The organism is Mycoplasma sp. 4079 (genome assembly GCF_047785185.1).
GTDB lineage: Bacteria > Bacillota_I > Bacilli_A > Mycoplasmatales > Metamycoplasmataceae > Mycoplasmopsis.
Window position 1 is genome coordinate 57672 of record NZ_JBLNNG010000001.1, and the last position, 107041, is coordinate 164712.

Annotated in this window: 69 protein-coding genes and 2 tRNA genes (1 of these 71 running past the window's edge); 14 read left to right on the forward strand and 57 right to left on the reverse strand. The window is 28.1% G+C overall.

Translation table 4 applies throughout. The features are described 5' to 3' along the window. From ACMZI9_RS00235 to ACMZI9_RS00290, 12 genes are all read right to left on the reverse strand, one after another. Positions 1-478, reverse strand: partial view of a hypothetical protein gene (locus ACMZI9_RS00235; protein ID WP_416099011.1) — the 5' portion only. The gene continues 263 nt to the left of window position 1, outside the view; the window shows 478 of its 741 coding nt (coding positions 1-478); the start codon lies at positions 476-478; its stop codon lies off the left edge, out of view. A gap of 108 nt (positions 479-586) precedes the next feature. After that, on the reverse strand, positions 587-1411 hold the full coding sequence (pgsA, locus tag ACMZI9_RS00240) for a CDP-diacylglycerol--glycerol-3-phosphate 3-phosphatidyltransferase (protein ID WP_323176431.1): 825 nt from the start codon (positions 1409-1411) through the stop codon (positions 587-589). After that, positions 1383-1955, reverse strand: coding sequence for an MHJ_0274 family protein (locus ACMZI9_RS00245; protein ID WP_323176432.1), 573 nt, complete (start codon positions 1953-1955; stop codon positions 1383-1385). Before ACMZI9_RS00245 ends, pgsA begins: the two co-directional genes overlap by 29 nt. Positions 1956-1967: 12 nt before the next feature. Continuing rightward, complete coding sequence (locus ACMZI9_RS00250; protein WP_323176433.1) at positions 1968-2300, reverse strand: hypothetical protein; 333 nt, start codon at positions 2298-2300, stop codon at positions 1968-1970. A 9-nt stretch (positions 2301-2309) separates the two neighbouring features. Next, positions 2310-3779 carry a magnesium transporter gene (gene mgtE / locus ACMZI9_RS00255; protein ID WP_416099013.1) on the reverse strand — a complete coding sequence of 490 codons (1470 nt, stop codon included), beginning with the start codon at positions 3777-3779 and terminating at the stop codon, positions 2310-2312. Position 3780: 1 nt separating this feature from the next. Then, positions 3781-4371 carry a diadenylate cyclase gene (locus tag ACMZI9_RS00260; RefSeq protein WP_257089643.1) on the reverse strand — a complete coding sequence of 197 codons (591 nt, stop codon included), beginning with the start codon at positions 4369-4371 and terminating at the stop codon, positions 3781-3783. After that, complete coding sequence (locus ACMZI9_RS00265) at positions 4371-4610, reverse strand: hypothetical protein (protein ID WP_416099014.1); 240 nt, start codon at positions 4608-4610, stop codon at positions 4371-4373. The genes ACMZI9_RS00260 and ACMZI9_RS00265 overlap by 1 nt, the downstream gene beginning before the upstream one ends. A gap of 265 nt (positions 4611-4875) precedes the next feature. Then, complete coding sequence (locus ACMZI9_RS00270; RefSeq protein ID WP_416099015.1) at positions 4876-6135, reverse strand: cell division protein FtsZ; 1260 nt, start codon at positions 6133-6135, stop codon at positions 4876-4878. Between the two features lie 11 nt (positions 6136-6146). Then, the gene (locus tag ACMZI9_RS00275) at positions 6147-7364 is read right to left on the reverse strand and encodes an MAG3720 family protein (RefSeq protein WP_416099016.1); all 1218 of its coding nucleotides are present in this window, start codon (positions 7362-7364) and stop codon (positions 6147-6149) included. Between the two features lie 10 nt (positions 7365-7374). Continuing rightward, positions 7375-8283 (reverse strand): 16S rRNA (cytosine(1402)-N(4))-methyltransferase RsmH, encoded by a 909-nt coding sequence (gene rsmH / locus ACMZI9_RS00280; protein ID WP_416099017.1) that lies wholly within the window; start codon positions 8281-8283, stop codon positions 7375-7377. Beyond that, on the reverse strand, positions 8270-8704 hold the full coding sequence (locus ACMZI9_RS00285; protein ID WP_257089633.1) for a division/cell wall cluster transcriptional repressor MraZ: 435 nt from the start codon (positions 8702-8704) through the stop codon (positions 8270-8272). The genes rsmH and ACMZI9_RS00285 overlap by 14 nt, the downstream gene beginning before the upstream one ends. Before the next feature lie 486 nt (positions 8705-9190). After that, positions 9191-10402, reverse strand: coding sequence for a hypothetical protein (locus ACMZI9_RS00290; protein ID WP_416099018.1), 1212 nt, complete (start codon positions 10400-10402; stop codon positions 9191-9193). Positions 10403-10569: 167 nt separating this feature from the next. Here ACMZI9_RS00290 and ACMZI9_RS00295 point away from each other — a divergent pair, with 167 nt between their 5' ends. Together ACMZI9_RS00295 and ACMZI9_RS00300 are read left to right on the forward strand one after the other, a co-directional pair. After that, the gene (locus ACMZI9_RS00295) at positions 10570-11757 is read left to right on the forward strand and encodes a phosphopentomutase (protein ID WP_257089628.1); all 1188 of its coding nucleotides are present in this window, start codon (positions 10570-10572) and stop codon (positions 11755-11757) included. A 433-nt stretch (positions 11758-12190) separates the two neighbouring features. Beyond that, positions 12191-12550, forward strand: a complete 360-nt coding sequence (locus tag ACMZI9_RS00300; protein WP_323188561.1) for a hypothetical protein — start codon at positions 12191-12193, stop codon at positions 12548-12550. 620 nt (positions 12551-13170) lie between these two features. On the opposite strand, the gene ACMZI9_RS00305 is transcribed toward ACMZI9_RS00300, so the two are convergent. Together ACMZI9_RS00305 and ACMZI9_RS00310 are read right to left on the reverse strand one after the other, a co-directional pair. Continuing rightward, positions 13171-13509: a hypothetical protein gene (locus ACMZI9_RS00305; protein ID WP_416099019.1), complete on the reverse strand. Its 339-nt coding sequence runs from the start codon at positions 13507-13509 to the stop codon at positions 13171-13173. Positions 13510-13966: 457 nt separating this feature from the next. After that, a complete protein-coding gene (locus ACMZI9_RS00310; RefSeq protein ID WP_416099020.1) occupies positions 13967-14824 on the reverse strand; it encodes an MAGa3780 family membrane protein in 858 nt (285 codons plus the stop codon). A gap of 129 nt (positions 14825-14953) precedes the next feature. Here ACMZI9_RS00310 and ACMZI9_RS00315 point away from each other — a divergent pair. The 5 genes from ACMZI9_RS00315 to ACMZI9_RS00335 all read left to right on the forward strand — a co-directional run bounded on the left by ACMZI9_RS00315 (position 14954) and on the right by ACMZI9_RS00335 (position 22787). Beyond that, positions 14954-15030 (forward strand) — tRNA-Arg (locus tag ACMZI9_RS00315). A gap of 110 nt (positions 15031-15140) precedes the next feature. Next, positions 15141-16946, forward strand: coding sequence for an ABC transporter ATP-binding protein (locus ACMZI9_RS00320; protein ID WP_323680419.1), 1806 nt, complete (start codon positions 15141-15143; stop codon positions 16944-16946). A gap of 15 nt (positions 16947-16961) precedes the next feature. Beyond that, positions 16962-18839: an ABC transporter ATP-binding protein gene (locus tag ACMZI9_RS00325; protein ID WP_323680420.1), complete on the forward strand. Its 1878-nt coding sequence runs from the start codon at positions 16962-16964 to the stop codon at positions 18837-18839. A 200-nt stretch (positions 18840-19039) separates the two neighbouring features. Beyond that, on the forward strand, positions 19040-19822 hold the full coding sequence (locus ACMZI9_RS00330; protein ID WP_323176446.1) for a DNA methyltransferase: 783 nt from the start codon (positions 19040-19042) through the stop codon (positions 19820-19822). Beyond that, complete coding sequence (locus tag ACMZI9_RS00335) at positions 19812-22787, forward strand: DUF262 domain-containing protein (protein ID WP_323176447.1); 2976 nt, start codon at positions 19812-19814, stop codon at positions 22785-22787. Before ACMZI9_RS00330 ends, ACMZI9_RS00335 begins: the two co-directional genes overlap by 11 nt. A gap of 210 nt (positions 22788-22997) precedes the next feature. Here the strand turns inward: ACMZI9_RS00335 and ACMZI9_RS00340 are convergent, their stop codons facing one another. From ACMZI9_RS00340 to mip, 10 genes are all read right to left on the reverse strand, one after another. Continuing rightward, complete coding sequence (locus tag ACMZI9_RS00340; RefSeq protein WP_323176448.1) at positions 22998-26471, reverse strand: hypothetical protein; 3474 nt, start codon at positions 26469-26471, stop codon at positions 22998-23000. A 123-nt stretch (positions 26472-26594) separates the two neighbouring features. Then, a complete protein-coding gene (locus ACMZI9_RS00345; RefSeq protein ID WP_323176449.1) occupies positions 26595-27953 on the reverse strand; it encodes an MSC_0618 family F1-like ATPase beta subunit in 1359 nt (452 codons plus the stop codon). Continuing rightward, on the reverse strand, positions 27953-29500 hold the full coding sequence (locus ACMZI9_RS00350) for an MSC_0619 family F1-like ATPase alpha subunit (RefSeq protein ID WP_323176450.1): 1548 nt from the start codon (positions 29498-29500) through the stop codon (positions 27953-27955). The genes ACMZI9_RS00345 and ACMZI9_RS00350 overlap by 1 nt, the downstream gene beginning before the upstream one ends. A gap of 9 nt (positions 29501-29509) precedes the next feature. Continuing rightward, the gene (locus tag ACMZI9_RS00355; RefSeq protein WP_323176451.1) at positions 29510-31471 is read right to left on the reverse strand and encodes an MSC_0620 family F1-like ATPase-associated subunit; all 1962 of its coding nucleotides are present in this window, start codon (positions 31469-31471) and stop codon (positions 29510-29512) included. Then, positions 31462-31920 carry an MSC_0621 family F1-like ATPase epsilon subunit gene (locus ACMZI9_RS00360; RefSeq protein WP_323176452.1) on the reverse strand — a complete coding sequence of 153 codons (459 nt, stop codon included), beginning with the start codon at positions 31918-31920 and terminating at the stop codon, positions 31462-31464. The genes ACMZI9_RS00355 and ACMZI9_RS00360 overlap by 10 nt, the downstream gene beginning before the upstream one ends. Continuing rightward, on the reverse strand, positions 31920-32804 hold the full coding sequence (locus ACMZI9_RS00365) for an MSC_0622 family F1-like ATPase gamma subunit (protein WP_323176453.1): 885 nt from the start codon (positions 32802-32804) through the stop codon (positions 31920-31922). Before ACMZI9_RS00365 ends, ACMZI9_RS00360 begins: the two co-directional genes overlap by 1 nt. Beyond that, positions 32794-33276, reverse strand: coding sequence for a DUF2714 domain-containing protein (locus ACMZI9_RS00370; RefSeq protein ID WP_257089599.1), 483 nt, complete (start codon positions 33274-33276; stop codon positions 32794-32796). Before ACMZI9_RS00370 ends, ACMZI9_RS00365 begins: the two co-directional genes overlap by 11 nt. A gap of 21 nt (positions 33277-33297) precedes the next feature. Then, on the reverse strand, positions 33298-34782 hold the full coding sequence (locus ACMZI9_RS00375; protein WP_323176454.1) for an MSC_0624 family F1-like ATPase-associated membrane protein: 1485 nt from the start codon (positions 34780-34782) through the stop codon (positions 33298-33300). Continuing rightward, complete coding sequence (locus ACMZI9_RS00380) at positions 34760-37051, reverse strand: putative immunoglobulin-blocking virulence protein (RefSeq protein ID WP_323176455.1); 2292 nt, start codon at positions 37049-37051, stop codon at positions 34760-34762. The genes ACMZI9_RS00375 and ACMZI9_RS00380 overlap by 23 nt, the downstream gene beginning before the upstream one ends. Positions 37052-37070: 19 nt before the next feature. Next, a complete protein-coding gene (gene mip, locus ACMZI9_RS00385; protein ID WP_323176456.1) occupies positions 37071-39407 on the reverse strand; it encodes an Ig-specific serine endopeptidase MIP in 2337 nt (778 codons plus the stop codon). A gap of 344 nt (positions 39408-39751) precedes the next feature. Between mip and ACMZI9_RS00390 the strand changes: the two genes are divergently transcribed. Further along, positions 39752-40582, forward strand: a complete 831-nt coding sequence (locus ACMZI9_RS00390) for an MAGa7180 family putative nuclease (protein ID WP_323176457.1) — start codon at positions 39752-39754, stop codon at positions 40580-40582. A 129-nt stretch (positions 40583-40711) separates the two neighbouring features. On the opposite strand, the gene ACMZI9_RS00395 is transcribed toward ACMZI9_RS00390, so the two are convergent. The 9 genes from ACMZI9_RS00395 to ACMZI9_RS00435 all read right to left on the reverse strand — a co-directional run bounded on the left by ACMZI9_RS00395 (position 40712) and on the right by ACMZI9_RS00435 (position 66255). Beyond that, positions 40712-48541 carry a hypothetical protein gene (locus ACMZI9_RS00395; protein ID WP_416099022.1) on the reverse strand — a complete coding sequence of 2610 codons (7830 nt, stop codon included), beginning with the start codon at positions 48539-48541 and terminating at the stop codon, positions 40712-40714. Between the two features lie 690 nt (positions 48542-49231). Then, complete coding sequence (locus ACMZI9_RS00400; RefSeq protein WP_323176459.1) at positions 49232-51367, reverse strand: C1 family peptidase; 2136 nt, start codon at positions 51365-51367, stop codon at positions 49232-49234. Positions 51368-51812: 445 nt separating this feature from the next. Beyond that, positions 51813-52916 carry a variable surface lipoprotein gene (locus tag ACMZI9_RS00405; RefSeq protein ID WP_323176460.1) on the reverse strand — a complete coding sequence of 368 codons (1104 nt, stop codon included), beginning with the start codon at positions 52914-52916 and terminating at the stop codon, positions 51813-51815. Positions 52917-52960: 44 nt separating this feature from the next. Then, complete coding sequence (locus ACMZI9_RS00410; RefSeq protein ID WP_323176461.1) at positions 52961-54286, reverse strand: ABC transporter ATP-binding protein; 1326 nt, start codon at positions 54284-54286, stop codon at positions 52961-52963. A gap of 3 nt (positions 54287-54289) precedes the next feature. Beyond that, positions 54290-55540, reverse strand: coding sequence for an ABC transporter ATP-binding protein (locus tag ACMZI9_RS00415; RefSeq protein WP_323176462.1), 1251 nt, complete (start codon positions 55538-55540; stop codon positions 54290-54292). 9 nt (positions 55541-55549) lie between these two features. After that, positions 55550-56509, reverse strand: coding sequence for an ABC transporter permease (locus ACMZI9_RS00420; RefSeq protein ID WP_323176491.1), 960 nt, complete (start codon positions 56507-56509; stop codon positions 55550-55552). Positions 56510-56607: 98 nt separating this feature from the next. Continuing rightward, positions 56608-57657, reverse strand: coding sequence for an ABC transporter permease (locus ACMZI9_RS00425; RefSeq protein ID WP_323176463.1), 1050 nt, complete (start codon positions 57655-57657; stop codon positions 56608-56610). Next, positions 57657-60713 (reverse strand): hypothetical protein, encoded by a 3057-nt coding sequence (locus ACMZI9_RS00430; protein WP_323176464.1) that lies wholly within the window; start codon positions 60711-60713, stop codon positions 57657-57659. Before ACMZI9_RS00430 ends, ACMZI9_RS00425 begins: the two co-directional genes overlap by 1 nt. Positions 60714-60726: 13 nt before the next feature. Then, a complete protein-coding gene (locus ACMZI9_RS00435) occupies positions 60727-66255 on the reverse strand; it encodes a PDxFFG protein (RefSeq protein ID WP_416099024.1) in 5529 nt (1842 codons plus the stop codon). 163 nt (positions 66256-66418) lie between these two features. Here ACMZI9_RS00435 and ACMZI9_RS00440 point away from each other — a divergent pair, with 163 nt between their 5' ends. Then, entirely contained in the window at positions 66419-68677 is a 2259-nt protein-coding gene (locus ACMZI9_RS00440) for a hypothetical protein (RefSeq protein ID WP_416099025.1), read from the forward strand. Between the two features lie 45 nt (positions 68678-68722). On the opposite strand, the gene ACMZI9_RS00445 is transcribed toward ACMZI9_RS00440, so the two are convergent. The 12 genes from ACMZI9_RS00445 to dcm_N form a co-directional block, all read right to left on the reverse strand. Continuing rightward, on the reverse strand, positions 68723-71995 hold the full coding sequence (locus ACMZI9_RS00445) for a hypothetical protein (protein ID WP_323176467.1): 3273 nt from the start codon (positions 71993-71995) through the stop codon (positions 68723-68725). A gap of 145 nt (positions 71996-72140) precedes the next feature. Next, positions 72141-73022, reverse strand: coding sequence for a translation elongation factor Ts (gene tsf / locus ACMZI9_RS00450; protein WP_257089564.1), 882 nt, complete (start codon positions 73020-73022; stop codon positions 72141-72143). A 33-nt stretch (positions 73023-73055) separates the two neighbouring features. Next, positions 73056-73877, reverse strand: a complete 822-nt coding sequence (gene rpsB, locus ACMZI9_RS00455; RefSeq protein ID WP_323176468.1) for a 30S ribosomal protein S2 — start codon at positions 73875-73877, stop codon at positions 73056-73058. 239 nt (positions 73878-74116) lie between these two features. Further along, on the reverse strand, positions 74117-84562 hold the full coding sequence (locus ACMZI9_RS00460) for an SGNH/GDSL hydrolase family protein (RefSeq protein WP_416099027.1): 10446 nt from the start codon (positions 84560-84562) through the stop codon (positions 74117-74119). Between the two features lie 170 nt (positions 84563-84732). After that, the gene (locus tag ACMZI9_RS00465; protein ID WP_416099028.1) at positions 84733-85989 is read right to left on the reverse strand and encodes a hypothetical protein; all 1257 of its coding nucleotides are present in this window, start codon (positions 85987-85989) and stop codon (positions 84733-84735) included. Between the two features lie 4 nt (positions 85990-85993). After that, complete coding sequence (locus tag ACMZI9_RS00470) at positions 85994-86461, reverse strand: hypothetical protein (RefSeq protein ID WP_416099029.1); 468 nt, start codon at positions 86459-86461, stop codon at positions 85994-85996. 106 nt (positions 86462-86567) lie between these two features. Next, entirely contained in the window at positions 86568-87710 is a 1143-nt protein-coding gene (thiI, locus tag ACMZI9_RS00475) for a tRNA uracil 4-sulfurtransferase ThiI (RefSeq protein WP_416099030.1), read from the reverse strand. Next, a complete protein-coding gene (locus tag ACMZI9_RS00480; RefSeq protein WP_323176473.1) occupies positions 87700-89289 on the reverse strand; it encodes a hypothetical protein in 1590 nt (529 codons plus the stop codon). Before ACMZI9_RS00480 ends, thiI begins: the two co-directional genes overlap by 11 nt. 148 nt (positions 89290-89437) lie before the next feature. Beyond that, positions 89438-90526 (reverse strand): M42 family peptidase, encoded by a 1089-nt coding sequence (locus tag ACMZI9_RS00485; protein WP_323176474.1) that lies wholly within the window; start codon positions 90524-90526, stop codon positions 89438-89440. A 66-nt stretch (positions 90527-90592) separates the two neighbouring features. After that, positions 90593-91837: an MAG4270 family putative restriction endonuclease gene (locus ACMZI9_RS00490; protein WP_323176475.1), complete on the reverse strand. Its 1245-nt coding sequence runs from the start codon at positions 91835-91837 to the stop codon at positions 90593-90595. Positions 91838-91842: 5 nt separating this feature from the next. Next, on the reverse strand, positions 91843-92688 hold the full coding sequence (dcm, locus tag ACMZI9_RS00495) for a DNA (cytosine-5-)-methyltransferase (protein ID WP_416099032.1): 846 nt from the start codon (positions 92686-92688) through the stop codon (positions 91843-91845). Further along, a complete protein-coding gene (dcm_N, locus tag ACMZI9_RS00500; RefSeq protein ID WP_416099034.1) occupies positions 92633-93037 on the reverse strand; it encodes a DNA (cytosine-5-)-methyltransferase N-terminal subunit in 405 nt (134 codons plus the stop codon). Before dcm_N ends, dcm begins: the two co-directional genes overlap by 56 nt. 107 nt (positions 93038-93144) lie before the next feature. Between dcm_N and ACMZI9_RS00505 the strand changes: the two genes are divergently transcribed. From ACMZI9_RS00505 to recU, 4 genes are all read left to right on the forward strand, one after another. Beyond that, positions 93145-93235: transfer RNA gene (locus tag ACMZI9_RS00505), tRNA-Ser, on the forward strand. Positions 93236-93321: 86 nt separating this feature from the next. Continuing rightward, positions 93322-93831, forward strand: coding sequence for an MAG0490 family ComEA-like DNA-binding protein (locus ACMZI9_RS00510; protein WP_323176477.1), 510 nt, complete (start codon positions 93322-93324; stop codon positions 93829-93831). A gap of 278 nt (positions 93832-94109) precedes the next feature. After that, the gene (locus tag ACMZI9_RS00515) at positions 94110-95210 is read left to right on the forward strand and encodes a ComEC/Rec2 family competence protein (protein WP_416099037.1); all 1101 of its coding nucleotides are present in this window, start codon (positions 94110-94112) and stop codon (positions 95208-95210) included. Next, positions 95200-95694 (forward strand): Holliday junction resolvase RecU, encoded by a 495-nt coding sequence (recU, locus tag ACMZI9_RS00520; RefSeq protein WP_257089540.1) that lies wholly within the window; start codon positions 95200-95202, stop codon positions 95692-95694. Before ACMZI9_RS00515 ends, recU begins: the two co-directional genes overlap by 11 nt. Here recU and ACMZI9_RS00525 read toward each other — a convergent pair. From ACMZI9_RS00525 to ACMZI9_RS00555, 7 genes are all read right to left on the reverse strand, one after another. Beyond that, on the reverse strand, positions 95691-95987 hold the full coding sequence (locus ACMZI9_RS00525; RefSeq protein ID WP_257089537.1) for an HU family DNA-binding protein: 297 nt from the start codon (positions 95985-95987) through the stop codon (positions 95691-95693). The two genes, recU and ACMZI9_RS00525, sit on opposite strands and share 4 nt — an antisense overlap. A gap of 84 nt (positions 95988-96071) precedes the next feature. Next, entirely contained in the window at positions 96072-96905 is an 834-nt protein-coding gene (locus tag ACMZI9_RS00530; protein ID WP_323176479.1) for a GNAT family N-acetyltransferase, read from the reverse strand. Between the two features lie 46 nt (positions 96906-96951). Further along, complete coding sequence (locus ACMZI9_RS00535) at positions 96952-98046, reverse strand: YihY/virulence factor BrkB family protein (protein ID WP_323176480.1); 1095 nt, start codon at positions 98044-98046, stop codon at positions 96952-96954. Next, positions 98021-99451 (reverse strand): Asp-tRNA(Asn)/Glu-tRNA(Gln) amidotransferase subunit GatB, encoded by a 1431-nt coding sequence (gatB, locus tag ACMZI9_RS00540; RefSeq protein WP_323176481.1) that lies wholly within the window; start codon positions 99449-99451, stop codon positions 98021-98023. The genes ACMZI9_RS00535 and gatB overlap by 26 nt, the downstream gene beginning before the upstream one ends. Next, positions 99444-100772 (reverse strand): amidase family protein, encoded by a 1329-nt coding sequence (locus ACMZI9_RS00545; RefSeq protein ID WP_416099039.1) that lies wholly within the window; start codon positions 100770-100772, stop codon positions 99444-99446. The genes gatB and ACMZI9_RS00545 overlap by 8 nt, the downstream gene beginning before the upstream one ends. Next, positions 100772-101074 (reverse strand): glutamyl-tRNA amidotransferase, encoded by a 303-nt coding sequence (locus tag ACMZI9_RS00550; RefSeq protein WP_323176483.1) that lies wholly within the window; start codon positions 101072-101074, stop codon positions 100772-100774. The genes ACMZI9_RS00545 and ACMZI9_RS00550 overlap by 1 nt, the downstream gene beginning before the upstream one ends. 2 nt (positions 101075-101076) lie before the next feature. Further along, a complete protein-coding gene (locus tag ACMZI9_RS00555; protein ID WP_323176484.1) occupies positions 101077-101955 on the reverse strand; it encodes an RluA family pseudouridine synthase in 879 nt (292 codons plus the stop codon). A gap of 269 nt (positions 101956-102224) precedes the next feature. Here ACMZI9_RS00555 and ACMZI9_RS00560 point away from each other — a divergent pair, with 269 nt between their 5' ends. Beyond that, positions 102225-102530, forward strand: coding sequence for a hypothetical protein (locus ACMZI9_RS00560; protein ID WP_323176485.1), 306 nt, complete (start codon positions 102225-102227; stop codon positions 102528-102530). Positions 102531-102648: 118 nt separating this feature from the next. On the opposite strand, the gene scpB is transcribed toward ACMZI9_RS00560, so the two are convergent. Genes scpB through ACMZI9_RS00585 form a run of 5 tightly spaced genes read right to left on the reverse strand, consistent with a single transcriptional unit; the run spans position 102649 to position 106909 of the window. After that, complete coding sequence (gene scpB, locus ACMZI9_RS00565) at positions 102649-103221, reverse strand: SMC-Scp complex subunit ScpB (protein ID WP_323176486.1); 573 nt, start codon at positions 103219-103221, stop codon at positions 102649-102651. Next, on the reverse strand, positions 103211-103981 hold the full coding sequence (locus ACMZI9_RS00570; protein WP_323176487.1) for a segregation/condensation protein A: 771 nt from the start codon (positions 103979-103981) through the stop codon (positions 103211-103213). Before ACMZI9_RS00570 ends, scpB begins: the two co-directional genes overlap by 11 nt. Continuing rightward, positions 103971-104744: a lysophospholipid acyltransferase family protein gene (locus tag ACMZI9_RS00575; RefSeq protein WP_323176488.1), complete on the reverse strand. Its 774-nt coding sequence runs from the start codon at positions 104742-104744 to the stop codon at positions 103971-103973. Before ACMZI9_RS00575 ends, ACMZI9_RS00570 begins: the two co-directional genes overlap by 11 nt. Beyond that, the gene (locus tag ACMZI9_RS00580; RefSeq protein ID WP_323176489.1) at positions 104731-105057 is read right to left on the reverse strand and encodes a 4'-phosphopantetheinyl transferase superfamily protein; all 327 of its coding nucleotides are present in this window, start codon (positions 105055-105057) and stop codon (positions 104731-104733) included. Before ACMZI9_RS00580 ends, ACMZI9_RS00575 begins: the two co-directional genes overlap by 14 nt. Before the next feature lie 55 nt (positions 105058-105112). Then, positions 105113-106909, reverse strand: coding sequence for a hypothetical protein (locus tag ACMZI9_RS00585; RefSeq protein WP_323176490.1), 1797 nt, complete (start codon positions 106907-106909; stop codon positions 105113-105115). Positions 106910-107041 lie beyond the last annotated feature (132 nt).

Here is a 107041-nt window from a genome sequence, read left to right on the forward strand (position 1 = left end):
TATGTTGAATAGTAAATAAGACTGATGCAAATATAATGATTTGTGTTACATCTTTGAAAGTTGAATAAGTCTTGATTGAAGTCTTATTCATATTTGAAACTTGAAGTTTCTTATATTTTCTTGATATTAAGCCTCAGATGTTTCCTGAAAATATCGAAGCAAGTATATGTGCTAAAAATAGCAAGAATAAGTTGAGGAATAATATTGTTTTATTATTTAAGTTTTTGTTAAATAAGTAAATAAAAACATAAAAAAGAGATACAACTGGGTTTATAACAGGAGGAACGTTTTTACTAATGTCATTGTATAAATCATTTTCAAATTGGTAAACAAGTCCTCTGAGAATAAAGTATGAAAGCAATCCTGCAGTGAATGTAGCTAAACCATATGTAAATGGAAATATAAATTTTAATTTAGCATATTTTTTGCCTACATAAGTTAGTAGCAGTGACATAGTTGATAGAAATGTAACTGCCAAAAACTCTGCAACAAATAGTTCTCATAAAAATTTCTTTGTTAATATAAATTCCACTGTAAATCCTTAATATGTTTACTGGTATTTGATTTGAGTTTTATTTAAATTAAATTATTGTTTATTTACTTCTTTTTTTGATTGTTCAATTTGTTCTGGTTGTTTTTCTTCAACCACTTTTGTTTGTGTAGTTGTAACCGTTTCTGTCGTTGTAACTAATTTAACAGCTTTAAATGCTTTTCTTACATAGAAAATTCCTGAAAGAATCGCAAATACTAAAGCTACGTAAATTGGGATGTTTAAAATGTATCTAACAATTTGTTGATGTGATGTTGCATTTAATCTTGCATAATGCAATCCAACTGTAACAACTAATGTGATTGTAAGTCCAATAGCTAAAACAAATGTTTTAATTTTTCCTCATTTACCTGCCGATACATCGTGTCCTTTTGATGCTAAAAATACTCTAACACCATCTACAATAATATCTCTTAATAAGAAAAGTGCCATAGCTCAGAAAGGTAAAACATTAATTACAGCTAAATAAACAAGTGTTAAGTTAACCATTAGTTTATCTGCAATTGGATCTCAAACTTTTCCAAACACAGATACTAAATTACGTTTTCTTGCAATTGCTCCATCAAAGTAGTCTGTGACCATAGCTCCAATAAAAATTGCAAGGATTAATAAATTAATAATTGTAAGTGCAATTTTGTAACCTAGAACGCTACCTGAATTTGCTGAATTTTCTAATGCAAAATATGATGCACCAGCTTGGTTTGTTCCTAAGTAAATTAATAAAATGCTAATTGACATTAATAGAAGCATTGGAACAACTAAAATGATTCTAATTAATGTAAGTAAGTTTGGTAAACTGATTTTTTTCTTTTCTTTTACAACTTTTACTTTTTTAATTTTCTTTTCCTTTGTTGAACTCATTTTTAAAAATCTCCTCCATTTTGTTGTGTAATTCAGCTTCTTCTTTATAAATTTGATTAATTGAAGCTTCATTGTATTTTTTAACTTCTGCAAAAGCTTTTTCTTGGTTTGTATTAAAGTATTCTAAAACGTTAGGGATTTTTTTAGCTCATAAGTTGGAATTGCAATCTCTAAGTTGTTCTAAGTTTTTAATAAAAATTTCGTGAGCAGGGTTTTTGAATAAGAATTCTCTAAATTCAGGTGATTTAAACACTTTAACAAGAATATTTCTAGTGTTATTGTTAATTTCTGACATTGTGTATTCACCAATTGATGGTACAAATTCATCGTGTTTTACTTTGTTAAGTTTGATTAATTTGTTAACCATAACGTTAAGTTCATAAACATACACGATTGCTTCTTGTGTAAATTCAAAGTGCGCTTGTCTTTGTTTTTTCTTTGCAATTTTGTCCTTAATGAACTGGTATAAGATGTATGATGCTAAAGCAAGTAAAACAACACCAAGGATAACTCAAATTGCTATATTTAATTTATTATCAGGCATAACATCTCCTTTCTATTTTGTAGTTATTTTTAATTTTCATTTAGGTTCTTTTGCTACTACGTATTCTTTGATTAAATCATCTAATTCTTCAGGTGTAAAAGTTCTTCCTTCTAACATCGATTGATGTAAGAAGTTTCCATATCCTCTGTAGTCAAATGAATTAGCAGGTTGATATAGTACGTATGAAATTTTTCCACCAGTTGATAGTGTTCTTGAAATTTCAATGTCTACATCCTTTAGTTCTTCTTTGATTAATTTTAAGTTTTCATTTGCTTCTTTTTTAGCATTAACATAGTTTTCTGCTAATAAAACGATTTTTTCAATATCAATTGTTTCATGTTGCATAAATTCTCCTTAAATTCAATGAGCACTGTGTGCTATGAAAAGAACTAAAATGTTAAGACCGAAGAAAATCAACGTTGATAAAGCATCTGATAATGTCGCTAAAATTGGAGCAGACATAACAGCTGGGTCTTTTTTAAATTTAATAGCTACAAGAGGAATAATTGTTCCTAAGAATTTAGCAAAGATAACTACAAAAAATAGTGATAATGAGCTTGCTAAAATAACAAATGAAAGAACTCCTCAACTTGCTGTTTTACCATCACTTTCTCTAAATGATGGAATTGCAAAGTAAATATAAAGTCTGGCTACATTGACTACGAACATAATCGCACCAATAATAGCACCAATGGATACTTCACGACCAACTACTTTTCACATATCTTTAGTTCCAATTTCACCTAAAGAAGCTGCACGAGTAATTGTTGTGGAAGATTGAGAACCTGCATTTCCAGCAGCTCCTGAAATAATCGGAATAAGTCCAACTAAGATAGCAGAAGAAATTGCAACATTAATTCCGTTAACAAATCCTTCAGAAACGTCAGTGAATTTTTGAATAATAAATTGAGATAAAGTAGCTGAAATCATTAAGATAATTAATCATAAAACACGAGATTTAACAATTTGCATAATTGTTGTTTTAAGATAACTTTCTTCAGCAGCTTCAGGGTTAATCCCAGCAAGCTTATACATATCCTCTGTTGCTGAATCTTGAATAACATCGATAACATCGTCAGCTGTAATCATACCGATAAGGTATCCATCAGCTGTAGTTACTGGCAATGTTGATCTATCGTGGTCAGCAAATATGTTAGCTGCATTTTCTTTTTTATCATTTGGATGAACTGTTGTAACAACGTTGTAAAGTTCATCTAAAGTTTCTTTTTCATCATCTGCAAAGACTAATTCTTCAAGTGTGATGTCTCCAAGTAATTTCTTTTGATCATCTACAACATAGAAATTGTGTGTAAGTTCAATGTTGCTTCTATAGTCTTTTTTGATTTTTGAAATAGCTTTTTTGACTGTTCAATCAGATTTAAGAACAGACATATCAACGCTCATAATACTTCCGATGCTATCGTCATCGTAAGATAAAATGTTATTTAATTTTTGTCTTTTTTCTGCATCTGTTTTAGACAAAATGTATTTTGTAATGTTAGCTGGTAATTCTTCAAGAACGTCGGCTAACTCGTCAGTTTGAAGTTCTTGTAAAACTTCCATACCTCAATCTTGAGTGAATGATTGAGCTAAATTAACTTTTGTATCATCATCTAAATAAGCAAAAACGTCAGCAGCATCTTTAGTTTTAAGCACCCTTAAAATGTAAAGTTGCTCATTGATTGTTAATTCACCAAGTGCCTCAGCAAAGTCTGCAAGAGGATATTTTTCAAGCAACAATCTAACGTCTTTAATTTTTTTAGCAGCAATGAGAGTTTTTAAATTTTGTATTAACTCTAATTTTTGTTCTTCTGTGAAGTTCATATTACTCACTTAAGTACTTAATTAAATCTTCTTGGAAATGATCTAATTCAGTATCTATCATTGCTCCGTTTTTGATGATTTTAATTTGTCCGTTTTCTTCTGAAACTACAATCGTAGTTGCATCTGATTGTTCAGAAATTCCTAAAGCAGCTCTGTGTCTTGAACCATAGTTAGCTTCAAAACTTCTTTTTGTGATTTTGTAAAATGTAGCTGCATAGTAGATTTTGTTATCTCTAATAACTACAGCTCCATCATGCAATGGAGATGTTTTGTTAAAAATCGAAATAAGCAAACTACTTGAAATGTTTGCGTTAACAACAACACCATCAGTTCTTAAGTTATCAATGTTATCATTGTTTTCAATCGTAATAAGAGCACCAATTTTGTTTTTTGATAAGTAATCAACTGTTTCTCTTAATTGGTTAATTAAACGAATTTGACTACTTTTTCCTAATTTTTCATATTTTGATTTTCTGATTTTATTTCCAACAAATGTAGAAATCATTGGTTTTAAGAAGTAACCTAAAAGCCCTAGGATTGCTATAAAAGTTAAGCAACCTATAACTAATGAAATGATTGCAACAACATTCATTATGCACCTTTAACAAAATATGCGATTAGGATGATTAGCACCATTACAAGTAATGTGAAAACTATTCCAAGAATGTTAAAAGTTAAATCTTTTTTGTATCAAGGAAGAGCTTTTTGTGATTTTCTGTGTTCTAATGCTTCTTTTTCTGCTTGTGCTTTAACACGAGCGTTATTTATCTCATTTTTTCTAAATTCAATTAAGTCAATGAATTTTCTTTTTTCTTTAGTTTTCTTATCCATATTGACTCCTTTTTTATATTTACTTTTTTAATTTATATAATTTTAAATTGTTTTTTTTAAAAATAAAATTTTTAAACTAGTTAAATAAGCATTGCAGAAAGTGTTTTTAGTTGATTAGCAAATTAATTTTTGATTTTAATATCAGCTAAATTAGCTAATTTTAAATTATGCAATTGCAAAAATTGCATAAAAAAACAGTTCTTTAGAACTGAGAAAAATTAGCATAATTTTGTGATTAAAATATTCTTCAAAGACATCGATTATTTTAATTAAATCATACCTTTGTTTTTGAATCATCTACTTCGTTTTCGTTTGGAATATTGAAGTAGTTTAATAATTCTATAGAAGGATTTTCTTTTGATGCATCTGCAGCATCTTCTTCAACTTTAAGAATTTCTGTATCTTGAGTTTGTAACTTGATTTCTTGTTCAATAATACCTTGGACATCTTCAAGAATAATTGTGTCTTCTTTGATGCCTTCTAACTCATTGATTTGTTCTATAACTTCAACTTTTTCTTCTTGCACATAGATGTTTTTGTCAACTTGCTCATCTTCACCTGAGCCGATTACAGTGATTTTGAAAAATCCTGCATTGTGTGGTGTATTGATAATTTCTTGACCTATCTTGATAGCTTCTGATTCATTAGCTTCATCAATGTTTAGTTTTTTGTAAACACCCATGATTGCTTCTTGAATTTGAGCTGATGTTGTAGTCTGATCATATTGCAAGTTAATTAATAATCTCGAAGGTGCAAATAATGGATAATCATAATAGTTTGGTTCAAAAAGCTTGTTAAGTGCTTTTGAAACTTTTGATTCTCCTGAACCTTGTGTAACGTTAATGATTGATTTACCTGAATTTGTCAATGCATTTTTAAAATCAGCAAAGTCAATGTTGATAAATCCTACTTTGTTTAAAATGTCATTAATTGCAACTACAATATTTTTTAAACTTACGTTAGCTAATCTGTATAAGTCTGCACTCGGAACTGAAGGGTTCAATTCTGAAATTTTTTGGTTTGATAAAACTAAATATGCGTCTGTATTTTGTTTAAGATTTTCAATACCATTTGTAGCTATTTTATTTCTTGCTTTACCTTCATATGTGAATGGTGTAGAAATGATACCTAATACTAATGCACCTTGCTCCTTGGCAATTTGGGCAATTAATGGTGCTGCTCCAGTACCTGTTCCACCACCAAATCCAGCAGTTACTATTACAATTTTTGAACCGCTTAATTTTTCTTTAATATCTTCAATACTTTCTTTAGCAAGTTCTAATCCAAGTTCTGGATTTGAACCGGCACCAAAACCATTGTTACTTTTTCCAAGAGTTAATTTATTTTCGCATTTACTGTATTCTAATGCTTGAGAATCTGTGTTTGCAGCTATGTAATTGATGTTTGGCAAATTTTCATCAATCATCATATTTACTGCATTATTTCCTGCGCCACCAACGCCAATGATGGTGATCTTAAAGTTCTCTCATTTTTTATATGGACTATTTTGGGTTAATTGATCCATTTTTTAACTCCTTATTTATGGTTAAAAAGGTTTGTAAAAATTCTTGCAAAGATATTTCTTTTTGATCTTGAATAATCTATTCTACTAATAATAGTGTTGTTTTGATCTTTTTCAATAAGCATATTGTTACTTTGTAAAATAGCTTGCTGAATTAATTTGTTTTCTAAAGTAAATAAAGTAAAAACATTGTCAGCTAATAAATTTTGAACACGTAGCTGATTGAAATTGTTGCTAAATGATTCTTTTAAATCATTTGCGATAAATTCATTTTCTGAATTTACAATTAAGCTTTTTAAGTTTGGTAAATCTAAATGTTTTCTATTTAGATTGTAAAAATCTAAAACTAAGTTTGATAAGTGTTTTTTAAATTCATTGTATTTTGCTACAACAAATTTGTAAACTTCAGCATCTTCATCAAATCCATTTGAAAATTCATCTAATCTTGTGTGGTAATCAATCATATTGGCAACTAGTTGATTATTTACCTTAAGATGATTTGCTAATTTATTAACTAAGTAATTTAATGAAATATTGTCATATTTTTTGTAGTTGAAAATTTTTCCATTTTTAACTACAAAAAGTGATAAATAATTTTTGTTTAAGTCTACAGCAATACTTTGAACAGCTGTATCTGTAATTTTACTTGCAACTAATTGTGACTTAAGATAGAAAGTAACTTTTAAGTTTGTTTCTGAATAAGGTTTAGTGAACATTTCTTTTAATATTTCTAAGTTTGTTCTATCTAAACCTGTGTCAAATAATGAAAATAATTGACTGATTTTTGTGTACTCTCTATCTGTAGGTACATTTGCATATTCTTTGCTAATATCACCTTTAACTGTTGTTCAGTTAATTGTTGGTGAAGTGATGAAATTCTCTAAGTTTGAGAATTTAATGTGTTTTTGCATTAAGTTTTCAAGTGATTTTTCAACCTCTGAAGAGTTAATTAGATTGTTGTTATTATCTAATTGATTGATAAATCTAGAAAATGATAAGTTTTCAAATAAATTGTCATCAAAAATTACATTTAACTCTAGCTCACTATCATTTACAACTGTTTTTGTTGCTACAGCGGCTTGCTGATATCATGCGTCAAAAGTTATAATGTCAAATGAGTTATATTCTGAAGTACGACTTAAAACATTGAAGTAATTATCATTTTGATATTTAACAAGTACAAATTCTGCATTTGTATCTGTTATATGATAGTTTGCTATGTACTTGCTCATAATTACTCCTTTATTTTAATTTTTTAATAATTCTTAGTTTTGCACTTCTTGATCTATTGTTTTCTTCAATTTCTTGTTTAGAAGCTTTGATTGATTTAGTTATAAATTCTTTTTGTTCTTGAATTGGCATTTTTGATGGTATTTTAGATTTGGTAACTTCTGCAAATGCATTTTTTACCATTTTATCTTCGATAGAATGGAATGTAATAATGCTTAAAGTTCCATTTGAATCTAACATACCAAGTGCATTTTCAAGTAATTTTTTTAATGAATCAAGTTCATTGTTAACTTCAATTCTGATTGCTTGAAAAATTGCTTTAGCTGGATTTTTTTCTCTAAGTAATGCAGCTGGATATGCATTTTTTATGACATTAACTAACTCTAATGTAGTATTAATTGGACGATTATTACAAATGGCCTTCGCAACTTTTTTATTAAGTTTTACATCAGCGTATTTTCATAATATATCAGCCAATTTATCTTCATCATAGTAGTTAACTACATAATAAGCATCAAGTTCTTGCGCTTGATTCATACGCATATCAAGTTTTGCATCCTTGTTATATGAGAATCCACGTTCTGCTTGATCAATTTGTGGTGATGAAATTCCTAAGTCAGCAATAATCCCATTGACTTTAAAGACATTTTGTTCGTGTAATTTTGAAACAAAATCTTTAAAGTCACTTTTAATAAGTGTGAAATTATTACTTATTTTTTCAAGTCTTGCTTTTGATTGTTCTAAAGCATAATCATCTTTATCAAAAGCATATAAGTGACCTGTTGTAAGTTTTTTTAATATCTCTGATGAGTGACCACCCATTCCTACAGTTAAATCAACATAAATTCCATCTGGTTTTATATCCAGCGAATCTACTGTTTCCTTTAATAGAACTGAATAATGTAATTTACTTTGTTCCATGACCTGAAAGAGTTTGAGCGATATTTGCTATATCATCAAGAGAGTATTGATTGTTGAATTCATCGTATTTTTCTTTTGATCATAGTTCAGCAATTGAACCTACACCAATGAAAATAACTTCTTTTTTGATGGATAGTTTGTCAATGATAATTTTTGGTAATGAGATACGGTTTTGATTATCAAGGTCGATTTCGTAAGTGTTTCCTAAAATGTATCTTGCGAGAATACGTGCATTTCTATCAAAACGATTATTTTCTTCAATCATTCTGATGTAAGCTTTGTATTCTTCGATTGATCTAATTTCAGCATTACCATCAAAACCGATGGTAACAAAAACTTTCGAACCGAGTTCATCTCTGAAGACCGGTGGAATGACCACACGGTTCTTATCATCTATGTTTCTTGAGTATTCGCCGTACATATTTACCACTTCCTCCCACTATCCACCATAATTCTACACCAAATTAGACAAGCATTTAAAAAATATTTATTTTTTTAGCAAAATTTTTTAGATTTTTCATAAATGTGAAAAATTCAAAAAAAATCAGACTTACTCAAAATCTGATTTTTTTGAATTTTTGATAGTTTTTATGCAGAAAAATACACTTTTTCCATTTTTTACTAATTTAATAGATTAAATTAATTGAGAGAAAATTGATGAAAATTAGTCAAAATTTACAAATATTTAAATAATTAGTGAGAGAAACTTTAAGAAAAAAATATTCAGCTTAATAATAAGTTGTTATTTTCATGAAAAAATTGAAAAAATTCTGATAATTTGCTCGATTTTTCTCAATGAATTTAACTTGCTTTAAATGAATCATAAATAACTATTTGAAAAAGTTTAAGGTGGTATTTTTTAATAAAAAACCTGCGCAATAAAATTGAGCAGGACTTTGAATTATTATTAATTTGCTGGAGCAGTTATTTCGTTTGAAGATGAGTTTGAAGCTCGTTGCTTTTTACGTTCCTCTTCTTCTCTTTTTGCAACTAATTCATTGATTTTGTTATCTAAGTAATTATCTATTTGATGAACATATTCATTAGTTTCAAAATCGATTCTGCCATCATAGTATGGAGTTAAATCAATCTCTTTAATTGAAACTTTAGATAATTGAACACTCATTTCCCTGTATTTATCTAAAGGTTTTTTGATGATGTTATCCTTGATCATATTTGTATGTTCACCATCTAACAACTCATTGAATTCATACGTCTTGTAGAATGAAGAATAAATTTTTCTAACAATATCATTAATTGAATAATTTACGACTGAAATCATATTTAAGTTGTAGTTCAGAATGAATTTGATCTTTTCAATCATAGGTGCATATTCAGCCTCTTTTGGATTATTAATTAATGAAGCTGAATACAAATTAGCTTGACTTAATAACATATTGTTGTATTCATTAAATTTTTCTTGTTCATCTTTCTTTTGTAAGTCTTTAAGAATTTTGTGTGAATATTTCTTTTGCCTAATTTCTTCATTAATTTGATCAAATTGAGCTTTGTTTTCAGGGTTATTAGTAAAAACTGCATCAATGTTCTCTTGATTATTTAAAAATTTAGAAACAACATAAAGGTTATTTGCAATGTTATTAATTAACTCTGATGCTTTTGAACTTTGGATATTTGTATTTACATATTCATTTATTAAATCACTAACTTCAGTAACATAGTTTCATTCTCTTGGATTTATACCGTAAATATATAAATAAAGTCCTAGAACAGGAAATTCATCAGATCTTGCTAAAGTTGGTTGCTTTCCAAAAAGATCTGCTTGTACGTTAATTTGATTAATTTTAGCTTTAATTGTAGCTGTTCATTTTTCATATTCAATAGCAGCAAACGTTTCACCCTCATCTCTTTTTTTAGCTAATCTTTCTTTAACAACTTTATATGAATCATTTGCATTTTGCACAGCTTTTAGTAAGTAGAATAACTCAGTTTGGTTTTCATTATTCACTTTATTTTCAAGATATTTTGCAAGTTCATCAAATCTAGAAACTTGATATTCAAAGTCATCTACTGAACCACAAGAAACTGATGCAACAATAGGAAAAGCAACAACTGGGGTTGCTAATAATGATAAAAATAATTTATTTTTCTTTTTTAACATAATTTTAAATTGTATATTATTTGAAATTTAATTTAAATAAATTAAAGTTTTGGTTGCTAATATTAAAAATATGATTTAAGTAAAATAAATTAGATAAATAAAATTAAAAAAGGAATAAAATATAAGCATATTTCATTATTACAGTTTTTTATATAAGGAGATTAAATATGGCTAAATTTAAACGTGTTTTTATGATTGTTACAGATGGTTTAGGAATTGGACCAGATAAAGATCAAAAACGTTTTGGAGATGATGGTGCAAACTCAATTAGATCTGCATCAATGGTTGATGAATTTAAAATTGACACTTGAAGAAAATTAGGTATTGGAAACATTACAGACTTAAATGGTGACTACAGACAAAAAAACCAAATGGGTTATGTTGCTAAAATCCAAGAAGTTTCAAATGCTAAAGATACATTAGCAGGACACTGAGAAATGATGGGAATTAAAACATTAGTTCCATTCCCTACATTTGCAGAAAACGGATTCCCACAAGAATTAATCGACGAATTATCAAAAGCATTTGATGGACGTCCAATTGTTGGAAACAAAGCTGCGTCAGGAACAGATATTATTAATGAATTAGCACATGAAGAAAAAGAACGTGGAGCAATCATTGTTTATACATCAAATGACTCAGTTCTTCAAATTTGTGCTCATGAAGAATGAACAGGTTTAGATAACTTATACAAATATGCAAAAGCTGCACGTGAAATTTGTTCATCACGTCCAGAATGAAACGTAGGTAGAATTATTGCTCGTCCATACATTGGAGAAGAGGGTAACTACACAAGAACATTCAACAGACATGACTATGCAAACCAACCACGTGAAATGATTTTAAATGAATTACAAAAAGCAGGTGTTGAAGTTATTTCTATCGGTAAAATTAACGACATTTTCGTTGGACAAGGTATCTCAAGACACATTCCATCTGGTTCAGATGAAAAAGGAATGGATGCTACAATCGAATTAGCTATGCAAGATGGAGAAAATCAATTTATCTTCACAAACTTAGTTCAATTCGACTCACACTTTGGACACAGAAGAAATGTTCGTGGATACGCACAAAACATTGCTGACTTAGACGTTAAATTAGGAAAATTAATCAACGTTCTTAAAGAAGATGATTTATTAATCATGACAAGTGACCACGGAAACGACCCTCTTTACCCTGGGTTCAACCACACAAGAGAATACTTACCACTTACAGTTTACTCTAAATCATTCAAATCACCAAAAGTGTTACCAGTTCTTGAAGGGTTAGGAACAACAGGAAACATTGTTGCTAGAAACTTTGGTGTTGATATTGTTACTGAAACAGGTGAAGATATTTTCGACAAATTAGTATAGTATTTATTCAACTCATCAAGCTTATGCTTGATGTTTTTTTGTTTCAAAATTTATCTAAATTACAACTAAATGTGTAAATTTTTCACACTAAATTGCAGTTTTTTATGTTTTTCTTTCCTTTTTTTTTTTTTTTTAGAATAAGGGTTAGAAAGGGTGAAATTATTTAGTTCATAAGACCAAAAAATACACAAGAATACAACATTCCATTCTCCACAACTCAATTATTCATTTTGTTTAGATTTAAAAAACTGATTTTCATTAAACGCACATCTAATTAATTAATCTAACAATTATTAATTATTAAAGTTAATCTCAACTAATTGAATATAAATATTTTTCTAAGTTTCACAAGTAATCAATTGAGCTAAAATAATTTCATTCTTTCTAAATGTTAATATTTAAATTTAAAAATTACACAAAAGGATTAAAAAATATGCAAAAGAAATTTTTATCAGTACCTATATTAGTATTATCAATTTTATTTCAAATTTTAATCTTTGTTTTAATGGGATTACTTGTATCAGCAGGTGTAGCTGTAGCTACAGCTTCATCAACTGGTGCTGGCCTTGAAGATCCAGCCACTGTTGGATTTGTTGGTGCCAGTGTAGGTGTGATCCTTGTTTCACTTTTAATGAGCGCAATTGGTTTAGCTTTATTTATTATGCAAATCATTGCTGCTGTTAGAATTAAGGATGAAAATAAAACAATTATGGCTTTATATATCGTTGGATTTTTCGTCCCAATTTGTACTTTAATTGCAGCAGGTATGGCTATTCACAAAAAATTATACTAATATTAAATTTATAAAATCAAATAGAAAAATAGAGAATAATACAAAAGTTCTCTATTTTTTAATATAACTGTTTTCAAAATTAGAAAATCCACATTAAAAACTAAGGAATTGATTCAAATTTATGTAATTCATAGCAAAAAGTGTAAATTTTTCACATTTTTTCACATTAAATCAAAGTTTTTTAACTTTCTCTTTGCTTTTTTTTTTTTTTTTTTTAGAATAAGTAGTGGGAGGAATAAAACAATTAAAAATAATATTCTAATATCTATCATAATACCAAGATTTTTCTAGTTTATTACTTACAATAAATTACCATTTGTTCTTTTTAATATTTTATTGATTCGTTTTTATGATGGTAGTGTTATCTAACAATCACAGTAATTAAAAAAATAATAACTTCATTATAAATTCAATAATGTAATGTTTCGAAAAGTTACTTCTAATGTACAATAATCAGTAATTTCTTTTCGTTATGTATGATTATTAAATTCAATATTTATTATATTTAAGGATAGATGTATGTAATTTAGTTCAATGTTTTAAGTGATTCAATAATAAATAATTAGTTTTACTCCTTCTAAATCTAAAAGTTTCTATTTAAACAAACTTTATAAAAAGGGTTACTTCAATATGCAGAAGAATTTTTTATCAATTCCAATATTAGTTTTATCCATTTTAACAATGGTATTTTTTATAGCATATGGATTAATATCTACTTTTGCTGCTGTTCTATTCAGTGATACCAATAGTTCTGGAGGTCAGTTACCGCTTATCATTATTAAAGCTAATGTAACCTTAACTCTATTACCTGCTGCAGCTATGGCGTTTTCATTATTTGTTATGTGCATTGTAGATGCAGTTAGAATTTCTGAATGAAATAAAGCAACTATGGTGTTATACACTATTGGTGTATGTATACCCCCTCTTTTACTATTGCTTTCATTCATCGGTTCAATCATAGCCATTGCTAAAAAGCAATATTAATATTAAAATTTATAAACTTAATATCAAAAATAGAGAGCAGTAAAATACTCTCTATTTTTGATTCTTTGTTTTTCTATAAATAAACTAATTATTACTAATAAATTAGAATACTGCGAATTTTTTCTATTTTATATATGAAATTTTAACGATTTTGCAAATAACAAAAATACTTATAATTATTGCATGCGTTAGATTCGAGAATGTTGGTAATGAAATCTTTGCTTTATACATAGTTAGCTTTTTCATTCCATTTTGTCCTGAAGCTGCTGTAATGTTAACTTATCGAAGAGGATTGGTAAAATATAATCAATTTAGTAAATAAAATAATTAAATAGAGAATTTAACAAAATTATCTATTTTTTTCTTTTATTACTTAATGCAAGTCTCAAAAATAAAAACATCACATATAAATTTGTGATGTTTCAGATACTGTTAACGTCTAATTCAATCTACTTTTTGAGATGTTTTGGTTGCAAATTTAATTCTCAATGTCTTCACTCATAAATAACCTATTGCTGGAGTTAAAACAAATCCAACTCCAAAAATAACTAAGTTTAATAAACATACAATAGATACATTTCCACCTTTATAAAATAAAGGTTCACGGAAGTTTAAGAAACCATATATAGTCATATCAAGTTCTTTTGTCAATCTATTTCCATTCTTAAGCTCAACATCTTTAAGTTGATCATAAATTGGTGTTGACATGAAGAATGTGATTAAAGCAAAGAAGTAGTAACCTAACATTGTTATAACACTTAAATAAACGGTTCTCTTTGAAATTTGAATTTCTTTACGATTTATGATTAAAATCACAAATCCTAAAATTGGTGACACTGCATGAATAATGAATGTGTTAAAAAAGTAAAGTGGTTTAAATTCTTTTAATTCAGGCACAAAGATTAATGTTCAATATATTAAGAATGTAATTGAAATGTAAATAATTGACAAGAAGAAAGTTTGTTGTACTTTATGATTTTTCATTTTTAATGCAAATATAACTGCAGATATTGCTAAAAATGTATTACTAAGCCACGTAAATGTTAAATTAACTCTTCAAAATGATTGAAGCATTTTGTAACCGTGAATACTTGATCTATTTAAGAGTTCAGATTTAGCTTCATCTGATAAAGTTGTTAATTCTTGTGAAATTCTTGTTGAAGTTAAATGTCAGTTTATCAGCGTTGCTAATATGACAACAAATACAATACCAATTGCTAAAAAGAATGATATTTTTTGTCTTATTGTTAGAGAAGAAAAATTCTCTTTTATTGTTTTTATTATTTTCATAGTTTCATTATATAAAAATAAGAAAGACAACTTAGATTTATTTTGTCTTTCTTATGATCTTAATTTGATAAATAAAATTAAATTTTTATTCTTTGAATTAACAAAAATAATGTAAAATAGTTTTAGCGTGGTCGCGTAGCTCAGCTGGATAGAGCACGAGCCTTCTAAGCTTGTGGTCGGAGGTTCGAATCCTCTCGTGATCGCCATTTTTTTTATACCTTTTTTGACCCTTATAAATAATTGAAGATATAAAAATTAAAAATATATATATAATGTATGCATTATATATAGGACAAATTAATGAAAGGAGTAAGTTATGTATAAGATGTTCAAAATTTTGCCATTTAACATTAAAATGAGATTTTTTATTGGTATCATCATTGTTATTTTAAATGTTGCTTGCACAATGATTTTGCCAATTGTGCTTAGTCAATTCTTACCCTTACTTACAAAAGGTAGTCAAGAAATATATACGATTACAATTTTTAAGAACTTACAATTGTATGAATCATCAAGCTGAACTAATGCATTTGTATTCTTATTAATTTCGATCTTAGTATTACTTGCACTTACAGCAATAACTGCTATAGCTTCAACTATGATAATCATCGGAGCTGGCGAGAGAGCTTCGAACTTTTATAGAAATGCTTTATTTGCTAAATATCAAAAACTTAGTCTTAAAGATATTTCTAATTTAACAACCGAAAGTTTAATAACAAGAATTAATGATGACGTTGCTGTCTTTTGAGATTTCTTAGTAGGCGCATCCACATCACTTGTTAAAGCGCCATTATTTATTATTGTTGGATTAGTATTTGCTTTTGCAACAGATTTAGAATTCACTTACTCGATTTTAGCTGTTATACCTTTACTTCTTTTTGTTATGGTATTTATATTCATTAAGGTAAACCCCAAACTTAAACAAAATAGAAAAAATCTTGATGCAATTACAAAAGAAGTTGACGAAACTGTAAATGGTGCTAGATTTATAAAAGCAAATAATTTACAAGAACAACAAAAAAGAAAATTCAATCACGCTAATAATCAATGAGTAAAAACTGAAAAGAATATTTTCAAATTCTTTGCAATTGGAACACCTGCGTTCTTTGGAATTGTTAACTTTATTGTTGTCTTAATTTACGCAATAGGAAAAGTTAAATTAGACCAAAACCCAAGCATTAATGGTGAGTTTATCGCAAAGATTAATGTGTTCATTGAATATGAATTTGTTATAGCTGGTGGAATTATTTTATTCTCACAATTCTTAGGTTCTATGTTTAGAGCAAAAATTAGTTCAGGTAGAATAGTTCAAGTTTTAGATGCTAAATATGATGATTTATTTGTTCCAAATGGAAAAATAATTTCACAAACTAATGATGTAACTGATTATTCGGTTGAATTTAAAAATGTTAACTTCAAATACTTTGATACAGCTGAAGATTATGCAATTAAAAACATTAACTTCAAAATTCCAGGTGGTAAAACTTTAGGAATTATTGGACCAACTGGTTCAGGTAAAAGTACAATTGTTAACTTACTTGTTAACAATATGAAATACATTCAAGAAAACGGAAATATCTTAATTAATGGTATTGAAGTCAGAGACATCAACACACATAACTTACACAAGAACGTAGCTATTGTTTACCAAGATGCGCTTTTATATTCAGGGACAATTAAATCAAACGTTTTATTCGCTAAACCCGATGCAACTAATGAAGAACTCCAAAAAGCTCTTGTAGCATCTTGTGCAAGAAACTTTATTCAGACATTTGAGGATAGTGAAAATCACAAAGTCGAACAAAAAGGTAAAAACTTAAGTGGTGGTCAAAAGCAAAGAATCTCAATTGCAAGAAGTTTAATTATTGACCCTAAAATCTTAATTTTAGATGACTCAACTTCTGCTCTTGATAACTTAACCACAAAGCAACTTATTAAAAATATTAAAGAAAATTACTCTTGCACAACAATTATTATTTCTCAGAAAATTAACTCAATCAAGCACGCTGATAATATTTTAGTTCTTGAAGATGGAAAAATTCTTGACCAAGGAACTCACAAACAATTACTTAAATCTTGTCAATGATATAAAGATGTAGCAACTAACCAATTAGATCAATAGAAAGGAGAAGAAAATATGTCTGATTTAAGAGAAGAACAAAAAGAAATAGCTCAAGATTTACAAGCTAATGAGCAAGTTAAAGTTTTTAAAACACTTAAACAATTACTTTCGTACTTTTGTAGAAGTAAAAAAATATTATTTGTTGCTCTTTTATTTTCATTACTCAACTCTATTTTCTATATCATTGGTAGTTTCTTAATTGGAATAATCGTACAAATCTTCTTTGAACCTTATCTTAATTCACAAATAACTTACCCTGATAAATTTAATTTAACCAACTTTATATTAATGCTATCTGCACTTACGCTTACATTTATCTTGTACGGTATTTGTAGATATGTAGAACAAAGGTTATATATCAAACTGTCTTTTGAAGCTGGTGCAACACTTAGAAAAGAACTGCTTGAAAAGATATTAAAAATGCCTGTTAGTTTTTATGATAAAAACAAAACAGGAGACTTGATATCAACTTTAATTGTTGATGTTAACAATACAGCTAACTCGTTATTCCAAATGATGACGCAAGTTGTAACAAGTATATTCAACATTTGTATAACAATCATTGTACTTATGTTAGTTTCATCACTTCTTACATTGATTGTTTTGCCTGTTACACTGATTTTATTTGGATTAGTTTTCTTACTAATTAAAAAATCACAACCTTACTTTGTTAAAGTGCAAAACTCATTCGGGAGACTTAACGCTTTTGTTGAAGAAATGTTAACAAATACAAAAGTAACTAACTCATTTGATAGACAAGCATATGTTTATAGTGAACTTGAAAAAATCACATACGATATTAGAAAAAGCGCTTACAAAGGTGATGTAATTGCTAAATCATTTGATATCTGATATACACTTATAGCAAACTTTGTTATCTTACTTATCTCAGGTCTTGCTGCAATCTTTTATTTCAAACAAATACATGTTTGAAACTTAATCGGACTTGGAGTTGACCAAAACGGAAATGCAACACCTGCATTTATTATCTTATTTATTTCCCTTAACTGAAACTTTATGGGACCATTCCAAAACATCTTATCAAGCGCATTTAATGCGCAAATTGGAATTGCATCTTCATCAAGAATTTTCAAACTTTTAGAATTTGTTGAACCTGATACATTAAATCAAACAATTGATATTAACTCTATTAAAGGACACGTTCAATTTGATAATGTATATTTCAAATACAATCCGGATAAGTTAGAATATCAACTAAAAGCAGCTTCATTCGATATTAAACCAGGTCAAGTTGTTGCGATTGTTGGTCCAACTGGCGCTGGTAAAACTACAATCATTTCTCTTTTATCTAAATATTATGATTACACTAAAGGTTCGATTAAAATTGATGGAAATGAACTTAGAAACATCAAAACAGATAAATTAAGAGATCATATGACAATTGTGCTTCAAGATTCATTCTTATTTAATGAATCAATTAAAGATAACCTTAAAATGACGAATCCAAATGCAACTGATGAACAAATCATTCAAGCTGCTGAAATGACACATGCCCATCATTTTATTATGAATATGCCTCAAGGTTATGAAACAATGATCGAAAACAATGGTGCTAACTTATCACAAGGTCAAAGACAACTTCTTTCATTGACTAGAGCAATTCTTTCAAATAAAAACTTACTTATTTTAGATGAGGCCACATCAAACATTGATTCAGCAACAGAACAAATCGTTCAAAAAGCTATGTGAGAGTTAATGAAAAATAAAACAACATTTGTTATTGCCCACCGTTTAAGCACAATTAAAAATGCTGATGTTATTATAGTTGTTAATAATGGACTTATTATTGAAAAAGGAACTCACAAAGAGTTATTAGACAAAAAAGGTTTCTACCATCAACTATATACATCCCAATTTGAATTTGAAAATTAATACTAACTCGCAAGCTAAATGCTTGCGTTTTTTTATACTTTTGAAACATTTACTCTATTTCATTAATTTTTATAAAAGTAAGTAAAATACATAAATTTTCAATATCATTTTTTACTTTTTCTATTCATATATAGATGTAAAAGATGTTTCCGATATATATATATATATATATATATAATCAACTTATTATGGAGAAAGTATTGAAAAAATTAGTTATTTGAGCTCTATATGATGATGCAGAAAGTTCATATAAAAATGCAATTAAGGAACATTGAAATAACGAAAAATATGATTTAGAAGTTCATAGTGTCGGAATTAACGACATATCATTTCCAAAAAGCGGTAAATACTTCTATCATAGAATTGATTTATCTATTACAAACTTTAATTTAATTTCTCAATTAAAACAATTGCCTACACCAGACATAATATTAGCATCTCCACCTTGCGAAAGCTGATCTGGAGCAGATTGTAATGGGAAAATGTTTAGAAAAATCGATAGCAACGGAAACTGAGTTGTTAAAAATTCAAGATTTTATGATGAATACAACAAAACTTGCCATCCGGTTAAAAGAAGATACTTTGAACAAAAAGAAAGAGGAAGAATTTTAGGTGAAGCAACTGTTGGTGGAACAATTGAAATAATTAGAAAATTCAAACCAAAAGTTTGGGTTGTCGAAAACCCTGCTACATCAAAGACTTGAGAATTTCAAAAAAATCACTGAGATTTTATGGGATTTGAAAATAAATCAACTTATTCAGCATATGATAGTAGATTCTCTTTAAAGCCCACAATATTTAAATCAAACATTAAGTTACATTTAATTTCTAAGTCAGAAAAGAGAGCTGAAAAAAGCAAACATATGTCACATGGTTCTTATGCTCAAAGAAGCAAAATTCCACATCAATTAATAATTGATATGGTTAATCAAATTGTTAACTACATTGATAAAGATAAAAAAGAAGGTCGTAATGGAAGATAAAATTAAAGTTAAATTCTGAAAAATCGGTACAGCGATGACTCGCTATCTTGATCAATTAAAAGACAGTGTTAATGAGATTTGTAATAATTTAGATTATGAAAGCGTAAGTAAAAACAAATTAAACTTTAAAATATATCCTGAAAGAAATAAAATAAATGTTAATGATATTGAATTTACATTGTACAGATCAAAAAGTAAATTATCAAATGTCTCTAATAGTACAATTGACCAATATTTAAGAATTGTATATTTTCTTTTCAAAAAGGAATTTAATATTCAATTATTAAATGATAGATCAAAATATTATGAAGTCACTTTAGATTTTAAAAAACTTAAAGATGAAATCACTGAACTTCATAAAATTTCACTTAAGATACTAAATGAATTTATCAAAAACGAACTTATGGAAACTGAATTTGTCGATTTCAATGATTCAGAACAAGACTTTTGACTTACTTTTGTATTCTCTCAATATCAATATATGAAATTTGTTAATTCAGATTCTGAAAATGAAAAATTTGATAATAGACTTTATTATTTTTATATACCTAATTACTCAGAATTTCTTTCGGAAAATGAGTCAAATGAACTTTTTGATGCATTAAAAAACTTTATTTCAAATATTGCTAAAAGTCCATCAATTGAATTCAACTTTCCATATACACAATTCATCGATAAGATTAGACAAAATGAAGTTAAAATTAATGAAAATAAGGAAAGTTTAGATACATTAATCGAAAAAATCAATACATCTTTAGTAGAGAAATTTCAAAATCTAGTTACAAACAATGAAACCGAACAATTAAAAACCTCTTATTCAAAATTAGCATCAATAAGAGATTATGTTCAAATGCTTCTCGAAACAATAAAATTTGAATTACCTCCTTATCAAAGAGAGTATGTTTGAAAATTCGACAATATTAAAGAGTTACTTGATAGATTATTTAGTACTCACTCAAATAAAAATTACTATTTAAACAACGTTATTTTCTATAAACTACAAGATAACGAATACTCACTTTTAGACGGTCAACAAAGAACATTAACTATTTCAATTATTGTTTTATGTTTATGAAAAGTAACAATGGGTCAAATGTATTTCAAAATTGATCCATCACGCCCAAAAAACGAATGAAGCGAGCAATTAACTGAAGTGCTAAATAAATACAAAGGATTGTCATTCATATTTTGACACGCATATAATTTGATTAAACACCATCGTAACAAACCTCATTTATCTGTTTATGAAAGTTCAAACAATTATGAACATTTGAAGAATATAGGACAACTAATTAACAAGGTTGATGATAACATTTTTAGAGAAATCGAGAATTACATTATAGCTTATGCGCTTGATATTCATGGTGATTTAAATTTATCTAAGCTTAATGATTTTGCGACCAGATTTTTAGATAGCTCATATCTTACGGTCACTATTGTTGATAAAATTAATCCTGAAGAATTATTTGAAACACTTAACTCTACAGGTGTGCAATTAACTAATTTCGAATTATTTATAAACTTTGTCTATTACAAACTCATAGACTTAAAATCTAAAGATTCTTCATTTCTCACAAATGAATTTAAAGATGAGTCTGTTGTAATTGATGATATAAGAAAAAAACTTTTTGACAAATATATTCCTACGAAATCAGAAGACAAAGATAATAAGAAAATAGATAAATTCAATGATCATTTTAACGATTTTACTGAACATATATACTTTAGAATTGTGAATCTTAGAAGTTTAAAATGTGAAAACAACCGTTGTCTCATTAAATCAAACCAAGAATGTAGTTATTTTGATGATAATGCCGAAAAGATTGAATCAATTCATAAAAATAATAATAAAAAGGATAGAATCAATCAACAAAAGCTTCAATTTGTATTTGATTATCTATGTCATTCAAAAAATAATATTGAAAAAGTTCTTCAAGCATTTTATAAATACTTTGCAATTTTTATCTATTTAACGTTACCTGAAGAAAATAGGACATTGCCATACTTCCAAAACGTTAAAGAATTAACAGGATTTAAAGAAGAAAATTCATTATTTAAATTCATGTTGAGAATTTGTAAATTGGATGTTACAAAATCAATACTTTGAGATATTCTAGAAAACAATAATTACTTTTGCGCTAGAAAAAATGATGACAAATCGAATAACATAATCAAGGAAAATATAATAAAAAATTATCTTCTATATTTAGAAAAATCTATTTTAGTTTGAAAATTACTTGATTTCAAGGGGCAATCAATGACTGAAGTGTTCAAATCACTTCTTCTTAACATAAATTTAAATCAAGCAAAAACTATAGATTATTCTAAGAGGTTTAAAAATGTTATTAGAAATAACAAATTCTTCTATATAGACGATATTAGATTGAATAACTTGAAATCAATCATAAGTAGCAAATTTTCAAGCACAGATGATAGTGGCAATAGCAAAAATATATACATTAAAATTTTTCTAGCAAGAGTTAATTACTATTTAAAAAACAATATGTCAATGCTTCCTAATATGAAATTGAATCAATCTCTTGATTGAAATCAATTTTTAGATTCTTGCGATTTAGAACACAATATAGCAAAGGAATCTAAAATTCAAAACAAATTAGAAGCTGCAAAATGAGATGAAGTTAAAGCTTATATTTTTAAGATGGGTAATTTATCATTACTAGAAGAGAGTGAAAATAGGAAAAAAAGCAATGATGCAAATATAACTTATAGATCACAAAATGACAATAATTACACAGAACACGGTTATACAGATGTTAATGGTAAATGCATTTTAAATAGCTCTGAATGAACAACAAAGTGAATTAATCAAGTTGATAAAAATAACTCAAAAGAATCAGTTAATGAAAACATACATAAGTCACTTAAGAATATTGATGAAAAAACAAATCAATACATTGAATTATTCACTAAAATGTATCTAGAAAATGATGAAACAAAACTATAACTATTCACACCTTCACAAGCTTTTACGCTTGTGATTTTTATATCCAAAATACTACTAGATAAAAAAATTGACACCCTAAACCAAAACCATATCTTTGATATGGTTTTTTCTTTTTTCTTGTAAAAAAAATCACAAGCAAAAACCTGTGATTGAATCGTAAAAAGGGAATATTACAACTTTTTAATGAAGTTAGTTATTTTCTATACCTCATTATCCTATTGCTACTTTTGAACCAGCTGTATAGACTAAAACGTATTTTCTATCTGATTCTGGAATATCTCATTTATCTAATACAAAGATTGGAAGAATATGACTTTGTGTTCCATCTAGTGTAGAAGCATTTCAAATGAGATTATCATTTACATAAAGTTTAAGTCTTAAATCTCCATAGTAACTTGCATTAATTGGGAAGTAACCGTTAAAATTGTAAGCTTTTGCAGTTTTTGAAAAGTCTCCTAAGTTATTGGAAATAACTGATGGTAATGTGTTCCCTGGAATGCTTGGATGTCAAGAACGTGAATTATCTAAATCAAATTCAAGTCTAATTTTGTCCCCAGTTGCAAAATCAATGTGTCTTGCAGTTGATGAGTCAATTAATTGTTCAAAGAATGCTCCACCGATGTTTGCAAAATCTCTTGTTGAAGAGTTTTTAGATGCAGTTGCGTTTAAAACGAATGTAAATGAGTTGTCTTCTGTAAATGTTTTTGTGAAGACTGATGTATTTTTATCAATATTAAACTTATCACTTGTTATATTTGTTTTAACAAATGCTTGAAGCAATGCAACTCATAAAGCATTTTGATAATTAAATGCTGTGCCGTCAGAAATCTTGTAATTTCAAGCACCATTTGCATAGCTGTTAATTACATTATTTAATCAGTTTTTATTCACATTATTTGTTCCATCTTGTAAAAATCTTTCTTTATATTTGATTTCATATTTTCTAGGGAATAATCAATAATCATCAAGTGAATTAGGAACAATAGTTGAAGCAGCAGGTGTTAAATCAGGAACTACACCTGTTTTAACTCAATAGTTTGCTATTGGGCTTTTATCTTCTTTAACAAATGTTGTTGCTAAATAAGGATAGTTTCCTTGATTATTTAAAATTTCTAATTTAAGAAGTCTCTCTTCATTATCATCGTGATTATATTCAAATGTAACAACTTCATCATCATAATCAATTGAACTTTTATCTAATCTAATGTAAGGATCATTATTGCGTCCTCTTAAACGAGTTTTGTATTGAAGTGTGATTAGACCTGAATCAAATAAAGGTTTTAAATCACGAATTGAAAGAGTTTGATATTTAGATGTGTTATCAATAGATAACAATTTAAATGATCCTTCAAATATTTTTCTAGGACCAATTACATAATCTGCATATCCATCATCAGCATTATTTAGACAATTTAATACTAAATATGTTGCATATTGCATGTTTGTTGTTAAGTAATTTAGTAAATTACCTTTATCAATTCTTTCATCAATATTAGCTTTAATTTGATTAATTTCATCTAATCTAGAAATAAAGAATTCAACCTTATCTGTGTCGTGCTCAAATTTGTATGATAAGTTTTCTTTATCAGCTAAGAAATCTTTTAAGTAGTACTTAGAATTATCCGGATTGTTAGAGATTTGAACAATTTGTTCGAATGCATTATTAACTTTTTCTATTGCAATTGTATTAGCAACATTAAGGATATTTTCTACTTCATTTTTAAGAGTTTTTAATTCATCTAATGATTTATTTTCATAATCATCTAAAGTGGATAAATCAAAGTTTGTAATTTGATCTGAACCAAATAATGTTTCATTTTGTTTTACTTTATTTAATGAATTTAAATTTTCTCTTATGTATGCAACATAATCATCTTTACTTTCAGCAGATTGAGCAGCATTGATAATTATGTTTGCAACTTTATCAAATTTATTTCACTCACCACTTAACTCAAATAAGTATTTAGAATCTAATCGATTTCTAATTAACTCAATTAAATTATCTTTTGTGTCTTGAGAAGTAGCTTGAATATCAAAATTATCAATTTGATCACTTGTATTGTTTTGAACAATGTTAATTAAAACTGTATAACTTTGTGGAGCTACCACTACATTAACTTCGTTATTTTGAATTTCATCAATTGTTATTGATTGAATAACATCTTTATTCGAATCAATTAAGACATATGAATCAGGAACTAAACTACTTTCAATAGTAATTGAGTTTTCATCCATATTAAGTTTTTGTGTTGTAGTCGCAACAATATCATTATTTAAATCCTTAAAATTAATTGTTATTGTTTTTCTATTTTCAACAATTTCAATTTGAATTTCTGAAGTTCAGGGACTTACACCTGAAATTGATGTCACTTTAACATCACTTGGTAATTGTTGTTTAATAAGTTCACTAATTTTTGCTTCATCATCTTGATAATTAACTTGAATTTCAAAATCTTGAATATCTTGTTTATGTGATTCATTTTTGACTATTTTAACTTGCACACTATAGTTTTTAGGTAAAACTAAAACATCGACAGAATTATCCACTATTTGTTCTATAACTTCGCTTTCAATCACTTCTTTATATGAGTTAACTAAAACATAAGAATTAGGAACCATATTACTGTGGACAGTTAATTGATTCTCATCAATATTTATTTTTTGTGTTGTTGTATCAACAACAGAACCGTTAGAATCAACAAATTTAATTGTTACAGTTTTTCTATTCTCAACGATATCAATGTTAAATGTCTCAACTCAAGGTTTAATATTACCAATTGAACTAACTTTGACATCTGCAGGAAGATATTCCTCTATTAATTCTTTGACCCTAGTCTCATCATCTTGATAATTAACTAAAATATTAAAATCAGAAATATCATCTCTATGAGAGTTATTTTGGTTAATATGAACTCTAACTGCATAGTTTTTAGGAAGCGCAGTTAATTCAATAGTATTATTTGTAATTTCATTTACCATAACACTATCTAGAATTCGCTTGTTCGAATCAACTAAAACATAACCATCCGGAACTAAATCTGAACTTACAACAATTGAATTTTCTCCAATAGGAATTCTTTTCTCTCTTTTTTCAATAACACGATGGAAATCATTAAAGTAAATTGCTATAGTTTTTGTTCTTTCAGTAAGTTCTAAGTAAATAACCTGAGATCACCGTCCAATTCCTGAAATTGATTCGATTTTCACATTATTAGGTAATTGGTTCGCAATGAGTTCAAGAATTTTAATTTCATTATATTGATAGTTAACTGAAATCTTAAAATCTTTAATATCTTGTAAGTAGTAATCAAATTGATTTCTTTCTATTGAAACTTGAATATCGTAATTTTTAGGTCATATTTTAATAAATTCATTTGATATTGGAGCTTCATCTCTTATCAACTTATCAACCGGTTCTCCGTATTTATTCAATAAAACATAGTTTTCCGGATCAGGATTAGTGATTTCTCATTTACCATTAATTTTTTTTGCAATACTCTTAAGAGTTTCAGGTTCTTCGTCCCTGGTATAAGCGTTTCTTAATATCACTTTTACAGCTTCTTCAGTTTTATTTGTGTATTTTAGACCAAAATACACAGCAGGTGCAGTTACCGCTCCAAGTACTCCTGTGAATGCTAAAAGTATAATAATCTTTTTATTTCTTTTTGAAGTTTTACTAGTCATAAATTTGTCCTTTTTATTATTTTTAAATATACTAAATTAACACTCTTATATCGCTAAAAAAATGAAATAAATTTTGAGCTTGAAATCAACAAAAAAGCAAGCTAAGATAGCTTGCAAATTTAATTATTTTTTAAGGTCGTTTACTGAACCAATGTAAGCGAATTTTTCTGGATTTACATCAATAAATTCACCATTAATAATTCTAACGACTGAATCCACAGTTTGATCTAAAGGTACAAAAACCCCTTTTCTTAATGTGAAATGTTCAGTCATAAAGAAGTTTTGTGAGAAGAAGTTTTGCAACTGTAATGCTTTTTTAACGATTGTTTTTGATTCATCATCTAACTCATCAAATCCTAAAATAAGCATAACATCTTCAATTTCTTTATATCTTTGTAAGATGTATTTTGTGTCTAAAATAGCTTGATAATGCTTTGAACCAATAATTTCAGGATTTACGTTATTTGATGAAGAAACCAACGGATCAAAAGCAGGGAAAATGTTTTTAGCACTAATTTCACGTGAAAGCACAAGTGAAGAGTTTAAGTGGTTAAATACAGCAACAGCTGATGGGTCAGATAAATCATCCATTGGTAAGAAGACTGTTTGGAATGATGTAATTGAACCATTTTCATTTGTATAAAGTCTTTCTTCAGCTTGTGAAATTTCAGTGTTTAAAGTTGCTTGATATCCACCAATGGATGGTTTTTTGTCAAGTGATGCAGCAACTTCATTTCCAGCTTGTAAGAAACGGAAAATGTTGTCAATGAATAATAAAACATTTTCTTTATTGTTGTCTCTTAAGTATTCAGCAGCAGTAATTCCAACTGGTACAATACTCATTCTTGAACCTGGGTTTTCATTCATTCTTGAAATGTACATTGTTGAGTTTTGTATTAAGTTAGATTCAGTTAAATCATTGTATAACTCAATAGCTTCTCTTGAACGTTCTCCTGATCCAATGAAGATAGCTGATGTGTTAGTTTTTTGTTTTGATAGGTTGAAAATAATTTCTTTCATTAAAACAGTTTTACCAACTCCGGCTCCTCCAAAGATACCGATTTTATCTCCATCTAAAATAGGAACGAAAAAGTCAATAGCTTTAATACCTGTTGTTAAAAGCTGTGCTCTTTTTTCGTAGTTTGTATTTGTTACAATTGTTGAATCCATTTCAACTGTTTTTGTAACTTTTGTTTTAGGTGAGCTTAAGTTATTTCCAAGCACATCGTAAATGTGTCCTTTTGCTTCATTTCCAACAGGCACCATAAATGAATGGTTTAATTTTTCAATCTTATCATTGATTGATAAGTTATCTTTTAAGTCTACAATAACTGCTAATAAAGTATTTTCATTAAGAATTCTTTTAACTAATAAATATGAACCATTGTCGCTTTTAAGAAGTGAATTAATAGCTGGTAACTTTTCGTTTTTGAATTGAATTTCAATTACGTCGCTTCATAATTTTGTTATTTTAGCACTCATTATTTACTTCCTTTTAATTCATTTTTAATTTTGTTGTGAATTTGTTCTATTAGTTTTTCATCAGTAGTTAAGAATTCTTTAGCAGTAGGTAATTGTCATTGTAGATTAAATTTATTTGAATATTTATTAAGCAAGAATGCGAAGTAGTTTTTAACTAATTCATGATCTTTAGTTGTATCATTAATTAAATCATCAACAACTTTCTTGCAAGTTGCATTAGATTTTTCGTATTCAATAATGAATTTGATTGCTTTGTTAATTTGCAAATCAGATAAGTTATTTAATAAGTTTCATTGAATGATACGTGAAATTAAGTAAATATCTTTTTCATCGTATGATGAAACACCTTTTTGATTAAACATTTTTTCAATTTGGATTCCTCCTAACATAAGTGAATTAATGTCATCATTAAGGTCGTATTTAACAGCAAGTAGTTTTGCTTGTTTTTTGAATGATCTATATAACTTACCAACAATTTTTGCGCTTTGGTTCATTAATTTGTTTTGAACTCCACCACCAATACGTGAAACTGATAAGTTAACATCGATAGCTGGATATTTGTTAAGCGCAAATAATTCTGAGTTTGTAACAATTTGACCATCTGTAATTGAAATAACATTTGATGCAATTAAAGATGTAATATCGTTATCAACTGTTTGAATAATTGGAAGAGCAGTAATTGATTTTCTATTGTGGAATTTACCGCTTCTTTCAAGTAATCTAGCGTGTGCATAGAACATATCACCAGGGAATGCTTCTTTACCAACTGGTTTGTTGATTAATAAAGCAATTTCTCTGAAAATGTTTGCGTGTTTTGTTAAGTCATCAAACACGATTAAAACATCATCTTCATAAGAAACATTTTCAGCGTGAGCCATAGCAATATATGGAGCTAAATATTGTTCATATGGTTTATCACTGTTTGCAGTTAAGATGATTGTGTATTCATCAGCACCATGTTCTTTAAGTAAATTGTAAACATTTGCAATTTCGCTTTGTTTTTGTCCAATTGCAACATAAATACATTTAACATTTTTGTCTTTTTGGTTAATGATTGTGTTTAAAGCAATAAATGTTTTACCAGTTTTTCTATCACCAATAATAAGTTCTCTTTGTCCTTTTCCAACAGGAATAAGCAAGTCAATTACTGAGTAACCTGTTTTTAATTGCTCATCAAGAGGCATATAAGACATTAAGTTGTTATTAACGTTAAAGATTTCTGAAGCTTGCTCATAGAATTCAAATTTTTCTTTAGTAACTTCAGGGAATAAAATGTCACCGTTAATGTCAATGATTTTTCCGAAGTAGTTTTTTGCAGTTTTAACTTTTGTATCAACTTTAGCCCTAATTACTTCTGCACCAATTTTATATTCTTCAGGATTTTGTTTAATTAAACAAAAAGCACGATCTTCTGTTGCTGAAATTACCATTAATAAAGCATCTTTATTATCTTTTAAATGGTAAATTTCATTTTGTTTGTAATTTGTTTGGCCACTTATTTCAACAACATAGTCATAAATGGCTGATATGTATAATTTATTTTCCATGTTCTTCCTTTACTTTAAATTAGCTTTCTTTTTGTTTAAACTGCTAATGATTATTGTTCCAATTAATAAAAGCGTAATAAGTGTACCGATTGTAATTAAAACAATGTTTGTGTTTTTTGTTGATTGTAAATTTTCTTTAAGAATCAATTCATTGTAAGCTTTTTGGTATTGTGTTCTGATGTTTTCACTTTCATTAGTGATGTTTTTATTTTGAGTTACGATACCTAAATTAATGAATTGTTTTTGAACTTGTTCTAACTTTATGTTGAAAGTTTGAAATTGTTGATTTTTAAATGTGCTTACTTGTTCAATTCTGTCTAAGTCTAAAATTAAGTCTCTTAAAGTTGATAGCGCTTCATTAACGTCGCTAAATGTGAAATTAAAAGAATTTAAGTTAGCTTCAATAACTGATTTAATTTCAGGTACTGAAATTTGTTTTGAAAATTCGCTATATAAGTCTTTATATGCACTTGTTAATAAATTAAAGTAAGTTCTTCCTTTAATTGTTTGTGCGTGAATAGAGTTAGTGAATGCATCTTTTGAGTCTTCTGATAATGATAAGTTGATTAAATCACCTTTATCATTTTTAAAAGTTACATCCTTATAGTATTCAACTGCGTCATTTATGATGTTTGTGAATTGTTGATTGTTAATAATTTTTACTGCAACAAAGATTTGGTCAAAGACAATTTCTTGAAGTTTTCTATTTCCAAGTTTTTCAAAAACTAAATCTTTGGTAATTCCAAGTGCATCATAGTAACCTAACATCGAAGATTCAATTGCATTACTTACAACTTGCATTGATTGAGCATATTGTGCATCTGAATATCTAGTCACTTCACGTTCATAAGATGTTTGTTTCTCATCTGATGTATTTGTTAAAGTAATTGTTGCAATTAACTTGCCATCTTCTTCTCTTAAGCCTGTAACGTTGTATTTAAGTAATTTTAATAATGGATTAAAGAAGAAAACTGCTTCATTATTGAATTTAGCATTTTGTGAATTTACTAAACTAATTAATTCTGCATTTGAAGTGTTGATGTAGTCACCTGTAAGTATTGGAGAAAGTCTAGGAACGTTTTCTTCAGCAACTGAAACTACAATTGGGTCTTCTTCGATTTTGTCTTCAGGTAAGATTGGAAGAATCGGTTCTTCAACAACTTCATTGAATTCTTGGTTTTTCTCGATGTCAAATTTCATTGTTCTCTTATTAAGAACCGATAAGAAATAAGCATCTCAAGAATCAAAACCTTTAGGTATATTTAAATCTAATTTTGCATCATCATCTAAAACTTTGAAAACTTCTTCATCTTTTGCATATTTAGGAAAGTCTTCTTTTTCTAAAAGAATATCTCTTCAAGATGAAGATAGCGATTCAATATAGCTATTTGTTTGGTTCAAAATCGCACTTTGAGTAAGTTGATTATTAATTACTTCTGCTTCTTCAGGAATGACAACTTTTCCTTCTGTGTCTATAGCACTTACTTTTTCGTAGTTATCTGGTGTAGCTTCACCAATCATAAGTGGTCCAAAATCATTTTTAAAGTAAGTAATGTCTCCTAATTTGTAAGTTTCATTTGTAAGTAAATTAGGGAAAATGATGTTAAATCCATTTTCAATTGGATTTGAAACTATTTGATCTTTTTGAGCCTTTAAATAATTTACAAACTTTTTATAGTAAGTAATTCTTTTTAAATGTTCAATATTTGGTTCTGCTAAATTTTGCTTTTCATAATCTGCTACTTCTAATTCAAGCTTTTTAATATACTCTTCAAGGACTAATGGTAATTTTTCATTGAAAATGTTTTTTTGCATTTCCTTAGTTTCAGGAAAATTAGCAACAGGCTCTTTTTCTGTTTCAGTTGTATCACTTGCTGTTTCATTTTCATTTGTAGTTGCTGAAATAACCGAAAGCGGTAATACTAATGAAGAAGAAATAGCGCCTAATTTAAGTCATCTTCTTATTTTCATAAATCCTCATTTTCAAATAATGAAAAGTAAATTTGAGCTTTAAGCTTGAATGCTTTTCTTTTTAGTTTTTCTAATCTGTTGATTAAATCAATGTCATTAGAAGCATATAAAGCAAATTTTGTTTTTAGCAGTTCCCTTTTAATTTCTTTGTATTTTTTATTTAATGAATGTAATTGTGTTTTATTTTTATCATCTTGCGCAAAAGTATCAAATGAATTATTGTAGAAAAGGACAATTTGATTTTCATTACTTTGGACAAATAATGAATCAAATATTAAAAAGTATTCTTTTGAATTTGTTTTAAGTGAGCATAAAACTTTTTTGTGACTTGAAATTGTGTTTTTATCAACTTTTTGTCAACTATCTTTTAACTGATGATTGATTTTTAATTCAGAAATCTTAAGATGTCTTTTAACATTTTTAGCTGATACTAAAGTTAAATCAATCATTAGTTCCCCTTTCTGATTTCATGTAATAAGTCTTTTTTCTTGCTAAGCATTGAGATTTGTTCAATTTCTTTTTCTCTTTTAACTTTTAAGAATTGTCTTTTTTGGAATTTGATTTTTTCTTCTAAATCATTAAGAGTACTGTTTTGAGCAACTAACTTATATTTTTCATAAATTAAAGCTGACTCAGTTAAAAGTGAAGAAATAGCAAAGTTTAAGTAAGACTCAGTTTCTGAATCGATAAACTCATTTAAATCTTGTGAAATTTTGTGAGTGTTGATATTTGAGTTAAATAATTGACCGTGTTGATGGTGTTTAAGTGTGAAATTATTCATATTTACAGGAAGAAGTTGAATATGTTTTTCTTTAATCTTTGTTGAGTTAATTACAAAGTTTAAGTTTGCATAATCATTAATTTTGAAGTTGTTAATAATGATTTTTGGAAGTAGTTCATTTAAGTAATCAACTTCATTTTTCTCAAAGCTAAATAAGATATTAAATCCGTTGTCACTAGCAAACTTAATTGCTTTTTGACCAATAGCAATAATGCTATCGTTAGATTTGTTGATAGCTTGAAGCAAGTACTTTTCATGTTTTTGATATGAGTTAGTACTATATTTTTCTTCTTCTGTAATGTAAATTCAAAGTGTTTTTAATCCACCTAAAGTAAGCAAGTCACTTTTTTTATTAAGAGCAAAATCATTGATTGAATATTTATCAGTAATTTGCTCAATTATGAATTTTGAATAGTTAGCTCTATCTAAACAGTAACTAATTTGTTTAGATAGTCTAAGTAAGTTAATTAAAGTAATATTTTTCTTTGATTCAACGATTTTATAAATCTTTTTAAGAGAATTGTATTTTGATTCAATGGTTTTACTGTTCATTGATAATTCCAGGACCTATAAATAATTTATAAACATTGTTTTCTTTTAATAAAAGAACACTCGGTATAAATTCGATAATGTAATTCTCTTCAATTAGTTTATTTATGTATTCATTAAAGTCTGAGTTCAATTGTGAAACAGAGCTTCTAAGTATTGTATCTGATACAGAAACATTTTGTTTTTGTTCAGTTTTAGGAATTTGATCATATAAACTAAATTTTGAATCAATAGTTCAGGTGATAACAAATTTATCTAATAAAAGATTATTTTTTCTGCTAATTCATTTTTGAATACTATCTGTCAAAGGTTTTAAATCTTTTTCAGTTAAGTTGTATTCAATTAAAAATGAATTTCAGAAACTTTCATTTGAAACATAAGTCGGTTTGCTTTTAAATCTTTCAAAGTCAGCAAATAATTTTGATTGATAAACTTTTGCTTTTTCTAAGTATGCTAAAAGCTCTTTATTTTTCATTTTATTTTTCTTAAACATAAATTATTTACCTCTCTTTGTAAAGTGTTTTCTTTTTTCATAAAGCAAAGCAAATATCTTGATAAATCCAGTATATGCTATAGATGAAAGTGCAAATAGAATATAAAGCATAATTGTGACCAGTGCAAGAATTGTTAATATATCTCAATTCTTTGTAAGCACTAATATTGCTCAGTTATCATTACTTAATGTAGCGTGTAAGAAAATGCTAAACACTAATGAAATTGTTAGGAAAACTAACATAGCTAAAAGCATTGAATTTTCTAAATTATTTAATTTATTAGCTTTATTGTATTTAACTAATCCAAAGTTAATTACAAATAAAACAAAGAATAACAAGTTGATAATTAATCTGTTAAAGTAGTTTAATTGAGTGTTTGCAACTAATAAAACAAATAATGAAAGTAATTCCAAAAATACAAATGCTGTTTTGTTTGTTAATAATTGATTTTTGAATTTTGTAAATCTACTTGTAATTACAAGTCCATTTAAGATTGCAACTAATGAAATAAACACAGCAAATAAAGTAACTTTTGTGGTTGTATCTTCACTAATATCGATTGGTTTGTAAGCGTATTTTGCAAGTGTGTAAATTGCAAAGAACATTACAGGTAAGATAAATGCAAGAATTAATTTTGTAAGTGATGCAAATAAACTGTTTCTGTAAACTACACTTGATAAGTTTGAGATGTTTGAGTAAACTTTTAAACTTAGAAGTAAGATAAGTGCAAAAACTAATCCAAAAATAGATAAGTTTTTGTAAACTGCATTTTCACTGAAAATTCTAGTTAGTTTATTAATGTAAACGTTGTTTACAAAAATACCAACAATTCTTTGTGTTTCAATGCTTCCATCTTTTGATTTTGAAACTTGAACGTTATTAACCATTAAAACAAGCATTCATAATCCAATTCCGAGTAAAACGTATTTGATTATAGTATAGCTTGAATCTAAAACTAATTTCTTGATGTCAATTGAAAAATTTCTTGATTTTTGAACTTGTGTGTATACATCAAAAGTTAAATCAATAACTAAAAGTGGTATAAGTAAAAATGAGTTATAAATTAATCATTTTGCAGAAGTATCTTTTGTAGTAGTTATAAAAGTAAAAGTATAAAATCCAAATGTAATAAGTGCATAAGTAATGTATGCAACATATCAGTAGATGTAACTTGAAAACTTCAAGTTATTTTTGTTTATGACAAAATAACTCTTAGTCATAGCGATAATAATCAGCAATGATAATAAAGTTAAGTTGAATAAAACAAAGAAGTTAATACTTGAGTTTATTTTGAAACTTCTATCAAACAGAATTGAATAATCAATTCCTGTTTGAACGCCTTTGTTAATAAAGTAATTGAAAACAATTCCAATTGAGCTTATTAACAAGAACGAAAGTACAAGTGAAATTAATTTAAGAACATTTTCTTTACTTCAGTTTAATTGTAATAAATTGGTTTTACTATTAACTGAATGAGATTTCTGCATCGCCACCTCCACTTGGATCAAAGTTAGCTGATTTAACTACTGCTGTTTTACCAAATTTAGTAAATGCTTGTGAGCGATTTAATCTGTCAGCCATTGTTTGGTTATCTACGTAAATTGTTCTAAATACATTTTTACCTGATTCAATTAATCCGTATAATTCTGGACCTCAGTTATCGTCTAAGTCACGTGCATTACCTTGAATGTATAATGTGTTAACTTCTACAGGACTAACAAAATGTAATTTAGGTCTTTCAGGTCCTTTGATAAGCATTGCAGATCATTGTTGAGCCGCTAACGTGTCAGCGTTAACTGTGAATATATTTGTGTTATTGTAAAGAGTTAAGTTTTTAAATACTCTATTGTGGAAACGCATTCCTTCAAGACTTCTGATGTTTTTGTTTAATGAGAAATCAAGTCAAGTAGGTCAAGAACCATCTCCGAATTCTCCTTGGAAAATTCTTTCATTGTATCTATCTTTGAATGCAATATCAAGACCTTCGTTGATTTCTTCTAATGTATCATCTTTATCAAATCTAAGTCTGTTAAATACAATTGAACCTGGCATATTTGTATTATCTTGCATAGCTGCGAATGTGTAGTCAAATGTAATATTTTTTACACCACGTAATGCAATAGGGTCAATTCCTCAATCTTTACTTAATAAGTCATTTGAACTATAAAGGTCTAATTCTTGGATTCTCTTATCTTTAAGTGCAATAAGTGAAGTTGTATCTTTACCTTCAAAGAATAAAGTTAATTTTTGAATTGATTCAGGAAGTTGTTTTAAAATGTGTCTAAATTCTTGACGTTTGTCTTTAAGACCCATATTTTTGATTACAAGTACATCAATTTGTTTGTTAGCTTTTTTAACTTTATCTAAAAAGCTTAAGAATGAATTGTAACCTTTAGTGTTAGCTGCATCAAGAATTGCCATAACTTTGTTTGTTTTGACTTTTTCTTTTGCAATAGCACTTTCTGGTTTGTATTCATAAATTTCAATCCCTTTATCAGCACCTGCTCCATATCTTGAATATTCAGAAGTTTTATTTCGTTTAGAGAAACCTTCATATTCTAAGTTTCTAATTTGTTTTGAATTTCTGTGATATTGTGATTCATAAGCAAAATATGAATTTTTATGTCTTCTTATATATTCATTACGCACAACATTATCTTCTAAATTAACATGTGCAAAACTACCGAATCCTGTATCACCTCAATGGAAACTTGGAACCATACCTTTGTTAAGGTAATTTTCAAGTTCTCTATTTATAGTTTCAAGTGTTATCTTAAATGCGTATGCTTGTTGAGGATCTTTAAGTAATTTAAAAAGATATGAGAAATCTGCGTTCTCTGGATAATTAATTTGAGGATTGTTATTAGCAATCTTAATGATACTCTTGTTTAAAAGCTCTTTATCAGCTTCTGTTAAATCATTTGGATTTTTATTAAATATGCTGTTAATAACAGAAAGATTTTCTCTAATTTCTCTTTTCATTTCCTCTTTGACTTTTGTAACTTTGTCAATAGGTTTAGGTTTCATTGTTGCAAAATCTAAATCTTTTGCAGCTTCTGGGTTAGCGTAACCTTCGATTGCTTTTGAAGGTTCTGTAGATGGATCTGGCTCAGGTTCAGGTTCTGGTTCTGGAGGAGTCACTATAATTGGTTGTTCAATAATAGGCTCTGTAGGTTGCTCAGGTTCTGGTTCTGTGGTTTTAGGTTGTTCTGTATAAACACTATCTTCTGCTTTATCCGGATCTTCTGGTTCTGGTTCTTTTGGTTGCTCTGGTGTTGGAGCAGGATCTGGCTCAGGTTGTGGATCAGATCCAGGTGTTGGGGTCACAGGTTCTGGATCAGGCGCAGGAGCAGGATCAGTAGGCTCAGGTTCTACCGGATCCGGGTTTGCTGGTTCAGGGTCAGGTACAGGTTCTACTGGATCTGGCTCTGGATTAACAGGTTGTTCTGGTTCAGTAACAGGTTTTGTTGGTTCTGGTTCTACTGGTTTTGGATTTTCAACAGTTGGTTGTTCTGGTTCGATTTTGACTTTAATTTTTAAGTTATTATCTTTGTTTGAAGAATTTCTGTCGCTATATAAAACATCGTTTTCATTGATGACTGTAGCGATTCCACGTGACTGAGTAATAACTCCTAAGTCTTTTGTTTTTGGTTTAGCATTATCACTAATTGTTTTAGCTGCAACAACACCTACAACAGCTAGTGCAGAAACGGCACCAATATTGATTATTATTTTTTTTCTTTTAGCTTTAATCATAATTAATACCTTTCTTTAATTATTTGTTGAATTTATATTCTTCAGGAATTAAATTTGCTCCTTGTTTGAATAAGTAAGTTTGAATGTTTGGATATAACTCTTGTAATGCTTCACGGTATGATGATCTTTGATTTTCTCCTCCACCGTAAATTAAGTCATATTGTTCTAATTTGTATTTACCATAGAAACCATTGTAAGATTCACCTTCAGATCTAAATGCTTGAGTTAAAGCAGTTAATGACACACCTGTTGAATCAGCTGTTGCATAGTTAATTCCAACAATTTCATTATCAATTGTTCTTACTGATGAACCTGACGCACCAGATAAAGGCTGTCAAGCACCTAATGAGTAACCTAATCCATAGTTTAAGTATCTATCTCCTGTGTAAGTTGAAGCAGAATCTCTAATTACACCGAATTTGTAACCTTCATTTTTGCTTGAATTAATTAATGGAGAAACGATTGTAATATCAAATACACCAGGCATATCGATGAAGTTTCTTACGCTTAGTGATTTGTTTCATCCACTTCCGTATTCTTTTGTGAATACTTTTTTATCAACTTGTTGACCTTCTGCAACATAAACAGGTTTATTAGTTCAAATACTTTGACTAAATCCTGAATCAATAATTGCAACTTCAGATCTTTCTAACACCTTACGGTTAAATAAGTGGTCAGTTTTAGCATTTGGGAAGGCTACTGAAATTAAGTTGATTTTTGATTTTGGGATATTTGCAGTTTTATCGTTTGTTAATCTGACATTAGGTATCATTGTTTGTTCATCTTGTTGATATGTAGCCTTTAAACTCTTTGTAGCAAACTTGAATTTTTCATTTTCATTTCAGTTTGCAAAATTACTTGTAGCTAATCTAGCTAATTCAGCAGCTGAACTAACTGATTTTGGTTCACCAAATGTGTTTTGTGGATCTCCATTAATTGAGTTGTATTCATATGTATTATCTGAATTGCTAAAATCAAATTCGAGAACAGCAAAGTCTGCTGCTTCTTCTAATTCTGATAATGGTGAATTTGTATCTACATAATCTCTTGGACTAGTTCTTAAGAAGTCAAGACCGGCGTAAACTAGTTTAACTTGTGATGGTTTGAAACTAAATATATCAACTGTTGGTTGAAGTTCATTAGCTTTTAATCATTGGTCAATTGGAGTTTCATCGTTAAAGTGTAATAATTGGATACCTACAGTTTCACCAATTACACCTTGTTTAAGTCAGTTTTTAGCTTCAGTATATTTTGCTAATCATTTTGGATTTCATTGTTCAACTTGAATTCTCTGCACTTCTGCATATAAAGGTGGTAAGTCATTTTCTTTAACTGCTAGAGCTTGTTTTTCGTATCTATCAGCTTCTGCTTGATTACCTGTATATAAAGCTTCATATTTTTTATCTTCATATGACTTAATTTCATCATCTTTAGCTTTAATTCTTGCACTAACTTCTTCTGTTAATTTGTGGTATTCTGCATCAGCATCTTCAACTACCTTTGTGTATTTATTGTAGTTATCAGCTTCAGTTTGTAAATCATTAATGTGTTTGAATCTTGATTGACTTGACGCATTTGCAGTTGATGCAGCAAATGCTTGAATAACGTGAATATTTGTTGCGATATATCATTTTGTTGGATATCCATTTTCATCAAGTTTGTAATCTAAAATTCACGCAGAACCATTGTACATTCTGTGCTGATCTATTAATGGGTTAGTGTTCATAAGCTTAATAGCATAAGATTGAAGAGCAGTTTTCTTGTACATTTCATTAGCTAAATATCTAGGCAATCCTCTATTTAAAGGAACTGAATCTCAGTAAGCTGCTTTCGTGTCGTCTCTTAATGGGTTTAATGATAAAGTTCCATCAGAGTTTACGACAGAGAAGTTTCTAACAACAGCACTTTCGAATGTAGGTTGACCTTCTGCTTTAGCTTTTCGGTCATATGCCTCAATTTGCTCTGGTGTTAATTTTAAGTTATCTGCTAATTTTGATGAATAATCACCACGATAATCTTTAAGAGCTTTTACATATCCTTGTAAATCAAGAACATTTTTCTCTGACTCTGGAAGTTTTTTATATGCTGCAGGATCTGTTTTGTAAAGTTCAGGCGTACCTGGAATATTTAATCCAACACCTGGATTTGTAGGTCTTGTAGGAATTTCAGGTTCCACAACAACTTTATCACCCTCGCTACCACCATTATCTTTAGGATTTTGAGGATCGTCTTTTTTAGGATTTGCCGGATTTTCAGGTTTTGGTTTTGTTTGTCCACAAGAAATACCTAAAGATGAAATTGAAACAATTGATCCAAATGTTGCAAGCAACATTAATTTAAGTTTATTTTTTTTCATAATTTACTCCATTTTTGTTTAGCTTCGCTTGAAGTTAAAACTAGTTTTAAATCAAAAAATAAATATATAACCAATATATATATATATATATATATATATATATTGATGCTAACTTTAATATTATAACACCCTACAAATTAATTTGTCAATAAATTAATTATTTTTATGTAAATTATTCTGGTATTTATAATTTATAACTTAATAATAACATATATATGAAATTCATTTATGAATTTAAGGTGTATTTTTAGGCTAATTTTGACTTGTTTTATTAAAAATAAAATTTATAAAATAACTTATAAAATAACTTGATTTTTAAGTAAAAAATAATTTAAAATAAGAATATGGCTAGACAATATTACAACAAGAGAGATTATGAGATTGATTGAGAAAATAGTGTGATTGTTTTAAAAGATCATATGATTGAGCAACTTAAATCTGATAATAAGTTTTTAAAATACAAGAAAATCGGTGGAAGCACCGTTTCTGAGATTTTAATTAAGGATGCATTCAAAAATGAATTTAATGCATTTTGTCACATTGCACACTTAAAATTACCTGTGTTATCACAAAAATACATTAATGCAGGGACTATTTTAGAACCTAAAATATTTGATTTCTTAAGAAAGATGCACCCTAATGTAGTGATTGAAAACTTTGTTGCTGCTGATTATGAATATAACTATTTCAAAGACAAGGATGATGTTATTATGGGAGTTCCTGATGGATACATCCCTTCCACAAATATGATTCTTGAAATCAAAACAGCACAAGATAAGAAATATGAACTTTGAGGCGACAAAGATGTTGATCCTTCGTATAGAAAACAAGCACAACTTTATTCGTATTTAAAGGGAGCTAATCATTACTCAATTATCGCTTTATTCTTAAGAGATGACCTGGGAGATTATTTAAACCCTGAAAATGTGGATATTAACCAAAGAAGAATGAAGTCTTACACTTTCCCTGTTAATAGAGCAGATGTTGAAGATGATATTAAAAAAGTTAAACAATGATACTATCATTACACAAATACAAACAAATCCCCTAAATTTGACCCTTTAATCAACAAAGATCAACTTGAATACTTACAATGTGAATCATTTGAAGAATGAGAGAAACTTTTAAATAAATGAAAACAAGAAGGTAAAGCTGATTTCAATGTAAAAGCTTAGTGAAATTTATTAACCAGCAATGGTTAATATTTTTTTGTTCATTTGTGCTAGGTGTTTTAGTATTTGTGACTAAAAGAAAAACAAAAAAACTTACACCGTTTAAAATGTAAGTTTAATGTTTATTAATTTCTATTTTCTTCTAAAAATTCTCTTGAATAAGAACCCTAAACCTGTAGCAATTCCTACAATTGGTGGAACTATAACTCCATAAATTCAACCAGGAGCACCTTGTTTTTTACCTTCTTCAACTTTTGTAGGTTCTTCAGGTTTATTATCAACAGGTTTTAATGATTCATTTAATTTTTGAGCTTTTTCTAATACTTCTTTAACTTTTTGAACAGTTACTTGTCCATTAGCTTCAGAAATAAATTGTTGTTTTTGCTCTTTTGATAAGTTGTTTAACTTATTAATTTTTGCATTTACATCTGTTTTAGATGCAGCTAAATTAGAATCACCATTTAATGATTTTTTAGCTTCAACGACAGGATTAACTTTTTCATTTAAGTCTTGCACACTGTTGTTAAAGTCTAATTTATTACTTAATTCAGTTGATTTTGCTAATGCATTATCTAATGCTGATTTTTTAGGTGCATCAGCTTCGGTATAGTTAGGTGTAGATTTAACTTTTTGTACCTCATTAAACACCTCTAACGCATTATTAACATCTACTGCATTTGTCAGAATGTTTTCAATAGTATCAACTGATGCTTGTGAATTTACTAATTCTTTAGCTTTTGTTTTTTGTTCATCTGTCAAGTTAGTTAAGTTATCTATACCATAATTAGCTTTAGCTTTTGCTTCTGATAATTTTACATCACCATCTAGATTATCAAGAGCATCTCTTAATGCATCTAATTTCTCATTAAGACTTTCAACTGATGTATTAAATTCATCTTTAGTTTTAAGTTCATGTAATGCATCAAGTGCATTTGTGAATGCAACTTGTTTTTCCTGTGAAGCTTGTGTATATTGAGTTTTATTTTTTACATCTTCAACATTCTTAACAACATCAAGTGCACTGTTAATTCCTTTGACATTATTTTTAATATCTTTAATCTTAGAAACTTCATTTAAGCTGTTTACTGCGTTTCTAGCAGCCTCTTTTTGAGTATCTGATAAGTTTGAAGCAACTTCGATAGCAGCAAGCGCTTCTTCTTTAGCTGTTTTTAATCTATCAGCACCATCAAGAGCATCGTGAGTTGATTTTAATGTATCTAACTTGTTATCTAAGTTAGGATATAGCTCATCAAGGTCAAGTGTTGTTGTTAAGTCGTTTAAAGTAGTAACTGCATCATCAAATGCACCTTGGTTTGAAGCTTGAGTGTATTTGATTTCTGACTCGACTTCTCTAGCAGATTCGACTTTAGAAATCGCTGCATCAATGCTTGATGCATTTGAAACTACTTTATCAATTCTTGCTTTATCTGATTTTTCGTTCACTAACGCGATAGCTTTTTCTTTTTGAGTTTCTGATAATTTAGGTAATGAGTTAATTTTAGCTATAGCATCTTCTTTTTGAGATTCAAGTAATTTTTCTTCAACTTCATCAATTGATGTTTTAGCTTCAACTTCATTTTTAGCAGCGTCTTTTTGAACTGATGTTAAGTTTTCAAGTACGTCAATAGCTTCTTTAGCTTTTGTTGTTGCATCAGTTAATCTATCTTTACCATTTAATAAACCTTTAGTTTCAGATACAGCTTGTAATTTAGTATCTAATTTGTCAAATGGAGTTTCGAAGTCTGTGTAGCTTGATAATCCAACTAATGCAGTTACAGCATTATCAAAGTTTGTTTTAACATCATCTGACGCTTGTTTGTATTGAACTTCCTCTTTTATCGCGACTTCATAATTAAGTGTTCTAATACCACTATTAACTTTTTCTGCAGTACCAACAATTGCATCAATTTCATCTTTAGATGTTTTTGAATTAATTAGAGTTTTAGCAGCTGGTTTTTGCACATCATCAGATAAGTTTGATAATGAGCTGATTTTATTTGATGCATCTTGTTTTTGAGCATCTAATAATTTATCAGCAACTTTAGCAATAGTTGTTTGTTTTTCAACTTCAGTTTTTGCATCTCTTTTCTCATCATCTGATAAGTTAGGTAATTCATCAATAGCAGATTTAGCAGCAGCTATTGCAGCATCTAAGTTTTGTTGACCATCAAGTGAGTTGATTGCATTATTAAGAGATTCCGTTTTTTCTGTAATGTCAGCAATAGGACTTGTTGTAAAGTCTGTTACTGTTTCTACACCTGGTAAGTTGTCAAACGCTGTTTGAGCAGCTTGTTTTTTATCTGAATCAGCTTCTGTGAATTGTGATTTAGATTTAACATCATTAAATCTTTGAACTTGTTCGATAACAGCATCAACATTTGTTGCGTTTGTAACAATGTTTTTTGCTCCTTGAACTGTCATGGCAGCATCAATTTGATTATTTGCTTCTCTAATTTGATCAGGACTTAAGTTTATTAATTCAGCTAATTTAACTTTAGTTTCTGCTTTGGCAACATCTAATCTATCTTGACCATCAAGATCTCTAACAGCATTATTAAGTGCATTTGTGTCTTCTACAATATTTGCAATTGGTTGACTAAAGTCAGTTGTCCCTTTGATTGTATCGATTTTTGCTTTTGCAGCATCAAATTTTGCTTTTTTATCTATAGGTGTTGTTGATGCTTCTGTGTAGTTTGGTTTTAACTCTTCTGCATTTGCATTTTCAAGAGTTTGTAAAGCATTGTTAAGTTCTTTAGCACGTTCAACAATAGCGTTAACTTTTTCAATTGTGTCACTATCTTCTGAATCAATTAAATTGTTAGCAGCTTCTTTTTGTGAATCATTTGATAACTTATTTAATGCTTCAATAGCTTCTTTAGCTTCTCTTTTAGCATCAGCTAATTTTGTGTCACCATCAAGTGCATCAATAGCATTTTTAAGTGTTTCTTTCTTAGCAACGATATCTTCAGCATATGGACTTGTGAAGTTTTCATATGTTTTTGTATCTTCTAATGGTGTAAGTGCATTATTTGCAGCTTGTTGTAAGCTTTCTTCTGCTTGTGTATATTTAGGCTTTGAATCTTCTTTAAGTTTGTTTAATGCATCAACTTGTTCAATTACAGGATCAACATTTGTAACGTTAACAATAATGTCTTCAACACCTGGAACTGTTGTAGCAGAATCAATTAATCTTTCAGCAGCAGTAACTTGGTTAGCACTTAAGTGTGTTAAAGTAGGTAATTTAGCTTTAGCATCTGATTTAGCTGCATCTAAATTTGTTCTTCCATCTAAATGTTTAATAGCATTTTTAAGAGTATTAATTTTATTGTCAATATTTTCGATAGCAACAGTGTTGAAATCTAAAACATCTTTAGCACCTTTAAGCGAATCAACTGTATTGGTTAAATCGTTTAATTTTTCTTTACTTGCTTCTCTAAACTCAATTGTGTCTTCAGCTTTTTTAGCTAATTTTAATAATTCAATAGCTTTATCAATATTTGTTACATTTGTAATAACAGTTTCGACTTGTTTTGATGTCACTGCTTGATCAATTTGATTGAAAACATTAGTGAATTGATCATCTGATATATGGATTAAATCACCTAATTTTTGTTTCGCTAATTCTTTAGCATCATCTAAGTTTTTTACTCCATCAAGTGCTCTATCAGCATTTGATAATCTATTACCAATAGAATCTAAATTAACATAATCTTTTGTAAAGTCAATTGCATTTTCATAAACTTCAGCAGCTTTTTTAGCTTTATTAAATTCATTTTGAGCACCTTCTGATGCAGATGAATATCTGATTGTCCTAATTGATTTATTTGCGACTTTTAAGGCTCCTAAAACAAAATCAATATCTTCAGCATTATCTGCAATTTTTTGTACCATATCTGGTTCTGTAGCTAATTCAACTTGCTCTTTAGCTTTTAATTTTTGTTCTGTAGCCAAATTCTCTAAATCATCAATCGATGTTATTGCTCGTTTTTTTCTTTCAATGAGCTTGCTGTCACCATTTAATTGTGTTTCTGCATCTGATAATGTACTTAGTTTGTTATCTAAATAAGGATCAACATCATTAAAGTTATCTACTGTTCTTAAGTTTTCTAATGCGTTAATAGCATTATCAAATGCTCTTTGTCTATCTATATCAGAAAGTTTGTAATTTGGTGTTTCTTTAACTTCGATTGCTTTATCTAATTTATCAATTGAATCATTAATTTTAGTGACATAGTCTTTTAATAAGTTAACATCTGCAACTGTAGTTTTAGCATCAATTTGATTTTTAGCTACTTGCTTTTGTGTGTTTGATAATTTTTCTAATCTATCATTTTGTTCTTTAACAGATGTTTTTGCATCTAATAATTCTTTATTTGCTACTCCATCCAATCTAGCTTCTTCTGATGATAAGAAACTTGATAATGAGTTTAAGTTAGCAATTGGATTTGTAAAATCATTTACATTGATTGCATTAACTATTTCATCATATGCACTGTTGTAAGAATTTCTAATCTCTTCAGTTGCATAACTGTAGTTAATTGATTGTTTAACTTCATTTGCGTGATTGATTGATTGCTTCAATGATGGGATTGCATTATTTAATTCAGAAGCATTTGAAACAACTGCTCTAGCATTTTGATAATTAAATGCATCTTTATTAATCTCATTAGTCAATAAACTTCTTTGTGCGTTTGATAAGTTAGTTAATGAAGCGACCTTATTTGTTAAATCTTGTTTTTGAGCTTTAACAAATTTAGATCTTACATCTGCTGATGAATTTTGATTTTGAACTTCAGAAATTAAACTATTTTTCTCTTGATCATTTAAGTTTTGTAAACTCTTAATTTGAGTGATCGTTTGTGTCTTGAGATCATTTAAGTTTTTTACTCCATCAAGTGAAGCAATAGCATCGTTCATATTTGATACTAAAGTATCAATATTTGAAAGTTTATTAGTAAAACTTGTATATGCAGCAAGTGCTTTTACAAAGTTATTTAATGATTTAGTAAGTGCATCTTGTTTAGATGATGTCGCCTCTTTATAAGCAATAGTTTCTTTTGCATTTTTTGCTTGCTTAGTAACTGCTACTGCTGTGTTTAATGCAGAAGCATTTTCTTTTAATGTATTTACACTTGCAATAGTTTTTGCATTATCAATTTCTTGTTTAGCTTTTTTAGCTAAATATGCAAGTAAGTTACTCATATTTTCTATTTCAGATTTAGCTGTATTCTTAGCTAAAACTAATTTAGAAGCACCATTTAGATTTCTTTGTGCACTTATTAATGCTTCAGAATTTTCACTTAAGTTATTTGGTAAGTTTTCAAAATCCGAATAAGTTTTAACACTTGATAATGTATCTAAAGCAGTATTGAATTTAGTTTGTAAATCACCATCTGCTTCAATGTAGTTTTGTGTTTGTTTTTCAGAAGTTATATTATTGACTAAGTTAATAGCTTCATTTACTTTAGAAACATTGTTTTGGATTCTATCAACTGACTCAAGTGTTGTGCAATTTTCAACTAGTTTAGTAGCTTTTGTTTTTTGTTCTTTTGATAAGCCTGAATTTGCAATTGCTGCATTGGCAGCATTTTTAGCTTTTGTTAATCTAGCAATTCCATCAAGGGCATTTGTTTTTGTAACTAAGTTATCTGTTAATTCTTTAAGTCCAGAAATTGACTCTGAAAAATCAATATTTCTATCAAATCCTGTTAGAGCATCTTTAGCTTTAATAAATTCGTCTTGAAGACTTGGTGTAGCTTGTAAATAATCAACTTGTTTTATTTTATTTACAGCAGTTTGTAATGCAGCGTATGCCGTTTCAGCTTGAAGAGTATTCTCTAAAATCTTATTAACTTCAGCTATTTCTTGACATCGATCGATAAGACCAATAGCATTTTGTTGTTGATCTTCAGGTAAGTATTCTGAATTATGAATTCTTTCAATTGCATCTGATTTAGCTACGCCTAAATTATGTAAACCATTTAAGTCATTTTTAGCTTTTTCTAATTTACCTAATAAAACTGCATAACTTGCTGATGGATTTGTAAATTCTTCTGAAGATAAAGTGTTTTCAACTTCATCCAATACATTTGTAAATGTATCTTTAAATTCTTTATCAGCTTCTGTAAAATCAGGTTTGTGTTTAAATTGTTTAGCTTCATTAAATTTGTGAATAAGTTGGTTTAAATCCTGAGCATTCTTCATAATTCTGTCAATTTCATCATTGTCTGAAGATGCACGCATTTGATCTTTAGCAGCTGTCTTTTGTTCATCTGATAAGTATTTTAAATTATCAATTGTATTATCTCTTAATTCGGGAACTAAATTGATTTCATAAGTTGTATCAACTCAGAAGTCTCTTGTGTAAGGGACTTCTGACATATTTTGCATTTTGTATGTGAAGTGCTTACGTAGTGGGTGATTAGGTATCTGAGGTTTTTCATATGATTGATTTTCAACATTGACCGTAAATGTTCTTCTATCTACTTCTCTTCCTGTATTATCTTTAAATACATAAGTTACAGTATGGTCTATTGGAGTAATTGGAATTTGGTAATTAATATTTGTATTGTGGTTAGCATCTCTATTTAATGGGAATTTTGAAGCTATTTCTTGTGCGCTATCAACTAAACGATAGTGCTCTGGAACCATATTCTTAATTCTTTTGTAGAAACGTTCAGTGTTTTGTTCCATTATTCTTTTTGGACCTCATACATTTGAAGGTGTTCTATCTGAGAATAATTGAACGTTATATCAGAATTTTGAAACTATTAATTGGTCTAGAATAGGTTGTGCCGCAATACCTTTAAATAAACTTCTATCACCTGAAGTAAAGTATTTTGATACATATTCATCTTTAAAGAAGTTAGTGTCAGAGTGAGAACCTTCTCCAACATAAATTGTGCTTGGGAAGTGGCCTGGAAAACTTTTTAATAGATCATTATTTGTTCCGTAATGTTGTGCTCAACCTTCTTTAATTAATCTGTCACTGATAGCTCCATAATAAGCACTTGAAATTTTTGGAGAATTAAAACCATATGCTTTAACAAAATTGTCAATACTTCTATTTTCTTCATTTCCTTTTGATCAAATAAGTGCATACTCTGAAAGATGACCTCCTAATGAGTGACCTGTAGAATAAATTTCTGAAACAGGTTTTTGACTTATTGTTGCTAGAGAAATTCACACATTCTCAGCTTGACCTGGTTTTTTTCTTCATATTGATAAATCTAAATCATCATCGAGATCTTTTGCACCATTAGTACCTGCAATAGCTAAAACACTAATAGTGTCATTTTCTAAGAATGGAAAATCAGATTGGTTAATTAATCAAGACGCTTGGTATCCATTACTTTCATCTCAAGACTCAAACCTTTTTCAATAACGGGCCATATTTTTATGAACTGTTTCAAAAATTTTGTCGTGCTCATCTCGCTTATTTTCTGGAACTTCGCCTAAAAAATATGCTTTATTTTCTTCTCATAAATCACGATTTGTATCATCAAACTCAATATCTAAGAAAGCTTTACTACGGTAAGATAAGTTACTGAAAATTAAAGCATCACGAGGTGAAAAATCTCATTTAAGTTTATGAGCATCATTATTATCAGTAATTCCATCTCCATCTGTATCTTTTAAGAATGGGTGCGAATTGTATCCAAAATAAGTCTTACCGTCTTTTACAAATGTGTAGACCTCATCTTTATTTAAAATACCATCACCATCTTCATCACCATTAGGATTTAAAACCGGACGATCCAACATAAGTGAATCATAATAACCATCTAACATTGTTATTTCAGCATTTTTAATTTTTCTCGCTGTTTCCTCTGTTAATTTAACACGTTCTGTCCTTTCAGGGGCTTGTAAATTAGTTGCAATACCTGTTGAAATTGCAATCGATGGAATAATGATTAAAAGTGCTGATTTTAAACCAATAATTAACTTTTTATTTTTGCTCATAAACCACCTCTTCTTAATAAATAAATTGATGCTTAAATAAGACAAAACTTCTTTTTGTCTTTATAAATGTAATTATAGTTTAATTATTTACTTTTGGATTATATAATTACAAATTAATCTGCATAATACCTTAATTTTTCACAAATGTGAAAAATATATTTTTGTTATATCTGAAATTAATTAGTAATAGAATGAAGTTAAGTAAATAATATTTTAAAGCTATTTGCTTAGAAGAGAATAAGATACACAACATCAAAAATTCTCAATCGAAAATGTTCCATTATATGAAATTAGTTTTCTTATTTTATAATTGGCATCATCTTAGTTGTAACAGTTAATTTAATTGATTCAACATTGGACAACTCAGTTAGAACACTTGTCGCAAGATTTGTTATGTGCTACACGCTTACTATTGGTTATAGTATTATATTGATCGTTTTGTTAGTTTGATTTTTGAATTTTTCTTGGATTTCTTTGACATTGTTCATCCTGTCAATTAATCTATTTTCTGTAAATTTATCTTTTCTAGATAATCCAGTTAAATCATTAATTTTGAAAACTAAAATTTAAATAAAACTAAACTTAAGAAACAAAGACATATATAACCTTTGACGTGTCTATAGGTTGATAAATACATCAGTCTAATTGCTAATAAACTTTTTAAACTTCTAAAAGAAAAAAAGAGTTAAATTATTTTTTAACTCTTTTTTTCATTAATTTAACAATAAAGAAAGTTGCTATACCAAAAGTTATAATTCCAGTTGTAACACCTAAAATACTTCATAAAATAACATGTGTTTTATTGGTTTTAGATTTTTCAGATTCTATTGAAACATCTTCTAATTCTTTTTTATTATCAGAATTATTCTTTTCTATAGTTGAACTTTCATTAGTAGTTGGATTTGAATTAGCTTGATCACTTGTTGGATTTTCATTTATTGCATCTTTATTTTCAGTTGCAGAATCTTCTGTTACAGGTTTGTTATTATCTTGAGATGCTGAATCTGTTCCTGTTTCAGAGCTTGAATTAGTTACATCTTCTGATGAACTTTCATCAGTTATATTTTTATTTTTAGTAGTATCTTCAGATACTGGCGAACTATTGTCTTCAACATTAGATACATCAGATTCTTTTGAAATCGGATTATTTTCTTCTGAACTTGAACCTGTTTCAGATTCATCAGTTTTTGGAGAACTTGTTTCTTCTTCTCTTGAAATCTCACTATCTGATGACTCTTCTATATTAGTTCCTGTATCTGTTTCTACTTCACCTTCAGAGCTTTCTAATTCACTTTCACCGTCATTGCTTCTAGGTGGATTATTTTCCGTATCTGATTCACTAGGATTATTATTTGTATTAGTTTTAGAAATGTCATCTAATTCTTTATTTTCTTCACCAACTGCTGTGCCTTTATTTAATTCATTAATTGGCACTTCAAGAGTATGAGCCTTAATTCCAAATACAACAAAACTTTTTTTGCTATTTACTCATTGATTATTATATTTATAAAAACTCAAAATATCTCTAGTTTCATAGCTTGCCACCAAATCTACGTTTTTTTCACCTTTATTAGTTACATCAACAATGATTGAAAAATATTGATCTTTCTTTAAAATAATTTCTTCATTTAAATCAATTGTATAAAATCCTTTATCACCAGAATTTGGAATTTGTACTTCTTGAGTTAATTTTAGTTCACCATCTTCAGGATTAGACATTGAAGAATTTTTAACATAAATTTTGATTTCAGCAGTAATGTTTGAACCTTTAAGCGCAAAATTAATTGACTTTAATTTTTCTACAATTTCATCATTTGCTTTTTTAACTGGGAAAATATTTGCCATTGTTCTTTCATTAGTGTCAATGGTTGCGAATAAAGAAAATGAATTTTTTGTATCATAATAGTAAGTATTTTGATATGCATTATTATTTTCTACTTCAACTGCCATTACTTCATGAATTAAATCTAATGAATCGTATGAAAGCATAAAGTAGCCCTGAGCATGCATGTTTTTAGTTCCTCAACTATTTTTAATAATAAAACCACCTTTTTGTTTCGGTGTTTCAGGTCCAAAATTAGATGCATAATAATCATCGTCTCAACCTACAATAACTGAAGCATGATTTCTGATATGTCTTTCTTCAGGTGATTTAGTTATAATAATTGAATTTGGTTCGTTGTATCAAACGGTGTCAGGATGAAAATTCATTTCATTAAAAGCATAAGCAACTCCCACAGAACCGTATTTGGCAATCGCTAATTTAATATCATCAACAGTATGATTAATTTTTACAGCTTTTTTAATTTTGGCAATTGTAGGGTTATCAAAATTAGGAAACTCAGTTTGATTAGTTTGAGCAATTGGGGATGTATTTCTCATCAAACCATTAAATGCGTGAGATAAATAATTTCCTGTACCTAAAATTCCTTTTCATTCTTTAGCATCGGGATTTAAATTTAACTTATCTGCATTATGATTTCAACTATTACTTATGTAATCAATTGCGTGTTCATCAATATCTAAAGAATTTTTAGTGTAATTTCCTATATTATTTTTTAAAATATTGGTTTCTAAAATTGAAGCAATTGTATATGCTCAACAAAGGCCTTCATGACCTTGATTCTTAACGTCAGTAACTAAATTGTGTTTTCTTGCATCAAAAAAAGGCATTCTTGCAATTTCTTCTGCGCTTTTAGTTTGAAAAAGTTCTAATTTTGGTGCGTCAGAATCAGCTGATGTGGCTGTGCTTATCACACTAAAAGGTATCAATAAACTTGGACTAACTAATAAACTAGTTAATATTTTTTTATTTTTTAATCTCATATATTAATTTTAAATAAAAATTAATATTTTTGTAAAGTATTTTAATGAAAGTCAAATTGTTGAAACAAATATCGCTTATTTTATAAGCTTTTAATTGTTAATTTAAGATATTTAAAAAAATATTTTTCTAATTTTTTAGTTATATGTATAAGTCATAAAAAATTCTAATTTTTATAAAAAACTCTTTAAAAATCAACTTTTTAAGAATTTAATAAACTAAAGAATATAAAAACCAGAGATTATTATTTTTAATTATCTCTGGTTATACCATGTTTCCCACTTTGTAGCATAAATTGGAAAAGAATACAAAGCTTTCCTATTTGTTCCGTTTCTAATTTTTAAATATATTTAATCACACATAATTTAAGTGCATTGAATAAACTTTGATGTGCTTTTTTGTAATAAAAAAGTAGCATAAGCTACTTAATTTTGACTTTTAAACTTACTACACAGCGTTTTTCATTTGCTCTGCTTTAGGTAAGATAGCATAATATGAATATTTGTGTGCTGGATCTTGGAACAGTTTAACTGTTGAATCTTCCTTTGTACCCTCTAATTCAATTAAGTACTCTTCATAAATGTTACCTGTGATAATTAATTTATCAATGATTAACATTAATTTACTAATTGAATATCTAGTAGGTGCATAAGCTGTATCGTGGTTGAAAAATTCATAAACTTTCTTACCATCTGATTTAACAATTAATCTAAAGAAAGTGTCTAGAACCTTTTGTCTAAGTTTAATCATTTTTTGATATGTTTGAAAATCACTTACAGAAAATTCAATATTATTAGGTAATTCCGGTGCATCAGCTTTGTAGTTTTTAATTGGATATGTTCTTTTTCCATCAACTACTGGTCCTAATGTATGAACTTCATATGTGTTTTCTTCAAATTGTTTAGTTGAATCAACTATTGTGTAAGCAACTTCTTGACTTTCAGGAAGTGTGAATCATTTACCGAATCTTGTAGCTGCATCTGTATACATAGCTGGTTTAGGATCTTTTTGAACTTCTTGACCAGCTAATGCATTTTTAGTATCATTGTAAGCCGCTTTAAGTGTCTCAACATCAAAGTTTAATACAGTTCCATTATTTGAAAAATCTAAGTAATTTACAACATTATTAACATTATTGTAAGCAGTATCGAATGCATCTTTTCTAGCTTGCTGGTCATCATTTGCATATTTGTAGCTAGCTTTAACATCTGAATAATCTGCGACAGCTTCTTTTAAACTTGGAACTAATTCATTTAAGTAATTAGCATTTGTTTGAATGTTTTTAAGTTGTTCTTGGTTTTCTGATGTTTGGATTAATTCTTTAATCTTAGTTCTTTGCTCCTCTGTTAAGTTTGAATATGATGATTCAACTTGAGAAATAGCAATTGCTTTGCTTTGCTCGAATGTAATTTCAGGATTTGTATTTGTTTTATTATCTCCTGGGTTCGGTTGTGGGTTGTTTGTATTATTGCAAGAAAGAGCAACGATTGGTAATGACATTGAAACTAATGAAAAACTACCAAATAAAATTCTTTTATTAATTTTTTTCATATAGCCTCCTTTCTATTTTGTTTATTAGGTTATTTGAATTTAAATTAATATTTATTATTTTTTCAATCTTGAACTTCTTTAGGTGTAGCTAACACAAAGTGATTATCATTGATTTTTATTCATTCAGGTTGATAATCTTCTGTGTAATTATGCATTGCAGGATTATATTCATATCCTAGCAAGCTACCTTTATCAGAATCGATTGATGGAACTGACTCAAGTAATGATTTTGTGTATGGATGAAGTGAGTGTTTCATAATTTCTTCAGTTGTACCAACTTCAAGTAATCTACCTTTATTCATAACAGCAATTCTGTCTGAAATATATTCAACCATACGTAAGTCGTGGGCAATGAACACAATTGTAAGATTATATTTTTCTTTAAGTTCATTAAAGATGTTTACAACTTGTGCTTGGATAGAAACGTCAAGCGCTGAAATTGGTTCGTCAGCAATAAGTAATGTAGGTCTAAGCACAACAGCTCTTGAAATCCCGATACGTTGTTGTTGTCCTCCTGAGAATTCAAGTGGATAACGTTTTAAAACTGATTCATCAAGTCCTACACTCTTAAGAATGTCTTTAACTAAAATTGTTTTACATTCATTTTCAGTTAATTTATTTAATTCATCACGTTTTGCTTTGTATTCAGCTAATTTAGCTGCAACTTCTGATAAACCTCAAGTTTGATTAATCGTTTTTTCAAAGTCAACATATAAAGCATCATATGCAACATTCTCATTGATTGAAATTTTGTGATCTAATTCATCTTTGAACTTTCCAAATAAAGAACGATATTCTTTTTTATCAATCATTGAGTATAAATGTTTAACAACCTCTTGGTCGTAGTTAAATAAGTAAATTTCTTTAGAGTTCTTTGTATTTGTTAAACCTTCAGAAACAACTGTTTCAATATTAACGTGTGGATTAAGTGAGTTAGCTGGATCTTGGAAAATCATTTGCACTTTATTAACCATAAAGTTAACGATTTCTTTATATTCTTTAAGTGATTTACCAAACTTAAATCCTCTAACCATTTTCTTAGGTAATAATTTATCAAGGATTTTGATTTGTCCAAAGCTGTGTGGTGTAAGTCCGATAATTGCACGTCCAATTGTACTTTTACCTGAACCAGATTCACCAACAATACCTAAAACTTCACCTTTGTAAATGTTTAAGTTAAAGTCTACTACAGCTCTAAATGCTTTTGAACGAGAACCATATGTAACATCCACGTTTCTTAATGTTGCTAAAACTTCCTTACCTTGAGGAACTTTTAACATTTCATCTACACCTTTAATGTTATATCTTATGAATTCTTTTTTTCAGAAAAGGAATTTTTTTTGTGTTTCTATGTAATAGTCTTTTTTCATAACTTATTTTTTAGAACTTGCTAAAAACTCCTTTCATAATTTTGCAATGTGTGCAGGTGGTGTATATTTAGGTGCTCTTTTATCTAAAAGCGCTGATTTAACTCTATGTGTTTCTGAAACATAGTAAAAGTTAGGTTCAACTTCAAAATCTCTACCAAGTGCATAATCATTTCTAACTGCAAAAGCATCTCCAACAATATTATTTAAGTTAGATGGAACTGAACCTCTAATTGTTGAAAGTCTTTTACCATTATTAACATCAGGCATACTTAAGATTAAACCTCAAGTATATGGGTGTTGTGGATATTTTAAGATTTCTCTTGTAGTTCCTTCTTCAATAATTTGACCTGCATACATAATTGAAATGTAGTCAGCTATCGAAGCAACAACTCCAAGGTCGTGAGTAATAAACACGATTGATAATTTAAGTTTTTCTTGTAATTCTTTAACAACTTCAAGAACTAAAGCTTGAACTGTTGGGTCAAGCGCTGTTGTAGGCTCGTCCATTACTAAAATTTTTGGTTCAAGCGCAACAATAGCAGCTATAACAACACGTTGAATCATACCTCCTGACATTTCGTGTGGGTATAATTTCATAACAGCTTCAGGGTCATTAATTTTTGTTAATTTAAGGAATTCTACAGCACGTTCGTATGCTTCTTTTTTGTTTTTAACAACTTTGTTAACAAGCATACCTTCCATAATTTGTGCTCCAACTTTCATAGTTGGGTTTAATGTAGACATAGGGTTTTGGAAGACAGCTGAAACAACTCTTCCTCTATAGTGTGAACGTTCTCAATCACGCATTGAGAACTTCTCAACGTGATTATTGTAAAGTTTAATTTCACCACTATCAATTACAGCATTATCTCCTGTAAGTCCATAAAGAAGAGATGTAATAACTGATTTACCTGAACCAGATTCACCGATAATTGCATGAACTTTTCCTTCATAAATTTGAATAGATGGTCCACGGAGAACTTTGTTCTTTTGACCTGGTACAGATGGGTTTAAGAATGATAAGTGAATGTCTTTAATTTCTGCAGCAATTTTAAGTTTTGTTCCATCTGAAAATTCTTTGTACTCAACATTTTCCATAAATGTTTCTCAATCAAACATATTTTTTCTGTTTCCTAATCCAATACCAGAAAAAGCGTTTGTGATTGCAACATTTATTTTTCTTTTAAAGTGTTCTCATTTAGACTTGAATGATTGTTTTTCTGATTGATTAGATAAGTTATTATCTTTTTTCATAAAACTCTCCTATCTTTGTCTTCTTAATGCATCTTGAACTGATGCACCAATTAATTGAACACTTGTTGTAATTAAGATTAAGAATGTTGAAGGAACAAATACGTATCTTAAGTAGTCAGGGAATAATTTTTGACCTTCAGAAATTAAGTTTCCTAATGTAGGAACATCATCGATAGCAAGACCGATGAATGCAAGTGATGTTTCTGATAAAACAACACCAGGAATTGTGAATACTAATTGAGTAATTAAAATAGGTAATATAACAGGTACATAGTTTTTAAGAATTTTTCAAGTTGGTGTACCTAAGACTTTTGATGCAGATACTCATTCAAAGTATTTAGCACGCTTAACTTGAGCTCTAATTTGGTTAGCCATACCTGTTCAAGATGTAAGTGAAAGTGAGAATACAACAACTCAGAAACTAGGTTTGATAATAATAGTCATTAAAATAAGGATGATAATTGTAGGAACAATTGAAATAACTTTGATGATGAAAGTCATAATTTTGTCAAAGAATTCAAATTGACCCATCATAATTCCAATTGTAAGTCCAATAGCAACCTCAATTGCTGTTACAACAAACGCAAGTGCAATTGAATACCTAAGTCCTCATCATAATCTAGCTCAAAAATCTCTTCCTAAGTGATCTGTTCCAAGAATGTGAAATACACCCTTGCTATCTACTGTATTGAAAATAAGTTTTGAATCATCAACACTTGTAACGTTTGGATCTTGTGTTGTAAATGGAATAATAATCGCTAATAAGATTAATGAAACTAATGTAACAAAACCAAAAACTCCAGCAAAACTTCTTGAGAATCTGTTAATAAATTCTTTGAAAACTCTTGGTTGAGCTTGCATATGCATATCAGTTTGGAAGTCTACAATTTTTCCGACAATTTTTCAAGACTGATACACAAATGGTTGTGTAATTGGGTTTGGTGCTGTTGCTAATTCTTCTTTAGACATTGAAGCAGTTGCTTCACGTTCTTTAATTTTGCTTGCTGTTTTTTCGAAGAATTTTTTGACTGATGAATTAAATTTGTGTAAATGTTCTTTAAATTTCATTAAGCACCTCTCCTTCTAATTCTTGGGTCAATTGCTTCATAAAGAATATCTCTGAATGCATATGATAGAACTGTAAGAAGTGAGAACATAACAATTAAAAATAAGATAACATTGTAGTCTTTTGAAGTAATAGCATTAAGCAACATACCTCCTGAACCAGGAATTAAGAAAATTTGTTCAATGAAGATACTTCCGATGAATGATCCAAAAATAACAGCTGGGAAGAATGTAGCAATTGGGAATAGCGCAGGTTTAAGTGCATGTCTTCAAACGAATCTGTTTCTTGACACACCTTTTAAGTAAGCAAACTTAGCGTGAACTGAGTTAAGCTCTCTGTTAAGCTCTGTTCTAATGTATTTAATATAAACAATGATGCTTCCTAATGAAAGTGCTAGACCAGGAAGTATATAGGTTGCAAAATTATACTGGTCAAATACATAAGGTATTCCGACAACACGTCCGATAAAGACAAGAAGTAAAGCGAAAATAATAGAAGGAACAGATGAGAAAATTGAAACAATAACAGTTGAAATGTTATCTACAAGTCCTCCTGGATTTTTACCAACTCAAATACCAAGTGAAATACCGATTGTAACTGTTAAGAATACTGAGAAAATTCCAACTAAGAATGATTTGTAAAATCTATCTCAAATAAATTCAGTAATAGGACGTTCAGGGAAAAGTGAATAAGAAATACCAAAGTCGCCGTGGAATAGACCATTTAAGTACTTAAAGTATCTTGTAAGTAAAGGTTGATCCAATCCATATTTTGCTTCAATAATTTTTCTTGCAGTTTCATCCTTACCTTGTGTAAGTGGGTTTTCACCTGGAACTGAGTTAATTAAGAAGAATGTAATTGATATAACAATAAATCCGATAACAATAAATTCAGCAATAATTTTTAAGAATTTTCAAGATGTTTTTAAGAATGGTGAATCAATTGAAAGAAGTTTATCTTTAAGCTTTAATTCAACATTTCTTTTACTTCTGAAGATAACTTTGTTATCGTTCAGTTCATAAGTTTTATTATCTACTTGTACTTTTTTCATTAGTTCCCTTCTTTAGTTCTTGGTAATTTTGCCATTGGTGGTCTTGTCATATCGTATGCATATTGAAGTGAGAATCTGAATAAACTATCAACCCCTCCAACTTTTGTAATTTCTCAGTTTGTATCAACTTCCATAAGTGGAATTACAACTGCTGTATCTCTGATAACTTTTTCAAGTCCTGCGATAAATAAGTAAACTCTTGTTTGAGATCAGTTTTCTAAAAGTTCCTCATCTGTGAAGTTTCCTGAGAAGAATGAGTTAATTCTTGAAGTGTATTGTGAAATTGATTCATCTGGATGTTGAAGTGATAACTCAATGAATTTATTTCAGAATACTGGAATTGCATCATCTGGTTTTGCGCTTTCGCTTCTTAATAATTCTTCTTGGTTAAATTGTAATCTTTGTTGTGTTTCATTTGTTAAGTTAGCTATTTGTTCTGTTGTAAATTCAGTAGCTAAATATGTAATAAATGCATTGTTGATTCTGTTTGTTTTAATGTTTTTGTTATTAATAATAATATACCCAAGTAAGTTTTCAACGTATTGCTCTGAATATCTTGCTTTTTTAGATTCATTTAAACTTGCAAGCGCAAGTGAAACAGGTTTTGCGTATTTTTTAACAAATGCTGCTATTTCACTGCTACTTTGTGAAGCTTTTGCTGAATTATAATCTGATGCAATGTTTGCATAGTCCCCTGATAATGAGTTTGAATTAATAATTGTATTAATTCAATTAATGTCAGATTGCATTAATGAAAGTTTTGAAACACTAGCATCTTGTTTTTGAAGTTGTTCAATAACTAATTCACCTATGTAGTCACCATAAATGTATGAACCAACTGGGTTATCTTTGAAAGCAATTGTTTTTTGGTTGATTGTATCAACTTCATCACGTTTGAAGAATACCGATACATAATCCTGTGCTCCGTTACCACCTAATCTATCGTAGTTTTGATAAATAATTTGGTATGCACCTTTTTCAATAAAGCTTGCATATATGTTTTCAGGTAATGTTTTTGATTCAATTGAAATGTAACCATTTGACATAGTTTCAAGAGCACCTTTTAAGAATAAACCAGCGTTCTTTTGTTCTTCTGAACCATTGTTTAAGAATTCAAATTTAACTGATTGTAATTCTGGATGTTTTGCTTTGAATCTATCTAAATAGTATTTTGCTGTTTGAATATCGTAAGTTAAATCTTTACGTTCAGTTTTTTCAAATGTGAATGACTTAGCTAAGTGAACAACGAATTCGTAGTTTTGTAAGTCAAATTCTTTACCATTTTTAGTTGTAGATTTTTGACCTTCAAAGAACATTTCAATGTTTTTACCATCGAATGTTTTGTATTGTCCATAAGATGTTCAAGTGTTAACAGGGAATGAGAAATCTCATCCAACGAATTTAAGAGCTTTTTCTCTGTTAACTGCAAAATACATTGCATTTCTTAAATCTTGATCTTGTAAATATGAATTTCCATTTGTTTCGCTGTCTAAGTTGAAAGCAAAAGCAATTGTTCCATACCCTGTGTTTTTGTTAAGGTATTTTTTCATTTTAGGATCAGATCAATAAAGGTTCATTTTTGAAGCAGGAATATATGTTTGTGAAATTAAACCATCTTCAAAGAATAATGAGTTTGTGTTCTTGTTAGTTGAGAACATAATTTTGATTTTGTTTGAAATTGTGTTTTCAGCATCAAAGTAATCTTTATCTTTTTCAAGAATAATGTAACCATTATCTCCTAAAAGAATACCTTCACCATTTTGTGCAATTTTAAATGGACCTGATGTTAAGAATGTTTTAGGTTCTGAACCATATTTATCAATTCCACCAGCAACAGTTTCAACGTGTTTTCTATTGATTGGGAATAAGTTGTAAAGGATTGTGAATAATAAATATGATAAATCAGGTGTTTTAGTGTCATCAAAAATCATTGTAAATGAGTTTTCACTACTTGAAAGTGCTTTAATTGTACCTTGTAAGTCTTTGTTTGTTTTATTAAACTCTTGGTATGGGTTTACATACATATTTTTAACAATCTTAATTTGCTTTTTCTCACCATTAACTAAAACTGTAAAGTCTTGAACTTCTTTATCTAAAGCAAAAGAAGAGTTTTCAGGTAATGATAAGTGTTCTGCAATGTAATCGTTATCGTAATCTAAGAATAATTGACCTGTATAGAAACCAAATTCTAATGCAGCTTGCTTAATTGCTTCAACTTCCACAGTATCAAGTGGATTTCCATTTCCATCTTTGATTTGTGAAGCAAACACTTCTTGGTTTGGATTTTGAATGTATCTGTTCAATGCTTCTGATCAAACATAATCTCTACGTCCAAATGGATTTTTATATGATTGTTTGAATTTTTGTTGGTACTCTTTTTGAGCGTCAATAAATTTATCAACTGCTCTAATTCCATATTTTCTAACTGTGTCTAATTTTTGAGACCCTGTGTTAAGGTCTAAAATGTATTCTAAGTAATCTCTAATGTCATTTGAAGTTACAAAGTCACCGTTAGATCACATATTTTGTTTTTTTCTAGTGTATCCTGTAATAGCCATATAGTTATTAGGGTTTCTAGGGTTTCTGTAAGCATAAATAGTACTTTTTTCTTGGATATTTCCATCTGATAAGTCAGCTAATCCACCCACTGTTTGGAAGTTATCAATTCCATAGAATGCATTTGAAATTTTACCTTTACCATCATTATCTAAAAGTTCACTTCTAGATGCATTTAAGTAGTCAGTGAATTTAGCCGAATCTTTAACTGTACTATTTTCCATAACAACAAAGTTGTATGAAGCTTTGTTAAGTAATGATTTAAGTTGAGCTGTAGGACCTGTTTTTAAATATGAGTCCACTAATGATGGAACAATTTTGTCCATTGATTTATATCTAACATAGTTTAAGTTGTTAATTGGTTCAGTTGCTAATCCTAAATCATAATCAATTGATTTTGTGAATAATCCACCTGATTGACAAGATAGTAATGCAATTGACAAGACAACAGGAGCAGAAGCTGCTGTTAATGTCAATAATAATTTATTTTTTAATTTCATCTTCTTCTCCTTATTATCCTGAAATGTTAAATTGGTAATCTACGTAAATAATCGTTTTTCCTGTGTCATTGTTGTTTTCATCTTTTTCAGGCATTATCTTGATTGGTGATTGTTCATCAGCTTTACCGTTTTCAATCATTGCATCAAGGTCACCAATTGTAAATCCACCTATTGTATCTTTATTTTCATTAGCAAAATCAATATAGAATCTGTGTTTTGGTTTTAATAATGAGTTTCTGTATTTAGACATAAGTGCATAATCAGAAATTCAAGATTGGTAACCTAATTGTTCAAGTGTAACTTTAGAATCTGCATCACCTTGTTTTTCATAATAGAAAATGTTGTTTGTTTTATCAATGTTGACAGGTAAGTAGTGCATTTCATTTGTATCAATGTCAGTGAACTTAATGTATTTAACTTGCTCTGCTAATTGATTTGGAATGTATCCATACATAGCAACTGCATCAAGTTTTTTGTTTCTGAACATACCTGAAATTGTTCTTTCTGAAACTCCATAGTTAAGAAGTTGTGAAACAAAGAATGCTTTAGGTCTTGAAGTAATTTTGTTTCCTTCAAAGTCTTTTAATCTAATGTTGTTATCTTGGATGGCATTTCTGTTTTCATCATAAAGTTCCATACCGATTTTTTCTTTTTCAAATCTATCTTTAAAGAATCCGTTGTTATTTGAGATGAAGCTTCCAAAGTAGTTTGAATTTCTTCTTCCATCTTCATTTCTTTGAAGCATTGATGTGTCATTTCAGATTCCAAAAATAGGTTCCTTGAATTGAGTTACAAGTTTTTTATTCTTTTCAATTGATTCGTTAGCTAAATCGATATTAGTTCTTGAAAGTTCTGCTTGTAAGTTATTGAATTCTTGCTCTTTGGCAGCTAATTGTGCTTTAAGGTCAGTGATTTTTTGTTCTGTTTGATTGTATTCGTCGCTACCTTGTTGCATTGAAGCTAATTTTTGTTCTTCAGATTTAATTTGTTCTTTATGATCAGCAATTGCAGCTTCAGCAGCTGGAATTAAATTTAATTTTAAGTTATCAACTTTAGATTTGAATTCAGCAATCTTAATATTTGTTTGAATTTGGAAATCTAAAGTTTGTGCAATGTATTCTTTGTATTTATGTGATTGAATAGCTGCATAAATACCTTGCACCATATCTGATTGACTATTTTTGATATCGTTTAAGTAGGCTAATTTAGTTCCATCAACAATGTAATCAAGTCCAGTAACTGATTCATTTACTCCACCTAAGAATTTTGGTAAGTTACCAAAATTTTCAAAACTTGGTAAGTAAGTTGTTTGAACATAATCTCTTGTTAAAGTTTCAGCAATTGAGTAAATATAATCTGTGAATTTGTCATTTAATAATGGCTCAACTCTTGTTTCATTGTAGTTGAATACATCACTTGATGGTTTACCTGAAGAGAATCCACCATAGTAAATATCACCGATAAGAAGATTTTCTCCAATAACACCAAAGTTTCTAATGAATGTAATGTTTCCTAATAAAAGGATTAAGTCATGAGTATCAAAATATTGTTTGTAATCACTTACACCATATTTTGAAAGAAGTTCATTAAGGAATTCTTGTAATTTAGCTGCATCAAATTGTAATTTTGATTCTGGGTTAATTAATGAAGCGTCTTCAACATAGTTTTCTCTAAATTCAGGACTTTCAATTCTAATTCCATATTCTTTTGAGAAGAATGCTTGGTTAGCAACTAAATCAGTAGCAACATTAAAGTCTTTAACTGCAAGAAGTAAGTTTGAGTTTTTAAACGCTTTCATTGCATAGTTAGCTAAAAGTTGTTGTGATGCACCGATTTCAACTTTTTTATCTGTTGAAACTGTGAAGTCACCTGCTAATACAACTGATTTAATTTTGCTTAAATCAAATTTTGATTTTACATAATCTAAATCTCAATTGAATGATTTAGAAGCAACATCAAATGAAGCTTTTGAGTAGTCGATTGATAATAATTCCATCATTTTATCAAGCGAAGCAAAACCAAGAGATTTTGTAGTTTTGTTTGTATCTAATCTTGTTGCATTAACTTTGTAGTTAGCAACAAAAGCTTCAATTAAGTTTGAATCAGCTTTTTTGTAAGCTGATGAGAATGGATTAAGTCCAACATATTTCACAGTTTTATCAAAAGCATCTGGACCACTTGTAAGTAACTCACGTAAGTTTTCTAAAGTTAACATATTTTGGTCTTTGTCTAAGTAAGTAAACAAGTCTGATGAGTTGTTACCTAATCTTGCAATTCCAAGAGCATATGAAAATGCAATAGAAAAGTTATTTTGTCATCTTCCATCAATTGATTCAAGACCCAATTCAGTAGCGTACTCATTCATTGTTTGACTAAGTCTGTCTTTTGAGTATGTGTATGTACTTAAGAATGCTGAGCTTGAAACATATGGGAATGTATATTTAGTTGAGTTTTGTAAATCTCTGTAGTTTGCAAATGTTAAAACAGAGTTAATGTTTGCTCTATTTTGCATTTTGTATTCTGTATCTATATAACCATAGAATGTGGTAACAATATCTCTAAGTGAACCTTGTAAACTTGAACGAAGTGATAAGTATTGCAATGCTTCTCTGTGTTGTTCAGGTGCATCTTTGCCTGGTTGAGCAAAGTTTGCTAAAACAGAGTTGTATTGTGGATCGTATTCAATTTTGTTTCCTCTGTTTTTAAATAATTTAAAGTAGTCATTTAAATCAACTGCATTAAATAAGTCTTTAAGGTAAATTGCAAGTGAACCACCTAATCTTGTTGCATTAGTGTTTCATCCTGAATCAAATAAGTCGGCTTTGATAACTTCTTGAAGCGATTGAACAATTAATCTTTCTTGTGAACGAATGTAGTTTCAGCTTTCTGTATCAAGTTCAACATTTAAAGGAACATTAATAGCTGGCGAACCATCTGGTTTTTTGAAGTTAACTTTTGTAATAACTGTTTTGTCATTTATAGTTCCAGTTTCATAAACTCTAACTTTGAATTCATCATCATTGATAAAATCAACAAATTGTGCAATAGGTTGTCCAGAACCATCTGTTAATTGCTCAATAACGTTTTTAGCAGTTACTTGTGCAAATTTAATTTCACCATTTTCGAATTTTTTGAATACTTTAGATTTTCCAGAAATTGCTGGGTTAAGTGTTCCTGATTGTTCATCAAATGAGTTCGCAATGAATAAGTCCCCTGGAGCAACTTTTCTAAGTTTAGCTGCTTGAATCATTCCTTCATAATCTTGTAAGAAACGTCTTTGTGGGTTAGCTAACACTGTGTAGATGTCTTGTCCAGCTACACCTACAGCACCTCACATTTGATTTTTAGTTTCAACTTCTTGAGAAACAACTTTTCCGTTTTCGTCAAGAATACCAAACTGGAATTTGATGAATTTACCATTTTCAGTTGGAGCACCCAAACTGTTTGTTCTAATAACTGTAAGGTTTGTTCTAGCTTCTAAATAGTTTTTAAGAGATTTGTATGAGTAGAATGAAGAGTCGCTAGCTCCACCACGAGTTGAAAGACCACCAACTAAAATAGGGTTTTTAGAATCGATTCAAGATTGACCTTGATCAAGTGTGTAGTGATGTCCATATTCGTGAGTTGCAACATATTTTAAGAAGTCTGTTGAAATACCTTCAAAGTCTTCAATAAGAGTTCCTAAAACAAGTGGAAGTCCAATTCTATCTGATTCTGAAACACCTTTGTATTCACCTTGAACAATTTTGTATTCATATACCCCTTTATCATTTACAGATTTTTCTAAGTGTGGTCCGTTTAATGATTTAAGTAAGTGTGGGTATTTTTCTAGAACTTTTTCAGCAAGTCCATTATAAACTTCTGTATAAACTTGGTATTTTCTTGAATCAAGTCCTCTTAATGTTTGTCCATTAGCATCTTTTTCTTCACTTGTGTAACCTAAAATAAGAGGAGTAATTGAACCTAAATATCCAGCAGCTTCCTTAAATTGAGCAAAACCAGCTGGTGAATAATTATTTGAAGCACTTGCAACAAATTGTTCACGTAAGATAAATCTGTTTGAGTCTTCAAGTTTAACTGAAAGCATATGTGTTGAGCCGGAATTTTGAATTGTAAACTCTTTAATTTCACATTCTTTAACTAATGCTTTTTGTTCTTCATAAGTTTTTTCTTTTAAAGCAGGAACTTCATTGATTGCTTTAACAAATGAATCAAAGTAGTAAGTTTTATCTCCTTCTTTATAAACAAAAAGTTTTGTTCCAACATATGAATTAATGTCATAAAAATCTAAGAAGTGAACAATATCTTCATTTATAGCTTTTACAAAGTTTCTGTATGTAATTGCTGAAGCTTCAGAAATTCTTGTAAAGTCTAAACTTGTTCTAACATCAAAGTCACCTCTAGCAGCAATAACTTGATCAAGTTTTGCTTTATCAGTTTCTGAAAGTGAATCTCTATCAAAGTTTTTAACTGCGTCTGAGTCAGCTTTATTTTTGTAATCAAAGAAGACTTCAAAAGTTGTTTTCTTTTTTTCTGTATTGTAGTTACTGTTAACATCTTTAATAATAACTGGTTTGAAGTCACTTAATGAAACTGTACCAAAGTTAGGTTTGAGTTCCTCTGCAACTTTTGCAAATTCTTCAGAACTAATGTTACTTGGTAAGTAAACTGTTTGAATTTTTTCAACATCAAGTTGTGGTGCTGAACCTGGAATGTAAACTAAGAATTCTTTGTTAATTAATTTTCTTGGAATAGTAATTTCTCTAAATGCTGTATTGTTAGGTAGCATTGAAGAGTTTTTAATTGCAGTTGCTAAAGGAATGTTGTTTAAGAACATATCAACATCAGCTTTAGGAACTTCATAATTAAATGTTGAATAAGTTAACGCATCTTGTGCATTTCCTCTACCACCGACTGTTGAGTAGTAAGGTAATGAACCAAAGAATGCATCAGGGAAGAATTTAATTTCACTGTATTCTTTGTGCAATGTTGAGTGAGACCCTAAAGTAATAGCATTACCATTTTGCTCAACTCCTGGAACAATTCTAAATGAGTCTAAAGTTAAGAGGTCAGGACCTCAAGATACGTTTGACATAAATCAATTTGAAAATTCAATAAATTGTTTTGGTCTAACAGCTAAAACGTACTCATTGTAAAAACTGAATGAGCCGTATTTAACTTCTAATATGAATGATTCATTGTATCTTTTGTAATATTCTTTGAAAAATTCGTCAAATGAATATTTTTCTGTTTCACCAACAAAGTTGTATTCATTGTAAGTTTCATTGTTTGAAACTACATTAGCAACAATTTTTGATTTAAGTGGATCTAAAACAGAAACTTCAGGTTTAATTTGATCATTTTCATCATAGAATTTTTTAAAGTTGTTTACAAACAATTTTTGATCAACTGGATTTGTTGGTCCATTCTTTTCGTCAGAATTATTTGCATATCCGTAAATTGAACCAACAGCAATACCGGACGCTCCTGCTAATATACCTAATGCTAATAAAACTTTGTATTTTAAAGCTAAATTTTTCATATAGTACTCCTTTATTGAATTTCAAATTTTGATTAAAAATCCTTATTTATATATAAATATATAAATAAATTCAATTTTACATTAAATGTAGATTTTTCAAAAGCTTATTATGTTCTTTTTTAGTTCTTTTTTGATCATTTTTACTAATAAAGTGAGGAGAAAAATGAAGAAAATAAAAATATTTAAAAATAAACGACTAACAATTTTGGGTTCACTAATGGTCGCAGGTTCAATCGGTGTAGGAACTTGATTAATTGTAAGAAATATTCAGTCTGCACCAGTATCTAGTGAACTAATTGAAAAGAAAGAAAATAAAAGCAAAATCAATGTACCTGTTGTGCAACCTGCACCTATTTTTAATACTCCTGTAGGTGTAAATGAATCGAGAGTATTGTCAAACACTGTAAATTATGAAGATGCAATTTTTAGTAAATTCAATGCACTAACAGAACTAAATCAATCAAACCTTAGTTCATTTACTAATGCTAATTCAAATACTTGAATAAATTATGTTGCAAGCATTTTAAGTGCCCAAGCAAAAATGCATTTATTAGATTTTCCTGACCTTAAATGACATAATTCAACCTTATTGCATGGTAGAAATGTTTACAAAGACTTTTTTATTCAAGAACCTCAAAATATGAATAAATTTTTAGAAAACATAAAACAATATAGAGAATTTGTTGTAGGACAAATGAAATCATCAATTAAGTGGCTTAAAGAATTTAAAAATTTATGAACTAATTTTGAATTTCACAATTTAAACACAACAGAACAAGAAGTGTTGAATAAAATAAATAACATTGTTGAAAGTCATATTTTAGAATGTGAAAAAATCATAAACTTCCTTGAAAATCACATATTAACAAAAGCAAATGTAGAAGAGTTTGTTCCATTAATTGAGGATTTATGTTTTAAAAATGACCAGTTATGAAATAACTATCACGCTGAATTAGAAGGTATTAAAAGTAATTATCAATATTTAGATAAGTTAGATAATGAATTAATTAGTTTGAATTTATCAAGTATAAAATTAATGAGTCTGAATTGACAAATTCAATCAAATTTAATTCAAACTAACAACTATTTAAGTGCTCATTTCAAAACAGATACAGAATTACTTTCAAAACTAAAACACCTAGCAGATAGTGAAATTAGGAATAAATTTATCGAATATTTAACTCAGAAATACAACAAATTTATAACACTTTTTAACTATATGAAGGGTTATATTAATGAAACCAATTCAGATGAGCTCAAAGATATATTAGATGAAACCGTCACAAAATATAATCAAATTATTGAAGAAGATCCTATTGAACTAATTTATAAGAAAATAAGATTTGTAACCGATAATTTACAAGTTATCTACAATAAAGTTCTCGAAATGCAAACTGCAAATTTAACCGTACTCAATAGAGCAACAGGTTCATATCAATCTTACAAAGACTTTTATAACAATAATTTTGACAGATTAGAACCATTATTAATTGAAAAAGCAAAATTAGAACTTCAGGATTTCTTTTTAGGCGAACAACTTTGAATGATCACTGAAAAAACCAAAGAAGCAAACATCGCTCATAATGAATTCATTAATTCAAGTTACTTTAATACTAATAAAGAAGAGAAAATTAAATTTTGATTTACTCAATTGCAAACAGCTAAAGAAACTTTGGAAAGTCTAAAACAAAATTCAGATTTTAGATTGAACACTGTTAAAAATGAAATATTAACTATAAACAGTTCAGAACCAAATTATGATTTTGCAAAAATTGAAAGCAATAATAGTCAAATTACATCAGACCAAGAAATGTTACTTAAAGCATTTTCAAGCATTAATAATTTTGTAATTAACACTTTTTGAGAAAACAAATTAACCCTTGCTGACTATAATGAAAGTTGAATCACTGACGAAATCAGACAGCAAGTTAATGATTTTAAAGAAGAATATAAAGCTAATTTAAAATCAAACTTACAATCCAATTTTCAAATTAATGTTTCAAAATTCACTAAAGTAAATGAATTTCTAACAAATATACTTACAAATCTAAAAAATGATTCAAATAGAAAACAAAATATCAAAACATTCTTAACAACTAAGATAAAGGAAATCAATAAATTAGTTGATGATAGTTTTAAATGTGTAGAGAAAGCTAAGAGAGACATTAAAGAAGCTGAAAAAGATCCTGAGAAACTCAGACAATACAAAGAAGATGGTAGATATGAATTAGATTTAATGACAATTGATTACCATAGTGCTGAGTATAAAAGATACCTAAGTTACAAAAACACATTGGACATAGCTATAAAAAGATATGTGACTGATCCTGCGAACATTGAAAAGTTATTAGAAAAACAAATTTCTGATAATCAAAAATTAACTGAGGATTTAAACCTTATTAAGTTCAAATTTAGTAATTAAAAAAATTAAAAACTGGTTTTTGATACCAGTTTTTAACTAAATAAATTATTGATTGTTTTTAATGTATGTTTTCTCAACAAATCTTAATAATTCAATTGAACCATCGTATTGAGCGAATAATAATGCTAAATCGAATGGTGTAAATTCACTATTATCATCATATGTTCGGTAAACATTTAAATTGAATTTTAAGTATGAACTTCTTGAAATTGAGAAGTTATCTGAATTTAAGAAGTTGTAGTAAGCTACTCTAGCTTGTTGTAATTGTTGTTTTTTCTCATCTTTTAAACTAGCGTCAGCTTTTAAGTATGCTAAGTTAGCTTGATAGTAAGCTGATTCTAAATTCATCATTTCTGTGTATAACTCTGATTTAGGTTTTCCTGATGCTTCTTGTTCATCTGTTAAATATTCAAAACCATCAGCGTTAGCAAAAATTATATTTCTAAATGTTAAATCTTTTTTAACTAAATTATCAATAGCTTTGTGTGTTGCATCATAAACAACTTTATCTTGGTGGTCTTCACTAATTGAAGTTTCTGATAATTCGGCTGAAACTGATTTATACATTTGTCTAATAAATGCATAAATTTCTTGACCTGGAACAATGTATAAACTTTGTTTTGCTTTCTTATCTTGTCTTCTAAAGTTTTCAATGTTTGAGTTTTCTCTTTCAATATCATCTGCAATAAGTTTCATAAATGTTTCACCAGCAGCTGGTAATTTACCAAAGTTAGCTGAATATTCAACGGCTTTTTCATTAAGTGAAGCAACTTTAGAATTTAAGTCATCAAGAGACATTGAATCATAAGCGTGGTCACTGAATGTAGTTGCAAATTCACCTCATTCATAGTCTAATTCGTCTCTGAATCCTTGGTAATCATCTAATGCATAAAATACTCCACCTTCTTCTCTAGCAGCTGTCATTTTTACATTTAATTGCTCAAATTGTGAGTATTTGTTGTTTAAGTATGCTCTAGCATCTGTTTCATTTGCAAATTCACCCTGTTTTAAAGAGTTAGCAAATGTTGTATATTCATCTAATAAAGCTAACCCGTTTGTGTATTTATCACCTGATCTGTTGTCTTTGTAAATATCAGCAAATTTTACGTAAAGCATATCCATGTTACCATCGTTTTCATCACCAACTTTTTGTTCTAATACTGATTTGAAGTCAGCTAAAACTTTGTAAGTTTCAGCAAAACCTTCTGTATTAGAATCAGCAACAAATTGATCTCATTTATTAATAATTGTTCTGAAATTGTCTACAGCACTATTGAAAAAGTCTGTAATTTGGCTAAATGTAAATTCAAACATTCCATCAGCTCCTGTTAATGCTGAATATGCATCAATAACTGCTTGAACTTTAGCTTTATCTTCATTTAGAGTAGATGAGTATTGTTCAATTGTTGTGTAATCTGGATGGTTAATTGTATCTAAATTGTATGAACTTACTAATTCTTTTAATTTTGCTTTGATAGCTTCTGAATCAGCGATTGAATCTTCTGCAGATTTAATTCTTGCTTGATATTTTGAAGCTGATTTTGAAAGCTGTAAAATAGCTTCCATTTCTTCAGATTTTGGATCAATGCCTTGAAGTTTTCAGTATTCAAATAAGTTAACTAATGTGTGTAATTTAAAGTCAAAAGCTTTAATTAACATGTATCTATCAACTGCTGAAACAAATTGTTCTTGTGAAAGAGCTTTAATTTCGTTCATTTGCTTAATAGCTCATATATTGAATTTTTTATATGATTTGTAAATTGCTGAGTTTTCATCTCCATCATACATTTGTTCATTTCATTTTGCCTTAACTTTTCTATTGTATAGAGCATATGTGCTACCGCTGTAGGCTCCATCATACATTTCGTTAGCTTTTGCGTTAATATCAGCAAGAATTTGTGTTGTATCAATATTGTATTTTGATAAATCATTTTCCGATTTTGAAAGAACGTATAATAACCCCTCTAATGTGGTTTGTTTAGGGATAAATTGGTATCTAATAACATTGAAAAGATCATCACGGAATTGGTTGTAAAGATTTGTGTAGTAAACTGAAGGTAAGTATTTAATTCCTGTGTTTTTGTAGAATTCTGAGAACTTGTCTGCAATTTCTTTAGAAACTGGTTTTAATTGCTCCAAAACTTCTGCATCAATGATTTCATTTGATAATGGGAATTTAGAAATTCTTAATGAAGGAACCATTAATGAAGGTCTATATTCATTGAATGAATTTGTGTTGTAAATGTATTTGCTTCAGAATTGAATTTCTAATGCTTGGAAGTTAATAAATTGTTCGTCTAAGTTTGTAGATGTATTTAATGCTTCTTCATAGTTTGTTTTAACACCATTAACTAATTGAATGTTTTCATCAACTTTTGCACTTTCTTCAGCTGATAAAGTTGAACGATCCATACTTGATAAGTTAGCTGCAACATTTTCTAAATCTTTAATTCTTCATTGGAATAATGAATTCATGAATTCTTCTTTGGGAAACGGCATTTCAACTTTAGCTTCAGGGAAGTAATTTTTAATAATTGTGTATCAGTTTAAAGCATACATTGTTTGAGCATAGAAATAGTTAATGTTATCGTAGTCGTCTTCTTGAGCTTCATATTCTTTACTACTTTTTTCTCATGTTGAAACAGCACCATCAATGATTGATTGGTTTGATTTATAAAGTTCAGGGTATTTTGATTTAAATGAGCTTAAGTAGAAAAGAATTGCCTTTGTGATTTTAAGTAATGATTGCTTACCTGAAGGAGCTCTCTTTACCATTTTTGACTTAACATCTTCTAATTCGTTTTTAGCAATTTCTAATTGATCGTTAAGAGCCTGAATTTCTCTTTCTTTTTCTGCTAATGTTTCCTTGTTTGCACCTTCAGTGTCGGCTTTAAGATCTTCTAATTCCTTTTTAGCTGCTTCAAGTTGTTTTTCAATTGCAACAACTTCTAAGTTTTTATCAACAAATCCACGTAATAATACGTCTGCAGCTTGATCTTTTAATGTTTGTAAAAAGTCAGCTAATTTCTTAACGTCTGAATCTGATAAAACTTCTTTTTTATCTAATTCAGCAATTAAAGCAAATAATTCATTTTGTTTTTTTGAAACTAATTGATCTAAGCTATCTCCAGATTTAGCAACTGAACTGTATTTGTTAAATTCAGCTTGAATATCTGTGTTTAATTTTGATTTTTCTGCTTTAAGTTCTGCTTGACTTTTTTGTGAGCTTGATGAGTTATTACATGATACTAATAACATTGGTGAAAGTAATGTTGCACCACTTAAACCTAAAACTAATGATTTTAATCTTGCTTTCATATGATTTATCCTTTATTTTATTGATTTTTTTAGTTAATTTGATTTTATAAGTTTTATTATAAATTAATTTATTAATTTATAAAGAAAAACGCACATTCCAAGTGATTAGAATATGCGTTATATCAAAATAGAAGTTAAGTAAGAACTACTTAACAACCATTCCAGCTACTTCGTCAGCAAAGTTTGATTGAACTTTTTCAATACCTTCACCAACTTCAAATCTAACAGCTGAAACTAACTCATCATTGTGATTTGATAAGTATTTTTCAACTGATACTGAATCGTCAACAACAACAGGTTGTTTAGCTAAAACGATTTCTGATAATTGTTTGTTTAATCAACCTTCTGTAATTTGTTGTTGTATTTTTTCTGGTTTAGAGTCAAAACCATTTGGTTTCTCAAATCCTGCTTTGATTTCTTCTAATTTTTCTGCAGGGATATCTGAAACTAATGTGAATTCAGGATTCATAGCTGAAACATGCATTGCCACGTTTTTAGCAGCTTCTACATTGTTACCTTTAACTGTAACTACTGCTGCAACTTGACGGTTAACATGAACGTATATACCTAAAACTTGGTCTTCTTCAGCAACTACTCTTTGAATCCGACGAAGAGAAATTTTTTCTCCAATAACTGATGTAGCTTGAATTAAAGCTTGTTCAACAGTTTCGTTGTCATTCATTTTTGTAGCTAAGGCTTCTTCTAAGGTGTTAGCCTTTGATTCAAAAACTGATTTTGTAACTTCGTTTAATAAGTTAAGGAACTTGTCGTTCTTAGCAACGAAATCGGTTTCTGAGTTAATTTCAACCATAACAGCTTCTTTATCTGTTCCATGAGCTGAAACTGCACCTTCAGCAGTAATACGACCTGCTTTTTTAGCAGCTTTAACAATTCCATTTTCTTTTAATCATTGAATAGCTTTTTCAATGTCGTATTCTGTAGCTTCTAATGCTTTTTTAACATCGATTAAGGCTGAATTTGTTCTAGCTCTTAATTCTTTAATTTTTTCCATTTTCATGTCTGCCATGATTACTCCTTAATTAAATTATTTTGTGATTAATTAGTTGTTTGAGTTTTCTTCTTGTTTTTGGAATGAAGGTAAAACAACTTTATCGTCTTCTTGGTATGCAAATTTAACTTGTCCACCACGTGCTTTAACAATAGCGTCAGCTAAAATTGTCATAATTAAAGCGATTGATTTTGAAGAGTCATCGTTTGCAGGAATTCCGAAGTCTAATAAATCTGGGTTAGCATTTGTATCTAAAATACCAATAACTTTGATTTTCTTTCTTTTAGCTTCTTTAACTGCGATTGCATCTTCATTTGGATCAGCAACAATCATTACTTGTGGTAATCTGTTCATGTTTCTGATTCCATCTAAGTTTTTGTGTAATTTATCTAATTTCTTTTGCAAGTCTAAAGCTTCTTTCTTTGTGTATCCAGCAAATCCGTTAGCTGCTTTAGCTTCTAATTCTTTCATTTTGTTTACACGTGACATGATTGTTTGGTTGTTTGTTAATGTACCACCTAATCATCTTTCTGTTACGTATAATGAGTTTGTTCTTTCAGCTGCTTCTTTAACTGCTTCTCTAGCTTGTTTTTTTGTACCAACAAAAATAAATTGTGCATTTTTAGATGCTAATGTGTTTACTAATGAGTAAGCGTATTCTAAGTATTTTTGTGTTTTGATAATGTCAATAATGTGTGATCCTTTGTTCTTTTTGTTTGGAACAATGTAATCTTTCATTTTTGGGTTTCAAGCGTGAGTTTTGTGTCCGAAGTATGCTCCAGCTTCTAATAATTTTGTTTTTGAAACAATTGGTGTTCTTTGTTGTTTTTCAACAACTTTAACATTTTCTTTTTTGTTTTCTGCGTTGTTCATAATTTTAATTTCCTTTTAGTTTGTTTTGCTACGTAAATATTTCGAGCACCTAGCACTATGATTAGCACACCCAAGTGAATCCATATTTACTGATATATTTGTTAATTTTTGTAAGAGTAGTTTTAAAACTCTTGTAATCTATTGTATTACATTTTTCATTATTTCAAAGTTAAAAGTTTTAGGTCGAATCTATACAAAAAGCACTACACAACTGGTGTGTAGCACTTTGAAACTAGAGATTAATTTTTATTAATGTATCCATCTCTAAGCATTTCGTAAAGAATTTCTGTTTTAGTTTTTCTTGTGAATTTATCAATAGGTTTTGTTTTTCTATAGTAGATGTAAACTAAAACTTGATCTTTTCAATAGTTTGAATTATTTGTACTGTTAGATCTGTTTCCAACTATAAATTCATAGTTGTAACCATTTCCTCTTTCTGCTTTACCAAATGCACGTTTTTGCTCTTCTGTTCACCTATTGAAATCTTGAGCGTGTCTATTTTTAACTGTTGTTCAAGCCATTTCAGTTCCATCAAGGAAGATGTTTTCAAGTTCAAGAGTTGTTCCGTTTCAGAATAAGAAATCTGAAATATTTCCTTTTTCTTTAGCGGCTCATAAAGCAAATGTCGTAAATCTGAAAACTGCTTTATATGCATCATTTTGTTTGTAAGCATTATTTCTAAGACTTGTGTTATATCTACCTGATTGAATTTCTTCAAACATATATTCTCAGATAGGAATGTAAAGTTCTTTAATAAATTCTTTAACTCTACCCACAATTTCAAAAATACTTACGTCAAACTCAAATTTGTATTTTGGCGATGATGAGCTTCCTTGATTATTGTTAGATGAAGATGACGAAGATGATGAAGATTGATTCGGATTCATCAGACCATCAATAATCTTGTAAATACCAGTTTTTTCAGGTTGTAATGTTGAACTTTCAAACAATCTGTTGATAAATTTAACAAAAGTACCATTACCCATATTCTTGATAATTTTTCCAATAAATGGCCCTTTTTCGAGAATTTTATCCATTGAAATGTTTCCATTTTTATTCAAGATGATTGACATAATACCATGAATAACAATATCTTTAAGAGCTTTAATTCTGTCTTCGATTTGTTCAAAGTCAGTTTTTTTAATTAATTCATAAATATTGTCAACAATAGTTGTAAGTTCACTTGAACCTCTAAGAGTTTTGAATAATCCTGAAACCATGTTGTCAAAGATTTGTGAATCTGAATCATTAAACGCAAATCCCATTCCTTTGAACATATTTGAAATAATAAGTCCAATACCATGAGAAATTTCAGCATCTTCATTATCTAAAATGTGGTTAACTCATTGAACAATATATTGCTTAATTTGAGGTGATTTAGGTGAAACAAAGATTTCATTAAGCACAGATGAGAATGAATTACGTTTAGCATAATCTTCTGATCTATCAAGTACATCAGTGAATACTGTAACTAATAAGTTAATTAAGTTTTCGTTCCCTAATGCATTAACAACCATATTGTTAATTGCTGTGTCATAATCGTTCGTACCTAATAACGCTTTTCCTAAACCAAATTGAGAAATAACTCTTGTTAATTTTTGTTTATTATTAAGCATTTGTGTAATGATGCTTCTGAATAAGTCGATAATTTTTTGTTTATTATCTTGAATAAATGGATCAAGAAGAATCTTCTTAACTGTATTGAATGTTGTAAAGTCAATTCCTTTAACAACTGCTCCTACAACACTTGAACCAAATTCAGTGAATGAAGCAGATTTCTTGTATGTTGAAACAATGCTATCTACAACTGATCTGAATATTCCGGCACGTTGTAAGATAACTGGTAAGTTGTCAATTAATGTAGGAATAAATTCTTCAAGTTCACTTGTTCTTGGAATTTCAAGGAAGTTGATAAATCTATTAAGTAATTTTTTAACAACACCTTTACTAATGTCATTGTTAAGTGTTTTAACAATTATTCCCTCAACTAAATCACCAAATCTTTTAACATTTTCATTTACATTTAAGTAAATCTTAAGAATATCGTAGAAAGTAGTTGTGTTTTCTAAGAATTGGTTATTTTCAACAATGTAACTTGAAACTTCTGTGATTAATGCTTTTAATTCATCAGAAGTTACAACTGAGTTAACTAACTCTACAAATGAATCTTGAGAAATAACTTTTTCTTCTAGGTAACTATGTGTTTCGTCATCAAAGATATTTCAAATAATTTCACCCAAGTTAATTCTATCCTCGAATAAGTGAAGTGCATTTGTAATGAGTGAATATAAATCTTGTTGATGATTTGCTTGTTTAAGTGAGTTGATTACTAAGTTAAGCACTCTGATTGCTTTTTGTTCGAATCCTTCTTGTTTAGCAATTGCACCAAGTGCACTTGTAATAGCTGAAGTAATATCTGAAGTCGTGATATTAGTTTGTCTTTGCAATAATAATTTAACTATAGAATTTGCAACTTGCTCAATAATGTTTAATTCATTATCAATTCCTTTAATGTTAGCTAAAAGTGATTTAACTAAATGCGTAGGATCGCTGATGTCATTGAAAATTGAAGCGTAAGGTGATGATTGAAGATATCTTACAGTAGCAGTTGCAACCATATCTTGAACGTTTTGATCACTTGTGATTGTGTAAATAATTCTAGAAACTAAGTTTGTAATTGATTCTTTAAGATCAGGCGTTTCTAAAATAATCACAATTAATTCATCAAATGAGTTTGCATTAGCTCAACTTGATCAGTTTTTGAATAAGAACCTTAAGACTGTGTTGATTAAATCCTTAACTTCGGGCATTTTTACAACTAAATCATAAGCTTGTTTGATTTGGTCTTTAGTAATACCGAAGCTTTCAAGTAATTTATCTAACGGTAACTTAGAAATGATTGTTTCTTTAAGTTCATCATTAACTTTAATAGTTTCGATTATTGCGTTAACTAATTTAATAACTTCATCTTGGTTAACTGCTAATGTTGATAAATGTTTGAATAATGATTTAACAATGTTGTATGCATCTGATTTTAGTAATCCTTTGATGTATTCAACTACAGCACTTATAGTTTGGTTTGTATCTTTAGTTGAAATAAATGTGTCAACAAAGATATTTGCAACATTAGGTAATAATTTAGCAGAGATTGCAAATGAGTTTAAGTTTTGTAATAAATCACCTACAACTTTATCTAAATTAATTCCAGCTAATTGAATATTGTATTTTCTACCGAATGTATTGATTAAATCTAAAACAATAACTTTAGTTGAGTCAAATTTGAGTGTTTTTTCAATGATTAATTGAATTTTTGATTTAAGTGATTCAGTTTTTTCTGAGTTAGTCTTGAATTTTTCGATTACATCAAGTGGTAAATTGATGTAATTTGTTCAAGATTTATCCTCAAGCAATCATGGAACAAACTCAAGAAGTAAATCATCTATCTCACTAATTGAAATAAGTTCGTTTATAAAGTTTCCTAAATGTTCTTTAGTTGTGTATTGGAATAATGTATTTGAATCTGAAAGCTTTTTGATTTGTGAATTTACAAGTTTTGTAATTGTTCCATTATTTCTTAACGCAATTATTACTTTAGGAATTAAGTTAATAATTGTTTCATAGTTATCATTAACAACGTCAAGGTTAATGATTCTGTCAACAAATCCTTTAATATCTGAAAGAACTTGTTTGTTAATTAAATCTGATAATGCTTGTGGAATTTGACCTAATATAGCTAAGATTTGTTCATTTTCAGCTTGTGAGGCTTCTGTTAACTTATCAAAGAAGATATCCAAGGCAGGATTTACAAGTTCGAGTGAATCAATAACTGATTTTAAGTTATTTGATAAATCTCTGAACAATTTATCAACTTGAGGAGTAACTTCAATGTTTAAGGTTCCAAATAATTTCACAAGTGATTTATAAACAAAATCTTTTGTAACTTGGTTAGTTAATAATCCGTTTAATAATCCGGTTGTATCTGCTTTAACTGATTGTGGATCAATTAAAACAAACGCTTTCTTGATAATATCAATGTAAGAAGTTACATCAGCAAATTCGTTTGCTCTTTGAATTGCATTAGATGCGATCTTTTCAAATAAGTTTTTAAAGTGTTGGTTACTTAAAACAAATTCAAGAAGTGAAATTAATTCATCTTTAGAGAAGTAGTTTTCAAATGAATTTCCTGCTTTAGACATTATTTGGTTAACAATACTTGTAGCTAATTCGTTAGCAGGAATTACATTGAATATGTTGTCAATAATTTTTAATAAATCATTCTTGCTCTTTGTGAATAAGTCAGAAGTGATGACTTCTTTAAATGTTGAAACAACTTTTGTTTCAAATGCTGATGGATCTTTTGAAATTCTTTCCTTAATTGTTTTAGTAAATGAAGAAAGAACTGATGAAATTGAGAAGTTTGTAATTCCTGATTTTTTAATGTAGTTAATTAAAGCATCGAAAGCGATTTCTGAAACACCAAAGTTTCTATCGATAATTGAGTAAATGTTAATAATGTTTTTAGCTAATTGCTCAGGTTCTTGAACACCTGCAAAATATTTTGCATAATCAGGGTTCTTAATAAATGCTGCTAAAGCTTGTGAAAGTTTTTCAAGTGCATTTGTTCCTGTCATTACTTGGTCAATTATGTTTAGAACTTTTGGTTTAATTGAAGCAATAAAGTTTTCATTTGAAGCTATAGCAATAGCTAATTGGTCAAATGAGTTCGCTTCTCTTAGTGTTGAATTATTATCAATGATAAAATTTTTTACTAAATTAATAATGTCTTTAGTATTTTTTGACTTAAGAATATCAACAAATAAGTCTGATAAAACTTGAGCATCAATTCCTAATTTATCAGCAATTGATGCAACAGGTATCATTGCAGCAACTTTTTGGATATTTTCATCAACATAGTATTTGGAAATTACATTAGAAACTAATTCTTTGATTTGATCTGAGTAATTTCAAATGTTTGAATTTAATAATGTTTTAATGTATCCAAATTCTTTAATGTTCAATAATGATTTTACATTTGAAGTAATGTACTTGATTAATTCATCTAAACTGTTTGACTCTTGTAGACCTGCATTAACGATTTCAATTAATTGATCAACCATTGTATTTGTAGGGTTGTAGTTAATTAATTGATTTAAAGTTTGTTTAAGTGCTGTATAGAATTCAAGTGGTAATCCTGAAGATAATAAACCTTGGTCGGCGAGCATTTTATTTAATGCTTTATGCATTAGTTTATCTAAACCATTTGAACTTAAAATTGTATGAATAACACTTGCAAGTTCATATTTGTGCTCTGTTGTAACATTTGAATTTTTAAGAGCTTTGAAAATAACATCTTTAGGGTTTGTAAAAATTGAGTCTAATAAATCATTATCAACAATTGCATCAACTAATGAGTTAAGTAATGTTGGTAAATTACTATTTCTTAAAACATCGTTAGCTACTTGTGATGCGCCTTCTGATGAAACTAATTCACCTAAATTTGCATCATTAATCATTGAAGTTAATTTTGTGATTGTTGAATCTTTAACTAAGATTGTTGAGACTAAGTAGTGTAATAAGTTTTTGATGAATTGTTTGTTTTCTGAATAAATAGGAGAAGCTAAGATTTTGTTTACAAATGCTTGCTTATCTTTGTTAAATTCAGCAACAATTAATGAAACAATTTCATTTGGTAATGTTTTAATTACACTTAATGGTTCATCTGCATTTTTAGCATTCGTAAGAACTTCAAACACCTTGTCAAATGCAGGTTGATAAATGTTTAATGAATTTAATAATGGAATTAAATTATCCACTAAATCACTTACAAAGTCTTTGCTTAATTGTGAATATAAGTCAGGAAGAGTTGATTTAACAACATTATTGATTAACTCTTTTAATGTAACTTTGTTATTTTCGTTTTCAAATAATTCAGAAATGAAATTACTTAAGTTAGATTTCATTTGCTCATAATCAAGACCTTTAAGAACTGTGATTATTAAATCATTGTAAGTTGTAAATTGCTCTGTAGTTGCAATTGAATTCAGAACATTTGTAAGTTGATTTAAGAATACAACTTTGAATGAGTCATTGTTTAAAACAAATTTAACTAATTCTTTTAAGTTATCAAATGAAACATAATTTTCAATATTTTCTTTTAAGTTTGCAGGAACTTTGGCGAAAATTGATTCAAAAATTTGTGAATCAGTAGCAATCTTGTTGTAAACATTTGTGATAATTTGATTAATATCTTGATTGTGTTTTGAAAGTAAGCTATCACATAAAATCTTAATTGCTTTGATAATGTTTGTTTCTTGATTTTCTCCACCAAATTCTTCTGCAAATGATTTCAAAATTAATGTACCTAAATCAGATAATTTTGTGTAGTTTCCATTTTGATTAAACTCTTCTAAACCACTGTAGATATGTGCAAAAATGTTAAATGTATCACTGTAGTTTGGTAATAAGTCAAATAAATCAGAAAGTAATCCATCAATGTTTTGAACATCTTGAAGTAATCAACTAATTGATTCATTTGTTTTCACAAGGTTGCTTATAAATCCAGTAACCATTTTCTTAATTGTTGGATTTGATTTCAATGCATCAAATGCAGTTTTAAGCGAATCTTTAACATTATGAATAAAGTTAGCATCCTTAAGAACTGAAATTACTAAATCAGTTAAAGAAGATAAGTTAGCAATTTGTTCTTGATTACTTAAGATAAAGTCAGTTAAACTTGTTCCAATATTTACAAGAGGTTCTGAAACAACAATGTCATTAAGTAATTGTTTAAGTTCTTCTGCTGAAACATTAAGTTTTGTAGCAACAGAATCAAGATTTAAATTATTAATAAATCCTGAAACTTTATCATTTGTTTTAAGTTGTGATAATAATGATTGAATAAATTCTTTTAATGAAGCTTTTTCAATGTCACTAAGTGGTGCACTTAAAAGATTTTTAATAAACTCAAATTCTGTCACCTTCAAGTTTTTAAGAATTACATTTGGTAATTGTGAAGTTAAACTGCTTAATGTAATGTTTTCATTATCGAATAACGCAATAACCTTAGCAACTAAATTGTTAAGTTTATTATCTAAACTTAAGTTGTTTACTAAGTTTGCAAATACAGTATTTAACATTGAATTGAATTTAGCATCGTAAGTAAATCCTGCTTTTTCAAGTAAAACTGTAAACACTTTTGTAAGAGTTTTATTAATTGTTAAATCAGCAACTACATTATCAAGAATTGGTTCGATGTTTGAAGTTAATATAGTTTTGAATTCAGGTTTTTTGATTACTAAATTAATTAACTCAGTAATGTTTTCAACTGTTTTTAATTCTGCAATGTTGTTAAAAATTAAATCAAGCACATTTGGAATTAATGAATTAATTTGTTCTGTATCAAAAATCTTGTTAATAATTGTTTTAACTTCATCAATATCTACATATTTAGCTAAAGTTTCATTTGAAGAAACTATAGAAATTAAAGTATCTTTGATTTTTGAAACAACTGCATTGTTTTCATTTAATTCAGCAAATACATTTTTAATAATTTCTTTTCAGATAAGTGCATGAGAACTAAATGTTTCTAAGTTAGCAACTTTTTTAACTAAAGCAATAGGGTCAGAAGCTAATTTTGATTTTAAGAAATCAGTAATTTTTGAAGGTAATACCCTTACATCAGCATAAGGTGTGCTGCTTGACTTAATTGTTTCAAGTTGACTAAACACAAAATCAATAAGTGGATTAATAATGTCTAATAATTTTACAAAGTTTAACAACTCAACTTTTGAGTCGTTAACAAATGCTGTGATTTGTTCATCACTAGCTGCTTGGTTGTATTTTTTAGCAACAGATTTAAGTACATTACCAAGTAAGTTAGAAGCAAGTTGATCATCAGTTAAGTCAGCAACTAATCTTTCAATGTGTTCTTTAACAGTTTGTAAGTTAGGAATTACTAATAATTTTTGAATTAATGCATTTAAATCTTCGACATCAGCAAATTCTGCAAAATTATCTACATAAGATTCGACTAAGTAATTTACAAGGTTATGTAAGTTTTGATTTTTAAGCAATGAATTAACAAGTGAATCGACATTTTCTTCACCTACAAATGAAGTAATTTTTGTTGATGATAATGCTTTTGCAACCATTGAGGGGATGTTTAAACGATCAAGATTGTTTAAAACATTCTTGATAAGTTGTTTAATAAATGTTTGATTGTTTGTTACTAATTTTGAATCATTAATGAATTTAAGAATTTTGAAAACATTAAATTCATTTGTTTCTTCTTCAGAATCTGAGTCGTTCATTTTAGCAACGAAATTATCAATAGCAATTTTTCCTGCTTGAGTTGCAATTTGCTTAATGTTGTCAAGTGAAGTTGATTCGTTTTGATTTAATAAGTCAGCAAATTGAGAAATAAAATCTGAAATAAACTCTTTAATTGAGTCTGGTTTTACCCTTGTTATGCTGTTTAATAAACTATCAACAAAATTGTCTGATTGAGCTTTGATAAGTTGGTTTGATAATCCGTTGTTTTCAAGTAAGTTTCATAAAATGTCTTTAAGGATATTTTTGATAACATCATTTGAAACAATGTCTCACGCAAAATCAGAAATTGAGTTTGCAATTTTCTTAATGTTTTCTTTATCTGATAGGAAAACTTTGATTAATTGTTGTAAGTTTTCTACTTGTGCAAATTGTTCAGAGTTACTAATGAAACTTTCAAGTGCAAGTCCGATGACTTTTGAAATATTTGGATTAGTTACAATTTGAGTGATTAATGATTTAAGATCATTTTTTTCAATTTTGAAAGGTTCAACATATTTGTAAGCAAGGCCTGTGATTGCATCTGAAATCATTTCACTTTTTAGTGCAAATAAGTTTGTAATTACACCTTGAAGAGCTGAGATTAATTCAGATTTTTTATGTGTAATGAATTTTGAAGACGCAATTGCTCTAATAAGTTTGAATAAGTTTTCTTCTTTAAGAACTGATTTAATTAAAATTTGAGGAATTTCCATTAATTCAAGTTTGTCTTCTCTGTTTAATCTTGATAATTCATTTTGGAAATCTAAGTAAATTTGTTGAATTAATCCTGAATTAACAATAGATTCAATGATTGTAACAAAACCATTTTCGCCATTGTTTTCTGTATCTAGAATTAAATCCTTTAATTTACCTTCTGGATCGAGTTGTTTATAAAGTTCATTATTTGTAAGACCATTAATTGCTGAAGCAGTTACATTTCTAAATGTAGCTGACATTCTTAAAAGTCTATTAGGGTAATTATATGGAGTTCTAAGTTTGTTAATTTCATCAATGAATGGAATTGAAGAATCTAAATATGAATTTGTATCAGGCCCAAATAATTGTAAGTTAGTTACAAGAGGTTCGATTTGGTATTTTAGTGTTGTAGAGTCGGTGAGTAAATAATCTTGGTTAAAGTTATAAGTTGGATCAAAATTTGCGAGGTCAAAAGATGGAGATGTAAGTTTAATATACATATCCATAGCCATTTTTTTGTATCCCCTTGTGTTAGGGTGAATATCAATATAAACATCAGAAATTTCATCTGAATGGGCAGATCAATAATCAACATTGTATGCATTTAGCACATTAACATCTGTAATTCTCGCAACATCATACAATGAGCTGTTAATTTGTTGTAATAAAACTTGAGTCGGATCTACTGGAATGTTTCCTAATTTAGATTGGAAGAATTTATCAATCGCTCTTTTGAAACCAGAAAGTGGTAATGGGTAAGCTACTAAGTTAATGTTTGCTTTTGGAGCAAGTTTTTTAAGTTCATTAACTAAAAGTAAAGCTCTTTTTCTAACTTCTGGAAGTGTGTTTGTAAGAACTTTGTTGAAAAACTCAATAATCTTTCCATAGTTAGGTTTTTCTTTTCTGAATTCATTAACAATTTCCATTGGTCTATTTTTTGAAACTGTATCAATTAGCAAGAAGAAAAAGTCATTAGCACTAATTGACATAGTTACTAAGTTTGCTTCTTTTAATTGCTCCTTGATGATTGGACCCATTTCTTGCATATTTTTGTTTTTGAAAGTTTTGTTAACAGCAGGTCAATCAGGTGTGTCGTTGTAAGGGTTATCATAGTCGATTCCGAAAATTTTAAATCAGTCAACTATACGAGCGCCAGAAGCTGCAAAGTTTTCAAAATATTCAAGTCTATTATTTGAATTTTGATTTAGTAATCTTGCTAAAAACGCAGCATAAGAAGCTCCGGTGATTTCTCCGTTAGCTTCTAATTTACCTGGATAATCCTTTGGAAGCGCTCCATCATATCCTGCAGTGATTGAATCCCCTAATGCAACATATCTAATTTTTTGATCTTTTGATATGAAGTTATTTGAAACAAGACGTTTAGATAATTTTTCTTTAGCACGTTCAACATCAGTTTTTCCGTCAGGGTTTTGATTTGAGTCATTACCTCCGTTTTGAGAACCGTTACCATTATTTGCTCCTGGTTCAGTAATTTTAATTTCACCAGATGGATCAACTGGTTTGGGGTTAATGATGATTGGTGCATCACCATCGTTTAAATCAGTTCATCTACCGATTGGTTTTGATGAACCTGGCGCTTGACAAGACGCAGAAACAACACTAGCTGAAGTTAAGATTGCAGCTAATGAAATTAACGTTAACTTTTTTTGTTTTTTCATAATCACCTCTCTTATATACACTATAAGTGTATATAAAACTAATTTCATAAAATTTTACCAAATTAAAGAGTAAACAAGCAAATTGCAAAAATTGTTAAACTATTTTTAACAAAGCTAAAATAAAAGAGCGAGCTTTTAACTTTTATAGCTTGCTCATAGTATTAAAAGTTTTAATTTGCAAATGGATTGAGTGAATTTAAAACACAATAAAATATTCTACTTCAGTACAATAATGAGATTAATTGTCCTAAAGTTTCTTCAAAATTGTTTGCAATTTCAATTGTAATCGAGTTAACTTCATTATTAAAACTTGATAAATAATTAACAAAAGTTTGATAAGTTTCATCTTTAATTTGATTAATTGATAAGTTTTGAAACTTGTCAATTAAGTCATCATTTTCAAGGTTTGAAGATAACTGATAATCAAAGAATCTTTGTTTAATTAAACCAAAAGTAACAAATTTATTTCCCTTTCCTGAAAGCAATGGCTGAGTATAAGTTGCAATTTGTTGTGGAAAGTTTATTGATGTGCTGATTGTTTTAATTTGCTTAGTTGTATTATTGAATTGATTTGCAAATCAAGTGAAATAATTATTTAAAAATGAATCATATGAAACAAAAACATTAGCAAATCCATCTTCTTTGTTTTTAATAACACTTTCATTGATTAATAAAGCCAATTCAAGTGCTCTGTTGAAATAAACATCAGGATTAAGAATATTTTTTGAAGCTTCAACATAACCATGGATAACTTTTTGAATATTAATCCCCTGAAGCGACATAATCAATAATCCAATTTCACTTAACACACTATATTCTGGATGGACATCATTTGAAACAAATAAAATATTGTTGCTTGCAAATTTAAATTTGCTTAAGTTTGAAAAATTAGTTTTGCTGCCTACATAAAACATATGATTTTTGATCATAAATTCATTTGAATGTTGCTCAAAAATATTTGTAATGTATGAAATTCATTCATTTTCATAATCACTATTTCCGGTTTCGTTTAAAAACATAAAACCAACATTATCGCCAATTCCATTTTTAAAAGTTTGAATTAATTGTTCAATTTTATTAATTGGAATTGATGGATTAATAAAGATTAATTCAATTTTCTTATCCTTATTAATATCGATTTGTCCAAAAATAAATTGCATTGCAGCTTTAATTGAAAGTTCAATTGTTTTAGAAGTTCAAATAATTAACTTAGAAATATTTGTTGAATATAAATTGTTGCAAAATTGAATTATTTTATCTACACCGTTGAGCCCAAAGTTTAATGCAATATCATCAAAACCTAAATATGATGAACCATCAAAATTTAAAGATTTAATTTTATCAATTACTTCTGAAGCTTGCTTTTGTTGAATTTGCAACTCGTGTTGAGATTGAAAATAATTTTTCTTAATTGAAATTACTTGCATTTAACTACTTATTCTTGTGATTATTATTTTTATTGTCGTATTTCTTATTTTCAACAAAATAACTATTTGTGTAATTAATTAAATTTCTAAATCCATTTTTTGTTGCTTTTAGTTCATTGTAATATTTTTCTCTTTTGTAAAAGTCTTTCCCTTGATGGTTTGGGTGATTTTTCTTAAATGAACCTAAACCTTGTTTTTTATTGTTATCAAAATTTAAAACAATAAAGTTGATAATGTCGCCAATTGAAAATAAATCCGACATTTGATGATGTGTAAAATCTGTAATGTCTTTTCTGTAAATCAAAAATGAATTACCATATTTGTCATGAAGTTTTATAAACTTTGAACCTGATGTAATTATTTTTGCTGAAGCAACGTCGCCAGTTTTGTAGCCTAAAAATGATTGTGAATTTTCTTTTCTTGAAACTTTTAAATTTTGCTTATTAATGTTTTTGTTAAGTAGTGTATTCATAATTATTTATTATTATAAATAATTTATTTTTTTATGTATGAAACTAAAAGGACTATGGCATAGAAATAAAAAGTTTTAAGTTGCATAAAAAAATAAGCTATACAGCTTAAATTTCTTTTTTGACTTTGACTAATTTAATTTTTGAATTTAGCAATTCTTGCTCTAGTTCTTTAATATTTTCAAGTTCATTTTCAAGTCTTAAAGCTTCCTGGATCGTAGGCTTTGTAACTGGTTCTTTAGGCGCAAATAGTTCACAAGTTTCATTAGCTTTAATAATCGAAATATTTTCTGTACCGATTTTTCTAGCAATATCAATAATATCATTTTTGTCGTATGTTAATAATGGACGTAAAATTTGCATTCTTGTCGCTTCTCCAATTGTTGATAGTGATTCAATTGTTTGAGATGCAACTTGACCTAAATTATCACCATTTGAAATCGCTTGTTGATTATATTTTTGTGCTATTTGCTCAGCTATACGGTAAAAACTTCTTCTCATTAAAGTGATTTTGTATGATTCTTTTGAAACAAATGAAATGTAGTTCATTAAGTGTGAGTAATCTGCGATTAATAAGTTTGAAGTTACTTGATATTTATTTAAAACTTTAACTAAATTTGTAATTTTTTCTACAGTTCTAATATCTGTTTGAGGGGGTGTGATAAAGGTTAAAAAGTCAACTTTGAGTCCTCTTTTCATCATTTGTCAAGCAGCGACCGGAGAATCAAAACCACCAGAAATAAGGTGAAGAACTTTACCTGACGCTCCTACAGGTAAACCTCCTAAACCTTTAGTGTAATCAGAAAAAATGTAAGTTTTTCCATTTCTAACTTCAACATAAAAAGTTTGGTCAGGATTATGCACATCAACTTTTAGATTTGTGTTTTTTAAGACCACACCACCTAGGTAATTGTTAATTTGGTCTGATGAGAATTCAAACTTTTTGTAATTTCTTCTAGCAGCAATTTTAAAAGTTTTTGAACTAGGTCTAATTGATGATAAAACTGCATTTGCGAAAACTTCCATATCATTTTCAACAACCATAACCGGTGAGTATGAACTGATTCCGAATACATAATTTAAGTTATTCATGTTTTCTTCTGAATAAGGTAAATACATTCTGTCAAATTCAACTTCTGGAGTTACACCAACAATGTGTTTAATATTAATTGCAAGTTGATTAATAAACTGTTTTCTGTTTTTCTTTTTCAGCACTAACTCGCCGTAACGAATCAAAATTTTACTGTACATATTTCTCCTTTATTAAAAACTTTTTAAGTACTAAATAAGCATTTTTATAATTGTTTTCTTCTTTAATTACATTCTCTATACTTTTGCTAATATCAATGTAATTAGCAAAAGTTTCTTGATTGTTTATAAATGAGTCATTTCTTTGAAGTTCTAATCTTATATTGTTATAGATTTCTTTGTATTTTGCGTTGAGCGAAATCACTTTAATTAAAGTAGCTAATTTACTAATGAATTCATCTCAAATTGTCTTAATTTTATTTCAGGACTTTTGTTTTTTGAAATTTCTTTCATATAAATAAATTAATTCAGTTCTTAATTTATTTATTTTTGGATCGTTTGGTATTTCAGGATGGTAAATGCAAGATAAATAGGTATCAATAGCTTCATCAATTTGAATTTGAAAATTATCATTTAGTTCTTTTAATTCTTTAGATTTTGATTCAATAACTACATTAGTTTTTTCATAATTTTCATATTTAACAACTAAATCTTGAACTAATGTTTGGATGTTTTTTAATGATTTATTTTCAAAAGATTGTTTGATTTTGTCAAATGCGTTCTTTACTGATTCATATTTTTTTTGTTGAATACTATTTGGTGCAAGTATGTTTTTGTGAGTTTTATTCAATTTAGAATATAAATCACGAATAATTGGAATTGTTTGATCAATGAAATCTTTAATAGAAAACATTGAATTAACAAGGTTGACTAATTTGTAAAAAGTTCTATAAACTGACTTGATATTTGCATCTAAAGTTTCAGCATTATTTTTACCTTTAATAGCTGATTGAAGTGTTGTGGTTTTATCCTTTAACTCTATTAATTTACCTTTAATTTGCTCGTTATTTTTATCTTTTATAGCTTGCTCAAGCACTTTTGGTAGAGATTCAAAAAGTGAATACTCAATATTTTTTGATGCAAAAATGATTTTTGTATAGTTCTCCAATTCTTCTTTTCTCTTTGTTATGTTTTCAAGAGCTCTTAAGAAATCAGCTTTAACTTTAAGATCGTCAATTAATGTGATTTGAATTGATAATTCAGCTAATTTGTTTTGAAGATTTTCATATTGATTAGGTATTGCTTTCTCATAACTTTTAAGCTTTCCATTTAAAAAGTCCCTAATCTCCAGGATTGTTGAAGTGATTTCATCAATGTTGTTTCAATTCTTTGAATAGTCATCTGAAATTTTGTTAAATTCTATTTGTTTTTTAGAAACTTCTTTTTGTTGTTGTTTAATTGCTTTATATTTTTTGTAAGATTTAACTTTTTGTTTTTCAGCTAGCAATTCATCAAGTTCAGAAAGTTTAACTGAAATTTCTTGATTTATAGTTTCAATACTTTGCTTCACTTCAATCAATGAATTAAGCATATTCTCAAGCTCGTGATTAAAATGAGTCGTTGTTTTAACTTTTGAATATAAAGATTGATTTTGATGATTTTGTTTAGTTATCGCATCTTTTGAGCGTATACTAAATTTTTGTAATGATTGTTTAAATAAGTTCACAGAAAGCAAGTAGACTAAAAGTAAAAGAACAATAATTGAAACAATTATTATAAGTATGAACAATACTTTTGCCATAATCTCGTACCTCCTGAGTCTGTTATTAATTTTTTTATATTATATTACTTTTAGCTCTAAATGATAGCCTTATCAAGCTGTCTAAAAACTAATTAAAAGCAAAAAAGCAGATAGCTTTTCTATCTACTTTTAATTTCAAAAATCAATACTATTTGTAAGCTAATTTCTCTTCATACATTTCTTTATCAAATGCTTTGATAAATTCAGTCATTAAATCAATTGTAGCTTGAATATCAACAAGTGAAGCTAATCCAATTGGACTGTGTAAGTATCTTTGTGGGATTGAAATTGTCATAACTGCAGCACCACCAGGAGCAAATTGTAATTCAGCTGCATCAGTTCCTCCACCCTCGGCAACATATTTGTAAGCTGGAATTTCTTTTGTAGCAGCAATATTTGTTAATACATTAATTAATTTTGGATCTGGCAATGTTCCACCATCTTTAACTAAAAGACTTACTCCTTTACCTAAAACTGGTGTTCCAGGTTTTGCACCTGTTGTATCGTGTGCAGCACCTGTATCAACAGCAAAAGCAACATCTGGATTAATGATTGAAACTGATGTTTTAGCACCTCTTGTTCCAACTTCTTCTTGAACTGTTCCTACTAAGTAAACATCACATCCTAATTCTAAATCAGCAATATTATTTGCAATAAATTCTAAAGCAGTCACACCTGCTCTATTGTCCATTGCTTTTCCACCAATAATGTTATTTGCAAAATGAATTGTTTCTCCAGATAAGAAAATTTTGTCCCCAATTTGAATGTGTGCTTCTTCAACTTCTTTTTTAGATTTGAAACCTAAATCAACAAATAAGTCTGATTCTTTAAGTGCAACTGTGATTTTGTCTCTATCCATAATATGGATACTTGTGTGTCCGAATACACCATAAAATCTTTCATTTGTTTTTGATGAAACTACAACTGCTTTTGTCCCAATAACTACAGATGGTCAAACTCCACCAATTGTTGTAACTAATATGTTTCCGTTTTCAGCAATTGATTTAACCATATAACCAACTTCATCCATGTGAGCAGCTAACATAACTTTAGGTGCATTAGCAACTTTAGATTTTTTGAAGAAAATAATTGAACCAAATGCATCACGTGAAATTTCAAAACCTGGTTTAATGTTTTTTCTTAATTCATCTGCAACTGGTTCTTCAAATCTAGAAATAGCTTCAATTGACATATATTTTTCTAATCTAGAAGCTAATTTTTCATATTTTTTTTCCATACAAACTCCTTATATTTATAGATGTTATAAATTTTATACATTTTTAGCTTTTATTCCACACATAAGCTAATCTTTTTTATGAATATAAGTACTTGCTATTTCATCAAAATACATTTGTAAATATTTCTTCATTTCAGGTGTTAAATTTCTAATTTGATTAAATGATTTACTTAACTTTTCTTGACTATCATTTGAAATTTTATCCTTGCGAATAAAGCACAACTTTCCACTTGCGTCTCAATAAATAAGATTCTGTTTATCATAAATTTTGTGAATATCAGGTGATAAATTTAACAAATTATTTACATCAGAAATCATCGTTAATGCATCTGTTTTAAATTTATCTCTTGAATCAACAATGTTTTTGGAAAATAATTTTTCTGTTTCATTTCTTATTCTTTCCCTTATTTTGTAAACAGGATAAATATGAGCTCTTTCAATTATTGTATTTTCTTCTAAATTAAATGATTGAATTGATTCAGTAGGAATTTTTTGGACTTTTGATCTAGTTCTTGAAATTTGATTTTCTATTTCATTTTGAATTTTAAATAATGTTTCTAGTGATTTTTTGACTCTTTGAATTTTATTTCTAAATTCTTTTCTAGTTTCATCATCATTAAGACCTTTCGTTTTATTTTCGTATTCAATTGTATGAATTAAATCTTGAATAGGTAAAAATGAATTATTACCACTATTTTTGAAGTAATTAATAAAATCATTTTCATTTTTTAAAGAGCTAAGTAGACTCTTAAAATCATCTTCATTTGTTACAAACATTTTAAAACTATTGTAATATCAATTGTCTTTAATAATATCCAAATACATAAGTGGATTATTTTTTAGATTTTCATAACTAGACTTTACTTCGGAACTGTTGGGTTTTTCATAACTACCTGTTGGATTATTACCTTTTAATACACCAATTAAGTTATTAAAAGTTCCTTTATAATCAAAATTAACATAATAATTCAGAGCAGTCAATTCCTGATTATTTAAAAATAAGATATTTTTATCATTTTTGTTTTCTCTAGGTTCTTGTTTTAAACTGTTGCCGATAAGCGAAAATAATTTTTCCCTACATTTAAATGTGGTGGTTTTATCCTTAAATCATCTTGTAGTAGTTTTTAAATCTAAGGATGTACCTGCAAGAAATTTTATGTATCAATAAATTAATAGTCCATTTGAATCAAAAAAGCAATAGATTTTTGCATTAAAATGATTTTTGCTGTTTTCTTTAGAAAATACGTTTAAAATGCTATAAATTTTAATTTGTTTTTTTAAATTTACAAATTCACTAGATTCAAAATTCATAATAATTAAAAATATTTTTTAATAACTTCAGTAAATATATCTTCTAAAACTTCTACAGATATGCTGTTTCCAGCTGTAAAAATCATTTTATTTTCATTAACTAAACCGGTTTGACGAACCTTTAATGCATCAACTTTATCGAACCCCATATATAGATATGCTTCTTCTGAATTTATTAAAACTAATTTATCTTCTTCTAATAAGAATTTCAGTCTTGCATTTGCACCAGAAGCTGTTAATGTAGGACCTTTGTGATCTGTTTTATAAATGTAAGATTCACTATTGAAATTAGTGTACCCCAATAATCTAGACTTATTGATTTTGTTTTTAGTTAATGTAAATGGTGTCTTTTTGTATAAAGTTAATAATTTTGTCAGATCGATATGAACAGCATTTTCATCGATGATTTGATTAAGCATTAAGTTTTTTTCATTCTTTTGAATGAATTCAAAATCTTCGCCATCCAAAATAGAAACCATAAAAACTCTTTCTCTGTTTTGAGCCGAACCTGAATCAACTGCATTTAAAACTTTTCAATAACTTTTATAACCCAATGTTTCCAATGCATCTATTCATTTGAGAAAATCATTTTTGAATTTAGATGAAACCAATGCTTTAACGTTTTCTAATAAAAATACCTTAGGTAATCTATCTAAATTATTTTTAAGAATTCTTTCAATTTCATACAATAACCCTGATCTTGTATTTTCGTTAATTCCTCTTTGTTTACCTTGTTGTGATAAATCTTGACAAGGGAATGAATAAGTAAAAATATCTATGCCTTTAGGTAAAGTGTTATAAGCAGTAATGTCTGTACCGCTCTCTCTCTCTCTCTCTCTCTCTGAAGCCATATCTTTCACTCATATAGTCATTATTAACATATGAATAAAGATAAGAGAATAAATTTCTTAATTTGTTTTCTGACATTCTCATAAAGTATTTTTTATTAACTGGTTTTTTGGAGTCGGCAGAAAAAAGATACTTGTTTAATTTATCAAGCATTTCTTCTTTAGTCAACTTATTTTCTGGTTCTAATATACCGTAGTGAATACTTAAATACGATATAATCGCATCAATATAAAAATCACATGTTCCTAGTGATTTAACTGAAAAATTCAATTTCTTAGATATATTTTTTAATGCTTTGTATTGCGAACCGATTCCTGCAAACATTTCGAATAATGTAATTTCTTTTTTCATGATTTTTTTATTTTAACGGAATTAGAGAAGCATAATTAATAAGTTAAAATATTTTTTTAATTGAGTTAAGAAAATCTATTTTTTATATTATAATATTTTAAATTATTGGGGCAGTACTCAAGAGGCTGAAGAGGCGGTCCTGCTAAGACTGTAGTGGTGGCAACACCAGCGGAGGTTCGAATCCTCTCTGCTCCGCCAATTGTTAACAAATCACTCTTTGAGTGTTTTTTTATGCACTTTTTTACTACTTTGTTCATTTTTGAAGAAATTTACTAAATATATGTATGAAAAAGATTAGTTGATTCAATATATTATTAGTAATTATTTGTTTAAGCTCAGGTGTTTTCATAAGTGTTGTTAAATTTACAGAAATAAAACAAACAAAGAAAATAGATGACGAACTAAATAAGCAAAAGAAAATTTATAAATATACAGTAGCCGGTAATGTATTATTTCCTGCTACATTTGAATCAGACAAGCCTTTATCATACAGAGATGTTTTTAATAAAGTAAAACTTAAAACAAGTTCAGATATAAGTAATTACAACCTAGATGATTTAGCAACTACATCCAGTGTCATTAATGTTGGTTTAAGAAAATACAAAATAAAATGGGAAGAAATCAAAGATGTTGAGACTTTAAAATGATTAGGTCTAAACTCAAGAGTCGCAAAGTTAATTTATAAATATCGTGAAAAGAATGAAAGTTTACACTCATGACGAGAATTGCTAGATATAAAAGGAATTTCTACTCGTACTATAGAATACTTACAAACGGTTATAGAATTAACTTAAGATGGTTTAATTTCTTTTTAATTTTATCTGTATTTTGTTTATTGCTAGTTACTTCTGATTTAATTTTATTAGTATATTTAATTCCACTCTTTATTTTTTCCATTATTTTAAAAAGAAATGACTTCGTAATTTTGTTAGCAATATTATTAACATTTTTGATATTTTTTAATCTTAAACATATCATTATAAATGCATGATTCTACAGTAATAAAGGTGTCTCCGAATCTTACACAGTGATTGATATGTCGGATAAAGCTCTTTATGTTGAGGATAAATTTATGAACAAATTCATACTCAACAGGTCTGAATTAAAATCTGTCAAAGACCAAATAACTATCTATTCAAAAATATTTATTTTAGGAACATTGAAGGAAGTTAAAGAAAAATCAAATTACTTGCTAGCTAATGAAATTGATTTTTTAATTAAACCTAACAAAGTTATTGTTGTTAATGATTGATTCAATTTAAGACATATGTTTTATAACTATTTTCTAAACAAAAATAAAGCATATTCTGATTTTATTTTCCCATTAATTTTTGGTATAAACACATCTACAAATAATGAAACATTAACTAACTTAAAAGAAATGGGAGTAGTTCATTTAATGATTGTTAGCGGTCTACACCTGGGTACTATTTACGTATTCGTTAGAATGATATTTTCAAAATTTGATAAATATGGAATCTTACAAATTCTTATACTTACTATTTATTTTCTATTTTGCAAGAAATCAGTGTCAATCATAAGAACTTATTTATTTATACTTGTCATTCATTTTTGAAAAATATTTAAAAAAGATCAAGAATTGAATGTCGGTTGTCCATTATTCGTAATAGCATTTTTATTCTTATCTTTTAGGCCTTATAGTGTTATGAACTTAGGTTATTGACTATCATATATTTTGACTATCGTTATGTTAAATGTAGATTTGGATAAATTTTGAAAACCTAAAAAATGAAAGCAAAAAGCAACAAACTTCTTTGCAGGTTATTTCGTACCCTGATTCATTTCTATATCCATAATTAGTGCATATATAAGAGAAATTAGTTTAATATCTTATGTTTACTCAATTATTTTGACACCAATATTTCAGTTTTTAATTATTTTCTTTACCTTAACTTTACCAATAACTTTTATTGCAGTTCCATTTGCTGAGTTAGCGCAATCTTTCATCCAGCTATTATCAAAAGCAAATGTTACATATAAGTTTTATTATCAATTTTGATACTGCATAATTTATCCTTTTATATACATTTATATTTCCAGATTAATGTTCTTAAAAATGAAAAGATTAGAGAAAGTCAGATCATCTGACTTTATAAAACATAGGATAGCTGAACTTGAATTAAGAATGGAGAAATTAGAATATGCAAATTAGTTCAAATAATAAAAATAGAGGGATGTTTTTAGAAAAAATAATCAACAACACTATAGCTTATTTATGACAAGAGAACATTGCATTCATTGAGAAAAAGAGCACTCCTCTTGATATAAAAAATATTCAATCAAAGACTAAAAATAATGTCTTGGGTTCATTTAGAATTAAGAAATCAACAGTGGATTACATAGGTATGTATAATGGTCAATTTATTTGTTTTGAAGCCAAGAGTACAAATAATAATTCACTCACTAAAAAATTATTTAAGAAACATCAAATCGAATATTTAAACCTTATACATAGCAATAAAGGCATTTCTTTTGCTATTGTGTACTTTTCATTATATGATGAGTTCTACAAAATAACTGTTCCAGAATTATTACAATATTTTAAAAATAAAAGTAGTGTCAAATATGAAGAAATAAAAAGAAATTCTAAAAAGTTATTTTTAGAATTTCCTGGATATTTAACATTTTTAAATTAAGCTTTAAAATCTATTAATTCACGTAAGTATTTTGAAGGTGTATATTTAACAACACGTCTTTGTGGAACCACAATAAAATCAGCATCATTTTCTGATTTTTTGAATTTGTTTACCATTTTTCTTTGTGGTTTAACTGTTGTTGAAAAAATTCCTAAATGTGATAATCTAACTTTATCTTCCATGATTAATTGTTCTTTAAGAACGAAAACCATAGCATCGAAAACTCTTTCAACATCTCTTGGTGTCATTTCAGCACGATCTGCAACTTCTAAAATGTATTCTTTTTTAGTCATTTCAATGTCTCCTTTTAAAAGCTTGTAATAACAATATTATAATACAAAAAAACTTTTTTCCACAATTTTTAGGGATAAAAGTAATTATTTTTGTTTGATTGTAGGTTTAACTTTTGTTAAAGCGATCTTATCATAATCTTTGAAGCCAAGTCCATAATACATAGCACCTGCAATTTTGTTACTGAAAAACAAAACAGGTGTTTTTTCTATGTATAGTATCCTTTCGCAAATGTTCATTACACAATCCTTTGCATAGCCTTTCTTTCTTGCTTCAGGAATTGTGAAAACACCTCCGATCATAACTGCATCTTTTGATTGACAGTTAATCGATGCATGTGATAAAACTTTCTCATTTTCGTCTTTTAGCACATATCCTCAATATGCACCTTTTTCAAATGATCTTTTTAAGTGTTTAATATCAAGCGCATGTGATGATAGTCCTGCAAATTCAGGAATTAATCTTCTACTTTCAACGATATTTTCCAGATCTGAAATTTTAATCATTGTTGATTTTAAATTGGTCGGTTTCTTAAAATCTTTTTTATTCAAAGTTAAAACATATTGATAAGTAGGTACAATATTATTCCCAATAATTACTGATAATGCATTATTTAATTCGTTATAAAGTTCTTTTTGATAGACAAAGTTCTTGATATTATATTTTTTAACAATATTCTCTAAATCTTCGTATTTACCTCTTAATTTTCTTCCGAAAATTAACAATGTATCATGGAATCTATAAAAAATTAAAACAGGTCTTTCATTTACATAATCAATGTAACTATCAATATTTTCGCCTTCTAGACCAAATGTTTCAATATCTGCAATTAACATCATATTAAGGTATTTATCTTGTGTATAAAGGAATTCTAAAATTCTATCTTTATAGTCATTAGTTAGCTTTAACATTTTTCTCATATTTTAATTATACTCTTTTGCAATAAAAATAACCAGTATATACTGGTTAAATAAATCAATTTCTCTTTGTGATTGTTCTCTCACTAATGTAGTTTTTATAGTATGCATTATTGAAAGCAATACCTAAGAACATAAAGTAAACAACTCAGTTTATAAAGAATGCAATTGTAAGGAAGAACCCTACAGGACCGCCATATTTGTCATAGTTAATGTGTTGATTAATTGTTTTAAACAATAATACTAATAAAACAATTGGAGTGGTTGATAAGATAGCTCCTTTATAAATAGATTTAATGGTTAACTTAAATGATGGAATAAGTTTGAATAAACCAACTAACATTACAAACACAAAAACAAATGAAATTAATATATAAACAAACGTATTTAATCAAATCGTTCCATTATATTTTTCTGTTATTTTTGTTTCAATGATGATATCGATGGTTGAGAAAAATCAGAATAATATTGATACAAATAAAACTAAGAATAATCCTTTTATTTTATTACCTCAATATGAACCAATTTTATTATGTTTGTAAATATAGTTATTTGCTGAAATTAATTTTCCGTATCCTGTGCTTGATATATATAGTGATGATAAAAATAGGAAAATGTTAGGTAACAATGCTTGTAAATTGAAAGCAGATGTACCTTGATCTTTCATTTGAATGCTTTGTAAGTAGTTTTGTGACCCAGGGATGAATCTTGACATAATAATTGTTATGAAGTTATCTTGGAAGTTACTTCCAACTAGATTGTTATAGCCTGGAATAAAACCGAAAAATATGTTTAACAAGAAAACCACATATATTACAGGGACAAATGATATTAATAAGTAAAATGCAGTAGACAATCAAATAAAGTTATATTCACTACTTGTGAATTTACTATATACATTATCCACCACTTTTAAACGTTTTCTATGATCTGATTCATTTCTAACTCAAATCAGTATGCTTGCGAAAAATCTAATCAAGCATTTTTTGATTATAAACTCATAAATCTTTGAGAAAAATGTAAATCTTTCAGGAAAAATTAAGTTTTGATGAAAGGTTTTTTTAGTTTTTTTAGTTACATTTTTAAGTTTTATTAACTTATTATAATCAGTGTTTGTATTAGTTTTTTTGTTTAATAAACTCATTGATTTTTTCTAAAACAATATCATTTGACAACTGTGGATTAACTTGTCCATTAGTTTCTTTCATTAATGCGCCAAGTATAAATTTAATAACTCTTTCAGGTCTAGTTTCATATTCATCTAACATTGAAATATTATTTTTAATAATTGTATCTATATAACTTGCAATAATATTTTTATCTGTTATTTGTTTTAATTTGTGCGCATCTAATAAGTCATTTATGTCACCTTCATAACTTGGTAATAGTGTTATAAGTTTTTTAAGCGACTTGCTTGAAATAACTTCTTGATCTAATAATTGTAAACTTTGAACTAAATATTCAGGTTTAATATCAAGATCAAAAACGTGTTTATTTTGTGCATTTGCTAATGAAACTACTTCTGAGAAGAAAATTTTTGATAAAGCTTCCTTATTATCATAATCAATAGAGTCAAAGTAATTAGCTAATGGTATATCATCAATTAAACTGTTAATGTAAATATCTGCAATATTTGCATCTTTATATCTTTTTACTTTTTGGTTTGGAAGCTCATTTAATTTAACATTATTAATAAATGCTTGAGATAACTTAATGATCGGAATGTTTGGATCTGCAAAATATTTGTAATCAACAGAACCTGTTTTAGTTCTCATGACCACGTTTGTGTTAGTTTGATCATCAAAACGTTTTGTTTGTTGTAATATCTCTTCACCTTTAAGAAGTTTTTCTTTTTGAATTTTAATTTCATTATCAATTGCTTTTTTGATGTTAGAAATTGAGTTCATATTTTTTATTTCAACTTTTGTACCAAATTTATCTACACCATAAGGTTTAAGCGAAATATTAATATCAGCTCTTAATGTCCCTTGTTCTAACTTACCTTCAGAAATATCTAAAAATTGCACAATTTTTCTAATCATATCAACATATAATGCAGCTTCCTCGCCGCTTCTAATCACTGGGTAAGTAACAATTTCAATTAAAGGGATTCCGGCTCTATTATAATCCAGTTTTGTAACTAAATCATCGTGGTGTTGTCTTGCAGTATCCTCTTCAAGGTGAATTCTTTCAATACCGATTTGTTTTAATCCATCTGAAGTTTGAATTTCTACATAACCATTGCTTCCGATTGGTCTAAAAAACTGTGTAATTTGATAACCTTTTGGTAAATCTGGATAAAAGTAGTTTTTTCTATCAAAATGTAATTCATCATCAATTTGCATGTTAAGAGCTTTTGCAAGTTTGATTCCGTATTCAACTGCTTTTTTATTAACTTGAGGCAATGTTCCTGGGTAAGCTAAGTCAATTTGGTGCGCTTTTGTATTAGGTTCTGCATTAAAGTCAATTCCGGCTGGTGAAAACATTTTTGTTTTAGTTTTTAATTCAACATGAATTTCAATTCCTATAATAGTTTCAAAATTATTCATTTAAATCTCCTATAAGTTCTTCAAAGTATTCTGCATAACCTAATAATTTTTCATCTGAATATAATTTTGTTTCAAGAGCTAAGTTATATGGCATATTTTCATATTCCCCTAATGGAATTGTTATTGATGGGTGACCTGATAAATTTGCACCAGTTAAAATAAAGTCCATAACACCATTTTTTGATTTATCTTCAAATAATGGAGCAATACCTACGTAAGCCGGAAAGATTAAAACATCGCCTTGTGTTTTTAAGTCCTCAAAGTATTTAGTAATAACTCTTCTGGCTTTTTGAGCTTTAATAAAAATTTCTTCTTGATTTTCTGAATATAAAAAGTAACTTCCTAAACTTAATCTCTCTTGAACCATTTTTCCAAATTTTTGACTTCTTGTATTAAACATAACTTCTTCTCAAGAGTTTCCATCAACCCTTGAACCAAAAGCTATTCCATTTAAGTTAGCTAAATTTGAACTAGCTTCAGAGAAAGAAATGATTTTGTAAACAATAGAAATTGTGTTTAAAATATCAAAATCTGGCTGCATTAATTTGACTTCTATACCTTGCTCTCTTAATTTTTCGAGTAACTGGTTAAATCTTGCATTCACATAATCTTTTGTTAATGAACTAAAATCAAGAGCGACTACTGATTTTGGTTTTGTTTTAATTACATTGTTTATTTGAACATCAACTGAAGTCATATCTTTGTCATCTTTACCAAAAACAGCTTTTGCAGTAATGATTGCATCATTTACATTATGGGTAAAGTAAGCAACTGTATCTAATGATGAAGCATAAGCAAACATTCCATATCTACTAATTGCACCATATGATGGTTTAAATCCTACTAAACCATTGAATGAAGCAGGTAATCTAACACTATCTCCAGTATCTGAACCTAAGGCAATTCCTATATTTTTTGTCATTGTTGCAGCTGAACCTGATGAAGAACCACCAACATAACGTTTAGCATCCTTAGGGTTAACTATTAAACCATAAGCACTATGAGTTCCTGTACCTCCTAAAGCTAATTCATCATTATTAACCTTAGCAACCGGAATTGCACCATTTTGTAAAAGTCTTTCAACAACAGTAGCATTGTAATAAGGTTTGAAGTTTTCTAAAATCTTACTTGAAGCTCTAGTGATTTTATCTTCTGTGGCAAAAACATCTTTGATAGTTAAAACAACACCATTAAGTAGATTGTTTGAATTTGAAACTTGTTCTGATTTTTCATATAAGCAGCTAACTGCATTATTGTTATCATTTTGAAGTTCATTGTATGCAGTTTCAAAATTACCTTTATTTAAAAATTCTCTACTCATTATTTAACCACCTTTGTAAGTAAAATAAAGTCACTATCTTTTTCTTTTGCATTATCTAAAATGTTTTCTTTTGAAACAGAATAACTCATATCTTCAATATCCTCACGTAAGAGTTCTAAAATAGGCTGCTCATTAATTCTTTCCATTGGTTTTACATTTAATAAATCAAGTTTGTCAAGAAGTTTAATTCCGTCTTGAATATCTTTTCAAATTAACAAAATTTGCTCTTGAACTTCTTTAGTAGGTTCAAACATTAATGATTTAACTATTTGGTTTAATTTTTCAATATCTAATTTTTCCATAATTAACCTTTCTTTCAATTAGGTAGGCAATATAACTCTAAATCATTTAAATAACTTAAATTATTCTTCATATTTTTATATTTAACACAATATGAATGTAACATTAATCTAGTTTCTTTTTTACCACGATACTTTTTGTCACCGTAAATAGGAAAACCTAAATTTGATAAAGTCACACGAATTTGGTGCTTTCTACCTGTTTTAATTTGTGCAATTTTTCGATTTTTTTCTGAATAAAATAAAGTTGTCGCTTGCTTAGCGTCTCTTATATTACTTTTTGCAACTTTCATTTTTTTATTTGATTCATCTTTGTAAATTCAATTGTTAACTACAAAAGGTTTATGTTCAGAAAAGTTATCTAACTTAATATCACTGATGAAAATATATTTTTTAATGATGAATTCACTATTATCATTCAATTGTCTAGCGGCCTCATAAGTTTTAGCATAAGTGATGATCCCACTTGTTTCTTTATCCAAACGACCGACGTGCGTTGGTTTAAAACTATCTGTAGGTACATATTTTAAATATGATAAAACTTGTTCATCTAATGAATCATCTTCATCGTGAACTGAAATTCCAGTCCCTTTATTTAAAACTAAAATATTTTCATCTTCATATAAAACTTTCAAATTAACTGGAGTTGATTTTTTAACTTCATATTCTTGATGCAAATCAGATTCACTTAAACCATAAATAGTGATAGTATCATTCTCATTTACAATTTGATTTTTTTGAATTTTTCTTAATCCATTTATTTTAATTTCATTTTTCCTAAATAACTTTTCAACAAATCCTTTACTTAAATTAGGCAAATATTTTTGAATAAGTTTTAAAATTGTTCTTCCTGAATCATTTAATGTTGCTTTTATTTCTATCATTTCTACCTGCTTTATTAATGTAATTATATTTTTTTATTTTATTAAATAAAATAAAAAATGTAATATCAATACTTTTAGTTAAAACATATTTTTTACCACCTAATAAAGTATTGAACAACATACAAAATGGATATTAAAATTGCTAAAAATATAGTCTCCAAGACTTAAACGAAAGTTATATATTTTATCTAAATTAAATTTAATTTATATAAAGGGGACGAATTAAACTTAGAAAATTATTAATTTTATCAGGTGTTTTAGCACCTACTATGACTATCACAGGATTTGCTATATCATGTTCCTCAATAGAACCAGAAGATAAAATCACAGATGAAGAAAGAACACAATTTACTGCAGTATTACAATCAGCTTATTCTCAATTACCTGAGAATAGTGTCATAGACACATTACCTTCACGAATGGCAAGCAAAATTAGAGAAATCAAATCAATATGTGAGACTTGATTGAATAAGTTAAAATCTTCTCAAGCAATTTCTAGAAAAGAAATTGAGGAGTCTTCTAAGAAAATCTATCAAATAAGTTTACCAACCGCTTCAGCTTTAATTGCTTCATAAAAATATTTTAATATGAAACGGACAAAGCATACTCTTTGTTCGTTTTAGTCACTTTTATCAGAAAAATAAAAATTACTATCACTAAATTTGTGATAGTAATTTTGCATCTTGAATATAATTATTCTTCTCTTTGACTTCCGAATAAGTCAAAGTCTTGATTTTCATCTTCTACACCTTCTACATAGTTAAATTCAGTCATTTTAGGCAAGTCCCTCATACTTGTTAATTTGAAGTGATCATAGAATTTGTTTGTAACTCCATATAGAACAGGGTTACCTGGTGTAGGAGAAATCCCGACTTCTTCAATAACACCTTTCATTAAAAGTGTATTAACAACTTGATCAGATGCAACACCTCTAATTGATGCAATTTGACCTTTTGTAACTGGTTGTTTGTAAGCGATGATACCAGCGACTTCGATAGCAGCATTTGATAATCTTTGTTTTTTAACAACTGAAACCATTTTTGTAACATAATCTTTGAATGTTTCTCTAGTTGCTAATTTGTAAACATCATTGAAGTTAACTACTTTAAGCGCTCTTTCTAAGTCATTAAACTCTCTTAAGAAATCTTGCATTACTTTTTTAGCTTCAGCTAAAGTAGCTAGTGAGAAAATGTCTTTAACTTGTTCTAAGTTAAGTCCATCATCTCCTTGAATGTATAATAGTGCTTCTAAAATTTTATTTTTCATCGTAAAGTTCTCCTCTAATAATTGAGATTTCTTCAAATTCTTTTTCTTGAATTATTTTTAAATATTGTTCTTTAGCTAAAACTAATACAGCAAGCAATGTAACAACAAAGTGTCCCATACTTGGTTGTGAAAAGACCATTTGGAAAGTTAATTTTTCATGTTTTCTAAGTAACTCTTTAATCATTCCATATTGATCAGATGGTGATAGTTTAAATGTTTCTAATTTTGCTGTTCTAAGTTTTTGAGCATAAACTCTTTCAAACATTTTTCTTAAAACAGCAATTAATTTAACTGGGTTAGAATGACCGTCTAACCTAGTGTCATTGGTATCAACGATAAATTCATCAACATTTGATGGATCTTTGATGAAAATATCTTGTCTATCTAATTCATATGTTTTAAGAGCTTCTTTAATCGATTTAAATTGTTCATATTCAGCTAACTGTCTCAAAATTTGTCTTTTATCTTCTTCAATTTCTTCAGGGATTTCTTGTCCTGGTTCTTGTATTGCCATAGCTGCTTTGATTTTAAGTAATGTAGCAGCCATAACTAAATAATCAGCAGCTAAATCAATATCTTGCTCTTTTAATTGAGAAATAATTTCTAAATATCTATCTGCTATTTCTACTAAGTTAATTTCATTAATACTGATCTTTTTATCTTTAACTAATGCAAGTAATAAATCTAATGGTCCATCAAAATTAAACTTTTCAACTTTAAAGCTATATTCTGAATCGTAATTTGTGTAATTAGTTTTCATCTTTTTCCTTCAATAATTCTGACTCAATTAAGCCTTTAACTCTTTCTGCTAATTTTGATGTTTCTTGATTCATAAATGTAGATGGTTTTAATGCTGGTAAAAATTTAACAGTAACTTGCTGTCTTTGCTTTTTGTGCACACTATCAGAACCTAAAGAGTTTATTATTACAGTAGGAATAATTGCCATATAATCTTTTTGTGCAACTCTAAATGCACCAGCTTTAAACTCACCTAAACCTTCACTTTTCACTCTTGTTCCCTCAGGAAAAATTACACCATATGTTTTTTGAACTTTAACAAATGCACCGAAATCTCCTAATGCATTTAAACTGTTTTTAATACTCTTTCTGTCAATAAAAACAGTGTCTAAAAGTGACAAAGTATCCTTAACTATTTTTTTCTTTTGTAGCTCGCTCTTAGCTAAAAAAGTAGGCATCATAGCTTTAGCACCTTGTTCATATGATTGTTGCTCTGTAGCTTTCATTAAGATTAAAGAGTCAAAGTTTGACTTATGGTTAGCCACTAATAACACAGAACCATTTTGTGGAAGGTTTTCATATCCCTCAATTTTTACATCCACATTGTAAAGGTTTAACATTTTTTTAGAAAGTTTGAGTAAGAAAGCATATCTTTCGATTAATTTACTTGTTTCAGGTGATTTTCTATATTTTCTAGCTTTTCATTTAATTAAAAAGTATCTGAATAATCACACTGGTGAAAATAAAATCATCTTAAAAATTACATTTACATTATATTTTTTCATTTTTCTCCTTAGAAATAGCAACGGAAATAACTAAATTATCAACATATGTAATAGAAATACAGAAGTTTTTAAATTCTCAAATATTGTTTTTTTTAACTAAATCAATATTACGAAAATCGATGTAGCTATTATCAATTTTGTAAATAGATTCTTTAATAGCTCATGCTCTGGCGAGAAATTTAGCTTTCAAATTTTGATCAGTTATTTGATTATATTCTGCTAATTCTTGCGTTGATAAAACTCTATTTATAAAAGATGTTTTTTTATTAATAAATCTATTAATATTAGTTGCATCCACACCTATTTTGAACATGTTTTATATTATATAAAATTATTTGATAAAAGGAGTATAAAATAGACTTTTTTACCTATGTAATAGGTGTATTAGTATCATCACTGTCTTCTTTGATTAATGCTCATTTCAAGATTTTTGCAAACTGATCATATTTGTTTAAAAAGTTAAAGAATACATCATCTTCTTTCGAATTCTGAAGGTTATATTTAATTTCACTACTGAATTTGTTAGTTTCATTAAATATAATTAATTGTAAAATTTCCGATGTACTAAATTCATCACAAATACAATATGGATTTGAACGAATAAATAAGTTTATTATATATTTTAATATTTTAATTATTGAGATAGCTATTAAATTAGTAAATAGAAATCCATTCATATCTTCAAATGATTTCAGAAACTTTTTATAACTACTTATCAATATATTCATCATTTGACTATTTTCATAGTTATCTACATCATTTTTTAATATATCAATTAAATCTTTCTTTTTAGGTATTTTGAAATTTGTAAAAGCGAAATGTAAACCTAAATTCTTATTATCTCTACGAATTTTCTCTCATAATTTTGGAGCTTCATAACCATCTTTTATATTGATAATGTTCTTAATTTTTGAATATTTCATTTCTTTTTCACAATATTCATCTGGTTCAATATTATTTAAACTACTTACATCAAAATTGTCATCCCTATTTTCTACGAAATTTATCAATTTGTTGAAATAAATTAAATCCTGTTTATCTATATTGATTTTATCTTTAGAACTTTCTATGTATAAGTAATTTAGACGATTTAATGGTTTCTTAGAAATAATATTTACTTTATTACTATCTTTTCTACTAAAAACTCTAGATCAAACTGTATTTATTCTCTTTTTGTAATGGTCATTTAATTTTTCAGTAAATATATTTTTAGAATACATAATATATTTAGCGACTGACTTATTAAGCTCCTTACTTTTACTTGATAAGTTCTCAATGTCAAGAGGTCAATCATAAGGAATAACTGAAATACTTTTATCATCTCTTTTATATAACTGAATAGTATCTAAAATTAGTTTATCCTTATCTGCATAAGGAAGATGTTTGAATAAGAAAACATTAATAGGTATACCTACTCAATTTGTATGTGTTATTATAGTGTAATGTTCATCTGATGTTTTTATCATTTGATTTAAATTATTGAAAATAAATTTCTTATTTTTGAAATGCTTTTCCGTAATATTTGTAATATGTAAGTAAATGTATTTATTGAATTTGTGAATTCTGTCTCTTTTTGTGAAGTTATGAACAAATCTATTTAAATTTTGCAAAATAATTTCTTTATTTTGATTTACTTTCTCAAATAAAATGTCATTAATGAACTCATCATTAGTATTTGCAGGATTATATTTTGAAATTTTTTCATTCAGTAAATCAATATTTGATATTTTATTCGAAATGATATCTGTTATGACTTTGTAAAATAATTTATGATCTATATCTTTTGTTTTGAATAGTAATCTCATTTCTTTAAACAAGATATCAAATAAGTCAAAACCTATAAATCTATATGATAACTTATCATTATCTTTATTTATTAATTCTAATCTTTGCTTCACAAAATATAAAATAAATTTTACATCTTGAAAATAAATGAATTTCTTCAATTCTTTATTTACTCTTTCAATTTTATTCTCAAATTCAGATGATAATTCTTCATTCGTCAACTTCACTACAAGGGTATTTGATGCATTAATCACATTACCTATTTGCCTTCTGCGTAAATAAAGTTTGTTTAATTCTTTGTCTTTCTTTAACTGAAGATGTCATTGTTGGCGTCTTTTTACGTTTCTTTTAGAAATATTTGTTCTTTTGATTTTTGTCATATATTAAAATTATAATATTTTTTAATAAAATAAAAAAACACCATTAAAGGTGCTAAATATTCTTTGAAAACTGAATAGTTATTTTAATAATTCATTAAAATGTCTGAATACATCTTAATATACTTTTAAACC